Here is a 112947-nt window from a genome sequence, read left to right on the forward strand (position 1 = left end):
CGGCACAGGTGGCAGGGGGGCGTTAGTCATGGCGTGGTACGGCAATGCCATTCTGACGCTGCTTGCTGATTGTTCGAGGACAAAGCAGGAGCTGGCAGACGCGCTTGGCATCAAGCCTCCTGCCGTATGTGACGCCTGCAAAAGGCTGCGCGCCAATGGATATGTCCAGTGGCACAATGGCTATTGGAATATCACTGACAAGGGATGGCAAATGCTGGCCTCCGGCCAGCCGCTTAAGAGCGGCCCCGGCAAGGGCAACTCGCCTGCACGCGGACGCAGCACTCTGCGGGCCAAGGCGTGGCGGGCCATGCGGATGCTGGAGGGGTTCAGCCTCGACGACCTGCTGACCATGTTGTGCGACGGCAGCGAAGGCGACCCCTCGCGCAACCTTACGGACTACCTGCGTGCCCTTGTGGCGGCGGGCTACCTGATGCCGCTTCCCCGTCGGGGGAACGGCCGTCATCCGCAACGCTACCGCCTGCGCCGTGACCGCTACACCGGGCCGGACGCCCCGGCGTGGAACAAGCCTGAACGCACCCTGACAGACCCCAACACGGGCGAGGTCTTCCGCATCCCGCGCAAGCGCGACAGCGTGGAGGAGGCACCCCATGCCTGACTGGCTGGCCCTGCTGCACAAGGCCGTCGAAGGTCGCACCAAGGCGGCCGTGGCGCGTGAACTTGGCGTGTCGCGTCCTTCGGTGAGCCTGCTTCTGGCAGGCCGCTACCCCGGCCGCACCGACCACATGGCCGCACGCGTTCTGGCTGTCTACGGCCGCATCGCCTGCCCGCACCTTTCCGCAGACATCACCACGGCGCAGTGCCGCAGCATGAGCGGCCCGGTGCCCACATCAAGCCCGGCGGCCATCCGCCATTGGCGGGCGTGCCAAGCGTGCCCGCACAGACCATCAACCACACCATCAACCGACGGAGGAAACTAGACATGGCGACAGCAGCGAAGAAGCTTCAGAAGGCACAGGCCAACGTCACCCCCATGCCCACGGGCACGGTGAAGCTGGGACGCGAGACCTTTCCGGCCCCCGCAACCCTTGTGGAACTGGTGCGCAAGGGGCGCGACATCAAGATGATGATGGATGAACTGAAGGCCGAACTCGACACGGTGAACGCCGCCATTCTGGCGGAAGTGCCCCGCTGGATGGACGGCGTGGGGACCCTGCACATCATCACCGAAGGCGTGGACTGCACCGTGACCTTGCGTGACGCGGTGGCCATCGAAAACGTGGGGACCCTGCGCGAACTGCTGGGCGACCGCTTCCCCGACCTCGTGAAGGAGAAGGTGAACTTCACCCCCGAAGCCAAGCTGGTCGCCATCGCCACCGACGGTGACCACCCTCTGGCCCGTGACGTGGCCTCCTGCCTGCGGATTCAGGAAGCCAAGGCCTCCGTCAGCTACAAGGCCGCCTAGGGAGAATGTATGGCTCGCGACCTGTTGCAGCACGGGCGCATGGTGGCCCTGTTCGCGGAACGGGTGTTGCGCACGCCCGGTATGACCCCTGACGACATGCCGGAGCTTTCCGGCAACCCGGCATTCGGCAAGCTCTCCACGCGGGAACGGGCATCGGTGGCCCGGTCCATCAAGCACGGTGCGGCATCGAAGCTCATTGAGACGGGCTACCCGGAGGCTACGGTCAAGCGCATCCTGCGCGTGTGACGACCTGACTTGCGAAACCGCCCCCATGCGGGGCGGTCGTCGGAGCGTGGCGGCTCCGGCCTGACGAGCAGCCGAAGGAAGAGAAATGACGGTAATTAGCTCACACCTGTCTGTGGCGATTGACTACCTCTTGGATGAATCCGCTTTTCCTGATGAGAGGTTGGCGGGGAAGTTCCTGCGGGACGGCGTCCCGATGAGTGCAGAGGAGGTTCGCGAGTACCTTCGCGAGGAGAAGGCGGCAGGGAAGAAGCTTTTTCCTCTCAAGCCCTGTGACCGATTCGACCCCTATGAAAAGGGGTGCCTTGGGCACGAAGTAGAAGCGTAGCGAAACCGCCCCCCCATGCGGGGCGGTCGTCCGGCGGTGGCGCGCCGGGCCTGACGAGCAGCCGAACAATGCAAGGTGAACATGGCAGAACAGCGCAAGAAAACAGCCTCGCTTTTGCTGTCTGTAGACGGCAATCCCCCTGTGAGTCTGGAATGCTTCCCGGCGGAACAATGGCCCGCCGCAGGAGGTGCGCCGGGCCTTTTCCGGGTGCGCCAGGGCGGCAAGTGGCTGCGGGGGCATGGCGGCGAGAAGTACCACTTCATGACGCCCGAAGCCCTTGGCGGCCACATGGCCCAACTCCTGTGCGGGCATGAACCCGCCCCGGCCCCTGACCTGCCGGTGGGGACGCCGGTCCGCGTGCCCAATGGCAACACCTTCGCCGGGCTTCCCCTGTACGACGCCACGCGCACGGCCACGCCTCCGTTCCAAGCGGCGGACGGTCGCTGGCATGTGCATGTCCTGCTGTACGGGCGAGGGCTTGTGGCCGTGCCCTGCGACACCCTGAAACACCGTTGAGGTGCCCCATGCGTGAAGAATCGCGTGCCTCCCTGCTGGCCAAGCTGCATATAGCCAAGAAAGACCTTGGCCTTACGGACGACATCTACCGCGACATGCTGGAAGGCGTGACGGGCAAGCGTTCCGGTGCCGACCTGTCGGTGAAGGAACTGGTGGCCGTGATAGCCGAACTGCGGGCCAAAGGGTGGCAACCCAAGAGCACCCCGCGCTACGGGCGCAAGCCCAAGGTACGGGGAGCGGCCAAGCCCCAGCTTGCCAAGGTGGAGGCATTGCTTGCCGACAATGGCAGGCCGTGGGCCTACGCTGAAGGCATCGCCAAGCGGATGTACGGTGTGGAGAAGCTTGAATGGTGCGACGAGGCGCAGATTTCCGGCGTCATGGTGGCACTGGTGAAGGACGCCCGCCGCCGCAAGGGGAAGGCATGAGCGCAAGCATGAACCTTCTGCCGGGTATGCCGTCGCGCCCTGCATTGTCCGAAGCCGCCTTGCCTGCGGCAGCCCGCGAGATAGCGGCGCTGGTGGGGCTACCCAAGACCCTGCAACTGGTGGAACGCCTTGGTGGCACGACGTTCCCCGTGCCCAAACGCGCCACCAAGGTGGGCGAACTGCGCTACTTCATGCTTGCCGACGTGGTGGGGGTGGAGGCGGCCGACCTGTTGTGCAGACACTACGGCGGAACCAACCTGTACGTGCCCCGTTGTGCCGAAGCCCTACGCAAGGCGCGTGATGCGGAAATCGTGGCGACCTTCGACCGTGAGACGAAAGAGAAGAGTGCTAGCGCGGTTGTCGCGGAACTCGCCTTGCGGTATAGGCTGTCCGACAGGCGTATATGGCTGATACTCAAAGAGGTCCCTGTCCTCGCCGTCATGGAACACATCAACCCCGCCCGCAGGCAAGGGCGGCTGTTGTAGAGGAGTAGCGAAGTGGTACGTTTATTTGCCCTTGTACTTCTATTGGTTACAATGCCCACGCTTGCTTTTGCAGATGATGCAGAGAGAGTAGAAAAACACAAAATCGGTGCCATGAAGGGTGACTACCAAGACCAACGCAACCTTGCTTATACTCTTTCAACGTCCAGTGACCCCTTCGTCGAGAACAAGATGCTCGGCTGCGCTTGGCGCAAGTTGATACTTCTTTCGGGAAGTCAACGAATCGATGCTACTGACATACAGAACGAAAAGTTCTATTGCGGCAAGCTCTCCCCTGAAGAACAGGCTGTCGCAACAAAGCAGGCAGAGCGCCTCTATAAAGAAATATACTAGCCACTGAACCCCTTCAACCTGTCACCGCCCCCGGTCGCTGTCATTCTGACAGCGCCGGGGGCGGCCCCTTTTCCGCCTCCTGCGTGACCTGAAACCACTAGGAGGCTTTCACATGCACATTCCCCGTTCAGTGCGCGCCGCCCGTCATGCACGGATGCTGTGGTGCGCGTTCATCGCTCTTCTGTTCCTGCTGGCCGTGGGCTGCATCGCCCCGCAACAGTTGCCCGTCATCCTGTACAAGGCGTCGCTCATCCTTCTGGCCGCCTTCACGGGTTACTGGATAGACCGTTGGGCCTTCCCCTACGCACGGCCCGACAGCTACCTCGTATCAGACTGGCGCAGGCAGCGCGGCTTTGTGCCGTGTGACGCCAATGACCCCATCGCGCGGGGCTATGCACGCATCTTCGCGGCCGCGCTGGTGCGCCGGGCCATCATCATGGGGGCGGCGATGCTGGCCGTGGGGCTGGGGCTGTGATGAAGGCGCGTTCTTACCCCGTATTGCCCCCCTGCATGGGCTGTTGCCTGTTGTTGCTGGCCCTCATGTGGACGGCAGCCGCCCACTCCGCCCCGGCTATCCCCATGCAGGCCATCCAGTACCGTTCTCAACTCATGCGCGAGGCCCGCGCACAGTGGGGGCTTTCTGCCCCCACGGCCACCTTCGCGGCGCAAGTGCATCAGGAAAGCGGCTGGAACGCCGACGCCGTGTCACCCGTGGGCGCGCAGGGGCTGGCGCAGTTCATGCCGTCCACGGCGCGGTGGCTCCCAACGGTGGCCTCGGACACGGGCAAGCCCTTGCCGTTCAACCCCGGCTGGGCGTTGCGTGCCCTTGTCACCTATGACCGTTGGCTGTGGCAGCGGGTGCAGGCCGTCACGCCCTGCGACCGCATGGCCCTTGCCCTAGCCGCCTACAACGGCGGCCTCGGCTGGGTGCAGCGCGATGCCCGGCTTGCCGCCGCACGCGGGCTGGACGCCCGGCGGTGGTGGGACAACGTGGAGACCGTCAACGCCGGACGCTCCGCTAACGCCAAGCGCGAGAACCGGGGCTACCCCCGGCGCATCCTGCTGACCCTCGAACCCGCTTACATGGCGGCGGGCTGGGGCGGGGGCATGTGCCATGAGTAGCTTCAACCCGGCATCCATCCTGTCCTTCCTGTGGCGGATACGCGGGGCGCTGGCGCTGCTGCTCGTGAGCGTTCTTCTGCTGGCCCTGTCGGTGCGCTGCAACACGCTACGCGCGACCCTTGCCGCCGAACAGACAGCCCATAACGCCACCCTCCACGCCCTGCTTGATGCCGTGCATGAGGGCGACCGCTGGAAGGCCCTGACCGAAGACGCCTACGCCAAGGCCGCCGCGCTCTCGGACTATGCCGACGCCTGCCTGAAGCGAGAGGCAGAGGCCCGCGCCGACTTCGCCGCCCGAACCACCATCATGACCAACGCCAGACCCCGCCCCCGCACCGATGCGGAAGCGAAGGAGGTTATCGACGATGCGACGCGCATGGCCGCTGCTGCTCGCCTTAATCGCCCTTGGTAGCGGATGCGCCGGGCGAGCGCTTCCCACAGTGCCCCCGGCCCCGGTGCTGGCCCCCGTGGTGGTGTGCCCGGCCCCTTCCCGGCCCGGTCTGCCCGCGCTGGACGGCACTCTCCCCTTCGACAGCCCGGCCAACGTGGGGGCACTGCTTGAACGTGACGACGCCTTGCGCGGCTACGCCAAGGGCCTTGAGGCCACGGTGGACTGCTACCGGGCGCAGACCGTCAGCACCCCCGGCAAGGAGCGTTAGCGCATGGAAACGGCCGCGCTGGTCTCCTTCATCCTCAACGGCTTTCTGACGCTGGCTGGCACATTGTTCGGCTTCGTGTTGCGTGCCGCATGGCAGCAACTGGACGCCCTGAAGCAGGAACTGGCCGCCTTGCGCGAGCGTATGACGGACCAGTGCGTCCGCCGTGACGACTACACCATGATGCGCGGCGAGGTGCTGTCCCAGCTTGAACGCATCGACTCCAAACTCGACAGACTGGCGCAACGCCTGACCCGCGAAACAGGGGGACCATATGAACAAGGGTAACGGCCTCGGCGAAGATTGCTCCCGTGAGCTGGAGCTTCTTGAACGCATTGATGCCAAGATGGACAAACTAGGCAAACGCATGGACGGCTTGGAACGCCGCGCGGCCACGGCCGGTGCGGTGGCGGGCGGCGTCTCCGGCGGTCTGGCCGGGGGCGTGGTGGCCGTGGGCATCCTGTACATCAAGGCCAAGCTGGGGTGGTGACATGGCGCATGATGAAGCCACCCGCCGGGCGGCGCGTTCCGCCTACGCCTATGACCAGTTGCCGCTGGAACGGGCCGCCGCCAAGGCGGGGGTGCCCGCGTCCACCCTCGCGCGCTGGAAGCGCGAGGCCAAGGCCGAAGGTGACGACTGGGACAAGGTGCGCGCCGCCAACGCGCTGGCTTCGGGCGGGGTCGAAGACGTGGCCCGGCAGATGCTCACCGACTACGTGGTGCAGCACAAGACGCTGATAGACCACCTGCGCGACGAGACCACGGGCGAACGGATGTCCCCGCGCGACAAGGCCGACATCCTCGCCAGCCTTGCCGACAGCTTCAACAAGACCGTGGCCGCCTGCCGCCGGGTCATGCCCGAGACCAACGAACTGGCCGTGGCCCTTGAAGTGCTGGGCCTGCTTGGCGACTACGTGCGCGAACACTTCCCCGGTCATGCCCCGGCCCTGCTCGAAGTGCTCGAACCCTTCGGCTACGAGCTTTCCAAGCATTACGGGGGCAAGGCATGAAGATAGCCCCCAAGCTCACCCGGCGCGAGTTCCTGCTTTCGCTGGCCGAGCTTTCCGCCACCTTGCGCCAGCAGATAGAGGCCGAATGCGAAGGCTTCGCGGCAGACCCGGAAGCCAGTGCCAAACGTCGCGCACAAGCACAGGACGACTTCACCTACTTCAGGCGCACCTACTTCCCGCATTATGTGCGGGCTACGGCCACGACAGGCGGCGGCGATTCGGTCTTGCACCGCTGGCTGGACGCCGAACTGCCCAGCATGGTGGCAAGCCCTGCCGGGGTGAAGCTGGCGGTGGCCGCCCCGCGTGGCGAGGCCAAGTCCACCTATGTGGCGCTGTTCTTCGTGCTGTGGTGCGTGGCCACGGGCCGCAAGCACTACATATTGCTGATTGCCGACGCCCTGACACAGGCCGCCGCGCTGCTTGAGGCAGTGAAGGCCGAACTTGAGGCCAACCCGCGCCTTGGCATGGACTTTCCCGAGGCCACGGGCCGGGGTCGCATCTGGAACGAGGTCACCACGGTGACGGCGGGCAACATCAAGTTGCAGGCCCTTGGCGCGGGCAAGCGTATGCGCGGCCTGCGGCACGGCCCGCACCGCCCCGACCTGTGCATCCTCGACGACCTTGAGAACGACGAGAACGTGCAGAAGCCCGAACAGCGCGACAAGCTTGAAGCATGGCTGCAACGCACCGTGCTGTCGCTTGGCCCGGCCGACGACAGCATGGACGTGGTGTATGTGGGCACCATCCTGCATTACGACAGCGTGCTGGCCCGCACCCTGAAGAAACCCCTGTGGCGCTCAAGGGCGTTCCGGGCCGTGCTGGCGTGGCCGCACCGCATGGACCTGTGGGACAGGTGGGAGGCCATCCTCCACGGCGAAGGGGCAGAGGCGGCGCGGGCCTTCCACACGGCCCATGCCGACGACATGGCCCAAGGGGCAGAGGTCTCATGGCCCGCCATGCGCCCCCTGTACAAGCTGATGGAGAAGCGCGCCGAAGACCACGCCGCCTTCGACGCCGAACAGCAGAACGACCCCCTTTCCGGCGACGACGCCCCCTTTGCCACCTGCATCACCTTCTGGGTGGACCGCCGAGCCGACTGGCTGTTCTTCGGCGCAGTGGACCCTTCATTGGGCAAGCACGGCGCAGGGCGCGACCCTTCCGCCATCCTTGTGGGCGGTTTCCACCGGGCCACCATGACGCTGGACGTGGTGGAGGCCCTCATCCGCAAGCGGCACCCCGACCGCATCATTGAAGACGTCATCGCCGCCCATGCCGAATACCGCTGCCTGATGTGGGGCGTGGAGGCCGTGCAGTTTCAAGAGTTCTTCGCGCACGTGCTGGCCCAGCGCGCCCTTGAACGGGGCATGGCCATGCCGGTGCGTCCCGTGGTGAACGGCACCGACAAGCAGCTGCGCATCGAGACCTTGCAACCCTACATGGTGCAGGGCCGCATACGCCTGCACCCCTCACAGGCCACGCTGGTTGACCAGTTGCGCCATTTCCCCAAGGCCGACCACGACGACGGGCCGGACGCGCTAGAGATGCTGTGGCGCATGGCTACGGGCGGCTTCGTCAGCCTGCGCGACGCCTTCATCCCCGTACCGCGCACCCATTCCTTCAGGGCCACGGCCCCCGACGCATTCGACGAGGAGGCAGACCATGTATTCTATTGACGACATGCTGCGCACGGCGCGCGGCTTCGTCCATTCGTTTCTGGCTTCGGGCGGGGTGCAGACCCGAGACGGCGACAGGGCCGAGGCCACGGCCAACCTGTACTGGGAGCGTTGGGGCAACGCCGTGGACGGCCTCACCCCCGCGCGGCTGCGCAGCATCCTGCAAGCGGCGGACGACGGCGACATCCTGCGCCAGCACCTGCTCTTCGCCGACATGGAGGACAGGTGCGACCATCTGGCGGCGGAACTGTCGAAGCGCAAACGGGCCTTGCTGACCCTCGACTGGGAGATACTGCCGGGCCGCGCCGCAGACGCCAAGGCACAGCGCGTGGCCGATGCCGTGCGCGAACAGTTCGACGCGCTGGCCAACATCGAAGACCTCATGCTGGACATGGCCGACGGCATAGGCCACGGCTTCGCCGCCTTGGAGATACAGTGGGGGCGCGAAGGACGCACCCACCTGCCGCAGGCGTTCCACTTCAGGCCACAGGCATGGTTCCAGACCGCGCCAGAAGACCGCAACGCCCTGCGCCTGCGCGACGGCACGGCCGAAGGGGCCACCCTGCAACCCTTCGGCTGGGTGCTGCACACCCACCGCAGCCGTTCGGGCTGGCTGCCCCGCGCCGGGCTGTTCCGCGTGCTGGCATGGTCGTACCTCATCCGGGCCTACGCCCTTGCCGCCAACGCCTCCTATGTGGAGGTGCACGGTCTGCCGTTCCGCCTTGGCAAATACCCGCAGGGCAGCAACGAAGAAGACAAGGCGGCCCTGCGGCGCGCCTTGCAGTGCCTTGGCCGCGATGCTTCGGGCATCATCCCGCAGGGGATGGACATCATCTTCCAGACGCCCGCCAACAGCACGCACGACCACTTCGGCACGCTCATTGCCCGGTGCGAACAGGGCATGAGCAAGGCCATCTTGGGCGGCACGCTGACCAGTCAGGCCGACGGCAAGACCAGCACCAACGCCCTTGGCAACATCCATAACGAGATGCGGCACGACCTGCTGGTGTCGGACGCCTTGCAGATTGCGGGCACGCTGTCCCGGCAGGTGCTGGCCCCGCTGGCCATCCTGAACGAGGGCGTGGCCGATGCCCGGTTTCTGCCGTGGTTCCGCTTCGACACGCGCGAGGCCGAAGACCTTTCGACCTACGCCGATGCGTTGCCCAAGCTGGCGGGTGTGATGCGCATCCCCGCCCGCTGGGCGCATGAGAAGCTGAAGATACCGCAACCCGAAGGGGATGAAGAGGTGCTGCGCGTGCCCGATGCCCTTGGCGGGCCGCGTGACGCGAACGCGGGGCCGGGGCCTAAAGGTGGCGCACCTACAGGCCAAGGTGAGGGTGCGGGCGAAGACGCGGCGCTCACGGCGGCCCTTGCGGCGGTCTCTGCCCCAACGACTGACCATGACGCTGGCCCTGAATCTGGCCCTGACGCTGGCCATGACGCTGCCCCTGAACCGGATGCAGACTTTCCCGACCAGCAGGCCGTGGACGCCATCGACCTGCCCGACGCGACCTTGCAGGCCGCCATGGAAGAACTGCTGGCCCCGCTCATGGCAGAACTCCAGCAAGGCACGGAACCGGGTGAACTGCTGGCGCGACTCGGGGAACTGTACCCCACGATGCCGGGCCGCAATCTGGAAGAACTGCTGGCGCGGGCGCTGTTCGTCAGCGAGGTGTGGGGGCGCGTGAGCGCCGCAGGTGAATAGCCATGCCCGAAGTCCCCTCACTCACCTACGCCATAGCGCTACCGCCCAAGGATGCCATCGCCTACTTCGAGGCCAAGGGCTACGCCGTCACCTTCAACTGGCACGACCTGTGGCAAGAGGCGCACGCCCGCGCCTTCACCGTGGCAGGCGTCGCCCGGCTGGACGTGCTGGAGGACATCCGCGAAGCCCTCACCACCCACCTGAAGGAGGGCAAGGGCGAATACCGGTTCCACAAGCAACTGGAACCGACGCTGCGTAGCAAGGGCTGGTGGGGCAAACGCACAGAGACGGGGGCCGACGGCAAGCCCCGCGTGGTGCGCATGGGCAGCCCGGCCCGGTTGCGGCTCATCTTCCGTCAGAACATCCAGACGGCGTACATGGCGGGCCGCTACAGGCAGATGCACGAGAACGCCGAAGCCCGCCCCTTCTGGCAGTATGTGGCCGTGCTGGATTCCAAGACGCGCCCCGGCCACAAGATGTTGCACGGGCGCGTGTTCCGCCATGACGACCCGTTCTGGCATTCGCACTATCCGCCCAACGGCTGGGGCTGCCGCTGCCGGGTGCGTGCCCTGTCGCCGCACCGCATGGAGAAGGAAGGCCTCACCACCGAAAGCGGCGCACGGCACATGGTGACGCAGCAGCGCGAGGTGCTGAACCGCCATACCGGAGAGGTGCAGACGCGCCCCGTCACCGGCTACCGGATGCCGGGCGCGGACGGTGCCATTGCATGGACGGACCTTGGCTTCTCATACAACCCCGGTGCGGCCGGGCTGGCCAACATGCTTGGCGAGGGCATCCGCAAGCTTGAGGGCGCAACGCATCCGGTGGCCGCCGCCACGGTGCGCAGACTGGCCAGCGGTGAGACGTTCACGGCGTGGCAGGCCAAGCCCGAAGGCGACTTCCCCTTGGCGGTGCTGCGGGGTGAAGACGCGGCGCGCATCGGCGCAACGTCCACGGTGGCCCGGCTGTCACCAGAGACCTACGCCAAACAGTGCCGCCACCACCCCGAACTGACACAGGCCGACTACGCACGCGCTCAAGACGTGGTGGAACAGGGCGAACGGCTACAGGATGGCACAAAGAACCTGCTGTTTCTGCTGGATGAACCGGGCGGGCATGTCGTGGTGGTGAAGGCCACCCAAGAAGCCGATGAACTGTTCGTGACCAGTATGCGCCGCTTGAGCCAAGGCGAAGCCCGCCGCAACAGCGAGGTCAGGCGGTTGAGAAAAAAGCAGCCCGGCTCGGACAGATAGGCCGAGCCGGGCAGATAGCAGAGAGACACAACACATACGCAGGGCGGTGGAGGGGCCTGCCACCCGCCGAAGCGGAAACCCCACAATGCGCTCCGGGCTATGCCCGTGCTACGGCCGGCAGAATGTCACCGTGTCGCACCATCCCTGCAATGAGGAGACTAGCCATGATAGAGATAGAGGTCAACACAGAGGCCATCGAAGAGGGGCTGCAACGTCTGGCCGCGTTGGGCCGCGACCTCACCCCCGTGGCCCGTGCCCTTGGCGGGGTCATGGCCGATGCCGCCGAACGCGCCTTCGCCGGGCAGTGCGACCCGGTCACAGGCGCGGCGTGGCATCCGCTCTCGCCGGTCACACTGGCCCGCCGTGCCAAGGGCGGGCACGACGGCCCCATCCTACAGGTGCGGGGCATCCTCGCTTCCAGCATCCACACCGACTACGGGCGCGACCATGTGACCGTGGGCACCAACGAACCACATGCCCGTACCCACCAGTTCGGGGCCATGCGGGGCGCGCATGGCCGCACACGCCGCGGCGGCCCCATCCCGTGGGGCAATATCCCAGCGCGGCCCTTCCTCGGCGTGGGGCCGGATGATGAAGAGGAGATTGAGGGCATTGTCAGGGCGGAAGTGCAAAAGGCGTTTTTTGGCGTGTAAGCCTCGGAAAGGCGGTTACCTGATGCGTGATTGGGGAAAGCTCCTTGCGTGAAAACTAACGCTGCGCTAACGGGAATAAAACGGCTTCCTGATATTATGGCTTGCCGTAGAAATCTCCCGAGGAAGGTGAACAGATGTCAGCGAAAGTCGTTCAAGAAAATCTTGGTGATGCAGTTATTTCTGCTATAGTCCAATTTGCCAGAAAGGATATTAAGACTGTTGCTCAAATCGAGGACGTTCTTGATCATATATCTAATGCAAATAAGAGATATGTAATTGCATTAGCAATTTATGGAGCTCGCTGGATATACAAACTTCAGCTGGTTACCTTGACTTCAAACGAAGAACAAATAGCCCATGTCAGGGCACAAATATCAGAATACGGCTCTTCATGTGAAGCTATTCTTTTAAATATGGCATGTGATGATGGCTTTAAGTATTCAGGAATCCCAAAGTTTTACCATGTCATTAGATATTGCAAATCCAAAAGAATAATAAATGCTAGTTTATCTAATAAGCTTCACACTCTGCGCATGTGGAGAAATGAAATCCACATGGAAATTCGGACTTCTCCAAAATATCTCGACTATTCAAAGCAAGCATATAGTATTTTGCAAGAGGTAATAATCCAGACAAGACGCTGGAAATCTGTGCCAATCAAAACCCTTTAGTACCCACTGAACCCCTTCCATCTGTCTTCCCTCTCATGCCCCCGTATACCGGGGGCATGTCGCATTTCAAGCCCTCGCGCACAGCGCATCATCCCACCGCCGCACTGACCGTGCCGGTCTGCCTTTCGCAAGAAGGGGCTGCCGGTCTGCCCGCCGGGCTGAACGTGCAACTCTTCCCCGAAGGCACGTTCGCCGCCCGTGATGGACGCCCCGCCACCATGACAGGTGGCGCCCTCGCCGCATGGCGCATGGACGCGGACATCGCCGCCGCCATCATCGCGGCGGTGGCCTCCCGCGAGACGCCGCTCGTCATCGACTATGAGCACCAGTCGCTGAACGCTCGTCAGAACGGCCAGCCCGCCCCGGCGGCCGGATGGGTCGAATCCGTGGCCTTCGTGCCCGGTCGCGGCCTGTTCGCCGCCGTGTCGTGGACGGAACGCGCCCGCGCCTACATCGAAGCGGGCGAATACCGCTTCATCTCCCCCGTCTTCACCTTCGACGCCACCACCGGCGCGGTGCAGGCCCTTGCCAGCGCCGCCCTCACCAACACCCCGGCCCTCGACGGCATGGAGGCCGTCGCGGCTGTGGAAGACCCCACAACACAGGAGACCGCAATGGACGAATTGCTGGAGCGCCTGCGCTGGATGCTGAACCTGCCCGTGACAGCCACGGCGGGCGAGGTCATCGCGCAACTGGACAAACTGAAGGGGATGCTGGCCCCCGGTGCGGAGGGCGAAGCCGCCGCCACGGCCGACCCCGTGGACCTTGTGGCGCTGCTCACGGAACAGCGCGAGCAGATAGCCACGCTGACCACGCAGACCACCACGCCCGACCCGGCACGCTTCGCGCCCGTGGCCGCACTCACCGCCCTGCAACAGAGCAACACGGCCTTGCAGGCCCGCGTGGCGGAACTGGAGGCCGGGCACGAACTGGCAGCCCTCACGGCGGAGATCGACGCCGCACTGGCCGACGGCCGCCTGAACAAGGCCGTGGAACCGTGGGCGCGCGAACTGGCCAAGACCGATGCCGCAGCCCTGCGCACCTACCTTGCCGCCGCCGTACCCGTGGCCGCGCTCACCCACATGCAGACCGGGGGCGTCACCCCGGCGGGGGCGCAGCCCGGCACGGCCGCCCTCACTGAAGAAGCCCGCTACGTCATCAACCAGTTGGGAATCACCCCCGAAGAATACCGCGCCGCCAACGGCGAGGAGGCATAGATGGCCATCGTCACCAACGCATTGCTCGCCACCATGCGCACCGGCTTCAACGCCGCGTTCCAGCGCGGCCAGAACCGCGCCGCGCCCATGTGGCCCACCGTGGCCACGCTGATACCCAGCACCGCCGCACAGAACACCTACGGCTGGCTTGGGCAGTTCCCCAAACTGCGCGAATGGGTGGGCGACCGTATGTTCCGCCACATGCAGGAACACGGCTATGCCATCACCAACAAGCTGTACGAGAGCACCGTGGGCGTGGCCCGTACCGCCATCGAGGACGACTCCCTCGGCGTCTACACCCCGCTGTTCGAGGAGATGGGCTACGGCGCGTCCACCCACCCCGACGAACTGGTGTGGGGCCTGCTGAAGAACGGGCACGCCACCAACTGCTTCGACGGCCAGTCCTTCTTCGACACCGACCACCCCGTGTACCCCGAAGTGGACGGCACCGGCAGCCCCGCCACGGTGAGCAACAACCTTGTGCCCTCCACCGACGCCGGAACCGCGTGGTTCCTGCTGGATGTCTCGCGCCCCCTGAAGCCCATCATCTTTCAGGAGCGCACCAAGCCGCAGTTGCAGGTCATCACCAACCCCGACAGCGAGCATGTCTTCATCAAGGACGAAATCCCCTACGGCGTGCGCTACCGCTGCAACGTGGGCTTCGGCTTCTGGCAGATGGCGGTGCGCAGCCAGCACGCGCTGGACGCCGCAGGCTTCGAGGCCGCGCTGCTGAAGCTTCAGACCATGAAGGCCGACGGCGGCCGCCCGCTGGGCCTCGGCACCGGCGGCAAGGCGGGCCTGCTGCTGGTGGTGCCGCCCACGCTGAACGGCGCGGCCCGGCGCGTGGTGGGCGTCTCTGAACTGCCGGGCGGCGGCACCAACCCGTGGTACGACGCGGCCACCGTGGTGGCCTCACCGTGGCTGGCCTAGGGGGTGATGCCATGCGCTACAGCGTGACCACCGCCCCCGGCGTCGAACGCCGCTACCGTTCGGGCCTGTGCTTCACCGCACAGCCGCAGGACGTGGACGGCGCGGACATGGCCGAAGACCGCCTGCACGCCATACTGGCCGACCCGTATCTGACGTGCCAGCCCATGCCCGCCGCTGTGGATGCCCCCGAAGGCGACGCCACGCCGCAGGCCCCCGGCGCAGAGAACGCCCCGGCTGACGCGGAAGGCAGCGACACCCCGGAAGCTACGCCCGAAGCCCCGGCAGGCCCCCGCCGCACCTCCAAGAAGGGCAGCGAGGCCGCGAAGGAAGGTACGGACTGATGCCCGGCACCACCTATGCCACGCCTGCCGACATGATAGCGGCCTTCGGTCTGGACGAGATGATAGCCGTCACCGACCGCACCGGCACGGGGCAGGTGGATGCCGCCGTCGCGCTGGAGGCTCTTGAACGGGCCTCCAGCGAGGCGGAAAGCTACCTTGCGGCTCGCTATCCGTTGCCGCTGGCCACCGTGCCGCAGGCGCTGGCCTACGCGGTGTGCGACATGGCCCGCTACCGCCTCACGGGCGGGGCCGCGCAAGAGACCGAGAGCATAGCCGAACGCCACAGGGCCGCCGTGGCATGGTTGCGCGACGTGGCCGCAGGCCGGGCCGTGCTGCCCGGCGCACTGCCCCCCGCACAGGGCGGGGGTGGCGTGGCCATCGACGCCGGGCACCGCCACTGGATGGCAGCACCTGAAGGGGGCGACGCATGAAGGCCAGCCCCATCGCCCGCATCGAAGACGCCATCATGCGCCGCCTAGGCGAAGCCAAGCTGCCGTACCTGCGCACCGTCGCCACCTATGGCGGCGAACTGGACGGAGAGGTGGCGCAGACCATACGCCGCTTCCCCGCCGTATGGGTGGCCTTTCAGGGTGAACGCGAAGCGGAACCCGTGGGCACCTCGCGCACGGTCTGGCATGTGCCCGCGACATGGGTGGTGCTGGTGGCCGCCCACAACCTGCGCAACGAGGCGGCCACCCGCAGGGGCGACGCCATGCACGTGGGCACCTACCAGATGCTTGAAGACGTGCGCGCCCTGTTGCTGGGGCAGGACTTCGAGGCGTGGGGCCTTGAGATGGACCCGCTACGCCCCGGCCGCGTCCGCAGCCTGTTCAACGGCAAGCTCCAGTCCCAAGGCGTCAGCATCTACGCGCAGGAATGGCACACCCGCTACGCCCTGCACCTTCCGCCCACCGCCCTTGGTGGCGTCGCTGCCGAGACCGCCCCCGGCACGGTGCTGCCCCCGCTTTCCGGCGTGGGCCTGCGCTACCACCTGCAACCCGACGACGGCACACCCGATGCCGTGGACCTTGTGACCCTGCAACAGGGGAGGATGTGACCATGTACGTCAAAGCCGCAGACGGCCTCCGGGTGCCCATGGAAGAGCACCCGCGCCGCTACATCGAAGAGACCCCGGTGCATGTGCCGGATACGGCCTACTACCGTCGCCGCATGGCGGACGGGGATTTGATCGCCTTACCCGAACCCGACAGCGTTAACGAGGAGGCCCGCCGTGGGAAGCGCTAACGTCTCGTTCGACACCGTGCCCGCGTCCGTCCGCAAGCCGGGCAAGTACCTTGAATTCAACACCCGCCTTGCCGTGCGCACCTTGCCCGCCAACGCCCAGCGGGTGCTCATCGTGGCGCAGGCCCTGCCCGGTGCCAGCCAGCCCGTGTTGCAGCCGGTGGACGTGTTCTCCGATGTGGAGGCCCGCGCCCTCTTCGGTGAAGGCAGCGTGGCGCACCTGATGGCCCGTGCCGCCATCGTGGCCAATCCCTACATCTCCCTCGCCGTCATGGGCGTGGCGGACGACGCGGCAGGCGTGGCCGCATCCGGCAGTGTGGCCGTGGGCGGCACCGCCGTGAGTTCGGGCGTGCTCTCCGTGCAGGTGGGCACGGCCATGGTGCGCGTGGCCGTGGCGAAGGACGATGCCGCAGCCGCCATAGCCACGGCCTTGGCCGCCGCCTTCGCCGCCACGCGCGACCTGCCCGTCACCGCCGGGGCACAGGCCGGGACGGTGACGCTGACCGCCCGCAACAAGGGCACGCTGGCCAACGCCATCCCGCTTGCTGCGCACAGCACCGCGCAGGGCATCACGGTGACGCTGACCCCCATGAGCGGCGGGCAGGCCGACCCCGACATCAAGCCCGCGCTGGCCGCCGTCTACAATGCCGGGCATCACGTCATCATCAGCCCCTACGGTTCGCAAGAGGCCCTCACCGCCTTGCGCGACCATCTGGACGGCGTCTCGCACGCCATGGAACAGCGCGGGGCCGTGGGCGTGTACTCCACCACCGGCACGCTGGCGCAGGGCACCACCCTCGCCGGGCAGGTGAACGCCGGGCGCATCACCGGCGGACTGTTGCCGGGCACGGCCAGTCTGCCGTGCGAAGTGGCCGCCGCTTACGGGGCCGTCATCGCCAGCGAAGAAGACCCGGCCCGCCCGCTGAACACCTTGCCGCTCAAGGGCATCGCCCCGCCCCCCGTCGCGGTGCGCCTTGGCCGCATGGAGCAGGAGACGGCCCTGCACAACGGCGTCACCCCGCTGGAAGTGGGGCCGGGCGACGTGGTGCAGATAGTGCGCGCCGTCACCACCTACACCCGCGACCCGCAGGGCATTGAAGACGTGGCCCTGCTGGACCTGACCACCATCCGCACGCTGGACTATGTGCGCCGCGCCGTGCGCGACCGCATCAGCCTGCGCTTCCCGCGCGAGAAGCTTTCGGAACGCACGCCCCCCAAGGTGCGTAGCGAGATTCTCGACGTGCTGCTGAAGCTTGAAGAACTGGAAGTGGTGGAGGCGGTGCAGGCCAACCTTCCCGCACTCATCGTGGAACGCGATGGCCAAGACCCCAACCGGCTGAACGCCAAGATACCGGTCGACGTGGTGAACGGGCTGCATGTGTTTGCGGGCCGCATCGACCTGCTTCTATAATAATCGCCCCCTTGCCATGTGTAGCTTTTTGCGTATCTTATAGTCACTTTTACAAACTACACATGGCAGGGAGGCACTATGAGTCAACATGCGACGTGGCGCGAAGAAATGGTCATCAACCTAACTGGGGGCATGGCTGATGAACATGAAATTGACGCCGGGGTGCTCTGTGAATCCTTGACTGGTTTGACTAAGCTCGCGGAGAAAACGCGAGCATCAATTTATAGAGATGCTAAGATTTCCATCAAAATAAAAGGTGGTTTTAAAGAAGGTTCATTCGATTACTCTATTGTTTTTGACATGTTTGCTGCTGTAGCCCCTGTTGCCCCTCAACTTGTCAAAACAATAAAGGAAGTTATAGAATTCAGGAAGTTTTTGAATGGGGGAGAGCCTGTGAAAACTGAACCTGAAGCTAATAATAGTTCAAGAGTTGAAAACAATAGTGGCGCAACAATGGTCGTCCAAAACAGTACTATAATAATCAATAATAGCCCCTTAACAACAAAGGCACTTCAAAAGTTTTTTTCACCACTCGGCAGTGGAATAAATGCTTTTGAAGTAAGCGACAGCGAAGAAAAAAACGTTACAGTTGGCTCTCAAGAAAAGAATTTGTTCTTAGATACAACATCAAAAGAAGTAGATTCAAATGATTCTGAAAGAATTCTCGAAATTCTAACAGCTCAAATGGATGGAAAGCCAAACGGATGGCGCTTTTACGATGTTGAAGAAGAAATTGAATTTTCAGCAGGAGTTGCTGACTCAAGTTTTCTTATGGCTGTAAATTCTGGTAAATATGGAATTCTTCGAGGAAGCCACGTATCCGCAACAGTCCGTACAAACAGGATGATAGTAGATGGCCGACGAAGAACAGAAAGAACAATAATTAGTCTTATTCCGATTGAATAAAGCAATACACCTCGAATCAAAGCCCCGCCACTGCGGGGCTTATCTTTTATATACTGAACTCCTTCCATATAGAGTGACGTTATATTCTAACATACCATACTCTGACATCAACAATGTAACGGGTAGGAGTATGCCATGGCCCTGAAGGAATACCTCGGCGCAATCGTGCTGGAAGTGGACGGCAAGGAATACGAGGTCGAATCGGTAGACATCGACCACAAGTCAGGCCGCAAACTGGTGAAGACCATGAACCGCAAGGGCAGGCCCAGCGGCTATGCCGAAGGCGTCCACGAATGGACGCTGAAGATATCCGCCCCCGTGCCCAAGGAAGGCGGCCCGGACTGGAACAGCATCGTGGGCGCAAAGCTGACCATCTACCCGGTGACGCCCGGCGGCAAACGCACGTCGTACCTTGATTGCGTCGCCCTCGATGACGCCGACAAGTACAACGTGGACAACGAGGCGAAAGTGGATGTGACACTGGCGGCCATGGACAAGGTTGTAGAATAGGACACGCCCCGGCGCACGCCGCGTTGTCCAGCCGTCGCAGACGGCGCAAGCCCGCAAGGGAAGCTTGCTTCCCCAAGGGCGGCACAGGCCCTGAAGGCGAAACCTGAAGGGCCGTCATCTGGTCAGACAACGAGGCCAAGGTCGACGTGACGCTGGCGGCCATGGACAAGGTTGTAGAATAGCGAGGAGCACAGACCATGAGCATGAAGAACGCCACCGGCAAGGGCACGCTGGCCATCGGCTACCGCGACGAGGCAGGCACCTGCCACAAGGACTTCGAGATGCGCCTTCCCACGCTGGAGGACATCGAAGAGGCCATAGCCGATGCGGGCGAAGGGGCCTGTCAGGCGCGTGTCAGCCGTCATGTATGGGCACGCACCATCACCCGCCTTGGCACCCTGCCTGCCGAGGCCATCGACGCCAGCCTTCTGGCAGGCCTTGCCGACGTGGAATACGGCCGCTTCGCCGATGTGGAGGCCAGCATCAGAAAAAAGCTGCTGGCCGAGAGCGAGAGCTCCGGCAGTTGAGAGCGGCGGAACTGGCCCTAGTGCGTCACGGTTTCAGCCTTGCGGACATACGCAGCCTGACCGTGCCTGAACTGCAAAGCTACATCGACCTTCTGACGGGCCGCACCTCCACCGGAGGGCAACGCTTCGTCAACCGAAGGCTGAAGGGGAGATAGCGCATGGGAGACATGGCCCTGCAACTGCGCCTGCAACTGCGCGACCAGATGGGCGCACGGGCCACCCGCGCCCTTGAGGACGTGCGCCGGGCCGCCGGGGGAGCCTCCACGGCGGCCTCGGCCCTCGGCCGTAACACGGCAGCCCTTGGCCGGGTCAACTTCAACGGCATGGTGCAGGGGCTGAAGCGCGTGGAACAGGCGGCCACCGCTGCCATGCGTGGCCTGAAGCGCATGGGCGGCACGGCCTCCGAGGTCATGAAGGCGGCCGGTGGCGTCGGGGCCGGTGCCATGGCGGGCGGCTACGTCGCAGGCCGCGCCTTGGCCCCGGCCATAAGCTACGAATCGAAACTGGCCAGCATGGCCAACGTGGCCTTCAACGACCGGGACGCCGCCGGGCGCATGGCGGGCATGAAGGAACTGGACGCCGCCGTGAAGCGCGCCACCGACGTGGGCGGCGGTTCGCGCGAACAGGCCGCCGATGCCCTGAACACCATGCTGGCCATGGGCATGAAGTCCGACACGGCCACGAACCTTCTGCCGCAGTTGCAGAAGGCCGCCACCGCCTCCGGTGCGGACGTGAACGAGCTGGCCCAAGTGGTGATGAAGGGCATGGAACAGGGCTTCTTCACCGAGGCGCAGGTGGGCGAGGCCATCGACAAGGCGGTGAAGGCGGGCGAGGCCGGACAGTTCGAACTGAAGGACATGGCCCGCTGGCTGCCGCAAATCATGGCCAACGCCAAGGGCATGAAGGGCATGGCGGGTTACGAGGCCATCCTCGCCTCGTTGCAGGGCGTCTCCGTCGTCACCGGCACCAACGACCAGGCAGGCAACGCCCTGTTCAACCTGCTTGGCAAGGTCACCAGTGCCGACACCGCACTGGACTTCAAGAAGCAGGGCATCGACCTGCACGGCACGCTGGCCAAGGCCACCGCCAACGGCCAGTTGCCGCTGGATGCCTTCGTGGAACTGGTCGAACGGCAGGTGGTGGGCAAGGACAAGCGCTTCCAGTCCATCAAGGCGCAGATGGCCACGGCCAAGGACGGCGAGAAGATGGCCCTCATGGAACAGGCGGCCGACCTGTTGCAGGGTTCCGCCATAGGCAAGGTGGTGCAGGACCGCGAGGCGTCGCTGGCCCTCGCCGCCATGCTGACGCAGAAGCAGCGCATCGCCGAGGTCAAGGGCCAGCTTGGCGAAGCCCACGGCGCGGTGGATACCTCCTTCGCCGTCATGTCGAACACGTCCGACTTCAAGCTACAGCAGGCGAAGAACGAGGTGGAGTCAGCCCGCTCGCGGATGCTGGCAGACGTGAAGCCCGCACTGGACGGGGCCGTGGCCGGGGCCACCGGCCTTGCCAGCCAGTTCCCCAAGCTGACCACCGTGGCGATGGAAGCCTCTACCGCCATAGGTGTCATGGCGGCGGCCGCTGCCGCCTATGGCGGGGCGGGTGTGCTCATGGGGCGCGGCGGGGCTGGTGGCGTGGGCAGGCCCCGCGATGAACACGGCCGGTTCATCAAGCCCGAAGCGGGCGCGGCAGGTTCCGCCACCGGACGCGCGGGCGCGTTCAAGGCCGGGGCGAAGGCTGGCGGCCTGCTGGCCTTGGCCGGGGCGGGGGTGAACGCCGTCATGACCGAATCCAGCGACATGAGCCGGGCCGAGAAGAACGCGGCCCACATGGGCACGGCAGGCGGTGCAGTGGGCACGATGGCGGGCACCGCCGTGGGCGCGGCGCTGGGGTCCGTTGTCCCCGTGGTGGGCACGGCCATTGGCGGTGTGCTGGGGGGCATGGCGGGTGGCTGGCTTGGCGACATGCTGGGCCAGAAGCTTGGCGACCTCATCTTCAAGGACGAATCCACCGTGCGCGTCGAGAGCGTGGTGCAGGTGGACGGCCGCGAACTGGCCCGCGCCGTGAATGAGGTGAATGGGCGCGACGCCGCACGTCGTTAAAGCACAGGGGAACAACGCCATGTCATGGAAGGACGACCTGCTGGACGCCAGCTTCAGGGGTGCCCGTTTCGAGGTGGTACGCACCCGCGACCACGGCGAACGCGCCCTCGTGGAACACGAATACCCCTACCGCACCGGGGCAGAGATAGAAGACATGGGCCGCAAGGCCCGGCGCATCAGCATCACGGCGGTCTTCTACGGCCCGCACTACGCGGCCGGGCTTGCAGCCCTGCTTGAGGCACTTGAGAAGCCCGGCAAGGGCGAACTCATCCACCCCGTCTTCGGTTCCGTCACCGTATGCGCCGGGCCGTATGACGTGACCCACGACGCGGAACAGCCCGACCACGCCGAAGTCACGCTCGAATTCGTCGAAGCCGAACCCGACAACCCCTTCCTTGCCGCCGGGGGCCGCCGTGCCACCGCGCAGGACGCGGGCCTGCGCGTGGAAGACGCCACCGCGCGTGGCAAGGAATCCAGCGGCCGCAGCTTCGCCCGCTGGCTTGAGAGCACCGCCAAGGGCTACAGCCTTGCCGAACGTGTGTGCGTGCTGGATACGCTGCATCAGGGGCTGGACGACTACGACGCAACCCACGGCGCACTGCGGGCGTCGGTCAGCTATCTGGACTTCCCCACCGCCTACCTTGCAGACCTCGACGCCGCGCAGGACATGGCCGCCGGGCCGTTCCGCCCCGTGCAGGGCTTCGGCAACTGGCAACGCCTGTCGCAGACCTTCCAAGGCCGCAGCCTCACGGGTGGACGCGGGCGGGCCTACCCCGTGGGCACCAGCGCCTACGCGGGGGCCGTGCTCACCGGCCCGGCATCCGGCCTTGCCGAGCCTTCGCCCGTGGTGCCCGGTGACGAGGCCCCCCGGCCCGGGCGTCCTGCCCCGGTAGCCGACCTCTCCAGCGCACAGGGTGCCGCCACGGCCCATGCCGCCGCTCACGCCGAAGTGGCCCAGACGGCGCTCTTGGCGGGCGAGGCCGCCACCCTGCTTGAAGCGGAGACCGAGACCCCCACGCTGACCCCGCACGAGGTCGAAGCCGTGGTGGGCAACGTGCGCGACCGCCTGCAAGACGCCATGGACGCCAGCCGCGCCGTGCTGCCGCCCCACGAATCGCACCCCGTGGTGGAGGCCCTGCGCGATGCCGCCCTTGCAGTGCAGCAGCTTGGGGCCTTGGTGCTGGCGGCCCGTCCGCCCTTGGTGCGGTACGCCGTGCCGTGGCCCTGCAACCTGCACCTTCTGGCGCACCGCCTGTACGGCGACCATCGCCGCGCCGCCGAACTGGCCCGGCTGAACCCGGCCCTGCGCAATCCCAACTTCATCGCCCAAGGACAGGAGTTGCTCATCCATGCCCAGTGACCGCAGGCCCGACGAGACCATGCCCGCAGGCGACGCACGGCAGGCCGTCACCCTCATGGTGGGCGGACGCGAGCACCGCGACTGGACGAGCTATGAAGTGGACAGCGACCTCATGACCCCGGCGGACGCATGGCGCGTCACGCTTGGCATCCCCGCCGACGCCGTTCCGGCCACGGTGCGCCCGTGGGAGCCGGTGCAACTGGCCGTGGGCGGCGAGGTGGTGCTTTCGGGCCGCATCGACAGGGTGGAACGCACCATCCGCAAGGGTGAGCTTTCCCTTGCCATCAGCGGGCGCGACGGGGCCGCCGTCTTGGTGGACTGTTCCGCGCCCATCTTCACCTCACGGCAGGTGAGCGTGGCAGAGGCCGTGGCGCACATCGTGCGGCCCTTGGGCATTGCGCGGGTGCGCGTGGCCCCCGGTGCCGGACATGCGACCGGGCACACTGCCGGGCACGAGAAGGTGGCCATCGAACCGGGCATGACCGCATGGGACGCCCTGCAACAGGTGGCAGAGGCCAACGGCATGTGGCCGTGGTTCACCCCTGACGGCACCTTGGTGGTGGGAGGCCCCGACTACACCGCGCCCCCCGTGGGCGGCCTCGTGCTGCGCATGGACGGCACGCAGAACAACGTGCTGGCCCTCTCCGTGCGCGACGGCGTGGAAGAACGCTTCTCCGAGGTGACGGTGCTTGGCCAGAGTCACGGCACCGAAGACGCCGAAGGGGCCAACGCCCTGCGCGCCATAGCCCGCGACACCACGGCGCAGTGGCACCGCCCCCGCGTTGTGGTAGAGGCGGAATGCGACACCGCCGACATGGCCCGCCGCCGGGCACGCAAGCTGCTTGCCGACGGCAGACTGGCCGCCTTCGAGATGCGGGCCACCGTGCGCGGGCACCGGGCCAGCGGCCCCACGGGCGATGGCGTGCTGTGGCAACCCGGCCAGCGGGTGCGGGTGCTGTCAGAACCGCACGGCATCGACGGCGTGTTCTTCCTCACCCGGCGCACGTTCATGGGCGGCCGCGACCGGGGGCAGGTGACGGAACTGACGCTGAAGGAGGACGGCGTGTGGCTGCCCGACGTGGGCAAGCGCCGCAAGCGCAAGAAGCAAGATGGCGAGACAGCCATGGAGGTGGTCGACCTATGATGCAGCAGGTGAACCGGGCCATAGCCCGGACGTTGGCCACCATCCGGCAGGCGTTCCGCGCCCGCCTCACCGGGCTGGACACCACGCCCGGCGTCCAGTTGGCGCAGGCCGGGGGGCTGGCAGGCGAACAGGTGCAGGCGTCCGAACTGTTCCAGCACTTCGGCTTCACCTCCGCCCCGCCCGAAGGCACCCAGTGCATCGTCCTGCCCCTAGGCGGCAAGACGGCCCATAGCGTGGTGGTGGCCACAGAGAACGGGGCCTACCGGGTGCAGGCCCTGCAAGGCGGCGAGGTGTGCATCTATAACCAGTGGGGCGCGAAGATAACCCTGAAGAAGGAGAAGATTGTGGAGGTGGATTGCGACCACTTCCGGGTGGCCGCCAAGGAATCCATCACGATGGACACCAAGCGCTGGCAGGCCACCGCCACCGAGGGCACCGCCTTCACCTCGCCTTCGGTTGCCATTGGCGGCATGGGCGGGCTGAAGGCACAGGCAAGACTCGACGCCGACCTGCAAACGACAGGCGACGTGACCTCACAGGGAGACCACGTCGCCGGGGGCATCAGCTTGCGTCATCACCGCCATCCGGGGGATTCGGGCGGGACGACTGGAGAATCTTTATAAGGCTGAAGGTGGACAGGAAGAAATCGAGCTTCACAAAGAACAATCCTATGGCAACACATATCGCACCAGAGACTACGCTCTCACCGAGGGCTATAAGCCCACCACTGCTGTTAGTGCTGTTCCACCACTGATGCGGCTTCATCTCCACAATTACATAGACGTTTGATATCACAATCAAGCATCCGACAATAAGTAAGCATAGTATTGCACCATTTGCCACTACATTTAACAAAGAAGAAAAGGATGTTGTTTTTTCATTATGTTCTATTTTCATATCATTACTAGACATTTCTCTTAAATCTTTATTTTCATACGTTTCTGCCTTTTGGCGTAGCTGATGGTTTCCTTTGATAGCCTTCTCTTTGATAATTTTATATTCAGTTTGCACAGGCACACTCCATGATCAAACACTGAACCCCTTCCATCTGTCTTCCTCCCCATCCGCCACTAGAGTGGCGGCATGGGAACCGACGCAGCCATAGACACCTTACGGGGAGACTATACGGGCGAACGCATCGCCAGTCTAGCCAACGCCGTCTATCTTCGCCTCATGACGCCCCTTGGTTCATGGTGGGGCGACACCGCCTTGGGGTCGCGCCTGCATGAACTGGCGCGAGAGAAAGACGTGCCCCGCATCCGCCGCCTTGCCGCACAGTACGCGGAACAGGCCCTTGCCCCGCTTCTCACGGACGGACGCGCCCGCGCCGTCACTGTCACCGCAGCCCAGCCGCACGACGGCCGCTGCATCCTGCATGTCACCGTCACAGACGCCACGGGCCAGCAACAGACCTACACGCATCCGGTGCGTGTGGCCTAGGGGCAAGCCATGCCGTACATCATCCCCACCTTCGAGGAGATACGCGCCGCCATCTTGCGCGACGTGAAGAACCTGCTGCCCGATGCCGACACAGGCCCGGACAGCGACGCCTTCATCCGCGCATCCAGCACGGCCTCTGCCGTCTATGGCCTGTATCAGCACCAGCTATGGATGGCCCGCCAGATTCTGCCCGACACGGCAGACACCGCCTACCTCGAATCCCACGCGGCCCTGCGCGGCATCACCCGCAAGCCCGCCACCAAGGCCACGGGCACCCTCACCCTGACGGGAACGCCGGGCGCGGCGGTGCCTGCGGGCACAGAGGCGCGGCACATTGCCACCGGGGCCACCTTCCGCACCACGGCCACCGTGACACTGGCCGAGAACGGCACGGCCAGCGCGCCGTGCGAGGCCTCCGTGGCAGGGGCCATGCCGGACTACACGGCAGAGACCGTGCTTTTAACGGCACCGCCGCCCGGCGTGCAGTCCACCGCAAGCCTTGCCCTCACGGGCGGCACCGACACGGAGACAGACGCCGAACTGCTGGAACGCCTGCTGTTCCACTTCCGCAACCCGCCCGGCGGCGGCAACCGTTACGACTACAAGCGGTGGGCCTTGGAGGTGCCGGGCGTCACCGGGGCATGGGTCTACCCCCTGCGCCGGGGCTTGGGCACCGTAGACGTGGCCGTGCTTTCGGCGGGCGGCCTGCCCACACCGGAACTTCTGGCGGCGGCACAGGCCCGCATCGACGAACGTCGGCCCGTGGCCTGCAAAGACGCGCGGGTGCTTGCGCCCACCCCCTTGGCGGTGGACGTGCGCGTGCGGGTGCGCCTTGCGGGCACCACGTTGCCCGTGGTCACCACACAGGTGCGCGAGGCGCTGGCCGCACACTTCGGCGGCTATGAACCGGGCGGGCAGGTGGTGCGTTCGCGGCTTGAGGCCATCATCTCCGGCATCCCCGGCGTGGCAGACCGCGACCTGACGGCCCCGTCCGCCAACGTGCAGGCCGTGGTGGACGCCTCCCGCGTGGAATGGCCGCGCCTTGGCACCGTCACCGTGGAGGCCATGTGACGGGCCACGCCACCTTGCTGCGCAGCCTGCTGCCGCCCGTCAGTTACGACCCGTCAGGCCCGCGCCTTGCCGCCGCGCTGGACGCCGAAGGCATGACGCTGGACGCGGCGCTGGCCCTTTCGGTGCGGGCCGTCATGGGCATCAACCCCTTCCGGGCGCAGGAATGGATGGAAGACTGGGAGCGCGTCTACGGCCTGCCAGACCCGTGCGCCCGCGAGGGGCGCACCTTGCAGGAGCGCATAAGCGCGCTGGCCGTGGCCGTGCAGGAACAGGGCGGCATCTCGCGCGGGTACTTCGTGCGGCTTGCCGCCATGCTTGGCTACGCCGTCACCATCCGCGAGCATGTGCCGTTCCGGGCCGGTTCGCGGGCGGGCGACGCCCTGACCAACGGCGACTGGCAATGGGCGTGGACGCTTCAGGCCCCCGCCGTCACCACGCACCGCTTCCGGGCGGGACGAAGCGCGGCGGGCGAACCCTTGGCCTTCTGGGGTGACGAGGTGCTGGAATGCGCCATCCGCCGTCTGGCCCCGGCCCATACCGTGGTGCTGTTCGCCTACGGGCCGCGCCTCGCCACCGCCACGCACGGCTAACCTTCGATGCACACCGAACGTCAGAACGCTAACGCCGCCCCCGCCCGTGACGATGGCCGGGCAAGGGACGGCAAGGAGGGCACATGCACCGCATAGACACACCCGACGCCACGCCGGACCACCGCTTCACCGAAGGCGACCCCACCATACCCTTGCCCGCCACCATGGTCAGCGCGGACTGGCTGAACGCCGTGCAGGAAGAGCTTTCGGGCGTCATCGAGGGCGCGGGCCTCACGCTGGACAAGGCGAGGCACGACCAGTTGAAGGCCGCCATCATCAAGATGATAACCGACCGGGCCGCACCGCTGGCCACCACGGAACAGGCGGGGCTGGTGGAACGCGCCACCGATGCCGAAGCGCAGGCCGGAACGGATGGCGAACGCTATGTGACGCCGAAGCAACTGAAGGACGCCGTGGGGACTACTGACCTGACGGCAATGATGCGCGACACGTTCGCGGGCTGCATCGTGGAGTGGGAGTGCGAGACCATTCCCAACCTGACGGACGGAAAGCCACTCGGTATCGAACTTAACGGGGCCATCGTCAGTCTTACGGCGTGGCCTCGCCTCCTGCGCAAGTGGTGCGGGGCTGCGAAGAATGCAACCGCTCCGGCGTGGTATCGCTGCAACGCCTCCGGTGTGCGCGACGCCACCGGCGACCACATCCGGTTGCAGGATAGACGCGGAGAGTTCGCGCGCGGTTGGGACCACGGGCGCGGCGTCGATGCGGGGCGCGTGCTGGGTAGTGCGCAGGGCGATGCCATCAGGAATATTGTCGGCTCAATGGGGTCGATTACGGCAGTTGTTGCCGGGACTGCTTCAGGAGCCTTTACCGTTACCACTCCATCCAATCGTTCTGCGGGCAGCAGTACCGGGCCTACATGCGACTTTACCTTCGACGCTTCTCGCGTCGTCCCCACCGCCAGCGAAAACCGCACCCGCAACATCGCCACCCTGTACCTCGTCCTCGTCTAGGAGCACCCTATGCCTACGATTCACACCTATGATGCCCGCACCCGTGAATACCTGAAGACCGTCGACTGGACGCCCCCGAACGAGTGGGTGGCCTTGCCCGCCGACGCCACGACGCTACAGCCCCCGGCACAGCGCGAAGGGTTCGCCTGTGTGCTGAACCTTGCGGGGGACATTTGGGAACACATTGAAGACCACCGGGGCAAGGCGGGTTACGTCGAAGGACAGCCCCACACCGTGCGCGACCTTGGGCCGCTTCCTGCCGGGTGGAGCACTACCGCCCCTGAAGTGCCGCTGGCGGACACCAAGGCCGCAAAGCGTGCGGAGATTACCGCCGGGCATGATGCCGCCCTCGCGGGAGTGGTCGCCATCTCCGACCCCACGCCCACGGTGGTGGCTGTTGAGGCGGCACTGCTGGCCACCACCGACCCCACCGGGCTGGACTACGCCCGGCAGAAGCTTGCCGCGCGCCGGGCAGAGCTTGAAGCACAGGTCGAAGCCGCAACGACGGCGGAAGCGGTCATGGCCGTGGTGGTGAGCTATCCGGTGTAAGTGAAGCCCCTCCAGCGTGGGGGGGCACAGCTGAAGGGGCTTGCGAGGAAAAGTGTCAACCATAAACACAGGCTGGATTTATGGGCGACATGGCCCACGAACAGCACTACGGAACAGATAATACGAATTGGGAGGAACAGGCGGGGGCGTAACAGCGCCCCCACTGGCCCAGCGCTGGAACGCTGGACCACGGCCCCCGGCAGGCGGCAACCCGCCGGTTCGTTCCGCTGCTCCTTGGCCCTGTACAGGGGTGCCAAGCAAGCTAGCAGACGCTAACGGGCAATACAACCACCCATAACCATGAAGGAACACGACAACAGACGCGAAGTGCGGTGTGGCCATTGCCACCGCCTCCTCGCCAAAGGCGAAGCCCTAGACCTGACCATCAAGTGCCCCCGATGCGGCACCCTGAACCATGTGAGGGGCATGTCCCCCGACGCCGAAGGCCCGCGAGCCTCTGACAGGAGCGGACCTTGTACACAACAGATGAAGAACGCGTGACCCTGATTCAGGGAGAAGCCCTCACCGTGCTGCGCACCTTGCCTACGGGGGCAGTGGATACGGTGCTCACCGACCCGCCGTATTCCAGCGGAGGCATCACCATGGCGGCCCGTCAGGTTGACCCGGCGCAGAAGTATCAGCAGAGCAACACCAAGCGCACCTATCCCGCCATGCTCGGAGACAACCGCGACCAGCGCAGCTTCACCCTGTGGGCGACGCTGTGGCTCTCGGAATGCTGGCGGGTGGCGAAAGACGGGGCGCGCATCATGGTCTTCACGGACTGGCGGCAATTGCCAGCCATGACCGATGCCCTTCAGGCCGCGGGGTGGATGTGGCGCGGAGTGGTGACATGGCACAAGCCCAGCGCGCGGCCCAGCCTTGGCGACTTCAAGCGCGACGCCGAGTACGTCATCACCGGAAGCAAGGGAAAGCCAACCATGCATACGCGCACCTGCCCTCCGGGGGTGTACCGGCATAGCGTCAATGCCGCGCGGAAGACCCACCTTACCGAAAAACCGGTGGCGCTGCTTGAAGACCTGCTGGCCGTGACAGCACCGGGGCCGGATGCCCTCGTGCTCGACCCCTTCGCAGGCAGTGGAAGCACCGGCGTTGCCTGCCTTAATACGGGCAGACGATTCGTCGGAATCGAGCTTTCCGCCGAGTACCATGCAAGGGCATCAAACCGCCTCGCCGAGGTCGCCCAAAACATGGCCCAAAACTAGCCCAAAACGAAGCCCCCGGCAGACCATCCTACCGGGGGCTTTTGCTGTAATTTCTTGTGCCAATTCGCCCGCTACACAATGTCAAAGCGTTCGCGCGCGTACACGCACAAGCACTGGGACAGCGCCACGTGCCCTCGCCATGCGACAACAAGGACACGGTCGGTGCTTCGACCTTTGCGAGGAAGACATGCAGTGGCAGGAAGCCTGTGACGACGGCGCCGTGCACCGCCAAGCAGAAGACAAACGAAAAGGCTGACATTGCTGCCAGCCTTATGCGTCCGAATGGTGCCGAGGGAGGGACTCGAACCCTCACGGGATTTCTCCCACTACCCCCTCAAGATAGCGTGTCTACCAATTCCACCACCTCGGCGTCGGGGAAGCACCGTATAGCCCCAACGCCGAGAAGCTTGCAAGTCTTTTTTTGCACTTTTCCTGTTTTTTTCTTGCAGCATGCGCACGAACCCTACAGCCACGCGGATTGTACCCTTCACGTCCCTGTGGCAGCCTTTCCCATGAAACGGCCGCCGCAGGCAGTCCCCCTGCGGCAAGGCGTCATGGCTTGCCGGGGGCAGCGCTTTCCCTGTATGCCTTCGTGCTGTGGGCAGAGTGCTTCGCGGGCGACGCACCGCACGAACGCCACCCGCCCTTCGTATACCGCCAACCCTCCGGCACGCCGGAATCTTCATTTCAGGCAGGACAGCATGACCCATTCCGCATCCGCCCTTCTCGACCGCATCGGCCCCGTTCTCTGTCTCGACATCGGCAGCGGCACGCAGGACGTGCTGCTGGCCCTGCCCGGCCTTGAGCCTGAAAACTGGCCTCGCCTCGTCCTTCCCGCACCGGCGCGCGCCGTCGCGGGGCGCATCGCCGCCGCCACGGCAGCACGCCGTCCCGTGTGGCTGCACGGCACCAACATGGGGGGCGGATTCGCACGCGCCGTCATGCAGCACATCGAAGCCGGGCTGTCCGTGGCAGCGCACCCTGCGGCCGCCATGGCCCTGCATGACGACCCAGCCCGTGTGACCGCCATGGGCGTCTCCATCACCGAACGTCCACCGTCAGGTTCCGTTCCCGTCATGCTTGCGGACTACGAACCCGGCTACTGGCGCGCCCTCGCCGCCGTGGCGGGGCTGCCCGCCCCGGCACTGGTGGTTGCGGCCGCACAAGACCACGGCGTGCACCCGGTCGAAGGCAACCGCATAGGCCGTTTCGGCATGTGGCGCAGCTTCGTCACCCAGGAAGGGGGCGACCCGGCACGCCTCGTCCACGACACCCCCCCGCAGCCCTGCACGCGCCTTGCAGCATTGCAGGACGCCATCGGGGGCGGCCCCGTCGCGGACACGGGCGCAGCCGCCGTGCTGGGGGCCCTCTCCATGCCCGAGGTGGCGGCACGCAGCCACCGCGAGGGCATCACCGTCGTCAACGTGGGCAACAGCCACATCATCGCCTTTCTCGTCTTCCGCGAACGTGTGGTGGGCATCTATGAACACCACACCGGGATGCACGACCGTGAAAGCCTGCTGCACGACCTGCACGAATTCCGCATGTGCTGGCTGCCCGACGAACAGGTGCGCGCCGCAGGGGGGCACGGTTGCATCTTCGCCCCCGATATCGCCCCCGAATCGGAAGGCTTCCGCCCCACGTTCGTCATCGGCCCGCGCCGCAACCTGCTTCAGGGCCACGGGCAGTTCATCGCCCCCTACGGCGACATGATGCTGGCCGGATGCCACGGCCTGCTGCACGGACTGGCAGCCCGCGAAACCACGGCATAGCCCACCATAACCGCATACGACGAGGACAAGCGCCCCGGAGGCGCAACCGCATATACACGGGCCACGGGCCCACAGGCAGGACGGGGCCTTGCGCCCCGGGGAAGGGAGTCATGGAGTTCTTCGACATCGCAGAGACATGGAACCGCGACGAAATCCGACAGGCACAACTGGTGAGACTGCGCAACACCGTGGAACAGGCCATGCGCTCCTCCTTCTATGGCGCCACCCTCCGCAAGGCGGGCATCACCCCCGATTCGATACGCAGCCTCGACGACCTGCGCCGCATTCCCTTCACCACCAAGGACGACCTCCGCAACCAGTATCCCGACGGGCTCAACTGCGTACCGCGCACCGAGATGGTGCGCATGCACGCCTCAAGCGGCACCACCGGTTCACCCACGGTGGTCTACCACACGCAGTCAGACCTCAACGCATGGGCCGACCTCATGGCGCGCTGCCTGCACATGGTGGGCGTACGCCGCGACGACGTGTTCCAGAACATGACGGGCTACGGGCTGTTCACCGGGGGGCTTGGCCTGCACTACGGTGCGGAACGCCTCGGCTGCCTCACCATCCCCGCCGGACCGGGCAACACCAAGCGGCAGGTCAAGCTCATGCGTGACTTCCGCACCAGCGTCGTCCACATCATCCCCTCCTACGCGCTGTATCTCGCCGCCGCCGTCGAGGAAGGCGGTGAAGACCCGCACGCCCTGCCGCCACGCATCGCCGTCATCGGTGCGGAACCCCACACCGAAGAGGCCCGCCGTCGCATCGAGGAGATGCTGGGCCTCAAGGCCTTCAACTCCTACGGCCTGTCGGAGATGAACGGGCCGGGCGTGGCCTTCGAATGTACCGAGCAGAACGGCATGCATGTGTGGGAGGATGCCTACATCGCCGAGATCATCGACCCCGCCACGGGCGAGCCCGTGCCCGACGGCGAGGTGGGCGAACTGGTCATGACCACCCTGTGCCGCCGGGGCATGCCCGTGCTGCGCTACCGCACCCGCGACCTCACCCGCTTCCTGCCCGGCGAATGCCCCTGCGGGCGCGTGCACCGCCGGCTAGACCGCATGGTGGGCCGCGCCGACGACATGCTCATCATCAAGGGCGTGAACATCTACCCCATGCAGATTGAACAGGTGCTCATGGCCTTCCCGGAAGTGGGCCAGAACTACCTCATCGTGCTGGAGCGAGAAGAGTTCATCGACCAGATCAAGGTCAAGGTCGAACTGCGCGACGAGGCGTTCGTCGAAGACATGCGCGTGTTGCAGGGCCTGCAGAAGGCCATCGCCCGCCGCCTCAAGGACGAGATACTGGTCACGCCGCGCGTGGAACTCGTCCAGAACAACAGCCTGCCCAAGGCCGAAGGCAAGGCGCAGCGAGTGCTCGACCTGCGCGAGAAGCCCTGACCGAAGACGATACACGGGGGTGCGGCATCACGCCGCACCCCATTCGCCGGAACGGGGTGGCTCCGAGGTGCCCATCCCCGGAAGAGTACATGACGTTTCCGCCCTGCGTGGCATCAGGCCCCTCACCGACCTGACGCCCCCTCCTTCTCCACACCCAGAACCATGACGGAGGCTCCCCCACATGGAGTTCGCCATTGCCGCCGTGTTCATCGCCCTGCTTGCGGGCGCTCTCACCCTCAACGTGCTCTCCCTGCCCGCCAACTGGGTCGTGCTGGCGCTGCTAGGGCTGTGGAAGCTGCTGCATCCCGCCCCCACCGGGATGGACACCATGTTCTTCGCCATCGTCATCGGGGCCGCACTGGTGGGCGAAGTGCTGGAATTCCTGACGCAGACCGTGGGGGCGAAGCGCTACGGGTCCACGGGGAAGGGCAACCTCGGCGGCATCATCGGAGCCATAGCGGGCGCCCTGCTGGGCGCACCCTTCCTGTTCGGCCTCGGGGCGCTCTTCGGGGCGCTGGCTGGCGCATGGGCCGGGTGCTACCTGCTGGAAATCGGGCACGGCAGGTCACGCACCGAAGCTGCACAGGCCGCCAAGGGGGCCATGATGGGCCGCTTCCTCGGGCTGGTGCTCAAGACCGGCATCGGTGCGGGCATGGTCATCTACGCCGCCCCGCGCATCTGGCCCGGCTAGACGAACGACAGGCACAGCCCTCCTGCGTCCCCATGGGGCAGCCACCCGCCCGAGTTGACGTTGGCGTCATCGCCCCCCGGCCGGACGGGCAGACAGGCGGACGGGCGGTCGGGCAGACGGGCGGGGGGCCCGCCGCACCTGAACACGGCACCGGGCCTTCACTCGCCCCACAGGCACCGCAACTGCAACCCTGCCCACACGTTCCCGGGGCGGCATCACGCCCTCATGCGCGAGGCATATCCGGCACGACGTCACTTGGCGTCTGCGGCACGAGATGCTATCTCCGCCACCGGGCGCAGGTCGCGCCTGATGACTCGCTGCAAGGAGAACGCGATGCTGCCCGGACTCACCGTCGTCATGGTCAAGACCCGATTCCCGGAGAACGTGGGCATGGTGGCCCGCGCCTGCGTCAACATGGGCGCACAGGACATCGTACTGGTAGACCCCGAGCGATGGGAGATAGACAAGGCGCGCCCCCTCGCCACCGCCAAGGGTGAACCCTTGCTGGAAAGGGTGAAGGTGGTCGGAACCCTTTCAGAGGCCGTGGCCGACTGCACGGCGGTATGGGGGACGACGGCACGCACGGGCGGCTGGCGGCGCGAGATTCTCACCCCCGAGAAGGCCGGGCCGGAGATGGCCGCCTCCCTCGCCGACGGCGAACGGGTGGCCCTGCTGCTGGGGCCCGAGGACAGGGGGCTGAACAATGACGAAATCGAGCACTGCACCCGCCTGCTGACCATCCCCACCGCGCCCGAGGCTTCGTCCCTCAACGTGGCGCAGGCCTCGCTCATCGTCCTCTATGAGTGTCACAAGGCCTCGCTGGCCCACCCCTTCCGCCCCGGCCCCGGGCCGGAATCGCGTCGCATAACACAAGACGAGAACGAACTGCTGCTGGCGACACTACGCGACATGTTGCTGGACATCGATTTCCTGCGCCATGACAACCCCGACTACTTCATGATGCCGGTGCGCCGCTTCATGGGCAAAGCCGGGTTGCGACGCCACGAATTCGACATGCTGATGGGCGTGTGCCGTCAGGTGCGGCGCGTCGCCACCCTCGCACGCGACAGGAACAGACCCGACTCGCCCGCCTCGTAGCCACCGCATAGCCACCATCGATAACAGGCCCGCCGTTATCGGGTCGCAAGCCACCATACTTGCATCCCCTTCAGGAACGTGGCACACTTGCCGGGTTGTCACAGACTGGACGCCGGTAGAGTCGTGCTGCCATCCGCTCTGCCGCCGCCTCAGTCCAGAGTCAATGCAACGCAAGGACGCCACAATCCGGGGAGGTGCACCTTGAGTCTTGGCAGTTCATTGAAAATCAACACTAAAATGTTCATTGGTGTGCTGGGTGTCGTGGCCAGCACGGCCGTTTTCGTCGGTCTCATCCTCTCATGGCGGATGCAGGCCGAACTTGAGGATTTCGGACACGAGAACCTCGCCAGCTTCATGGACACCATGGAACGTTCCGTAGCCATGCAGGACCAGCAGGTCAGGGCACAGCTACAGACCAACATGGAGTATCTCACCACGGCGCTGGTGGGACAGGGCAGCTTCGTGCTGGACGACGAGTCGGGCATGGAGACCACCGTGACCAATCAGGCCACGGGCGCACAGGAGAAACTTCGCCTGCCGGGCCTCGCCCTCGAATCTGACGGCATGCTCCAGAGTTTCTCGCCATTCTCGTTCGTGGGCAGGCAGAAGCGCGTCACCGGGTCGGAGTGCACCATATTCGTCAAGGTGCCGGGAAAACTCGTCCGCGTCGCCACCACGGTGCATACCGCTGACGGCAAGCCCGCCATCGGCACCTACATCCCCGCAGAAAGCCCGGTGTATCAGGCCATCGAGAAGGGGCAGGAATATGTGGGCGTCGCCAATGTGGTGGGGCAGCCCTTCCTCACCCACTATCGCCCCATCCGCGACGCACGCGGTCAGTTCACCATCGCCCTCTTCGCGGGCGTGCCGCTTCTCCAGCCCTCCTTCACCGAGATGTTCGCAGGTGCCAAGGTCGGCGGTGCCGGATATACCTTCATCCTCGACGAGACGGGCAAGCGCCTCGCGCATCCCACCCGGGTCGGCACCAACGTCAACGACGACAGCTACGGCAAACGCCTGATGGAGACCCGCAACGGCTTCGTCGAATGGGAGTACAACGGTTCCAAGGTCGGCTACCTCTTCGAGTACGCACCGTGGAAGCTGCGCTTCGGCGTCGCCATGACCCATGACGAGATGCTGCGCGGGGCTGATGCCGACGTGCGCATGTGGGCCGCCGGATGCGCCGTGGTGGCCGTTGCCATCGCCTCCTTCTTCGTACTTCTGCTGGTTCGTGAGGTCACACGCCCCATGCAGCGCCTCTCCGCCTACGCCGCCGCCGTCTCAGCGGGGGACTTCTCCGCACGCATGGACTACCCTGCCGACGACGCCATCGGGCGCACCATCGGTGCGGTCAACGGCATGGTCGCCGAGATGAAGACCAAACTGGGCCTCACGCAGGGCGTGCTGAACGGCATGACGCTTCCCTTCGCCGTCTGCGACACAGATGCCAAGGTCATCCACACCAACACGGCCCTCATCGACCTGCTGCAACGCCCCGGCACCCCCGCTGACTGGACGGGCAAGCCCCTCGACATTCTCGTCTACGGTCAGACCAAGGAAGACATGGCCACCGCCCGTTGCCTGCGCGAAGGATGCGCCCTGCGCAACATCGAGGTCGACCTCACCACATCGAAGGGCGAGACCGTGCACACTCTCGTGGATGTGGCCCCCCTGTCCGACCTCGACGGCAGCCTCATCGGTTCGTTCACCATCTACGCCGACATCACCGCCCTCAGGCAACAGCAGCAGCGCATCGAGGCGCAGCGCGACGCCATGGCCGAAGTGGCGACCGAGGCCGATGGCATCGCCCGCGACCTCAACGCCGCCGCCAACGAACTGGCAGCACAGGTTCGCGAGGCCAGCAACGGCAGCGACGTGCAACGTGCCCGCACCACCGAAACGGCCACTGCCATGGAACAGATGAACGCCACGGTGCTTGAAGTGGCCCAGAGTGCCGGACATGCCGCCGAGAACGCAGAGAATGCCCGAAAGAAGGCCGACGAAGGCGCACGCCTCGTGGGTGACGTGGTCGAAGCCATCGAGGCAGTCCGCGAGATGGCCCTCGAACTGCAACAGAGCATGCAGGGGCTTGCCACCGAAGCGGAAGGCATAGGTCACATCATGCAGGTCATCGAGGACATCGCCGACCAGACCAACCTTCTCGCCCTCAACGCCGCCATCGAAGCGGCCCGTGCGGGTGATGCGGGCCGTGGCTTCGCCGTCGTCGCCGACGAGGTGCGCAAGCTGGCCGAGAAGACCATGAACGCCACACGCGAAGTGGGGCAGGCCATCCGCAACATCCAGACGGGCGCCCGCAACAGCATGGAAGCGACCTCCAACGCCGTCGAAGCGGTGGTGGCATCCAACATGCTCACCACCCGTTCCGGTGAGGCACTGTCGTCCATCGTCAAGATGGTGGACGACACCGCCGACCAGGTGCGCGGCATCGCCACGGCCTCGGAACAGCAGTCCGCAGCCAGCGAACAGATAAGCCGCGCCACCGAGGAAATCACCGCCATCGCCGAAGTCACGGCGCAGACCATGAACCGTTCCAGCGACGCCGTGCAGCAACTCACGCGGCTTGCGGGCGACCTTGGCGGGCTCATCGAACAGATACGCACAGGCACCAGCGAGAACGCCTGACGCGCGCGTACACGCACCGGACATCAGAAAGGGGTCGCCATGGCGACCCCTTTCTGCGTACGGCGAAGATTTTCAGTCTGTGAAGGATGCGGAAGGCAATGCGCTGTACCAGACCTGCGCCCCTTGGCCTTCCCCATCCTCTGCACTTCTGCACGGGCATCACGTGTCCTTCGCCGATATCGCACGCCCTCTGTCCGCTGACACCTTGACGGGCATGCGCGGCTGGGCGAGAGTCGGATAAGGTGCGCAAGGCCGGTGCGCGCACCCGTCCGGCGTTTGCCAGCCGGACGAACAACGGCGGAACGGCATGTCGTTCTTCGATTTTCTGACCCGAGGCCGCAACACATGCGACCTGCTTCATGCCGAAGAAGGTGCCGCAGCAAGAAAATACAGGCACTTCAAAGATTTCTTGCACGACAATCACCGTGCCCTCTCCGCCGTGGCCGACCTTGAGGGGCTCTATCACCAGGGGGCCTACAGCCTGCCCGAAGCCCGCCGCCACCTCAATGAACTTCTGGAGGCCACGGACAATCTTCTTGGCGACCTCGACCGGCTCACCGGGGGACGCTACCCCGCACTTCACGACGTACTCGCCCGCCTGAACGAAGAGACCGGGGTCATCCTCTCGGCGGCAACCCCTGCCCCCTGCGTACCTCCGGTGCTTTCACTTGCGGATGTGACGCCCGACATGGCATCGGCCTGCGGCACCAAGTCGACCAACCTCGCCACCATGCGGAATGTCCTCGGCATTCCCACCCCGCCGGGGTTCGTCGTCACCGCACGGGGTTTCGAGCGGTTCATCGAGGAGAACGCACTGGGTGAGCGCATCGCACAGGCCCTGTCACGATGTGCCGCCACCGCGAGACCGGGTGACGACCCCGTGATGCTGGAACGCGTGAGTGCCGAAATCCGCGACATGGTGCTCCATGCCCCCGTCCCCGCGTCGCTGTCGGACGCCATTCTCGATGCCTACCGTGCCCTTGAGGCCGCCACCCATCCCGGTGTGCATGTGGCCATGCGCAGCAGCGCCGTGGGCGAAGACACCGAGGCGTCGTTCGCGGGGCAGTACGTCACGGTGCTCAACGTCACCGCCGCCGACATCCTCACCGCGTACAGGGAAGTGCTCGCCAGCAAGTACTCGCCCCGCGCCATCCTCTACCGTCTCAGCTACGGTCTCGAAGACCGCGATACGCCCATGTGCGTTGCGGGCATCACCATGGTGCGTTCGCGTGCCAGCGGCGTCATCTACACGGTCGACCCCTCCGCGCCGGACTCTGGCAGCCTCAAGGTGGCTGCCCTGCTTGGCCTTGGCGAACTTCTCGCCGGGGGTGAAGGCAGTGCCGACGTCTTCCATGTGGACAGGGCCACAGGCGACCTGCGCAACACCGAACTCACCGAGAAGACACATCGCCTTGTCTGCCTTCCCGACGGTGGCATCAGCCTTGAAGCGGCGACGGCCGAAGAACGCACCCGGCCCGCCATCGACGACGCCATCGTGCAACGGCTGCATGGCTATGGCATACGGCTTGAAGAGTATTTCAAGTGCCCGCAGGACATCGAATGGGCCGTCGCCCCCGACGGTGACCTCTTCATCCTGCAATCGCGGCCTCTCGGACTCGTCAGCGCCCATCGGCCGCAGACCGCAGTCGAGTACACCGGGCACCCCCGACTCATCACCCGCGGTCGCGTCGCCTCTCCCGGGGCGGCTTCGGGCGTGGTCTACAACGCCTTGGGGAACAACCCCGACCATGTTCCCGCGGGGGCCATTCTCGTTGCCCGCACCGCGTCGCCCGACTATGCGGGACTCATGGGCCGGGTGCGCGGCATCGTCACCGACGTGGGCAGCGGGGCCAGCCATCTGGCATCCGTGGCCCGCGAATTCGGCATTCCCGCACTGTTCGACACACGCGATGCCACCATGCGCCTCACCCACGGGGCCACGGTGACCCTCGATGCCGATACGACCTCTGTCTACGAAGGCACCGTGGACGAACTTGCCAGCCGCACGGCCCCCGCCCGCAAGCCATTCTTCGACTCGCCCGCGCACCACAAGTTGCGCCGCGTTCTCGACCTCGTCTCGCCGCTGCACCTTCTCGACCCGCGCTCACCGGAATTCGACCCGGCGCATTGCGCCTCTGTGCACGACATCATCCGCTTCGCGCACGAGAACGCCATGCGCGAGATGTTCGGCCTGTGTGACGACTCTCTTGACGTGACCCGCGCCGTGCGTCTGCATCTCGGTATCCCCATCATGCTCTACTGCATCGACCTCGGTGGCGGGCTTGATGACGGGCTTACCTCGTGCGAACGTGTCGAGACGGCCCATGTGCGCAGCGTTCCCATGCGCGCCCTCCTCGACGGGCTGACGCATCCCGGCATCTCGTGGCAGGGCGGCGTGGCACTCAACGCCCACAGCCTGCTTTCGGTCATGGCTTCAGCGGCGACGGCAGACAGCGAGAACCTCGGCGGTGACAGCTTCGCCGTCGTCTCACGCGACTACATGAACATCTCGGCGAAGTTCGGTTACCATTACGCAAACATAGACGCCCTGTGCAGTGACAGGCCAAGCCAGAACCATGTCGTCCTCAAGTTCGCGGGCGGCGCAGGCAGCTATTTCGGGCGGTCGCTACGCGTCTCGTTTCTCGCGTCGGTCCTGCAACGACTTGGCTTCGGGGTGGACATCAGGGGCGACATGCTCGAAGCCACCCTCACCGGGCTGGATGGCGACGCGCAGCAGGAACTTCTCGACCAGACCGGACGACTGCTGGCCGCAGCACGGCTGCTGGACATGACCATCGGCAACGGGGCCGACGTGGAACGCATGGTGAGCATGTTCTTCGACGGCAACTACGACTTTCTCGGCACGGCACGCCCGCGCCAGATAGAGGGCTTCTACACCGACACGGGCAACTGGAGCATGGAGCAGTGCGACGACGTCCGCTGTATCCGGCAGGACGGTTCCGAATGGGGGCGTAGCGTGGGAGGCGAGTCCTCCGCCGTGTTCGCCCGCATGTTCGGCCCGCGCTATCAGGAGGCACTGGACAGGGTGGAGACCTTCTTCCACTTTCCGCTCGCCATCTGTCAGGAAAGCCGCATGGCCGATGGCAGCCTGCGTCTGCATGTCCGTCCTGAAGGCGGACGCATGGACAGGGCGGGCGGGCTCGCCTTCGGCATCCGCAACGCGGGCAACTACTTCGTGCTGCGACTCAACGCCGTCGAGAACAACGTCATTCTCTTCGAATTCGTGAACAGCAGACGGGTACGCCTTGAGCGGGTCGACGTCCGCATCCGCAGCGGCACATGGGCCGAACTTGGTGTGGACATCTGCGGCAAGACAGTGCGCTGCCTTCTGGACGGGGTGCCGCTCTTTGAAACGGTTCTGCGCATCACGCCCTACGGCTACGCCGGACTCTGGACCAAAGGGGACTCTGTGACCCTCTTCCGCGACTTCACGGTCGAACCCGCACTGGGCCTTGCCCACCCTATCATGCAGTGACGTCAGGTACGCCTCCGGCCGCCAGAGTGGTCTCCGTCCGATGCCTTGAGGGAACCCACCCGCCTTGCGGTGGAGTCCTGTCCGTTATTGCCGCTGCGATGCCCTGCCCGCCGCCCCGTACCACCCGGGCAGTGCGCCGGTTGGTCCCACGCCGGTCCGCGACGCATCGCGCCCCGCACATCATGCACCAGCGACGCAAGGCCTGCGGCAAACCCTGACCCGACGTTTGTCGCATGACGAGGTCATCCGAATCGACTCCACCTGCATTGCGGGTGGTGTTCGTTGCATCCACCTCTCGCCTTCAGGCAGCTAACGCCATGGAAACGAAAGGAGGCGGGCCAAACCCGCCTCCGACTTTTCCGATTCATTACGCCATTCGGCAAAACGCCATCACGCAGCAGGCAGCCAGAATGTCTCGAAGCCACCCGGCAGCATACTGCCGGACATCACATCCCGAAAGGCTGCCGTCAGCAGAGACTATCCGCCGAGATACGCCTTCTTGACCTCCGGGTCGCTGGCAAGTTGCTCGCTGCTTCCCTCGGCCACAATCTCGCCGGTGTCCAGCACATAGCCACGGTCGGCGACCTGCAAGGCGAGTCGGGCGTTCTGTTCGACAACCACGATGGTCAGCCCTTCACGGTTGAGTTGCTTGAGCGTGCGGAACATCTCGTACATGAGCAGCGGCGCAAGGCCCATCGACGGTTCATCAAGCAGCAGCAGTTCACAGTTGGTCATCAGCGCGCGCCCCACGGCAAGCATCTGCTGCTCACCACCTGAGAGGGTGTCGCTGCGCTGGTCGCGCCGTTCGGCAAGTCGCGGAAAGAGGTCGAAGATGCGGTCGAGGTCCTTCCCGATGGCGGGGTCGCTCCCGCGCGAGTAGGTCGCCAGCATCAGGTTCTCCATCACCGAAAGGTTGCCGAAGATATGCCGCCCTTCCGGTACGAGGGCGATACGCAGCTTGCGTACCACATCATGCGGCTCGACGTTCAGCAGCGACTGCCCCTTGTAGGTGATGTCGCCAGCCGAGACCCGCGGTGCCTCCGGCGGAGGCAGACGCATGATGGACTTGAGCGTCGTGGACTTTCCGGCGCCGTTGGCTCCGATAAGGGTGACGATCTCACCCTCGTTCACGTGGAACGTGAGGCCGTGCAAGGCCTCGATGTTGCCGTACCTGACCTTGAGGTTGTCTATGGAGAGCAGCATCAGATTGTATCGTCCCCCAGATAGGCCTTGATGACCACCGGATTCGTCTGGATCGTCTCCGGGGTGCCGTCGGCAATGGTGCTGCCGAAGTCGATGACCTTGATGCGCTGGCACAGCGACATCACCACCTTCATCTGGTGTTCGATCATCCAGATGGTGATGTCGAACTCGTCGTGAATCCAGCGAATGAGCCTGATAAGACCATCCACATCTACGGAATTGAGGCCCGCCGCAGGCTCGTCGAGCAGCAGCAGCTTGGGCTTCATGGACATGGCGCGTGCAATCTCGACCCTGCGCTGCATGCCGTAGGGCAGGTTGCGGGGCACCTCGTTCGCATACTCCTTGAGGTCCATGGCCTCGAGCATCTCCCAGGCGATGGCGTCGATGGCCTTCTCGCCTGCTGTGTAGCGCCGGGTACGCAGGAAGGCATCCCACAGGGTGTACCCCAGGCGGTGATGCTGTGCGATGCGGATGTTGTCGAGCACCGACAGGTCGTGCCAGAGACGGATGTTCTGGAACGTACGGGCGATGCCGAGCGCCGTCACCTGATGTGGACGCAGGCCGCGTGTGGGAGTGCCGTCGAAGGTGATGGAACCTTCCGTGGGCGTATAGAACCCCGAGGTGAGGTTGAACACCGTGGTCTTGCCCGCACCGTTGGGGCCGATGAGCCCCGCCAGTTCACCCGCTTCCAGCTCGATGTTGAAGTCGGAGACCGCCTGCAACCCGCCGAAGCGCTGCGTCAGTCCCTTGATTTCAAGTAGTGCCATGACCTCCCCCTATTTGAGCGTGTACCAGCGGCGCAGTTTCGGGAAGACGTCGGACAACTCGCGGTTGCCCATGATGCCCTCCGGTCTGAACTGCATGAGCAGAATGAGGATGAGCGGGATGATGACCCACTTCCATATCTGGCTCAGCTCATACCCGTCGGGGAGCAGCCCAACGCTGTGCAGTACCGAATCGAGACCGGGAATGACGAACCGCAACGACTCGATGAGCAGCGTGAACAGGATGGCGGACATCACCGACCCCGAAAGCGAGGCCATGCCGCCAAGGTAGACCATCACCAGCCCTTCGGTGGACTTGAGGATGTTGAAGGCCTGCGGGTTCACGTAACCGAAGATGTGCGCGTACAGCCCCCCCGCCACCCCGGCAAGACCGGAGGAGACCATGAAGGCCGTCAGCTTGATGTGGTTGGTGTCGACGCTCATGATTTCCGCCGCGACCTCGTCCTGACATACGGCGGAGATGCCCTTGCCGTAGGTCGAGGTCACAAGGCGGCGCAGCAGCCACAGTGAGAACAGCGTTCCCAGAAGCACCCAGATGAGCATCCACGGTATGTCTGCGAGGTCGCGCATACCGTTGATGACCTTCTTCATGCCATGAAAACCGCGCGGCCCTCCGATGAACTCGAGGTTCTCGATGAGCGAGATGACGATGTAGTTGGCCGCGATGGTGATGATGGCGAGATAGTCGCCACGGGTGCGGAACGAGGGCAGGGCCACCAGCAGGCCGAAGCCCGCCGCCACGAAGCCCCCGATGGCGATGACCACGGGGAACAGCAGCGGTGCGAGCTCAGGGGGGAGCAACGCGGCCCCGAGCAGCTTGTTGTTGGTGAACAGCGTCACGGAAAGCAGCGACGAGACATAGGCCCCGACGCACATGAACCCGGCATGACCGCACGAGAACTCGCCCATGTAGCCGTTCACGATGTTGAGGCTGGCGGCGAATATGATGTTGATGCCGATGAACATCAACACCGTCTCGGAGTACTGGTCGAGCACGCCGAACTGCGACAGGCCCACCACCAGCAGGCAGAGGGCCGCGAGCACGATGTTGAGGGTGTAGTTGCGCATGTCGTATCCCGTCGGGTGAGCGTTAGATCTTGGTGGTCTTCGCCACGCCGAACAGTCCGGTGGGCCGCTGCCACATGATGAAGAGCAGAATCGAGAAGGCGAACAGGTCGCGGAACGTGGAGGGGAAGACCGCCGCCACCATGATCTCGATGAACGCCAGCAGGAAGCCTCCGATGAACGCCCCGCGGATATCGCCTATGCCGCCCACGACGGCGGCGATGAAGGCCTTCCACCCCACCATGGCTCCCATGTAGGGATCGAGGATGGGGTACGACATGGCGAAGAGCAGCCCCGCAAGACCGGCAAAACCGGAGCCGAGCACGAAGGTGAAGACGATGATACTGTCGAGCGGGATACCCATGAGCGGCAGCGCGAACTTGTCCCACGCCACCGCGCGCATGGCCATGCCGATGCGGGTACGCGTGACGATGAACTGCAGAAGCGCGAAGACGAGAAAGGCGGTGACGATGACCATGAGCTTCAGGTTGGTCACCGAAACGGTGCCGATGGTGTACACCACCTTGTCGATCATCTCCGGCAGAGCCTTGCGGCTGGCGCCCAGCAGGGCGAGGTTGCCGTTCTCGAGCATGATGCCGCACATGAGTGCGGTGATGACCACATACAGGCGGTGGGCCCCCTTGCGGCGCAGGGGTCTGTAGGCCACCCGTTCGAGGGTGACCCCGACGCCTGCGGTCAGGACCATGGTCAGCGGCACGGTGAGGGCAAGGGCCATGGGCCCCGAAAGTTCGAAGAATCCCCCTATCTGCCCGAGCAGGATGGAGGCAACGAAGAACGAGATGTACGCGCCCACCATGAAGATGTCGCCGTGGGCGAAGTTGATGAGCAGAAGTACGCCGTACACCAGCGTATAACCGAGCGCGATGAGGGCGTAGAAACTCCCCCATTGCAACGCGTTGAATATGTTCTGGATGAACGTTTCCACTGTCGCCTGTCCCTCCGTGAAGCGCAGCCCCTGGCGCGGCGCGCGGGGGGCAATGGACGGGCGGCGCGCGATGCGCGCCGCCCCCTCGTGTCGATGCGGGTGTCGGCCGTTACGGGCAGACGGATTCGGTGAAGACGAACTCGCCCTTGTCGCTGATCTTGACGACAACGGCGCACTTGATGGGGTCGCCTTCGGCGTCGAACTTCATCTTGCCGGTGATGCCGTCGAAGGTGGTGATGGCCGAGATGTTGTCGCGGATGAGCTTGCGCATCTTGCGGACATCCTTCTCGACCTTGCCGCCGTTCTGGATGGCGGTCAGCACGATGCGGGTGGCGTCCCAGGTCAGCGCGGCCACGTCGTCGGGGATGTAGCCGTAGCGGTTGGTGTACTTGTCGATGAATTCCTTGGTGGCGCCGGTGGCACCAGCCGCGGCGTAGTGGGTCGAGAAGAACTGGCCCACGCAATCCTTGCCGCACAGGGTCATGAGTTCGGCAGAACCCCACGCGTCGGAACCCATGAAGGGGCCCTTCCAGCCAAGGTCATGCGCCTGCTTCACGATGAGTGCCACGATGTTGTAGTTCTCGGGCAGGAAGATGAAGTCGGGCTTGGCTGCGAGCAGCTTGGTCAGCTGGGCCGAGAAGTCCTGGTCCTTGGTGCCGTGCGACTCGAAGGCGACCACGGTGCCCTTGCCGTGCTTCTCTTCCCACTTCACGCGGAAGATGTCGGCAAGGCCCTTGGAGTAGTCGTTGGAGACGTCGAACATGACGGCGGCGGTCTTGGCGCCGAACTGCTTCGAGGCGAAGTTCACGACCACAGGAGCCTGGAAGGGGTCGAGGAAGGCGGCGCGGAACACCCAGGGACGCCCCTTGGTGGTGTCGGGGTTGGTGGACCACGGCGAGATGAGCGGGGTCTCGTTGTCGTCGGCGACGCCGCCAGCGGGCACAGCCTGCTTGGAGGAGTTGGGGCCGACGATGGCGAGCACCTGATCGCGCTCGATGAGCTTGAGTGCCGCGTTGACGGCCGACTCAGGCTTGGACTCGTTGTCCTCATACACGAATTCGAGCATGTACTTCTTGCCGCCCACTTCGAGACCGCCCTTGGCGTTGATCTCGTCGCGCAGCATCTCGGCGGCGAACTTGGAGGCCTCGCCGACCTTGGGGATGTCACCGGTGAGCGGGATGTCGAAGCCTATCTTGATGGTATCGGCCGCATACGCTGCCGAAGCCATCAGAAGGAGCATCAGCATGGACAGAACGGTTTTCCTCATCGCTAGCCTCCTCGCAAGGTGATGAATGAAATGACGGTTCGCAATTAGTACAGCAATCAGCGGGAGATGGGAACATCATTTATCAATTTTGTCCTTATTGTAAACAGCATATAAAATCAATATGTTATAACTTGACATTATTGTTATAATAAAATACGCGTATTTTCAGTATGTTAACTTTGTAGCATTAGATTACGGTCTGTTTTAATTCCATGCATACTGAATGACAAAACAGTCGTTTTTTAATATATTGATTTCAGTGCAGTTATGGAATGACAAGCCACCACCGAGATTTCTGTGCAACCGTTTTAGTGGTCTGAAAAACTACCATTTACAGCATCGTCAAACGATTAAACGCGCAAACACACAGGGTCGCCATGTTAGCCATCCCATTCCACAAAATGAGTCCCGGCGGAAACACCACCATCCTCGTCCCCCACTCCGCTGTAGATGCCCTTCACAGGGCCCCTGTCGCCACGCGGCTCATGCACGGCCTCCACCTTGGGGCGGAACAGGTGGGCTTCATCGACATGGGGTCTTCCATCCCCCGCCTCGACATGATGGGAGGCGAATTCTGCGGCAATGCCTGCCGCTGCCTTGCCGCACTCCTCCTGCTTGAAGGACGGGTGCAGGACGACGGACAAGGAGGGAGCACAGGGCGCATCGCCGCCTCCGGCGTATCGACTCCGGTACACTTCACAGCAAGGCACCTGCCTGACGGTGCAGTGGACGCCTCCATACGCATGGACCTTCCCGCCATGCCAGACATGGTCGACATCGCACCGGGCATGAGCCTTGTCCGCCTTCCCGGCATCAGCCACCTGTTGCTCGACCTTGCGCTTCACCCCTACCCCGGACGCCCCGGTGAGACAGTGCCAGGCATCCTGCGGCGCTACGGACTGGATGAGGCACCCGCTGCGGGGTGCATCTGGTTCGGTGAAAACGGCGGAAGGCGGTTCATCAAGCCGGTAGTGCATGTCCGGGACACCGCCACCATCCATGAAGAGACGGCGTGCGGGTCGGGGACGCTGGCGCTGGCATTGCACCTCTCGCGCCACGCCGCCCCTGCGGCTGATGCCATCGACAAGGCCGCAAGCCCCGCAACGGGCAAGCCAGCCGAACGCATCACCCGCGTACCCCGTGATTGCTGCACTCCTCCGGATGATGCGGAGTGCACGAACGACGCGTGGCACGTCATCGGACAACCAAGCGGTGCCGTCATCCGTGCCACAGTGAAGGCGGGTGCCGACGGCATCGAGGCATGGATTGGCGGGCCTGTGACCCTCATCGCCCAAGGCAAGGCTTTCGTTTCCATCGCCTGAGGCCTTCATGCGCCTGCGCAAGGGCTGTCGAAGCCGACGGGTGAGGAGGCGGAGAGGTCGCGCAGCAGGCGAGGCGATAGGCCCGACGGCAGGCAGGGACGCCGTGTGGCGACGGACAGGACAATCAGGATGACAGACGGGGGCAAGCCAGAACGGCAGACGGACACAGGCAGGAAACCTGCCGGACACGCAGGAGACGACGTACGTCAACAGGCCAGATACCGCAGTCGGGCCAGCTGCCGCATGGTGACGCCGGACCGTGAGTCCGATACCCGGCGCCCTGTAATGACACCCGCCGCGGAGTCGACACCGTCCATCATGAATACTGTCGCCCACACATGCACACTCGCGTTGACGAGTCCGTAACCATTCCGTAACAATGGCACTGCTCCCGTCCCTTCGACGGGCAACACCAACATGCGAGCTGTGGCCCAGATGTCCTTCCGTTCCCTCTTCTTCGACCAGCAAGACCGCGAACTGCTGCTCATGGCCAACAAGGTCATCGAACGGCAGTACACCAGTCCCATGGTCCGGAAACTCTTCGACGGCAACCTGCACCCACACGGCATCAAGGAGCTTTCGGTCTCGCGTGAACTCCGTATCGCCTACGCCGTCATCAACCTTCTCGACACCCTCGAGGCAGGCAGGGCCGAAGACCGCCTCATGGCCCTCACCGCCCTGCGCGACGAAGCCCTCATGAGCGCCGAGACCGGGCTTCGCCGCAACACGGCCCGGGTGCTCATCCAGATCATGAAGGAACTGGTGCGAGCGCATGGCGACCAGTGCCGACAGCTCAAACTCGCGCACGACTTCAGGCGTGCGGCTTCGGGCAAGCCCCGCGTCATCCGCGCCCTTCTGCGGCGCTATCACCTGCTGGAGATGCCCGAGGCATGGAACCAGCTTGCCTTCGACAACCACGTCCACGACGCCAACACCAAGGGGCGCAAGAACCCCACGCACCTCATCATGGATGCGTGGATCAAGGGCATACGCCACCTCACGGTCATCTATTACAACTACATCGAGCCCGCCGCCGCACAGGAACTCTTGCAGGCGGCAGAGATCATGGGCGTGTCCATCCGCATCGGCGTCGAGTTCAAGTCACCGCTGCGAGGCAAGTATGTCGACCTCATCTGGGTGCCCCGCGGCTTCTCCGACGCACAGGGTTTTCTGGCCTTTCTCGCCGAAGCCCCCACGCAGCACCTCATGCACGAAGGGCGCAAGGCGTCGCGCTGGCAAGAGCAGTATGTGCTGCGCATGCTCCAGCGCTGGAACAACCGCCACCGCCGCACTCTGAACACCGAGCTTGGCCTCACCCTCGAACCCTTGGGACGCGAGGAGTTTCTCGCCTTCGTGGGCACGGGACAGGCGTCGCTGCTGCACCTTGCCGAGTTCATCCACAAGCGGATGAAGCCCGCGCTGGAGAGTCGTGTCGAGGAACTGCGCGACGAATGGCGCATCGCCACACCGCCGCGACGTGCCGAAATCGAGACACGGGTCGAACAGCTCAACAGGCTCGACCCTGAGACCATCCTCGACACATGGCTCACCCATGTGGCCAACGACGACCTGCCCGACCCGGAAGTGCCTTCCGAAGCACCCGAACTGCCCGACATCCTGCGCATGGACCCGCGCTCGCTGCTCGACTGGCTCACCAGTCTGCACAGCGGCTACCGCGTGACGCTCAACCTCGGGGGCGTCACGGTCGAGGATGTGCTCGAACTGCTGTGGGACTGCGAAGGCCTCATCACGCACCTTGAGCTGTTCAACCTCAAGGACTGGCACGAGGGCAAGGCGGACGGGCTCGAAGCCATCAATGCCCTGCAGCTGGCCATCAACAGCGGTCGCGTGCCCCTGCTCAAGCAGCTCATCCGCAACATCATCAAGGACTATACGGAGTCCGGCACGGCAGACTGCAAGGAACGGTGTGACAAGTTCCGCGCCGTTCTCCGAAATATCCCGAGGCTTCAGGGCTTCTACAAGTCGGTGCCGCTCAGGTCGCGCATCGGCACCGACTCCACCAGCCGTTCGCACCGGATGCACGGCATGGGCCTTGTCTTTCCCGAGACGCTGCCGCCACGCGCCCAGCGGGTCATCCGCGACCCGAAGGACACCATGCGGCAGATCATCCCCGTGCGCACCACGGTCTTCCTGCGTGAAAGCTACCAGCCCCGGCGCCACCCGCCCCTCGGGCGACGGCTCACGGCAATGCTGCGCCGCATTCCGGGACTTTCGCGCCTCGGCTACCGGCGCGAGACGGAGTGGGTGGTACGCACCGACAGTTCGCGGGTCACGGCGGACGGCAACATCGCCACGCTGGGCGGCTTCCTGCGCGACAACGACAACGACCTGTCCCTGAAGGAGACCGCCGGGGCGGCCTGTCCGCGCTGGATGGGCTTCGGCTACATGAACACCGGCATCGTCAACCTGCTCAAGGTGCTTGCGGGCTTCATCCCTGCCATGCTCTCGTTCCAGTACACACAGTCATGGTGGGTGCTGGCGTGGTTCGGCGCACTCATATGGTTCGGCATCACGGGGTTCCGCAACATCCTGCAGGCGGTGCTCGGCGGTGGAGGCATCAGCCGCACCCCGCTGCTGCGCTGGAACGACTACGTGAGCTGGAGCCGCATCAGCGACTCGCTCATGTACACCGGCATCTCCGTCCCCCTGCTGGAAGTGGTGATGCGCAGCCTCGTGCTGCAAGACATGCTGGGACTCACCGTACAGTCCAACCCCACGCTGGTGTACACCTGCATCGCCGTGGCCAACGGCCTGTACATCGCCGCGCACAACAGCTACCGGGGCCTGCAACGCGAGGCCATCATCGGCAACCTGTTCCGCAGTGCGCTCGCCATCCCCATGTCGATGCTCTACAACGAGATAGCCCTCGAACTGCTCGTCCTTGGCGGCGTGGCAGACCCGTGGGCCATGATCCAGCCCGGTGCGGCTGTCATCTCCAAGACGGCATCCGACACCGTGGCCGCCATCATCGAAGGATTCGCCGACCGCAACAGCAACCTGCGGATGCGCCGGTGGGACTACGAGAGCAAACTCGAACAGCTCTATGACAGCTACGCCCGCCTCGAACTGCTCTTCCCCGAGGAGGACGTGCTGGAACTGCTCAAGGCGCCCAAGCAGTTCATCCGCGCCGTCGAAGCCGAGGCGAGGCATCTTGAGACCGCCATCATCATCAACGCCCTCGACCTCATGTACTTCTGGATGTACCAGCCGCGGGCCCGCGACATCCTGCGCGAGCAACTGCGGAGCATGTCCGCGGATGAACGCAAGGTACTCGTCCGTTCACAGCTGGTGCTCACCCGCGAACGGGAGGTAAGCCAGCTGTTCGTGGACGGTATCGTGGGACGCAACTTCTCCCGCCCGCTGGCCTTCTATCTCGACCGCCACGAAGAGTACCTGCGCGACATGGAACAGATTTGCGCCAGAGGGTCCGCAGGCTGCTGACGACATCGGGGGCAAGGGGAACGTCCACGGCAGTGGCTTTCCGCCCACAGATTGCACCATATGCAAGAACGGCCGCTGCGCTCATGCGCAGCGGCCGTTCCAGTCATCGACAGCCGCAAGGCCGCAGGGGTTCAACGGGCTTCACGCCAGCCGTGGGCGAATGTCTCGTCATACAGCCGTGAGACCGTCTCCGGCCCCGTCTCGCCGGGCAGCACCAGAAAGACCGTCTGGCGCGAGTAACCTGTCTCGCTCATGGTCTCCGCAAGCGCCTGCACCGTGGTCATGACATGGCTGCCGTCGGGCCACCCCACCCGGTGGGCAGCCAGCACGCACGTCTCCGGTGCGACCCCCGCAGCCAGCAATTCGTCACGCAGGCGTTCAGGCGTCGCTGCTGAAAGATAGATGGCCAGCGCGCTGCCATGCGCGGCAAGGGCGCGCAGCCGTTCGCGTTCAGGCACGGGGGTGCGTCCTTCAAGACGGGTGATGACGAGACTCTGCGTGACCTCCGGCGCGGTGAACGAGACACACGCCTGTGCCGCCGCCGCGAAGGCTGCCGTCACGCCCGGCACCACGCCATAGGCGATGCCGTCCGCATCGAGAAGCCGCATCTGCTCACGGGTGGCCCCGTATAGCGCCGGGTCGCCCGTGTGCACCCGCGCCACTGTCCCCCCACGCCGGACGGTGTCCCGCATGAGCGAGTGCGTCTCTTCCAGTGTCATGGATGAGGAATCCGCCACCTGTGCGCCAGCGTGGGCGCATGCCACCACCTCGGGCGGCACCAGCGAGCCCGCATAGAGTACGAGGTCGGCCCCGGCGATGATGCGCTGTCCCTTGATGGTGAGCAATTCCGGGTCTCCCGGCCCTGCCCCCACGAACCATACCCGTATGGTGTCATGGCCTTTCACGGTATCGTCTCCCATGGTCACTGCCCTCCCGTCTGTGGCCGTGCGGCAGAGACAAGATGCACGGGGTTGAACGCCGCAAGGCGCATGTCACCGGCAAGAGGCGACGAGACCGAAGCCTGTACGCAGACGACCTCGGCGGGCCACCCGAGGTTGCGGAACACCCCCAGTGCCCTTTCGAGGCTGCCCAGCAGCACGCACGCCACGACCACGCGCCCGCCGGGGGCGAGTCTCTCGCAGACGGTATGCAGCACCGGACAGGAGGCATCGGCACTGATGCCACCGAGACCGCCGCCCATGAACACCCGGTCGGGTGTGGGCAGGCTGGCGAGACACGCCGGGGCGTCGCCGTGCACGACCTCGATGTTGGCCGCCCCCATACGACGCCGATTCTCCTCCACGCAGACCACGCGGGCAGCGTCGCGTTCGACGGCCCATACGCTACCCCGCGATGCGACGGCGGCACACTCCACCGACATGGCACCGCTACCGGCACCCACGTCCCACACGGTATCCGCAGGGTTCACGCGCAACGCGGCAAGGGCCACCGCCCGCACGGGCCATTTGGTGAGCAGCCCCGCCTCGGCGGCAAAGAAGGTGTCGGGCATCCCGGTGCGGGGGCCGCGCACCTCGCCCTGCGGCACCAGAAGCACGGTGCAGCACGGCCCGAAGTCGAGGGCGGCACATGCGGCAAGCGAAAGGTCGTGAGCCTGTTCCTCCACCGTACCCATGTCCTCGAAGACATGCGCACGGAACCAGTCCACACCGCGGTCGAGAAGATGGCGGGCGATGCGGTCGGGCGTGTTCACGCCGTCGGTGAGCACGCAGACGGGGTGCCCGCCGAGTACCGCCGCCGCGAGAGGCCGCCAGTCGTCGCGTCCGTGCATGGAGACGGTCACGGTGTCGTGCCACGCCATGCCAAGCCGCGCCGCAGCCGCCTGCAGACAGCTTACGGACGGCACCACCCGGACGGCATCGGGCCCGAAATCACGGGCCACACGGGTGCCTATGCCGAAGAAGAGCGGGTCGCCATCGGCAAGCACCACCACACGCCGCCCTTCTTCACGCAAGCGGGCGACGGCTTCAAGGGCGTCCGTCACGGGCGAGGCGATGACCACCTGTCGCGCGGGGTGCCCGCGGAAGGCGGCAAGCTGCCGCCTGCCGCCCACCAGCACCTCCGCATCACGCAAGAGCGACTCATGGACAGGAGAGAGCGCCGTATCCCCCGTGCCGAGACCGAGTACCGTCAGCGGAGGCAGACAGCACCCGGCATCACCGACTTCAGGAGAGGCGCAGAACGCAGATTCAGAAACCTTGGCGTGACCATCGGAGGCACTGCCACCGGAGAGTCCTGCGTCGAGGGAGACCGCCTCGGCACCATCACGTCCAGCTAGGGCATCCGGTGCTGCACCGCATTCGGGGACGGCGACATGAGCGGCACCGATATCAGCCGCGGCAGTCGCCGGGCTGGCGTCTTCCAAGACGGCACCCCCGTGGCAACCGTCGCCCGTATCGTCGCAAGCGGCCTCTTGGGACGCGGCCCCGCAGACTGCGTCATCCGCTTCAGGGAATATATGACCGCCATCGCCATCCTCGGTCGCAGCGGACGCATGGGCACTCCCCTGCACCTCGACGGTGCACAGCGATGCCAGCACATCCGGCGTGAACGGGGGCCATGCCTGCGCCTCATCCCCCTCTTCACCGTCGTCGCCCGCGCCGTCGCCTTCATCCAAGCCGCCATGCCCCGCATCAGCGCCAAACACACCAGAAGCAGCAGGCACATCAGAAGTGCCAAACTCATCAGAGGCGTCGGGCGCATCCGCGAACGCAGGCATGATGTCAGAGGCCTCCGGCATCTCAGCCTCCCCGCCCGCCGTGAAACCATCCGTCACAGAGGCTCCTGATACGGGTTCGCCCGATGAAGAGCCGCCTGACACAGGCCTATCCGTTGTGAATCCAACCGGTTCAGACTCGTCTGATGAGAGTTCGCCCGCTTCAGGCTCACATAGGGAGGGGCCATCCGCGGCGGAGTCACCCGGTGCGGGTTCTCCGGGCGCAAGGCCGCCCGCTGCACCAAGCCATCGCAAGAGGGGCAGTTCATGGACGGGGACGGACGACTCCGCGTCGCCTACTGTCTCGTGGTCGGGGCATCCGGTGACATCATCATGACTATCCGTGCAATGGCAGGGCGTGTCACCACTCCCCGTCCCTTCGGGACAGGCAAGGTCGCTGGCTTCACAGGGCGACACACCGTCTGCCACGTCGGGTTGCGGGGCTTCAGAGACGCCCTCATCCACCGGAGAGGGCAAGATGATACCGGGAAGAAGGGCCTGTCCGTTCATGCGCTGGTCAGTTCCGTTCCGTTCAGGTGAAAGAGATGGATGGTGACGCCCACCCCCGGCCCGGCGAAGCGTTCGGCGTGCGCCTTGGCGCGTCGCGTCACCGCGTCGAGTGCGGTATGGCATGCGGCATCCGGGGTGATGATGTCGAGCGCCTGCCCGGCGGTGTTCGCCCCCGCAACAGCCTCGACGCGCGCCTCGTCTACACCCGCTTCGCGGCACCATTGCGCCAGCAGAGGCAGATCGAGGGGCGCAGTGCGTGCATGCGTGTGCGGCAACCCCTGCGCGAGCTTCACCAACTTACCGAAAAAACAGCCCCATGCAAGCGCTTCGAACCCCCGTTCGGCCGCCGCCCCAAGCGCGAAGGCCACGAAGTCGGCCGCCTGCACGAACGCCTGTTCAGGCAGGTCGGGGTAGCGTCGCATGAGCAGCGTCTCGCTGCGCCTGCCCGTGGAAAGACAGGCGCGGCGGTGGCCAAGGGCACGCGCCACGGAGAGTTCCTGCGCGATGGCGGCCTTCCACGCCTCATGGCTGTAAGGACGCACCGTGCCCCGCGTGCCGAGGATGGAGATGCCGCCCACGATGCCCAGACGACCGTTGAGAGTATGTCTTGCGATGGCTTCGCCTTCAGGCACACGAACAGTGACCCGTACACCGCCACCATAGCCCTGCGCCGCGCAGACCTCGCGCACGGCGAACTCCAGCTGGGCGCGCGGGCCGGGATTGACGGCCACCTCGCCCACCGCCACCGGCAGTCCGGGCAGGGTGACGCGCCCCACGCCCGTGCCGCCCTCAAGCAGAAGCGTAGCCGTCGCATCGGGCAGCAGGCGAACATGGGTCTCGATGCGCGCCCCGTGGGTGGCATCCGGGTCGTCCCCGCCATCCTTGATGACGACACCCGTGGCACCGTCACCTTCGGTCAGCACTTCCGCCACGGGCACACCGAGGCGTCCCGGCACGCCCACGCCCTCCTGCGGCGGCAGCGGCACGGAGAGAACAGGCAGGAACGGCAGGCCGAACACGTGACGCAACGCGGCCACCGCCCCGGCGGTCATGGCCGTGCCAGTGGTGAACCCCTCGCGCAGGGCCGCGCGGTCGCGTCCGCGGGGAGGTTCCGTCGCGCCGTGCCCTTCGTCCGCAGGGACGGCATGGTCGGCGCGTGACTCCATGCCCGCAACGGGCCGGGATACCCGCGCTGCGGGCCCTCCGGCATCGTCCGCCGGGGCCTTCTTTTGAGCGGAGCACGTCGCTCCGCTATCGGTCGTGTCGATAGACATAGTGCAACATCATAAGAACAATCGATTTGACGGATGCGCCAGCATCGTAGACCACCGTACCATGTCCGTTCAGACCACCGTCATCTCCCCGTCGCGACTGCGAGACTTCGCGCTGGCCCGCCCTGTGCTGTTCACAGTGCGTCTTGCGCTTGCAGCGGTCTATATCATCGCGGGGGCGACGAAGCTGTACGATGTGCGCGGTTTCGCTGAAATCGTCAACATGTACGGCATCGTCCCCATAGACCTGCTGCCCTTCGTGGCGCTGCTGCTACCGCTTGTCGAAGTCGTGGCCGGTGTGGCCCTGCTGGCAGGGCGGGATTGGGGGCTTGCGCTCGTCACGGCCCTGACGGTTCTATTCCTAGCCGTTCTCGGGTACGCCATCTGGTCGGGGCTGTCCATCGGCGACTGTGGCTGCTTCGCCCCAGGTGACATCCCGTCCGGACACGACGACGGGTCGGCACTGAAAGAGGCGTTCATCCGCGACCTGCTGCTTCTCGCCGGGTCGCTTCATCTGTATCTCGGTCGGCACACACGCGCCGCCCTGCACGTTCCACACCCCTGAGGAGGACATCATGAACCTGAAGAAACTGCTCGCCCCACTGCTCATGCTCACCGCGCTGGGCCTCACCGCCTGCGACAATCCCTTTCAGGGCCTTTCCGAAAAGGATCTTGAAGCCAAGTCCGTCAAACTCGCGCGCGAGACCGTGAAGGGCGGCTACAAGCTGCTGACCGTGGACGAGACCAAGAAGATGATGGATGGAGACAAGACCGTCCTTGTCATCGACACCATGCCCTATGAGGATTCGTACAAGAAGAACCACATCCCCGGTGCCGTGCAGTTCCTCTTCCCCATCCCCGACATGAACGACTGGAACATGGCCGAGACCGGCGACAAGAGCCAGCAGGACTTCGAGGCGCTTCTCGGCCCCGACAAGAACCGTCCTCTGGTCTTCTACTGCGGTTTCGTGAAGTGCACCCGCTCGCACAACGGTGCGGTGTGGGCCCAGAAGCTGGGCTACACCAATGTCTACCGTATGCCCGGCGGCATCGTCGCGTGGAAGGAAGCCAAGTTCCCCGTCGACACCGTGAAGTAGACATCTTCGGGGCGACGGGTCGTGCCCGCCGCCCCTTTTCGCTTTCTGGCATGCCGGGCGTGGCACCCCCCCGGCGTCTTCATGCCCCCGCCCGAGACCCACAAACGACATGACCGCCCCACGGCATGGACTCGAGATGGCACGCAACGGCACCATCACCGGCCCCCCTTCCGGGACAGCCCCGAACGACGCCATTCCCTCCATGACACCGGACAAGCCAACGCCGCTGGTGCCCCTGACGCCGAGAAAAGGCGTTGCACCCCTGAAAGACATCATGCCTGAACGGCCGGACGCCATCGCGCCGGAAGCATCCCCGCACGAAAGCACCCGTAACGAATCGGGACACGACACCTTCGCCAGCACAGCCGCCCGATACAATGGCGGCATGTCCGGCTTGCGTGATGTCGACACGCCCGACTTGTGCGACGCCGTGGCACAGCGGGCAGCCAACCTGTTCGCCACACGGCAGCATCTCTGTGCCGAGGCCGTGCTTCGCGCCCTCGCCGAGGGGCTGGGCGGGCCACTGTCTCCGGAACAGGCTGCCGCACTGGGCACGCCATTCTGTCAGGGCATGGGCGGCGCGGGCTGCACCTGCGGTGCGCTGTCCGGCGGTATCGCCGGGGTGGGGCTGTATCTGGGCAGACGATGCGACGGTGCCAGCGGCGCACCCGGCAGACGCCACGCCCGCGTTCTGCATGACGCCTTCAGGCGTGCCTTCGGGGCCACCTGTTGCAGGGTGCTCACGAAGAACCTCGACAAGGCCGCCCATTTCGCCCAGTGCCAGCATCTGACGCAGGAGGCTGCGCGCATGGCGGCACGGCTTCTTCTCGACGAAGGTGTGCGGCCCGTGAACGCGCAGGGACTGCCCCGCAGGCCGGACACGCGCCTCACAGCATGGCGACGCCGTTTCACGGCCCTGTTCCGCAGGCGCGCCTGACCTACAAGGTGCACACCCTGACCCGCATCTGGTGGCGGCTGCCCCACAACGCGACAATGGGGGGGCCGCAATGAGCCGGCATCGGGGCACCAAAGGGCACCCCGCACCGGGACAGTCCCGAGGTCGCGCCACGCTGGCAATCACGCCAGCCCGCCCCGCCTGAACGTGCACAGTCAGCACGATGGGGCCTCACGATGGGGCCTCAAGTCGGGGCCTCAAGTCGGGGCCTCGCGTCACCAACGCAGCCAGCCCCCCCCGGAACAGGCTACACGTCCAGCACCATCGTGCCCGTCGTACGGCGCGATTCGAGCGCGGTATGCGCCTCTGCCACCTGTGCAAGAGGCCACGACTGGTCGATGTGCACGGAGACGACACCCCGCGCCACCACGTCGAAGAGGTCTGCGGCATGGGCGAGCAGGTCTTCACGGCGTTCGGTGTAATGCATGAGGCTGGGCCGCGTGAGGAACAGCGACCCGCGCGCCGCCAGCACGCCGGGGTCGAAGGGCGGCACCGCGCCGGACGACTGCCCGAACGAGACCATCGTGCCCATGGGACGCAGGCAATCGAGCGAATCCATGAACGTGGCCTGCCCCACGGAATCATAGACCACATCCACCCCGCGGCCGTCGGTCAGTTCACGTATCCGTGCCGCGACGCCGCCAGTACGGTAGTCGATGACGTGATGGCAGCCGGCAGCCAGCGCCTTTTCGCGCTTCTCCGGCGAACCCGCCGTGCCGATGACCGTGGCCCCGAGATGACACGCCCACGGCACGAGCATCGACCCCACGCCCCCGGCAGCGGCATGCACAAGCAGGGTTGTCCCCTGCCTCACAGGGTAGCATCCGTGCAGCAGGTAACGGGCGGTCATGCCCCGCAGCATCATGGCGGCTGCCATGCGGGTGGGAATGGCGTCAGGCAGGGGCACAAGCCGACGTGCCGGGATGCACCGTTCCTCCGCATACGCGCCGATGGGCCTTCCCGCATAGGCCACGCGCTGCCCGGGCTGCACCTCGGTGACGCCCTCACCCACGGCAAGCACGATGCCCGCGCCCTCCATGCCCAGCACGGCGGGCAGGGCAGGCAGCGGGTACAACCCCGTCCGATGGTAGATGTCGATGAAGTTGACCCCCACGGCCTCGTGACGGATGAGGGCCTCACCGGCACCGGGGCGACCGGGGTCGCGCTCTTCCCAGTGAAGGTTGTCGACGCCTCCGTGGGCGTGCAGGACGATGGCTTTTGACATGGTCGCCTCCTTGCGGGCTACGCACCCGTTACGCTGGATGATGGCGGGCGGGTACGGCTGGCATGGCTACCCCCCTGACAGGAAGCACCTTGCAACAGGACGCCCGCGCCGGACGGCGCCCAGCCCGAAGCGGAGTGCCATCACCTTCAACCTTACCACGCAAGGGATGCAGGGCAAGAAGGCACCACGGGGTTCGATGGGCACCGCAGGCATACCGTCAAAAGCGGCACGACAGCGTGAAAGGCGGCACGGGCTGCGCGAAAGGCCCGTTCGACGCTACCCTTCAAGGAACAGGGGGGCGTCCGGCAGGGCGACGCCCGCGACCTCTGCGGCCTTGGCGACCAGCGCAGACACGGCGGACTGCCCCTCCGGCCCGAGGTCCATGCTGAAATCGTTGACGAAGGTGCGGATATGACTGTCGATGACCTCGTCGGCCAATTCCTGCGCATGGGCCTTGATATAGGGTCGTCCGTCGGCGGGATGCGAACGCGCATGGGCGAGGCTGCGCCGTATGGCGTCCTCCACCGCCAGCGCAGTGGCGTCGTCGATGTCGCGGCGGATGGCGATGGCCCCGAGGGGCAACGGCATGCCCGTGGCCCCCTCCCACCAGCGGCCGAGGTCGAGGACGAGGTCGAGACCGAAGGCCGGATAGGTGAAGCGCCCCTCGTGGATGACCACGCCGCAGGGCACCTCCCCGGCGGCCACGGCGGGCATGACCTCGTCGAAGACCATCTCCACACGGTCGCCCCTGAAGCCGCCATGCAGGCCAAGCAGCAGGTTGGCGGTGGTCATGGCGCCCGGAATGGCCACATCCGCATGGGTGAGGTCTTCCACCGACAGTCCGGGCCTTGCCACCAGCAACGGGCCGCATCCCCGGCCCAGCGCCCCTCCGGCACGAAGCAGCCGGTAACGCCCTGCGGCATGGGCCATGGCAGCGATGGAGAGTTTGGTCACATCCAGAGACCCCTCACGCGCCCGGCCGTTCAGCACCTCCACATCGGCCATGAACATCTCGAAACCGCAGGGCAGGGGAATGCGCCCGTTGGCGAGGGCCTCGAAGATGAAGGTGTCGTTGGGGCAGGGCGATATGCCCAGCGAGAAGGTGCGCATGGCGTTCATGAAGACTCCTTGGGATACGGGCCGAAGCCCTCGGTCATTCTCATACATTGGGATGTGTTGTCCGGCACCAGCCCGGAACATGCTGCCGGGCTACCCCGCAACAGGTCATCCGCGGGGGCCGTAGGGCTGTGACTCTCTCTTCAAGTAGCTTGCAGACCATTGCCCGCATGATGCGCCCCGCCCCCTGACGAGGTCAAGCGCACTCCCCGGATGGTGCGGGCACACCAGCGGCGGGCACGCCAGCTAAAGACGGGGACGCCCCTCGGCCCGGTCGCAGGACACACGCCGGGTGAACGACGAATGCCGACGCAAGCTTGCCACAGCGCGACCATGGCGCGACCATGGCGTTGACCTCACCGTTGCCGCACAGGTTGACATGCCCGCCCCACGGGGCGAATATTCCAGCCCCGCGCCGGGTGCACTGCCCGGCCCTTCCCGGAGGACACATGCTCGATACGGACCACTACGCCCGCCTCGGACTGGGCGAGATACGCGACAAGGTCATGGCGGGCCACCGCCTGTCATACGACGACGGGCTTCGCCTGTTCGCCTGCCCAGACATCACCGCCATCGGCGCACTGGCGCACCATGTGCGCACACGCCTGCATGGCGACAGGACGTATTACGTCGTCAACAGGCAGGTCAACTACACCAACATCTGCGTCAACGGTTGCCTCTTCTGCGCCTTCCAGCGCGAACGCGGGCAGCAGGGGGCCTTTGCCCTCACCCCTGACGAGATGGTGGCCCGTGTCATGGACGACGGCGGCGTGCCCTTCAGCGAGGTGCACATCGTGGGCGGCTGCCACCCCGACCTGCCGCTGGAGTGGTTCGAGGATGTCATCCGCCGCATCCACGCAGCGCGCCCGTCCATCGTGGTGAAGGCGTTCACCGCTGTGGAAATCGCCCATTTCGCCAAACTCGCAGGCATCGACACCGAAGAGGTTCTGCGTCGCCTCAAGGCCGCTGGCCTCTCGCAACTGCCCGGTGGCGGGGCCGAGATATTCGCGCCCGATGTCCGGCAGCGCATCTGCCCCCGCAAGATAGACGCAGAAGCATGGCTGCGTGTGGCGGGCGAGGCGCACCGCCTCGGCATCGGCACCAACTGCACCATGCTCTTCGGGCACCTCGAAAGCGAGGCCGACAGGGTCGACCATCTGTGCCGTCTGCGTGCCCAGCAGGACGAGACGGGCGGCTTCACCTGCTTCATCCCCCTGCCCTTCCTCACCGAGAACAGCCTCCTCAAGCTTCCACCTGAACGCGTGGGGCAGCATGTGGGTCTCGACAGGCTGCGCACCGTGGCGGTGAGCCGCCTGATGCTCGACAACATCGCGCACATCAAGGCCTACTGGGTGATGATGGGCGTCAAGCTGGCGCAGGTCGCGCTGCACTACGGCGCCAACGACCTCGACGGCACCATCGTCGAAGAGAAGATAGGCCACATGGCAGGTTCCGACGCGGTGCAGGCCATGACCATCGCCCAGCTTGAAGACATGATACGCCGTTCCGGTTTCACGCCGGTGCGCCGCGACACCCACTTCAACCCCGTCGAGGAGGCTCGGGCATGAGCCAGCACCCGGTAGCCGGAACCCAGTCACCCTTCATGGAAGCCGACGCCGTGCGCACCATCGCCGCACACGTGCTTTCCGGCGGGCGCATCGACCGCGCCGGGGCCGAGACGCTCTACCATGAGGCATCGCTGCACACCCTTGCCCATCTGGCCCACGCCGTGCGGCTGCGGCGTCACCCTGAACCGGTGGTGACCTATGTGGCCGACCGCAACATCAACTACTCCAACATCTGCGTGTGCGCCTGCCGCTTCTGTGCCTTCTACCGCGCCCCCGGCGCGGAAGGCGGCTATGTGCTCTCCCGCGAGGAACTCGCCCGCAAGATAGACGAGACGCTGGTCCTCGGCGGCACGCAGATACTGTTGCAGGGGGGCCATCACCCCGACCTGCCGCTGCACTTCTACGAGGACATGATAGGCTGGATACGCGCCACCTACCCCGCCATCCATATCCATGCCTTCTCGCCGCCCGAAATCGTCTTCTTTGCCGAGAAGGAGCACCTCACCATCGGCGAGGTCATCGAACGCCTCCGAGCTGCGGGGCTCGACTCCATCCCCGGCGGCGGTGCGGAGATACTGGTGGACGAGGTGCGCACGAAGGTCTCGCCCAACAAGTGCTCGGCCGAACTGTGGCTCGCCGTCATGGAAGAGGCGCACTATCAGGGGCTGCGCACCACGGCGACCATGATGTTCGGCCATGAGGAGACCCACGCCCACCGCCTCGACCACCTCTTCGCCGTGCGCGATGTGCAGGACCGTACCGGAGGCTTCACCGCCTTCATCCCGTGGACGTTCCAGCCCGCCAACACCGCCATCGACCGCGACCCCGAACCCGCGCCCGCCTACCTTCGACTGCTGGCCCTCTCGCGCATCGTGCTCGACAACATCGACAACATCCAGGCCTCGTGGGTGACCATGGGCCCGCACGTGGCGCAGCTTGCGCTCTTCTACGGCGCCAACGACTTCGGTTCGCTGATGATAGAGGAGAACGTCGTGGCCGCAGCCGGTGTGAGCTTCAGCCTTTCGCGCGGCGAGATACACAAGATCATCCGGGCAGCGGGCTTCACCCCCGTGCAACGCACCATGGACTACACCCCCGTGGTGCCCCAACCCGTCGAAGCATAGCACTCCGGGGGGCGAAGGCATGCGCCGCGCCCCCCGGCTGACACCCTGCGGAGAACGCACCATGCACACCCCCTGCACCTACCCCCTGCGCCTCGGCCGCATCGGATACCTCAACGTGCTGCCCATCTACCACCCGCTGGAGACGGGCATCATCCCGCACGAGTTCGACATCGTTGCGGGGCCGCCCGCCGTGCTCAACAACATGATGGCGCGTGGCGACCTGCATGTGTCCGCCACATCGTCCATCGAGTACGGACGCCATGCCGACGACTACCTTCTGGTGCCCGACATGGCCATCGGCAGCCGTGGGCCCGTCATGAGCGTGCTGCTTCTCTCGCGCCGCCCCGTCGAAGAACTTGCGGGGCAGACCGTACTCGTCAGTGCCGAGACCCATACCTCCGCCGCCCTGCTGCGCCTGCTGTTCCGCGAATACTACCGTTTCCCTGTCAGCTATGTCACCGGATGCGCCACCACGCAGATTGCAGGCCCAGAGGCCCCCGAGGCATTTCTCGCCATCGGTGACGAGGCATTGCGCCTGCGCAACCACCCGGACTACCCCCATGTGCTCGACCTTGGCGAGGCATGGCGTCAGTGGACGGGGCTGCCCTTCATCTTCGGTGTCTGGGTGGTCAGCCGCGCCGCAGCCGCGGCCTGTCGCTTCAGCGAGAACCCCGCCGACCTGCTTCGCCGCGCCCGCGACTGGGGAGAGGCCCACATGGACACCATCCTCGACCTCACCCTTCAGGGATGCCCACTCACCCGCGAAGAACTGCGCGTCTACTACGACGGACTCGTGTACCACCTCGGTGACGAGGAACAGGAAGGGCTGAGGCTGTTCTACAGCCGACTCGCCGCCAGTGGCGACCTTGCACGCGCCCCCGCGCTCGCCTTCTTCGGCGCATAACCGTTCCTGCGCTGTTCCTGCTGCCGCACTTCAGGCTTGCATTATATATAGCAAACACTATATATAATTTCGCAAGACGCTAGATGGAGGGGGCATATGGCAACCCGTGACAGCGGAACGTGGTGCAACGGCAACGGGCCTGCGGAAGAGATGCCCTCCCGCAGGGTATACGACGGAGATGTCTGCAAGGGTTACGACCAGCTGCCCCCGGCGCCCTCCAGTCGCCCCTCACCATACGAAACCGAAGCACCCCGCGCCTTCTGCGGGACAGTCCTCGTTGCCGACATCACCAACCATAGCCTGCTGTTCACACCCTCCAAGGAGACCGCCGGGCAGCAAGACACCGCAGACTCGCCGACGGCCTGCATCCTGATGCGAACGCTGCATGAACGCCTGCTTCCCGTCGTCATCACAGGTGCCGGAAACGTCAACGTCACCCGCGACGGCGTCACGGCAGCCTATGCGGACACGACGACGGAAACGGCGGCACGGCGGGCCATGCGGGATGCGCTCGAACTTCGGGCCCGTACAACGGCACTCCTCTCTTCCAGCCGGTATGCCAAGCTCATACCGCCCGGTACGGGGTTGCGCATCGCCATCGTCACGGGGGCGGTGCACCTTGTGCCCATTGAACCGCCCCTCGCCCATGCGTCCCGCACCGGCACCATCCTGCCCTTCATCATGGGCGACACGGTAAGCCTCGCCACGAGGCTGTGCGCCAGCAGCTTCCTGCGACCCGACGGGCTGGCCCTTTGCGACACCACCTACCGGGCGCTTCAGGGCGAACCCGGTCTTGCCAGCCTGCATTTCGCGCACCGTATGTGGCGACCCACCCCCGGCACGACCCACCCGATTCACCTGTTCCAATGCCGCTGCCCCCGCAACACGGCGAGAGGCACCGGAAAGACCCGCCCCCCTACACGTGCAGACGGTGCGCGCCATAAATCCCCCTGCCATTGCCGCGTGCCGTCTGCACGTTCCTGAGTGCCTACCCGGATTCGGGCGCACCTGAAGACCACGTGACAAGACGACGCACACCGGAGGACACCATGTGACGCGGGCATATCCTGACCATGCCACCAGAACGCGAGAAGGGCTGTCGACAGACTATGGTGTCGTGAGATGGCGTAGCAGCGAAAAGAAGGTGAAGAGCGACCACCCGAGGGCCAAACCCGCCACAAGCAGAGTGACGGGCATCGTCCTGCGGCCCTTACGCCCGAGGTCGCGAAGATAGAGGACGGCAGCTGCCGGAACAAGGACAAGCAAGGCCAGTTGCAGGAACACGCGCATCATCATCCCTCACGTACGACAGACGGGAATGACCACGATGGCAAAGACGCCCGGAGGACGCCCGCCATCAGTCGTCCTCGCCCGCACGGCACACCCGTTCACGTCGCCCGCCTGAAGACAGTCCAAGCCATATGGCAAAGAGCGCGAGAGACGCCCCCACAAGCCCCAAGGGCCCCGTGGGCCTGTCGAAGAACACGATGTCCCAGACGAAGGCAAGCGCAGGCTGCGCCAGCATGACCAGCCCCCCAAGCGAGGCGGGCAGACGCGGCAGACCGCTCGAAAGCAGCAGCCAGCCAAGCCCCTGACAGAAGACGCCATAGACCAGCAGCACTGCCAGCGACCCCGCGTCGGGAATGGAGAAATCTCCGCCCCTGCCCAGCACGCCGAGACCGATGAGGGCCGCACACGCCAGTGAGACGAGCGCCATGTTCGCCTCTGCGGGCAACTGCCCCGCCATGCCCTGCGACCGCCGCAACAGCAGTATGTACAGCGCATACCAGAAGGCCGTGGCGAAGCCGTAGCCCACACCGGGAAGCATGTCACCGGACAGGCTGTCGGGCGTCACCCCGAGAAGCAGCCATAGCCCTGCCACGGCAAGGGGCATGGCCACCAGCAACCGGACGGGGATGCGTTCACGCAGCAGCAAGGCCCCGGCCAGTGCCACGAGAAAGACCTGAAAATTGCCGAGGATGGTCGCCAGCCCCGGCCCCACCAGCAGGATGGAGCGATGCCAGCATTCGAGGTCGAATCCGAAGAAGAGGGCCGCCCCGAGTGTGACCGCGTAGACGCCCTTCGGCGCCGCGAAGCGCTGCCCGCGCCACAGGGCCACGGCAAGCAGGGCGACGCCGCCGAAGAACAGCCTGTAGAAGGCGGTCTGGCTGGGGCCCACGTCGACCATCTTCACGAAGACCGGCGAGAAGCTGATGATGACAGCCCCGGCGAACACGCGAAGCAGTCCGCCGCGGGAGAGACAGGTGGAATCTTCCATTGTCGCAGGATACGTGAAGCCCCCCGGCACGTCCAGCATGAGACCGGCGAGGGAGGGCGTGGGCAAGGCCTGAGCAGGACATCATGACCGCCTCAACACCGACGCCCTTCGGGTCTGCACGGCATGAGCAGGGCACGAGAGGGCATCATGACCCGATGGCTTCCGGGCGGCCTGCCCTGCGGCACCCAAGACAGCAGTCAGCGAGGACTAGCGTTCGCCAGCCCTGAGTCGGGCCTCGCGCGCTTCAGCCACATGGCCACGGGCGTCGAGGGCACGCGCCAGTTCAAGCCAGCCCTGCTTGAGGTCGGGACGCAGGGCGACACTCTGCCTGGAGAGGGCCTCGGCCATGGCCGGGTCTTCTCCGCCATCAAGATAGAGACGGGCCATCAGCTGCAAGGCCACGGCATCCTGCGGATTACGCAACAGGGCGTCGTGCAGATGCTCACGGGCCTCGTCGGGGCGGCCCTGTCGCATGGAGAGACGGGCGAGGTTGCGGTGGACGAGGCCGCCGGAGTCTCCCGCACGGGCCGCCTTGTTGAAGTACTGGCGGGCCTGCGCGTAACGCTTCTCCCCTTCGGCGAGTTGACCGAGGCGCACCAGCGCGAAGACATGGCCCGGTGCGTACTTGAGGCATTTCCGGTACTGCTTGCGGGCTTCGGCCGTCTCACCCAGCGACTGGCAGACCGTGCCAAGGTTGTACAGTGCCATGGGGTCGCCCGGCTTGCGTTGCAGCGCCTGTTCGAAGTAGCGGCGCGCCTCGCCGTGCCTGCCGAGACCCGCCATGCACACACCAAGCGAATTCCACGCCATGGTGTTGCCTTCGTCCGCCAGCAGGGCCGTCTTGTACTCCTCGATGGCACCGAACGTATCGCCGAGGCTGAACCGCTTGTCGGCGCTGATGTTGAGGGCCAGCGAATCGAAGATGCCCACACGCGGTTCAGGCAGCAGCAAAGCGTATTCGAGGGCCTTGAGGGCGTTCTCCAGCGCGTCCGCCCTGCGGTAGGCGAGGAAGGGGTGGCACCCCACACCCACCGCGGCGTCGATGCGCAACCGCTTCGACAACAGGTCGCACAGCTGGCGGTAGCTTTCGCGCGCCGCGTCGCATGTCATATCGGGGTGGAAGAACACGATGCTGTTCAGGCCGTATCGCCCACCCAGAGTCTCTGCGCCGAAATGGTCGCGGCACAGTTGGGCAGCCTCCGCCATGAGCTGTTCGGGGTGCGAGGCACGCCCTTCCGGGTCGCGCCCGTCGTCGCTGAAGCGGACCAGCGCAAGGGCGAAGCAGTCGCAACCTTCGCGTGCCTCACTCCAGCGGGCGAGGAAGTCGCCATGCCGGTACAATCCGGTGAGGGGGTCCACCTGCACGCCGCTGGCATCGCGCCGGGCATCACCGCCCTTCTCCTCGGGCAGCAGGGTGAGCCTGTCGCCGGGTTCGATGGGCCACGTCGGGTCGCCAAGGTGCAGGATTTCAGCCACGCTCCGGTCTTCACGCACCTCAAGCAGCACGACCTCGCCCTTGTAGAGTGGCTGACGCGGTTCATGCGTCCCCCCGCGCACGGGATAGGCCACCGACCACACCGAGAAACGCTGCCCCTCGCGGGCGTTCATGCTCCGGCCCAGATTCACCATCACCCGCGAGAGGGGATGCGTCTCCACCACGGCCCCCCCCTCGGCGAGGATACGGGCGAAGCCCATCACACCGGGGCCTTCGCTGCCCTCACCCTCACCGGCAACGGCTGCCGCCAGACGCGCCTTGCGCAGCAGCACCCTCGCCTGTTCGGCCATGTCACGCTCGAACAGCGCCCCCTCCATGTCGCGGGGGTAGACGGCGTAACCAGCCGACACGCAGACGCGCACGGCCTTCTCCGTCAGTCCGCACCGCAGCGACACGGCGCTGAGGCGTTGCACGGCCTCTTCGGCCAGCTTGCGGCAGACGCCAGAGGCGGCCGCAGGAACCAGCAGGGCGAACTCGTAGTCTCCGGTGCGGGCCGCAAGAGCCTGTTCGGGCGCAAGGGCCGACAGTTCGCGGGCCAACTCTGTCGTGAGCCTGTCGGCGAAGGTGTAGCCGTGGTCACGCGCCACCTGCCGCAGCGAGGCGAGACGCACCACCACAAGTCCCATGCAGGCCCTGTGCAACGGTGCACCGAGGTCTCCCTCGCCCTCGGGCGGGTTGGCGAAACAGGTGCGCACATGGTCGGCCTCGCGCGCCATCCGTTCCACGAGATGCTGCCGGGTGGACAGCCCGGTCAACGCATCGGTGCGCCCGGCCTTGTAGAGGGCGAGGTTCTCCATGCACAGCGCCAGCAACCCCGGGAAGGCGGGCATCAGCGACCGCACGATGCGTCGGGGCACCCCGCGGGCCACGAACACGGCAAGCAGGGCGCCACCATGGATGAGCGGCAGCAGCAGCCGCCCCTCACCGGGCAACCACAGGGGTTCCACCGTCTCCGCCTCGCGGGGGAAGTAGAGACTGTAGGCCTTGAACGGCAGGAAACGCGACACGGCTTCGCGGAGGCGGGATTCGAGGGCGATGAGGTCGCGCCGCGAGAGTTCCGCCTCACGGCTGAGGAGTGCTGGTGCTGTCATGGTTCCGGTATATAGCCCGACGTCGCCCCGATGAAAAGCGTCAAGCATGTGAAGATGCGGATTTCGTTCATGAACAAAGGAACGGCGGCACGTAGCCCTTACCCGTCCGGCCCCTGTGACATCAGGACAGGGAACATGGTGACATCCACACCATGATAAAGCCCTTGAGCCCCTGCGGGATGCGGCCCCGGGCTGGTCGATGCGCAGGCGGCCCCTGCCAGTCTCACCCGACCGATGCCTTTGACTTGAACGATGGCCCCACAGGCGGTATGACTTTCCGCTGTGGCAGCAGCGCATGGCGCCATGCGGCCCGAATCTTCCCCGAGGAGACCCGGCATGACACAGCAGGACGTCATACTCTGCGCCATCCGCGAACGGCGTAGCGTACGGCATTACACCGGCGAACCGGTCGCCCGCGAGACCGTGCGCACCATCCTTGATGCGGGCCGATGGGCCCCCAGCGGCCTCAACAACCAGCCATGGCGGTTTCTCGTCGTCTTTCCGGGCGACCCGCGGCAGGAAGTGCTCGCAGGGCTCACCAAGTACGCACGCATCGTGCGCGAGGCGGGGGCGCTCATCATGGTGTGCCTCGAACGCCAGCGCATGTACAATGCCATGAAAGACCATCAGGGCGCCGGGGCCTGCATCCAGAACATGCTGCTTGGCGCACACGCCGTCGGCCTCGGGGCCGTCTGGCTTGGCGAGATCGTCAATCGTGGCGATGAGGTGCTCACTGCCACGGGCCTTTCGCCCGAACGTCTCGAACTCATGGCCGTCGTCGCGCTGGGCCACCCCGAACGCGCTGGCGGCGGCGACCGCATCCCCCTTGACGACATGCTTCTGGAGCCCTTCTGATGCCTATCAAGACCTTTCCCCTCGGCCCGCTGGAGACCAACTGCCACCTCGTCCACAACGGCAGGACGGCCGTCGTCGTCGACCCCGGCGGTGCTCCGCGCCCGGTGCTCAACTATCTGGAGATGCAGGGCCTCACCCTCACGCACATCCTGAACACGCACCTGCACTTCGACCACATCTACGGCAACGCAGCCCTCGCCGCAGCCACGGGCGCGCCCATCCTCGCCAGTGCGGGTGACGCCTTCCTGCGGCAGACCGAACTCGGCAAGGGCGGGGCCTTCGGCTTTCCGGCTGTCGACGACTTCACGAGCATCGACCTCGAACCGGGCGAACACCGCTTCGGCGACCTCGCGTGCACCGCCTTCGCCACCCCCGGGCACACACCGGGCAGCCTCTCGTTCTATTTCCCCGAAGAGGACACCATCATCGTCGGCGACCTCATCTTCTACCGTTCCATAGGCAGAACGGACTTTCCCGGTGGCGACCTCGAAAAACTGCGGGCCTCCGTCCGCGACCACATCTTCACCCTGCCGGGCAAGACGCGCATCCTGCCCGGGCACGGCCCCGCCACATCGGTGGACGACGAAACACGCAACAACCCGTATTTCGGAGACTTCGCCGTATAGCGAAGCCCGGAGGACAGCATGGACGGCAAGACCATCGACCTGCGTGACAAGTGTTGAGGCGTCGGCCTGGAGGTACGGTGGTACCTCATGTATGACGGGACCTCGCCGCTGACCTTCATGCTGCGCCCCGATACCGTGGGACAGGCGCTGGAGGCCACGAGCATCGTTCCCGGCTGGCAGGCGGAGAGCACCGTCACGCCCGAAGGGGCGACCGTACGCTTCACCCGGATGGTCGCAAAGGAGCACACGGCATGACGCCTGTCGCACACCCCGCCCGCGCCCTCGCGTGCAGCCCGCGCGGAGGCGGCAACACCGATACGGCCACGGCCCTGTTCGCACAGGGCTTCACCGATGCCGGCGGGCGCATCGAGGTGGCGCATCTGCGTACCTACCACGTCGCCCCCTGTGTCTCGTGCCAGCACTGCGAGCGTTCCCCAGAAGGTTCATGCCCTCTCTCGCCTACCGACAACAGCACACCGCTGTTCGACATGCTGCTCACGGCTCCGACACTGTTCATCGCCTCGCCCATCTACTTCTACCATCTTCCGGCGCAACTGAAGGCGTTCATCGACCGGGGGCAGAGTCACTGGATACGCCGCGCGCGGGGTGACAGCACCCTCGAGTCGCTGCCGCGCCGCACGGCGTGGGTGACGCTGGTGGCAGGGCGCAAACAGGGCGAAAGACTCTTCGAAGGCAGTCTCATCACGTTGCGCTACTTCCTGCGCATCTTCAACTTCGACCTCGCCCCGCCGCTGACGCTGCTGGGATGTGACGACGCGGCATCTCTGGGCGGCAACACCGACCTCGCAGCCCGAGTGCACGCCTACGGGGCACAGGCAGCGCGCCACTGCCCCCCTGCATCGTGAAACCGGCACGATGTTGCCGCAAGGCAGCCCCCCGCACCGGGATGCGCCCACTTCTGCCTTGTAGGGCCTCGCACACCGGGGCCTGTCACTGATGGCCCCCATCCGGTACATGGCGACTCTGCGGGCCCATGTCCGCATGTGGCTGCACAGACTGCGCCTTGACGAACGCCGTTGCGCGATGTGCCTCGCCCCGTTCGCCCCCGACATCCCCCCTCTTCCCCCCTCATTCCCGGATAACGCCCCGTGGCGACCCGGTCGGCATGACGGACACGAACCATCAACGCCACCACACGGGCAGGGCGATGCCCCTGGCGGGCAGGATGCCGCACCCGTACGCGCCGCGCCGCCCTCACCCTCGCAACTCTGTCCGCACTGCCTCGCCATGATGCCTCGCAGAATGGCCGGATTCTGCCCGTACTGCGGCGACCTCTTCCCGGCGCACCACGCGCCCTGCACCCCCTGCGCCCACTGCCTCCGTGAAACTCCGCCGTGGCGGCACCTGTGCTTCTACGGAAGCTACGAACATGCTTTGCGCCAATTGCTTCTGCAGGCGAAGTTCCATAGCGACCCCACCGCCGCCCATATCGCCGGTGAACTTCTCGCCAGCGTCTGCGCCGACCTGCCACATCCCGACGCCATCGTGCCCGTACCGTTGCATACGGCGCGACTGCGCGACCGGGGTTTCAACCAGTGTGTCGAGGTGGCGCGTCCCATCTCACGCATCCTGCAAGCCCCCTTGCGCCCCGACCTTCTCGCCCGCACCCGCCATACCCCTCCACAGACCGGACTGCATCGCAAGGAAAGGCTGCGCAACCTGCGCGAAGCCTTCGCCGCCTCTCCGTGCTGCGCGGGGCTGCACCTCCTGCTTGTGGACGACACCATGACCACCGGCACCACTCTCGCCCATGCAGCGCGGCACCTTCTGGCCGCCGGGGCCGCCAGTGTGGATGTGGCCGTTGTGGCACGCACACCCAGACATTTCGGGTAGACACTGCGGCTGACGCGCCCACCGGACGCGGCCTGCGCCTGCTACGCCCCGCGTGGCCAAGGAATGCGTGGTGCCATGCCGCCTTGGCAGTGTTTTCCCCGCACTGCGAAGGACGACTTGACTCCTGTGCAGAGGCAACGGGCTTGCCTTAGCCTTGAACGGCAGGCGGGCCGCGGTGCAGGGTGGCGGTCTGCCCGCAAGCCACGCCTCTGTATGCATGGCCATGCGTGCACACCGGATTGTCCTCCCGCAGCCGCACGCGGGAGACCAGGCCACACCCCGCCGATGACCGGAGGCCTTGTGCGCGACAGGGTTGACCGCGCGAACAGGGCAAAAGAAGTGACACGCCTTGGCGTTTCGTGTAACGAAGCAACATCTTTTAGGTGTTTCATATGTCACTTCGCCAAACAGAAGGAGTCATCATGAGAATCTCGCGCCTTTTCGCCGCCCTCCTCGTACTGGGCATGGCGTCCCCCGCTTTCGCCCATTTCGGCATGGTCATCCCCGACGCCCCGGTCGCCACGCAGGCCAAGAAGACACTCGGCCTCAACATATCCTTCTCGCATCCGTTCGAGGGCAAGGGCATGGACATGGCCCGCCCGCAGGCGTTCAGCGTCATCCGCATGGATGACGGCAAGGCCGAACGCACCGAACTGCTGGCCGCGTTGCAAGAGACCAAGGTCATGGGCAAGGCCGCATGGAAGACCGACTACAAGGTGGCACGGCCCGGCGTGTACCAGTTCGTGCTCGACCCCGCACCCTACTGGGAACCCGAAGAGAACGTCTTCATCCGCCATCTGACCAAGGTCGTCGTGCCTGCGTTCGGCGCCGAAGAGGGATGGGACACCCCTGCCGGCCTCAAGTTCGAAATCGTGCCGCTCACCCGCCCCTTCGGCAACTTCGCGGGCATGACCTTCACCGGGCAGGTGCTTCTTGAAGGCAAGCCCGCCGCCGGGGTCGTGGTCGAAGCCGAACTCTACAACAAGGGCAAGTTCACGCCTCCCACGGAATACAACGTCACCCAGAGCGTGAAGACCGACGCCAACGGCGTGTTCTCGTTCACCTGCCCGCAGCCCGGCTGGTGGGGCTTTGCCGCGCTGACCACCGACAAGGACACCCTCAAGGGGCCCGATGGCGCGGACAAGGAGATAGAACTGGGCGCAGTGCTGTGGACGCACTTCGACGCATGGAAACAGGGCAAGTAGCCATCTGTATGCAAGGACCCCGGAATCTCACCGGGGGCCTTCGAAAAAGGTTGGCAGAACGCATCGGAGCACTTATGGTAGGACTGGTACCCATACGAATGGAGGCTCCATGCGTTTTTTGATCGTCGAAGACGACTTCACCAGCCGCAAGTTCCTGCAGAACATGCTTGCACCTTTCGGGGAGTGCGACATAGCCGTGAACGGCGTCGAAGCCGTCGAAGCGTTCAAGACCGCGCTCGACTCCAGTGTACCCTATGACCTTGTCTGTCTTGACATCATGATGCCCGAGATGGACGGACACGAAGCGTTGCGGGCCATGCGTTCCATCGAACGCGAAAGAGACGTCGCCCCGGCGCAGGAAGTGCCCGTGGTCATGACCACGGCACTCGACGACCCCAAAAACGTGGTGGAAGCGTATTACAAGGGCGGGGCCACATCGTATGTGCCCAAGCCCATCGACAGGCAGCTGTTCCTGCAACTGTTGCGGAACCTCGGCGTCCTCCACTGAAGCCCGCGCGGGTGAGCGCTTGCGCGGTAGCCCCACGAGCCATGACACACTTCCGCAAATCCTTCTTCGTTGCCGCGTTCTGTGCGGCACTGGTTCTCTGCATGTCCCCCCTCGCCGATGCCAAGCGCATGGGCGGCGGAGGGTCTTTCGGCAGCAGGCCGTCCATGCAGCGCTCGTTCACGCCCACGCCCCAACAGGCGCCGCAGATGCAGCGCCAGCAGACGCCCACCCAGCAGGGCATCAACCAGCAGAATCCCGGTGCAGCACAGCAACCCGGCATGGCACAGCAGCCGCGCCGCGGTCTCTTCGGCGGCATGGGCGGCTTCCTCGGCGGCATGCTCGCTGGCGGGCTTCTCGGGTCGCTGTTCTTCGGCGGCGGCTTCGGCGGTATGCCGGGCATCCTCGACATGCTGCTTCTGGCCCTCGTGGCCTACGGCATCTTCAAGTTCATCTCCATGCGTCGTCAGGCCGCCAATCCCCAGCCCGCAGCGGCGGGGTACGGCGCACACACCTCCCCTTCCGACAACGACAACGGATGGGGCACGCTACGCAGCGCCCCGCAGGGCGGCACGACCTATCAGGAACAGGCCGGGCCTGAAGTCCCCGCCGGGTTCGACATCGAGCAGTTCATCAAGGGTGCCAAGATGGCCTTCACCCGCTTGCAGGCGTCGTGGGACAAGCGCGACCTTGAAGACATCTCCCAGTTTTCCACCCCTGCGGTGCTGGATGAGATACGCAGGCAGGCCGAAGCCGACCCAGTGCCCTCCACCACGGAGATACTGCTGGTGAACGCCAACCTTCTCGGCGTCGTCGAAGAGAACGGCCAGCAGACAGCCACCGTGTTCTTCGACGTCCTGCTGCGCGAAGACCCCAGACAGGATGCCCCCACCTCGGTGCGCGAGGTATGGCATTTCGTCAGACCCGTCAAAGGCACGGGCATGTGGCAACTCGACGGCATCCAGCAGGTCGACCAGTAGCCCAACGCATCTTCAGCCCGAAACGCACGGGGCCGCGGCAGACGTCGCGGCCCCTCTTCTTTTCCGGGATATTCAGCGTCCTGCGTTCATGCCGCACCACCGTGGCCTGCTGCGAGACTGGATGGAGAGGCCAGAGGGCTGAACGACGCGGCCTGAGAAAGAGAACGTGCAGCGTGGCAGGACTGTGTGGCGGGACAGTGTACGACCGCAGACGGACAACGCAGCCAGACAGGGCAGAAGGGCCACCCGTCCACCGGCATCACCGTACAGGCTGCACGTTGCCGGGGGCAGTCTCCACCTCGTCTTCCTCCGCGTCTCCCGCATCCTGTGGAAGACCCGAGTCCGTCATGGTCGGCCCACGTTCCCCCCACAGCATCATGCGCAAGGCGGGCAAACTGCGTCCGGTGCGACGCGAAAGGTCGCACAGGGCGTCGTACTCCGGACGCGAAAAGGTCACACCATCCACCTCGTAGCCTTTGGCGGGCACATCTTCATCTCCCACTTCCACCAGCGACGCCCCACGCGCAGCCACCACCCTTTCGAGCAGTTGCCGGCGTATGCCGAGCGTATGCGTATGCTCGAAGATGGCGGCTTCGACACCTGACCGGGCACGGGGTTCACACAGCACACGCAGCACACCGCCGGGGCGATTCTTCTTCATGACACCGGGCAGCCACAGGACATCCAGCGCGCCAGCCTGCGGCAACACATCGAAACACCGCCCCAACTCCTCGCCAGTGAGATGGTCGAGGTGCGTCTCCAGCTGCACGACGGTCTCGACCCTGTACCCCTTCTGTGCAGCCCCGGTCGTCGTGACGTCACCAGCGGTGGGGTTGCCGTGTCCAGTCCCGTACCGCCCCTGACCAGACAGGGCACACGGGGCGGCTTCATGCAGGAAGAGGCGCAACCCGCCCCCCGAAGGACGACTGCCGTATCCGGTGGCACTGGCACGGACGATGCCCGACGGCCCCTCATCGAAACGGTCGGCAAGTGCCGTGGCGACAAGTGCCCCGGTGGGGGTCACCAATTCCTCGCGGGCGGCAGTGGGAAACACGGGCACCCCCTCCAGCAGTCGCACCACGGCGGGCGCAGGCAGGGGCAGCGTGCCGTGCGCACAGACGACGACACCTGAAAACCACGGCAAGGCAGAGCACACGACCTCGTCCACGCCGAGTCGTTCCAGTGCCCAGAAGGCCCCCACCACGTCGACCAGCGTGTCGATGGCACCCACTTCATGAAAATGGACGTCCTCGGGCCGGACACCGTGCACCGCCGCCTCGACCTCGGCAAGGCGCGTGAAAGCACGCCATGCGCGTTGGCGCACGGTCCCGGTGCAGGCAAGCCCATCAAGCACTGCCGCCATGTCCGGCAGCGTCCTTAGCGGCTGAGGGTCATCCCACTCCACCGAGAGCGTGTGACCGGTCAGCCCGTGCCGCGTCACCGGAATCGCACGTATGCGACAGTCGACGCCCGCAGCGACGAAGAGTGCCTGCAACGGCTGCATGTCGACGCCCAATCCGGCGAACGCGGCAAGCACCATGTCTCCGGCGATACCTGCCCTGCAATCCATGAATAGCCGCATCCCTGCTCCTTTTGCTGCCCTGTCCGCACACGACGGCCGAGGCTCGTCATGCCAGCCATGGCTGGCGACACGCCCGACTATATACCCGCGGCCACGCCATCCACCGTGTCGCAGAAGCCATCCGATACGGTCACAGTCGCCGAAGACGGGATGGGGTCCAAGCACACGTGGGGTGTGCCCGCATCGCCGCCCGCATCGCCGCCAACGCCATGGACCATTGCCTGTCAGTGCGTTGCGGCTAGTAGACCTTGCGCCGCGAGAACCCCGACCCGAGGACATTGAAGGTGTTCTCGATGATCATGAAGGCGTTGGGGTCGGCGTTGAACACCAGTTCTTCCAGCCGCTTGAGCTGTATGTTGGGCACCACGATGAGTGCGACCCTCTTGCTGCGCCCCGTGAACGCCCCCTGCCCTTCAAGAAGGGTCACCCCCCGGTGCAGGTGTTCAAGCACGTCATGTGCGATGCAGTCGACACAATCGGAGATGATGAACACGAGTTTGCGCTGGTTGAAGAGCGAGTGCACATAGTCCATGACCGTCGAATAGGTGTACACCATGATGACGGAATACAGGACGACATCGGTCTCCATGGTGGCAAGGCCTATCATGAACAGCAGGAAGTTGTAGGCGAAGCTGAACTGTCCGACCCTGATGTTCCAGCGCTGGTGCAGGACGATGGATATGATCGTGAGCCCGCCCTCACTCCCCAGTGACCGCAGTACGATGCCAAGTCCGGCACCGCACACCGTGCCCGCCGCCACCGCGGCGAGCAAAGGGTCGTGGATGCTCGACTGGAAGGTGATGAACTGCGCCGCCAGTGTGGTCACCGCTGTTCCGTAGAGGCTGTAGAAAAAGAAGCGACGGCTGACGCACAACCAGCCGACCACGAATATGGGCAGGTTCAGCAGCACATACCAGACGGCAGGCGTGAAGAGCCCCGTGGCGTAGTAGATATAGAGACCGGTACCGAACACACCTCCGGAGATGAACGCATGGGGCATGGCGATGGACTTGAGTCCCAGCGAGAAGAGCACCCCGCCCACCGTTAGCAGGAACAGGTTCCACGGCACTGTCATGGTCACGTCGCGCATCCGTCGCGCAAGCATATTCCCTCCCTCGCACGGGGAGCCCGCATCGGGGCTGTTGTGCGATTCTCTGAATCAGGTATAGAATGGTTCCAGCAGGATAACCGTAACCGTCCCGTGCGCCAAGACCGCCGCAAGGAGGCCACCATGCTCATTCGCGAGTGGATGACCCGCAACGTCATCACCGTCACACCCGACACGTCCATGATGAAGGCGTCGAAGTTGATGAAGGAGAACGGCTTCCGCCGTCTGCCCGTTCTTGACGGCAACGGAAAGCTGATCGGCATCGTCTCCGACCGCGACATCAAGGAGGCTTCGCCCTCCAAGGCGACCACGCTCGACATGCACGAGCTGTACTATCTGCTGTCCGAGATCAAGGTCAAAGACATCATGACCCGTGATCCCATTTGCGTCCAACCGGATGAAACCGTCGAGCGCGTGGCATTGCTGATGATCGAAAAGCACATCGGCGGTATGCCCGTCGTCGATGAGGAAGGTCAACTCGTCGGCATCATCACCGACAGTGACATCTTCAAGGTGCTCATCGCCATCACCGGCGTCCGTAGCGGCGGCGTGCAGTTCGCCTTCGAACTGGAGAACAAGCCCGGAACGCTGAAGCCCATCATCGACACCCTGCGCGAACTCAACGCCAGCATCGACGCCATCCTCACGTCCGACCAGACCGGTTCGGACGACACCCGGCGGGTGTTCATCCGCATCGTGCCCATGGACCGCGCCGAAGAGAACCGTGTCATCGAAGCCATCAAGGAAAAGTTCCCGCTGCTGTACTGGGCACGCGCGCGTGTCCACGAGATGGAGCGCCCCGCCTAGCCAGTGCACCCCCCCGCTCCGCTTCTATCGGCGCGGGTTTCGAAGGTAGAGGCGCGCGAGTCTTGAGTGTGCATGGCCCCCGAAGCGGATGCCATCCGCAGTGAGGCTGTCCCTTTTCAGGTATCGGCGTCCGCAACGTGAAAGACATCTATGACAAGAAGCCCCGGTGGAGCGTTCCACCGGGGCTTTGCCGTGCAAGAGAGGCCGTGTCATGTGCCGTGCGGGGCATGTGGCCCAAGACCGAAGCCCCCCGCTATCGCGTTGCCATGTCCATGCCGTCTACTCCTGCGGTTCCAGCCTGTGTACCCGACATGCAGAGACGACGGCGCAAGACCCGTCGAGGAACGCAGATGGCTGTTCGCCGATTCGCTAAGAGACGCCCGCCGCCAACGGCTACGACACAGGCTGCGCGACGCAAACGGATGAGCCCGTGAAGCCACGAGGCATCAACGCGCACCGTTTGTGATTAACATCACAATCGGTGCCAAAACAAGGGTAATCAGTGACGTGAGCACCTCTCCGAAGCCAGCAAGGAGCTCCACTTCCGCAACGATGCACTGGCAGCCGACGAACGGCACCACACAAGCAGCGCCTCGTTCGATTGTGAAATAATGCACTAATGTTGACAAAAAGTCGGTCCTCCGGCTATGTTTCACTTGCCGTGGCGGAGAATCCGCCCTCCTCCCCGCTGCCATTGCGGGCGGGTTCTGTCGGTCCACCACTGCACGCCAGCCCCCTGCGCTGCCCTGCCGGGCAGCGCAGGTTAACGGCTGTTCACCTAAACACCCCTATCCCATTGGAATAGCTTTCAAAAAAAGCCATTCCCCATCCTTGAATTTTTCATGACATTGTGGCATGTTACCTTCCGTTGCGTGACGAAGGGCCATCGAAAGGCGGGGCGTACCCCTGCATTGACATTACCCCTTACGCACCGTAAGCAAGCTGTACAGAACCTGCACGGTTCCCGACCATGGCGACATGCAGCGGATAGCTGCTGACCATCAGCTGGAACATTGTTTCCGGCCTAATGACTGGTGCATTCACACACCGCCTAGACACTGTCCAAGGAGAAAACCATGGCTGAAGTCACTTACAAGGGCAAGAGCTTCGAAGTCGACGAAGACGGCTTCCTCCTCCGCTTTGACGACTGGTGCCCCGAGTGGGTGGAATACGTGAAGGAATCCGAAGGGATCTCCGACATCTCCCCCGACCACCAGAAGATCATCGACTTCCTGCAGGACTACTACAAGAAGAACGGTATCGCTCCGATGGTTCGCATCCTCTCGAAGAACACCGGCTTCAAGCTGAAGGAAGTCTACGAACTCTTCCCCTCCGGCCCCGGCAAGGGCGCCTGCAAGATGGCCGGCCTGCCCAAGCCCACCGGCTGCGTCTAGTCGTTACGACAAGACACTTCGAGGCGGAAGCGCAAGCTTCCGCCTCTTTTTTTGGCATGCAATCAGACGCGACGCATTCGCGCCTGTCAGGCACGGTTGTGCCCGGCATGAAACGCCCCCCCAAGCCCGCTTTCCCTTCGACCGCACACGTGTCATCAGCAGAACAAATCGCCCCGCACCGCGTGGAGCGGTGGCATCAGCTGCACCTCCCCGCATCATCCATGGCGTCCGAGTCCCATTGTGCTGCGCCTTTCCCGACGGCACCATCGCATCGTCCATGCACAGTGCAGGGCAGCCACCCTCTGCCTTTCAGCGTATTCGACTGGAAGGCGTTCGAGTCACGCGCTGTGCATTGGGCCTTCCCGCCGGAATGAACGCTCATTTCCATCGAAAAGTCAGCACGTTCCGCCACGGCATGACCGGTCACGCGGACATCAGGTGCAAACCGCCATATGAACGACAAGGGCGACAGGATACCCCCTGCCGCCCGGTCATCGCGTCATGCGGTTTCCGATTCGTCGACACCGCCTAGTGCACGGTGCCCTGCTCATCTTCATGAAGCATCCTGTCGAGGGTCTCGTCGCGGTGCATCAGCGTCGAAGCCATGACCATGCTGAAGCTTCTATGAGCCTTGTTCCAGGCCCGGAAGATTTCGTGCATGGCGGAAAGCATGGAAGTCATGGTCTGCTGGGGCACTATGAAATCGCCCTCCGGGTTGCGTTCCAGCCCATCCAAGGCAACATCCATGTGGGCCAGTTCTTCACGCACCTGTTCGAGCAGGTCTTCTATCGAAGTATTCACATCCGTCTCCTGAATATCTGGGCGAGGTAGCCTTGCGGCCGCACCTGATTACCAGCGGGTTCTCAAGAGGTCTGTTATAATCTCCCCACCATGTCAATAAACGATAATGCATTGAAACTATACACCTAGTTTGCGAAGCATCCGCGGTTGGCGTTTCATTGCAGACACTTTCCGCACTCTCGAAGACCCGAGAAAAGACGAAAAAACAGCCTGCGGCCCCCGGTATCGGCCCCACCGCATGGCGCCCCGACGACACACTCGACAGCGCCCACACACACCGCGTCTCCCGTGGACACACAGAAGGGCGGCAACCGGACTCTTTCCGCTGCCGCCCTTCGATGGTCAGGAATCATGCAAGTATCAGCCAAAGATCATTGGCACTTCAGCGACCGGCCACGTTCTCCTGCCACCCCTTCTCCAGTGCCTCAAGCCACGAAGCAGGAATTTCCGGCAACGCCGCCCCGGCGAGAATCTCCGGCGAAAGCGTTGCCTTGCCAAGGTCGACGGCGGCAAGGCGCGCCCTCTGGTCTTCTGTCAGACGGCGGACATCCAGCACCGGGAAATCGCCCCAGTTGGCAGGGTCCAGTTTGGCGGTCTGCGCCTCGGGCGACAGCAGGAAATTCGCCACGACCATGGCACCCGCCCTGTTGGGGGCATTGAAGGGGATGGCCACGAAATGGGTATTGCGGATGCTGCCCTCGCGCAGCACGAGGGTTCGCACCGTGGGCGGATACGTGCCCTCGCCGATGTTGGCCTGGGCGTGCACCGGATGGTACGAGATGGAGAAGTCGACCTCGCCCCGAGCAAAAAGCGAATCCTGCATGGCGGCATCGCGGGGGTAGGCGCGTCCCTCCTGCCACAGATACGGCTTGAGGCCGTTCAGAAAGGCCCACAACTGCGGGGTCTTGGTATCGAAGAGGGCCTTGTCGAAAGCCCCCATGTACTGCTCGTGGCCGCCCGTCGCGGCATAGAGAAGCTGCCGCACAAAGGCCGAGCCCGTGAAGTCGGGCGGCTGAGGATAGGTGAACCGTCCGGGGTGCGCCTTGATCCATGCCGCCAGTTCCTCGACGGAACGCGGGGGTTCTGGAGTGCGGGCCGTGTCATACTCAAGCACCAGCTGGGCACTGCCCCATGGCGACTCGTACCCCTCGACAGGATAGCCGAAGTCCATGTCACGGTGCCCTGCCTCGACAAGAGCCGACGAAGGGAGCGCGCCACTGAAGGGCCCCCACAGGAGTCCCGCCTCACGGGCGTTGCGGAAGTTCTCACCGTTGATCCACAGAAGGTCCATCGTCCCCGTGTCACGCCCGGCCTGTTTTTCAGCCAGCAACCGGTTGACGAATACGGCGGCGTCCATGGGGACGCGCTCAAGGCGGATGCCATGCCGCTCCTGAAGACGGGGCGCCACCCACGCATCCATCCAGCGGTTCACATGCGCGAAGCCGCCGTACATGAACATGCGCACGGTGGTCCCGCGTGCACTCTTCTCAATGTCGGTCCACGTGGTGTTCTCGAAACCGGGGGGTGCCACACGGGTGAACGCCCCGCTGCCGACATCGCCCACCATCGCCCCCGTGGACCCATTGGCCACTGGCCCCGTGGGCGTGGTGGCATTCACGCCGGTCGCACCAGTGTTCGGCACAGCATCGCCACTGTCGCCACAGGCGGCAACAAGCAGCGCGCTTGCCATGCACAGCAGCAACAGCCAGCGACGTACAGCATGACCGCCGCGCTGGCACCCGCCGAAGACATCCCACGGTTCTCTCATGCCCTTCTCCGTTCGCGTTCAGATGTGTAGGTCCGCATGATGCCATCGTGCCCGCACGACCGCCGACGGATGCAGGCTGATGCTCCTCCGTCGGCAGACCGCCCTGTCTGGAACGTCAGCCCGTTTTCATCAGGGAGCGGCTCAATATACCTTGCGACGTGCGAAGTTGGCCCCGAGCACCGTAAAGGTATTCTCGACGATGAACAACGCATGGGCATCAAGGGTGAAGACCAGTTCCTCAAGTCTCTTGAGCTGAACGTTGTTCGTCACGGTCATGACGATCTCACGGTTGTCGCCCGAATACCCGCCGCGCCCCTGCAGGACAGTCGCCCCCTGCTTGAGCGCAGAGGTGATTTCGGAAGAGATTGCCCGACTGCGGTCGGAGATGATGAACACGACCTTGCGCTGGTTGAAGAGCGAAAGCACATGTTCCAGCGTAACAGAGGCGATGAACACCTGAATGAGCGAGGCGATGACAAGGTCTATCTGCATGGTGGCAAGGCTTGCCGTGAACAGCACGCAGTTGAACACGAAACCGAAGCGGCCGATACCGATGTTCCATTTGCGGTTGAGCAGCACCGCCACGACATCGAGCCCCCCGCCGGAACCGAGCGAACGCAGCATCATGCCGCCCCCTGCCCCGCAGACGACACCGCACGCCACTGCGGCATAGAACTGGTCGGTGATGCCGAAGTCGAAACGCAGCACCTCACCGAAAAGCGTGGTGGCAAGCATCCCGAAGAGGCTATAGAGGAAGAAGCGCCTCCCCACGCAGAACCAGCCAAGCACGAACAACGGCACGTTCAGCAGCAGGTACCATGCAGCGGGGCTGAACCCGCCCGTGCCGTACCACAGAAGCAATGCCGTACCGTAGACCCCGCCTGTCAGAAAACCGTGATGGACGGCGATGCCCTGCGCGCCGGCGGCGAAGAGGGCCGAACCTGCCGTGAGCAGAAAGAGGTTCCACCATACCGAATAGGCGAGTTCCTGCCGCGAGGGTAATCTCAAAGACATCATGGCACCTGTGCGACCGAAGGCCGCAACGCGGGCCGTAAGCGGCCCGGAAAGAGGTAACGGGATACGTGGGGGCCGTCTCGTCAGCCCCTCGAAGCGCAAGCCCCTGCCTGTAGCAGGCGCTCTTGTCAAGCCGTACTGCAATCGGGCGGACCGCATGGTCGCGCCGAAGCAGGCCGCACCGGCAGCCAAGGGACGGTCAGGCTGTCACCCATGGTACCGGCATACCTGACGCCTGCTGCAACCGGTCGGACCACCTGCCGGGGCGTACCTAGAAGAATGCCGTCGCGGGGCACCAAGAACACGTCAGGCAACGGCGATTTAACGCCAGCCCCCCGGACAGCACGTCAGGCAACGGCGATTTAACGCCGTGGCACCGCCCCGGTCGAGATGGGTTCAGGGGCGGGTGCAATCAGGCCATGTGAACCTTGGCAAGGCGTCCTGAAGCGTCCTGCACAGGCGTAACCCCGACTCGACAAGCAGCTGGGCATCGTCCTGCATCTTGTACACATAGCCTGTAGCCTGCAATCGGTTGTCACCCCTCCGGCATATCTCCTCCGCGCCATCAAGGGTATGTTCCACCTTGCGGACACTGCGCAGGGCATGGTCGAACGCCTCGTGCACGGAGGGTTCCTGTGCACGTTCGACGACCCCGAGTAGCCGCTTCATGGAAACGCCCCCCTTGTCGCGGATATCTGCAAGATGCGCCTTGTCAGTCCGGATGCGTGCACACAGACCCGTGTCCGCATCGTAGGCCACGGCAAGGTCGTTGCCGGCTTCGATGAGGCTTCTGATGACTGCGGCGTCCGGCCCTTCGACCGTGCGCGCCGCCACGGCAGACGCTGGGGCCGACAGGCAGGCGATGACAACGCACGGCAGCAGCGATGCGAAGATACGGGAACGCAACGGATTCGGCATGACTCCTCCACAGGATGCGGGAACGCAACGTGGTACGTCGATCATGCGCCGCCCCCCGACAGCAACGAACAACCATCGGGACTACAGGGGCGCATGGCACGAACGATATCATGGTCGCGCTCGTGCGTCATATATTCAAGTCAACAGCATCACCCATCATGATGAAGAAGGCAAGGCGCGCGGATTCCGGGCACGGAACCACAATGCAGCGACCCCCGGCACGGACGATGCCGGGGGTCGTGGCGTGAGAGACCTTCGGGAGAGAGAGTATCGGGCCTACAGCAGTCCCCACAGCATGCGCGTGCCCATCACCAGCAGCAGTACCGCGAAGATACGCTTGAGGCGGGCCACGGGAAGGCTATGGGCAAGCCGTGCGCCGAGCGGTGCTGTGAACACGCTCGCGCCGACGATGCCGATGAGCGCCGGGACATGGATGAATCCGAAGGTGTTCTCGGGCAGGCCCGCGACAGCCAGCCCGTTAACGATGTAGCCCACCGTGCCAGCCACGGCGATGGGAAAGCCGATGGCTGCGGAAGTGCCGATGGCGGTATGCATGGGCACGTTGCACCATGCCATGAAGGGAACCGAAAGCGTACCGCCGCCGATGCCCACAAGGCTCGACACGACGCCAATCACGTTACCCATGCCGAACATGCCGCCACTGCCGGGAAGTTCGCGGCTGGCCTTGGGCTTGAGGTTCAGCAGCATCTGCGCTGCGACCCAGTACAGGAAGCACACGAAGAACCCTTTCAGGAACGACGTAGACAGCCCCGCCGCCACCCACGACCCCAGAAGGGTGCCGGTGATGATGCCGGGGGTGATGCGGAAGACCACCTCGCGCCACAGCACCGCACCACGCTTGTGGTGCGCGCGGAAGCTGGAGACGGAGGTGAACATGATACTGCCCAGCGACGTGCCGAGTGCGAGATGCTGTATGAACTGGTCGGGTATATGCTCCAGCGCGAACGCGAAGTTGAGCATGGGCACGATGACAAGCCCGCCCCCGACGCCCAGCAGCCCCGCAAGCACGCCAGCCACGGCACCGACAGCCAGATAGAGTAGCAGCGACGTGATCATGCGAGGCTAGACCTTCCCGTACAGGGCCGCGCGGGAGATGCCCGCCACATCGGCACTGCCGGTGAGGATCATGGCCTGCACCAGTTGTGCCTTGAGGGTGTCGACATAGCTGGCCACACCTTCGGCGAGGCCGCCCACGGCGGCGATGGAGAACGGACGCCCTATCATGACGGCGTCGGCACCGAGGGCGAGCATCTTGAAGACGTCCACGCCATCGCGCACACCGCCGTCAACGAGCACGGCAAGGCGGCCCTTCACGGCATCGGCAATGGCGGGCAGCACCTCTGCGGTACCGGGGGTATGGTCGAGGACGCGTCCGCCATGGTTGGAGACCACGATGGCGTCGACACCCACTTCGGCAGCGCGCAACGCATCGTCGGCGCACATGATGCCCTTGAGGATGAACCGTGCCCCGGCCCCGTGCACCTTGGTGACGATGGCGGCAAGCTCTTCAGCCGTCTTCGGGGCCACGGGGCGGCCCATCTTGCGCAGGGTGATGAGGCCCGCCGCGTCGACGTCCATGCCAAGCACCTTGCAGCCGGTGGCGAGGGCCTTGTCCAGCTTCTGGTCAAGTTCATCGCCGTCCCACGGCTTGACGAAGGGGATGCCCCGCCCGCCCGCTGCGGTGATGGCGGCAAAACCGCTCTCATGGATGAAGGGCGGCACCCCGTCGCCTGTGCAGCCCACGAGCCCCCGCTCGTTACAACCGCGCACGATGGCGTCGATGTAGTCCTCTTCGCTGACGCCACCGCCCATGTTGAAGGAAACACCTCCGATGGGCGCGGCGAGCACGGGCATGTCGAGGTCGAGCCCGAGCAGCGTGGTACGCGTGTCCGGTGCGCTCACGCCATGAACGAGGCGCATGTTGAGTCTGACGGCAGCAAGGGCCGAAAGGTTGTTGCGGAAGGCGTTTCCGGTGCCCAGACCGCCCATGCCGGGCACCTCTCCGGCGCATGCGCGCCCGTCACAGACGGGGCACACGCGGCAGTAGCCCTTCATGAGTTGGCGTGCCTTGTCTCGTATCTCTTTCATGAGGCTCCTCCGTTGCCACGCGAACATGGGCGGTGCGGGGCGCACAGTCCCGATGCCGTGGGTCGCGGTTGCGGTGGGGTGGATGGGTGCGCGGCAGGCCGCGCCTTCGGGCGGGGCTGCGCTCATGGTCTTTCCTCCTGATGCACCCACTCCAGAAAAAGCTCCTCCACGCGGAGGATGTGTTCATGCATCTCGCGAAAGGCCAGCTGGGCGTCACGCAGTTCGATGGCGCGCATGATGCGCTCATGGGTCATGATGGCCCACTGCCTGCGGCGCGGCGTCTGCAAGGTGAAATCGCGGCTTTCGCTGAGGATGTCGTGCAGACGCACCAGCATCTCCTCCAGAACGGAGTTGCGCGTGGCGCGTGCGATGAGCAGATGGAATTCGCCGTCCTCGTCCGAACCGGTGCCGCCCCCTTCGATGGCAGCCCGGTGGCGCGCGAGCGCGTCACGCAACTCGGCCATGTCCTGCCCGGTGGCGTTGACCGCCGCCAGCGAGGCTATCTGCGGTTCGATGAGACGTCGCAGTTCGAGAATCTCGCGCAGCTTCTCGCGTCGCTGTTCGATGACCTCGGCGAAGGGCTCGATGAGGTTCTCTTCGGAACCGCTGAGGACGTAGGTGCCGTCGCCAAGGCGACAGGTGACGATGCGCTGCTGTTCGAGCGCGCGGATGGCTTCACGCAGGCAGTGCCGGGAAACGCCGAAGAGCTCGGCCAGTCGACGCTCCGGGGGGAGCTTGTCGCCGGATTTCAGCTCACCCTCGTCGATGAGGGTGCGTATCTGGCCCACGATCTCTTCGTGGAGGCGTTTTCGCCGTGCCGGTTTGAACACCGGCATCTGATGCGTCTTCATGGAGAGGTGCCTTGCGTGATTGGTCCAACCAATAATTGGTTGTACCAATCACATCTCCGGCCCACCCTGTCAATGCGGTTTTTTATGGCTTTCATTCCATGTTGTTACCGATAGAAACGCACGGTTTCCGGCTTTTGCCGAGAAACCGTGCGCGCACGACGGAAGGGGACGCTGCCAGCAGCTACCGGACGCCTGCGTCAGACGACACGCGAACCGCTTCCAGCGCAGGCGGGAAAAGGGTCACGGCAGAGGACGGCCCTCGGTGATGAAGGATATGCCTTGCGTGCCCGCAGTCCCTATCATCACCCCCTGTACCAGCAATGGCGAAATGGGCCCCGCCGCATTCCATGTGACGATGAACGAAGGGCCGAGACCACCGGTGTCGTCGCGCTCTTCCACGATGAAGCGCGCAGACCCCAGTGGGGGCAACAGCAGGGGGGCAGAGAGGTAGTTACGAACAGTCTGCCCCTTCTCGTTGACGTAGCGCACCTCGGTGAGGGTCACAGGCAAACGGGCGTCGGTATTGCGCACCGAAAGCATGGTCGTGAGGCTCAGCGTGCGTTCCTTGTTGCCGTAGACCACGCTGGAGTACACCGGGACGTAGATGGAACGCGGGCTTCCGGCATGTCCGGGGACAGCGGCCAGCAGCAGCGTGATGAGACAGAGTACGCAGACAAAACGACCGGCCAGTCCTGACATACAAAACCTCCGTTGGCTCATGTCCGTTCCCGGACGTGCTCAAGGCCCTGCCTGAAGAGTGTTCGCACATGGTCGTCATCAAGTGAATAGAAGGCGTTCTTGCCCTCGCGCCTGAACCGCACCAGTTTGGAGGCACGCAGCAGTCGCAGCTGATGCGACACGGCAGACTGGGTGAGGCACAATAGCGCCGCAAGGTCGCACACGCAAAGCTCATCCATGGACAGGGCCTCGAGGATACGCAGCCTCGTGGGGTCACCCATGAGCTTGAATACGGTAGAGAGGGCCGTCACGTCCGCGTCGGGAGAAAGACGGGAACGCACACGGGCGATGATGTCGCCGTGTTCGCAGTGCTGTTCGCAGACGGGGGTGTCGTCCCGCACGCTGTACCTCCGGATAGTTGAACGTGCTGGAGGCTAACCCGCGCGACCCCTCCGATGCAAGCATTCCCGGAACGCGCAGACCGATGCAGATGCCGCGTCTGACGGTGCCCCGGCGCAGTGTCGACATCGACATGCCAACGGGCATCGCTCGCACGCGAATGGCGCCACGGGAGAGGTGCAGCATCACGCGGACACAGCCAGCACGCGTCAACGCGCCACCGCCCCGGGGCGGACTTCCGCCACGCATCCCGCCCCCGAATCGCGATCCCAGAAACCGTATCGCGTAAGCACTCACTAGCAGATTGCTCAAACAACCTTTTCGTGACACATGGCGGCATCATCGAAAACCGCCCCGTCCGCCCCGCCCGCATGGCGGAAGGCACAACGCGCAACGCTGCGAGAGGTATCATGGAGACCAGATACGCCAACCCCGCACCGCTCGGGCTCATGGGCTTCGGCATGACGACGGTGCTGCTCAACATCCACAACGCCGGGTTCTTCCCCATCAGCGCGATGGTGCTCGCCATGGGCATCTTCTACGGCGGGCTGGCGCAGGTCATCGCCGGCATCATGGAATTCCGCAAGGGCAACACCTTCGGCACCACCGCCTTCACCTCCTACGGTCTCTTCTGGCTTTCGCTGGTGGGTCTCATCGTCATGCCCCGCCTCGGCTGGGCTGAAGCCACTCCCCATGCCTACATGGGCTGGTACCTCTTCATGTGGGGCGTCTTCACGCTGTTCATGCTGCTTGGAACATTGCGCTCCAGCGTGGTGCTGCGGCTCATCTTCCTGCTGCTTACGGTGCTGTTCTTCCTGCTGGCGGCACGCGACTGGACGGGCAGCGAGACCATCGGCACCATCGCCGGTTGGGAGGGCATCCTCACCGGTGCCTGCGCCATCTACCTTGCCATGGCAGAAGTGTTGCATGAACAACTGGGGCGCAAGGTGCTGCCTTTCTGACCACGACTTCAACAAGGTGACGCGGCGACAATGACCGGGCAGCCCTCGGCTTCAAGACGCGCCCCGGAAACAAGCCCATTCTTCGAAGTTGTGGCGTAACGCCCACACCCCGCATGACCCGCCGGCGCGACAGTCCAGTACGGACGTCGCGCCGTCTTCGTTCACACTGTGCGCTCACACAGTGCAGGACGCACAGCACACTGCATTTTTTATTGCATACCATTCCGGTTCATTGATGTATTCGTCCCGATACCGGCAGTGTGGCTTCGACTGTCCCCCTAGAACCCGTTGCATAAATACAGAACGCCTGTCTCGCACTTCGTCGCGGGAAAAATGAACCAGTCGACTCCGAATGCAGTCTTCTCAAGGCCTTGCGCTTGCCTATACGATGCATTCACAAGGATTACGCCACTTACCCGGGTTTTCTCCGCAACCGAGTGCAAGGCTTGTGAAATAATGTTCTTTTAGAAAATACAGCCCATCACTTTCCAAAACCCTCACAACATGCCAATGTCCATGCAAAAGTTCGTCAGGAGTGCATCGTTGTAACTTCTCATTGATGAAGGTTGGCCATGCCCAAACGCTACATCTCCGTTGTTGTGTTCACTGGACTGATGGCAATTGTCGCGTTGTTTGGTTATTCAATACCAGGAGACGTGGCCGGAGCCGTTCCGACGCGCATCCGATTCGACAACGCAGGTGGCAAGGTGGTGTTCGACCACAAGAAACACGCCGCAGACTATGCAGTACCCTGTGAGCGGTGCCACCATGAAAGCGCGACACCCCGCGAAAACGTCAAACCCTGCGGAACCTGCCACGGTGTCACGTTCGACGACGCCTTCCGCAAGAACCACGCCGCCGCCATCAACGATGGCGCCTCCTGCGTGACCTGCCACCACAGCGAGTACGCAGCCGCCAAGTGGGACCACGATGCCCACGCGCAGGGGTACAGTCCGTCCTGTACAGACTGCCACCACGACACCTCCATCGAACCCACGCCCACCAACTGTGCAGACTGCCACAGCGACGGCAAGAACGGGGCCTCTCCGGACAGGAAGACCGCCGTCCACACCCGTTGCGCCCCCTGCCATGCCGACATGTTCGACGCAGGGGTCAAGGGCTGTGCCAGCTGCCACCCCTTCACCGACACGCGTGCCCGCTTCGCCTCGACGAAGGAGGCGGTGGTCGGCCCCGGCAGTGCAAGCTGCCAGACCTGCCATGCCGACCAGAAGCTCAAGGACCTCGTGCCCGGACGCATGGCCGCCTTCCACGGGCAGTGCATGTCGTGCCACGAGAAGGAGGGCAAGGGCCCGTTCAAGAAGGACCAATGCCAGCAGTGCCACCTGAAATAAGGTAAGAACCACCATGAGACAGCGTTTCCAGATTCTGAACGACCCTCGTTTCCATCTCGTCTACGGGGTGACGGAGCGTTTCTGCGAAGCCCCCGCCCCCTCGAAGGTACGCCTGAACAGGGAAGGGTTCACACTGGTGGCCGGCCTCAAGAAGAAGAGCGTCGTCCATCCGGGCATGCTCCTCGCCGAACACCCCTCCCCCGCCAAGGGCGACCTGTTCGCCTCCATCCACGGTGTCGTCACCGACATCACCGAGCGAAGCATCTTCGTCTCTGCCGCCGAACCGGCCGAAGACGTCCCCGTCGTGGAACCGGTAGACCTTCTGGCACAGGGGCTTGAAGGTGAGGAACTCGCCCTCGCGGTCAAGAAGCTGGGTGTGAACACCCGCTCGCTGGGCCGCAAGTGCAAGACCCTCATCATCAACGCGCTGAACCCCGACCCCGGCGTCACGTGGGCCGAACCCATGCTGCAGACGCACGTCAACAACCTGCGTGTGGGCATGGAACTGCACCGCCGCATGTCGCGTGCCGAGAAGGTGGTCATCGCCCTTCCCAAGGGGTCGCAACTGGTCTTCGACGGCATCACCACCGCCTACGTCGAGCCGGAATACCCCAACAGCATCGACAAGCTGGTGGTGAAGGCCGTCACGGGGCTTGAGAACCCCGACGACGTGGGCGTCGTCGGCCTGCACAACATCTGGAGCCTCGGACGCGTGGGCAGGCTTGGCACCCCGCTCATCGAGACGGTGCTCACCATCGCCAGTTCGACGAAGTCGGGCAACTACATCGTGCGGGCGGGCTCCACCATCGGTGAACTGCTCGAAGTGGCGGGCATCGAACTGCAGGACGGCGACACCGTCGTCCGCGGCGGCCCCCTGCGCGGCGAGAGTCTCGACCGCCTTGACCGCAGCGTGACCAAGGGCACCTACGGCCTCTTCGTCGTCGAGAAGGGTGCGGTGCCCCCCATGAAGGGACACAACCCCTGCATCAGCTGCGGGGCGTGCGAACTGGTGTGTCCGGCCAACATCAACCCCAGCAACCTGAGCCGCTACGCCGAATTCGCCCTGCACGAGCGGAGTCAGGCCGCACACATCGACTCGTGCCTCGAATGCGGACTCTGCGGGTACGTGTGCATCACACGGCGCCCTGTGCTTCAGTACATACGTCTCTCGAAGCAGAAGCTCGCCGAGAAGACCGTGTGTCATTTCGTGGAGTTGTAGGATGCGCCCGCCCGCACCGCGAATCGTACCCGACAGGGGCCGTAGCGCGAACGTGTCGGCCACGCCTTCGATGAACACCCGCCCCGTCACCGCCGTGCGGCGACCGGGCACCTCGAGTAGGGACTAGGGAGGAGACCATGTCCGAAACGAAACGACAGCCGGTCATGCTGGCGGTGAGCGTCCCGCCCTTCTGGCACTGTGGACGCACGGTGCAGAAGGCCAGCATCAGCACGCTTCTCGCACTGGCACCCGCCGCGCTCATGGCCATATGGCACTGGGGCGTTCCGGCGGCGCGGGTGATGGCCCTCGCCATGGCCACCGGCGTGGTGGTCGAGGCACTCTGCCAGCGCGTCATGGGTCGCGAACCCGAAGTGGACGACCTCACCGCCGTGGTATCGAGCCTGCTTTTCGCATTCCTGCTTCCGGCGAACGCGCCATGGTGGCTGGTCATCGTGGGCGTCACGCTGGCCATCAGCCTCGGCAAGATGGCCTTCGGCGGCCTCGGGACCAACCCCATCAACACGGCGCTGGTCGGCTGGGCCATGCTGCACGTGTCGTGGCCCGTCCTCATGGACCCCAACGCCATGCAGCTTGACACCATGCTCATCGACCCGCTGGTGCGCCTCAAGTTCTTCGGCGCGGCGGCGGTGCACGACATCAGCCTCACCGACCTCATCATGGGCAACCAGATAGGCGGACTGGGTGCGGCGCAGACCGGGGCGCTGTTCCTCGGCGGCTCGTACCTCGCAGCCCGTGGCACCATCCGGTGGGAAATCTCGCTGAGCTTCTTCGTGGGTGTGGTGGCCGTGGCCGCCATCTTCAACATCCTCAATCCCGACCTGTATGCCACCCCGGTCTTCCACCTGCTGACAGGTTCCACGCTGCTTGGCGGCTTCTTCCTCGCCACCGAGGGCGCAAGTTCACCGGGCCGGCAGATACCCATGATGCTCTACGGCCTCATCGGCGGCGCGCTGGTCATCATCATCCGGGTCTACGGCATCTACCCCGACGGCGTGCCCTTCGCGGTGATGCTCATCAACCTGCTGGCCCCGCTGCTCGATTCCATCCACCCGAAGCCCTTCGGAGTGAAGTAGCCATGCGTGACATCATCAAAATGATCGTCGTGCTCTCGGGCATATGCGGCATCGCGGGCTTCGCCCTCTCGTACCTCAAGATGAGCACCGCCCCCCGCATCGAGGAACAGGTGATGACGTACGTGCAGGGCCCCGCCATCCTCAAGGTCTTCACCGACATCGACAACTCGCCCATCGCCGACAGGCGCAAGTTCACCCTGCCCGATGGCAAGCAGGTGACGGTGTTCCCCGGACGCAAGGGCGGCAAGCTCATCGGCGTCGCCATCGAAGACTTCGGCAAGGGATTCGGGGGCGACGTGGGCATCATGGTCGGCTTCGACGTCTCGCGTGACACCCTCGTGGGCATCGGCGTCACCACCATGAAAGAGACCCCCGGCCTCGGTACGCTCATCGCCGAACCCTCGTTCACGGAGCAGTTCATGGGCAAGCCCATCGACTCGAAGCTGAAGAGTCAGGGCGGCCCCATCGACGCCGTGTCCGGTGCCACCATTTCCTCGACCGGCGCGGTCACCGCGCTTGGCAATGCGGCCAAGGTCTACACCCAGCTCAAGCCCGAAATCGTGAAGGCGTGGCCCTAGGGGAGTCAGTCATGCAGCAGATCATCAAGGAATTCACCAAGGGCCTGTGGCAGGAACTGCCACCTTTCCGGCTGGTGCTCGGCCTGTGCCCCACCCTCGCCGTGACCAAGACGGCGAGCAACGGCCTCGGCATGGGGCTTGCGGTCATCTTCGTTCTCGCCCTCTCGAACATGATCATCTCGATGGTGCGGAACATCATCCCCAAGAAGGTGCGCATCGCCTGCTTCATCGCCATCTCCGCCTCGCTGGTGGTGGCGGTGGAACTGCTGATGCAGGCCTATGCCTACCCCCTCTACCAGCAACTCGGCATCTTCGTGCCGCTCATCGTGGTCAACTGCATCATCCTCGGTCGCGCCGAGGCGTTCGCCGCCAAGAACCCGGTGTCGCTCTCGCTGGCCGACGGCCTCGGCATCGGCCTCGGCTTCACGCTGTCGCTGGTGTTCCTGGGTGGCATCCGTGAACTGTTCGGCACGGGCATGCTGTTCGGCACGCAGGTGATGTGGCAGGGCTACCAGCCCTTCGGCATCATGGTCGAGGCACCGGGGGCGTTCATCTGCCTCGGCCTCACCCTTGCCGCCATGAACGTGATCAACACGTGGCAGGCACGCCGCAAGGGCCTTGAAGCACCCGAGAACCCGCAGTCGGGCTGCGCGGCCTGCAGGGCCTGCGCGGGCATCAAGTAGGGGGACACCATGGACGTATTCGAGATTTTCATCTCAGCCATCTTCGTCAACAACATCGTCCTCGCCCAGTATCTCGGCAACTGCCCGTATCTCGGCTGTTCCCGCGAGAAGGGCGTGGCCCTCGGCATGGGGGCGGCGGTTGTCTTCGTCATCATCATGGCGACGCTGTGCACATGGCTCATCCAGTACCATGTGCTGGTTCCCTTCGACCTCGCCTATCTCCAGACCATCGTGTTCATTCTGGTCATCGCGGGGCTTGTGCAGTTCGTCGAGATGTTCCTCAAGAAGATGGTGCCCCCCCTGTATGCGGCACTGGGCATCTTCCTTCCGCTCATCACCACCAACTGCGCCGTCATGGGCGTGACCATCCTCGTACAGCGCGAAGAATACGACCTCATGACCTCGCTCACGTACGGTCTGGCTTCCAGCCTCGGCTTCGTGCTGGCGCTGCTGCTCATGGCGGGCATCCGCGAGCGACTCGACACGGCGCGGGTACCCAAGGCCATGATAGGCACGCCCATCGCGCTCATCATGGCGGGGCTCATGTCGCTGGCGTTCATGGCCTTCAAGGGCATGACCTCGTAGACGGCATCAACGGAAGAGGGGCGCGGCCCGCGGGCCGTGCCTTGTGACCATACAGAAAAGGACGATAACATGGTTACGCTCTCGGTTATCACGCTTCTGGGACTCGGGCTGGTGACAGCGTCGGTGCTCGCCGTGGCCTCGCGCGTCTTCTATGTGGAAGAAGACCCCCGCGTCGAAGCGGTGCTGGAGGTCCTGCCCGGTGCCAACTGCGGCGGCTGCGGCTATGCGGGCTGCGAAGGCTACGCCACGGCGGTGGTCAACGACCCCGACATCCCGGCCAACCGCTGTTGCGCGGGCGGCGAACTCACCAGCATCGCAGTCGGTGAACTCACGGGCAAGACCGTTGCCGCCTCCGAACCGCAACGTTCGTTCCGGCGCTGCGACAAGGTCTCCGGCAAGGTGCTTTCGCGCTACGCCTATCAGGGGGTGCCCTCCTGTGCCGCGGCGGCCCTGCTCTTCGACGGTTCCGACTCGTGCTCGTATTCGTGCCTCGGCCTCGGCGACTGTGTGGAGGTGTGCCCCTTCGACGCCCTGCACATCGAGAACGGCCTGACGCACGTCGACCTTGCCAAGTGCACCGGGTGTGGCGTGTGCATCAACGCCTGTCCCCGCAACACCCTTGAACTCATCCCCGTCCGCGCGCGCGTCGCCGTGATGTGCTCCACCAAGGAAAAGCTCAAGGCTGTCATGGAAGTGTGCGAGGTGGGCTGCATCAACTGCGGCAAATGCGTGAAGGCGTGCCCCGCGCACGCCATCTCGCAGGAGACCGGACGCATCGAGATCGACCAGAAGAAGTGCCTCTCGTACGGCCCGGACTGCAACGAAGCCTGCGTTACGGCCTGTCCGCGCAACATCATGCGCCACATGTGCCCGGTGTACCTCGCGCAAGAGACTGTCGACAGTGCCCCGCCGCCCGTTTCGGAACAACCCGGCATCCAGCAGGGGGACAACGCATGAAGACCTTCAGCAGAAGAACCTTTCTCGGCATGGCCGGACTCACCGGTGCCGGTCTCTGTCTCGGGCTGCCCGTGGGTGCCCGGGCGGCGCAGGCACTGCCCGTGACCGAAACCCGTGTGCAGATGGGAACCTACGTCGGCATCACGGTCGCCGGAGTCTCCGCCATGCAGGCGGAAGAGGCCCTCGGGCGGGCCTTCGCGGAGGTGGCACGCCTCGAGGCGGTGTTCAGCCGCTTCGACGGGGCAAGCCCCGTCAGTGAACTGAACCGCGCCGGGCGTCTGCCTGACGCACCCGCCGAACTCGTCACCCTCGTCGACCGCGCCCGTCGCTACGGCAGCCTCACCGACGGTGCCTTCGACATCACCGTCCAGCCCGTGGTCGACCTCTTCCGGCGCAACGGCAACCCGCGTGGAACCATGCATGTCGACGAGGCCGACCTCAAGGCCGCCCGTGAACTGGTGGGGCTTGCCCACCTGCAGTCCGGCAGCGGACGACTCGGCTTCGACCGGTCGGGCATGGGCATCACCCTCGACGGCATCGCCAAGGGGCACATCGCGGACATGGCGTCCGCAGTCCTCACCGCGCACGGCGTCACCGACCACATCGTCAATGCGGGCGGCGACATCATGGTGCGGGGCATGAAGGCTCCCGGCACGGCATGGCGCGTGGCAGTGGCCTCGCCCAACGGAGGGGCCTCCTATCCCGAGACCGTGCGGCTGACCGAATGCGCCATCGCCACTTCGGGCACATCCGAGGTGTACTTCGACGCACGGCACCAGCATCACCATCTCATCACCCCTGTGGCAGGGCGCAGCCCCGCCAGTACGGGCAGTGTGTCCGTCATCGCCCCCACGGTGATGGAGGCGGACGCCCTCGCCACCGCGCTCTCTGTCATTCCCCCGCAGGACGCGCTGCGCCTTGTGGCATCGCTGCCCGGTCGCGCCTGCTGCATCTTCACACGCGACGGCCGGCGCTTCACCTCGTCCAACTGGGCGACCTTCGCCTGATCGACGCCCTGAACGACACGACGGCAAGAATGAACACTCCCCGGAAGGTCATGCCTTCCGGGGAGTCGCTCTTCGGGTGTTCCGGTGCTCCGTATCAGAGTCGGGTGATGATGCGCCTGAGCATATGCATGAACACAGGAGCCTCCTCCGGTGCCAACGCTGCCGCGATGTCCTCGGAGAGTTGGCAGTGCAGCTTATGGTGCTCCTCGAAATACCGCCTGCCATCCACGGTGAGTCCCACCTGTATGGAACGACGGTCCCGCTCATTGGGTTTACGCGCCACAAGTCCGGCCCTCTCGAGCCTGTCCACGAGGACTGTCAGCGCCCCGGTGGTCACACCGAGCTTTTCCGCCAGTTCCTTCATGCGAAGGTCTCCGGCAACACCGAGTACCTCCAGCGTGTGCATCTGGGGCAAGGTGATGCCCGACTCGCGCACGACGCCCTGTTCCCAAGAGGAGAACCGCTCGTAGAACTCGACGAGCAGCGATGTGAGCTCCTCCGTCTGATCCATAGTCACCTCATTGCCCCCGCACCATTCCCCGGTCGCTGAACGCAAGGGATGCCGACAGCAGCACTACGAAGATCGAACCGACATTATGGAAGACCGAGGCTGCTATGGGTGAAAGCAGTCCATACGCACTTCCCATGACCGCAACCGTATTGAACAGCAACCCGAGGGCGATGTTCACCTTTACGATGCGGAGCATACGCCGCGAGAGCCCGATGAGGAAGGGGATGTTGCCGACCTCATCGCGGGTGAGTGCCATTCCGGCAGTCTCCAGCGCCACATGCGTTCCCGCCGCCCCCATGGCGATGCCCACGTCGGCACCTGCCAGTGCCGGGGCATCATTGACGCCGTCACCCACGAAAAGCACCCTGCGGCCCTGAAGTTGCGCATCCCTGATGATGTCGAGTTTGTCTTGCGGCTTCAGCCCCGCCCGGTGCTGGACGATGCCCACGGCTTCGCCAGTGCGCCGCACCGCCTCGTCATGGTCGCCGGAGAGGATGCCCAGCGTATGCACCCCCAGACCGCGCAACGCTACGGCCATGTCCCGTGCGCTGTCGCGTACGGTGTCGGTGACGGCGAGGACGCCCATGGGCATGCCCTCAAGCGTGACGACAAGCGGTGTCACGCCCTGCCGCACCATGTCGTCATGAGCCTCACGCAGTATTCCGGGCAGGAGGTCGACACCCCCGGCGAACGCGGCACTGCCCACAGCCACGACACCTTCCGGGCAACCGGCCCGGACACCGAGCCCCTGTTCCATCAGCACGCATTCCGCCACGACAGGCTCAACGCCTTCCGCGGATGCGGCGTCGACCACCGCACGTGCAAGCGGATGCGTACAATGGCGTTCGACACCCGCCGCCAGGGCCAGCACCCGCTGCCGCGTCATGCCCTCGACCACAGAGACATCGCGGACACATGGTTTGCCAAGGGTGAGAGTTCCCGTCTTGTCGAAGAAGGCCGCGTCAACACGGGACAGGGCCTCAAGATGCCGACCTCCCTTGACGAGGATACCCTTCCTCGCAGCGCGGGCGACCGCAGCCACCGTCGCTGTCGGGGCGGCCATGAGAAGGGAGCAGGGGCACCCCGCCACAAGAACCGCGACGGCCCGTGACGACTCGCCGGTGATGAACCATGCCGCAGCAGCGCAGACCAGCACCAGTGGCGTGAACCACTTCGCGTACCTGTCCACCAGCCGCGCAGTCGTGGGTTTGTGCTCTTCGGCCTCGTTGACCAGTCGCACCACGCGGCCCAGTGTCGTATCTTCCCCCACATGCTCCGCAACGATCTCTATGACACCGTTATAGTTGAGGGTCGCCGAGAACACCCTGTCACCTGCGCCACGGTCACGGGGTACAGGCTCACCTGTCACGGTCGACTCGTCCACCGCCGTCACCCCCTTCACGATGACGCCGTCAACGGGAATACGCTCACCGGGCCGCACGAGAAGGAGGTCGCCGGGGCGGACGGTATCGAGAGGCACCTCGACGGGGGTATCACCGTCCAGTTTCGTCGCGGACTCCGGGGTCATCTCCGCCAACGCACCGATGGAAGCCCGCGCAGCGTCACTGATGGCCCCTTCCAGCAATGCTCCAAGCGTCATGATGAAGCTGACGACGGCTGCGGTCAGGTACTCGCCCTGCAACAGGGCGCCGATGATGGCGAGGCTCACCAGTTCGTCCACGTTCACGCGCCGCTGGCGCAACCCGTTGATGGCCTCCCTGATGATGGGCAACCCGTTGAGTCCCACCGCGGCAAGGGCCATCGCCTCGGCAAGCCATTGCGGCTGCATGCCGCCGACGCCCCACAGGTACCCCGCAAGGGCGATGCCACCGCCACCAAGGCAGCGCATGAATTCCTGTGTATCCAGAAGTTCCCGATAGGTTCCGATATGCGCAAAACGTCCGATCATGCCGACTCCTGATATTTTTTATGCATGAAATCTTTGATACAAAAATACTTTGCAATCAAGATAAAATAACATCTTATTTATCAGCAGGATAAGAACATAAGCCTCTTGCGACGCACACAAAGATCACATCAATCCGTGTCCGCACCAGCTCAGGCAGAGCCAGCCGCCCCCTGCAGAATGCCATGGCCTTGACATCGGCCCCATCAGGCAGGATGCTTGGCAGCATACGATACATGTCAGGAGCCTCACGCTTGCCGACCTCTTCCCATTCCGCGACACCGCGCCCGCCCTTCATGGGGCTGACACTGGCAGACGCCCTGAACATGGCCCCCGCCATGCTCTGGCACATCGACAGTGCCTACGGCGAGATCACCTTCTGTAACGAGCACAGGCTCACCGGGCAAAGCGACGCCCTGCGGCTCATGCTCAAGGACCCCCGCCATGCCGCGTCCATCGCCCACCCCGAAGACCTCGACGCCTGTACGACGGCCCTGCGTTCCATCAGGGCGCTTCATCCGGTGTCGCTGCTCTTCAGGGCACGCGACGACGATGGTGAATGGCGCTGGCTGGTGATGCTGGGGCACCCCGTGCCGGAAACGGCGGGCAACTATGTGGGTCTGCTTGCCTGTTGTGACGGACTCGCCACCACCCTGCTGGGGCGGGGAGGCGAAGTGCCGCTGGCGCAGAGCATCGAGTTGCTGGACACACCCGTACTGCTGGTGGAGTTCGCAAGCCGCAAGGTCGCCGCAGCCAACACGGCAGCCCGCAACCTGCTCGGCTATGCGACCCCCGACGAGTTTCCGCCGCTGGACATGTTGCTGGGCAGTGCGGGAACACCCTATCGCAACAGCATCTTCGAACAGCTCATCTTCAAGGCTTCGTGGCGCGGGACTCTTCCCCTTCAGGACGCACAGGGCCGCGCACTGGCGTGCTCGCTGCACCTGCGCCCCCTCGCCCGTGAAGGGCACAACTACCTGTGGATGAGCATCGCGCCGGTGGCCTCGGCACCCGCGCCTTTCACGCGCTTCGACAGTGGCATGGCAGCCGCGGCCGAAGCACTGCAACTGGCCATAGACACCCGTAGCGCACTGGAGGCGATGCTCACCCACCAGCCGGAGGCGATGCAGGCCGAAGGACTGATGCTCTCACGCATCTATCCCGAAGAGGACAGGGTCGAGGTCACCGGGGTGGGGACGCCCTTCGCGGGCATGGAAGACAAGGCAAGCTATCCCTATGTCGGTTCCATTGCCGAGAACCTCGTCCAGTACGGGCTTGGACATCTGGTCGTCGAGGAGACGACGCGCAGCATCCGCCCCATCGACTGGGTGCTGTTCATCCCGCGCAACGTCCATTCCTATTATGCCGAACCATGGTTCGAAAACGGCAAGCTGCGCTACGTGCTCATCTACTGTTCCACTGCACCTGCGGCCTTCCCTCCCGGCGGAGTCCCAGCCTGCCGGGACATGCTGGCTCGACTTGCCGACACGCTGAAACGTCTGGAAGGCAACGCCCCCTGACCCTCGGCAGAGGATGAACCCCCTACATCGATGACGTCTCCGGCGTAGGGGGGGGCAGATGCCAGCCCACAGCCGGACAGACGTCGGGAATCAGACCAGCCTCTACTCGATCATTCCAAAGGCCATATCTGGCACTGCCAGTTATGGCCTTTTTTGTTGCAGAACATTGTCAAACCACACCCGATGACCTAACGCTGGTTTCAAGAACCTTGCACACACAACATCGTAACAATCTGGTTGGGCCAGAATGAAACAGAAAGCGGCACACACGGCATCCGAACAGATCATGAAGCTCGTCCATAGCCTCGGACTCACTTCAGGAGAGCGTCTGCCCGGAGAACGCGACCTCGCCGAACGCCTCGGCTGGAGCCGCAATACCGTGCGCGAGGCCATCTCGGCCCTCGCAGCCCGAGGGCTGGTCGAAATACGGATGCGTAGCGGCGTCTATCTGTGCGACTCCGGCCCGGACGCCATCTGCACCGGCCAGAGAAGCTGCGGCGACGCCGTGGACGCACTCACGGTGCTGGGTCCCGCACTGGTGGAACGCGTCTGCACGCGATGCACCGACGACGACCACGAACGTGCCGAACGGGTCACGGCACGGCTGGGCAGGGCCCTTGTCGACCGCAACCCGCACGACGCATGGCTGGGCCTGATGGCCTTCTACGGCGGTCTCGCCCAGAGCACCGGCAACGCCCTTTTGGAGCACAGTGCCGAGGAGGTCGCCACGGCGGGCCTTCGTGCCTGTGACGTGCTCGCGGGAAACGAACTGCCGCACGACGCCCTTCAGACGTTCTTCGCCGCGCACGTGGAGATGCTCCAGGCCATGCGCCGCCGCGAACGGATACAGGCGCGGCAACTCGCCGAAGACAGCCTGACGGCCTTCGGCAGGATGTTGCAGGTGGCGGGGTATGCCCCGCAGGAGGCAACCCATGACGCGTAGGGATTTCCTGCGCCTGCGGATGGGTGGAGGACGCTCCGCAGACGCGGAAGCACGTCCCGTGAGACAGGCACACGCTGGCGGGGCCACTCCGCTGCGTGACCTCTATCTGCGGGCGATGCAGGCCGGGGTCGATCCGGCGACCATGACCCCGGAGGAACTGGCAGGAAGATTCGGTTCAGAGGCAACGTCTAACGACGCGCACGGCGGATAGAGAAGCGCCGGGGCGACCGCCAAGTCAGGCCCCGACGCAGATGGCCGTCGTCCGCAGGGGAGTACCCGATGGACATGGACAGCAACGGTACACTTTATCTTGAGAGCCGCAAGCTGGTCAAACGGTGGAGCGGCCCATGGCCCGCACTGATCAATACATTGATCATGGCGGTGTTCTTCTACATCACGTGGTGGATTTTCCAGGACCCGCGCGGCGTGTTCCGCATGTACACGCCCTATGTGGGCTACATGGTCTGCCGCTGGATGCTCATCCTCTTCATCTGGGTGGCGTACATCTTCGACTTCTGGCCGTTCAAGCGGTCATGGCTCGAGCGCACCCACCCGCTGGTCAAGGGGCTCGTGCTCACACTGGTGAGCGTGGCGGCGATGGTCATCGTCATCAAGGGCTTCTTCATCGAACTGCTCGGCAACTACGGCATCGCCTACTTCAACCCTGAACGGTTGCAGGCCATGGGCATCACGCACTTCTATGCGCTGGAATACGCCACTGAAGCCATCATGATGTTCGCCGCCATCGCCTCGTGGCTGTCGCCCAGCTGGGTGGTCGCCTGCGAAGGCGCACCGTGGAACAAGCTGAAGCAGCCTGCCAAGGGCCTCACCATCATGGTGGTGACGTTCTTCCTCAGCATGATCGTCTACTTCGTGACCATGCACTCGCACATGGCCATCCTGTTCTACCCGTGGCAGCAGTACACGGCCATCACCCCGCCCTACTGGGAAGCCTTCGCCAACACCGTGTCGGGCAACTTCCACATCGCGTGGATCATGTGCTGCACCGTCGTCGTGTGGCAGTTCGAGACCATCTGGGAACGCTACCCCTTCAACCTGATCAAGACCGACTGGCTGCGCCGCACCGCGTCGTTCTTCGGCATCATCCTCATCGCGCTGGCGCTGTGCTTCTTCCTCTACTACGCACAGGACCTCGTGTGGGGTGAGACCATCCGCGGCACGCGTCGTCTTGCCGCGCCCGACTGGCGCTGGCTGCACGTGGGCGAGATGGCCATCTTCTGGCTGGTTCCCACGCTGTTCCTCAACTTCTACTGCAACAACTGGCCCAACAACTTCAGCCGTCCCGTGCGCGTATGCCTGCGCACCTTCCTGACGGCGGCACTCGCCGTGCTGGTGTACGTGGTCTACTACAAGACCGCCCACCTCTTCCTCGGCACCCAGAAGGGCTTCTCGCACCCGCAGCAGTTCCCCATGATCCCGATGATCTGGCTGATCAACATCTTCCTGATCAACGTGTGGTTCATGGACGGCTGGCCGGGCTGGAAGGCCGTGCCCCGCACCGCCGAAGAGATGCGCGAAGTCGAAGAGGAGAAGGTGGCGAGCGACGTGAAGTGGACACCCGCCCTCGCACGCGGCCTCGCCGTGGGTGTGGCCTGCGGTGCGGGTCTCTACGCCATCGTCATCGCCATCCTGCCATGGGTCGGCAAGACCGTTGAAATCATCAAGTAAGGCCCGGGAGAACGACATGAACGACAACAAGATAAGCCGTCGCGACTTCGTCAAGGGCGTCGCCACGGGCGTATGCGCCGGTGCCTTCGCCTCGATGGGCCTGTACTCGTACACCCAGTCGGCCTACGACAGGCTGCCCAAGGTCCAGCGCAAGTTCGAGGACTTCGGGGCCTGCCGCAGCGTCAAGGTCATCAACATCTCCGAGACCAGCTGGTTCAACAACGCGCACCTCATCGGCGACATCCACGACGCCGGGGGCCTGCTGGTGAACCAGTACACCCTCAACTGGGCCCCCTTCGCCAACGGGCAGGGCAAGGCCAAGGGTTCATACGATTCGGGCCTTGCCAGCATCAAGGACCTCATCCCCAACGACCTTGAAAAGGCGTGGGAGATCCAGAAGAAGCTGGCCCTGCACCCCGAGAACCCCGGCGGCTTCTCCTGCCTCATCGAGGTGGAGGAACTGGACGGCACCAAGCACAAGTACCTGCTGGACACCGGCTGGTCGTACGACTGGATGGAGAAGAGCTTCAAGCGCGAGGGCATCGACAAGATGCTCCAAGCCCGTGAGATCGAAGCCCTGTTCATCTCGCACGAACACTGGGACCACTTCTGGGGACTGCCCGTCACCATGAAGTACGACAACCGCATCCCCCTGTACGTGCACGACGGCTTCTACAAGGAAGGACTCCAGTACATCAAGGACAGCGGCTACAAGGGTACCCCGGTCATCCAGAAGGAACCCATGCGGCAGATCATTCCCGGCATGGCGGTGCTCAAGTTCGACGTGCCCATCATCAACCGCGTGTTCGGCGAGACCTCGCTGGCGTTCAACGTCAAGGACAAGGGTCTCGTGCTCATCTCCGGGTGCTGCCATCAGGGCATCCTGCAGATGGCCGACTTCGCCTACACCGACCTGAAGTACGACAACGACAGGTTCTACGGCATCTATGGCGGTCTGCACATCTCGCCCTTCGAGGACTGGGACCCCAAGTACGACGACCTCGTCATCTCGCTTGCCAAGTGGAACTTCGAACGCATCGGCTGCAACCACTGCACCGGGCACCTCACCGCGAAGAAGTTCATCGAACGCGGCTACCCCGTGGTGCGCGGTACGGCACGGTTCAGGTCGTCGTCCCCCGACTACCTCGGCAACGGCGACACCATCACCTTCTAACGCATGAGGGGCGGGGCTTCGGCCCCGCCCCCTTCCGGAACGCCGCATGAACACCGACTTCTTTCTCCCCCCCGGTGCCGACGGAGTCTCCCCCGCACACCTTGCCCGTCTTGCCGCCAACGCCCTGTCCGCCGCCTGCCGCGACGCCCGTTTCAAGAAGCTCACCGGCTGGCGCGGGCTTGCCCATTGTCAGGGCGGTACAGGGGCCTTCACCTGCCGCATCGCACCCCATCAGGGCGTGTTCGGCATCGACTGTGAAGGGGTTGAAAGCAGGACAGGGGCCGTGCTGCTGCGTTGCGGCATCCACTATTTCCCCGACCCCGATGAGGCGCTGTGCGACACCCTGCGCCTCGACGCCGCCGTCGCCACCCAGCATGCCGACTATGCCACCGCCATCCGGTCGTTCGTCACCCTTCCGGCCCTGCGCGGGCCATTCCGCATGGGACGGCTGGACGTGGCCGCCGCGCCAGACGGTACTTGGCTTCTGCTGCGCACACAGGCCGAAGAACGCAGACGCGTCATCGCCGACGAGGGCATCGGGTCGCCGCAGACAGGCTGGGCCGTGCGCCCCGGCGAGACCGAAGAGGACATGCCAGCCCTCTCTCTCGCACGCCATGTGACGGATGTGGTGGCAGCTGCCGTCACCGCCTGCACGGGCACGCCCCCGCGCTTCTTCCGCCGGGCGACCCTGCCCGCCTTCATCTCGCACCGCGACGCAGAGGGTGCCCTGTACCCCGTCACCACCGACGATGCCAGCACCGTGGCGGATACGCTGGCATGGGGCGACATCAACGCCATCCCGTCTGATACTCTCGCCGGAGAGGGCCAACCCTGCCTTGAGGTGCGCGCCGCCGACGCGCCCGACGCACCCCTGCCCGAAGACCGCAGGAACGCACCCGTATGGTTCGCGCACGACCTTGAAGCACCGCGCTGCACGGCCCTCTTCCCCCGTCTGGCCGACAGACGCCCCGCCCTCGTTGTGGTGGGCGGCTTTCTGGGTTCGGGCAAGACCACCTTCCTGAACAACTGCATCGAATACCACCGCGCCCGCGAACGTTTCGTCGCAGTCATCCAGAACGAGGTGGGGGCAACAGGCGTCGACGCCCGTCTCATGGGCGACGGGGCCGAGGTGCTGGCCCTCGACGAGGGATGCGTCTGCTGCTCACTGGCGGGCAGCCTTGCGGGTGGCATTCGCGCCATCACCGCCGACTTCACACCCGAGGTCATCCTGCTTGAGACCACCGGCCTCGCCAACCCGCTGAACCTGCTGGCTGAACTCGACACCCTGCGTGACATGGTGCGCCTCGATGCCGTGGTCACCGTGGTGGACGCCGCCAACATCGTGCCCACCCTGCGCGACAGCGACATCGCCCGCGACCAGATTCGCGGGGCCGACATCATCGTCTGCAACAAATGCGACACCGTCGATGAGACAGGACGCGCCGCCCTGCGCGCCACCCTCACGGGGCTGAATGGCAGGGCCGCCCTGCACGAGACCAGCTTCGGCCGCATCCATCCCTCGCTGTTCATGGCGCTGGAAGGCGAACGTCCGCCGCGCGGTCTCATGCCCGCCCCGCACGGTACGCACGCCACACACGCCGACGAGGGCTTCGCCGCCGTGCGGCTGTTCTTCTCCGGTACCATTGACGAGGCGGCACTCGCGCCCCTGCTGCAGCAGTGCCCCGGTGCGCCCTTCCGCATCAAGGGCATCGTCCGCGTCACGGATGACGAGGCCCCGCGCCTCGTCCAGTGCGTGGGGGCACGATGCGAGGTCGAACGACTTGATGGCGGCTTCGAGGGCACGCCCTTCCTCGTCTTCATCGGACGCAACCCGGACGAGACCGCCTTGCTGGAACACTGGGCCGCACTGGGTGCCACTGCCGAACCCCCTGCACCGCAAGCAGAGGCAGACACGCAGCCCGCACAGGCCACGAAGTCGGCATCGGGCGGACAGTCGTCCGACGCCACAAGAGGATGCCATGACCATCATTGAACAGGGCGGGCCACTCATGTGGCCCCTGCTGGGGCTTTCCATCCTCGCCTGCGCGGTCATGCTCGACCGTGGCATCGCCCTCTCCACCTTCGGCTTCCCGGCCAAGGGATTCCTCTCGGCACTCACCGAAGCCGTGCGGCGCAGCGACGCCACGGCCTTGCGCGCCCTGTGCGCCGACCTGCCCGAAGCGCTGCGCCCCTTGCTGGACGTGCTGTTCCCCACTACGCCACGCCCCGACAGGGAACGTGCCGTCCGCATCATGGGCGAGGCGGTCCTGCATGAACTGACGCGCCGTGTGGGGGTGCTCGGCCTCGTGGTGCGGGCCGCGCCCCTGCTGGGGCTGCTGGGCACGGTGCTTGGCATGATATCGACCTTCTCGACGGTCGCCGCCTCCGGCGGGGGCATCGACATGGCGGGACTCGCTGCCGGGATATGGCAGGCGCTCATCACCACTGCCGCCGGACTCGGCATTGCCATTCCCGCGCTGGCGGCGCAACACTGGTGCAACCAGCGCATCGACGCCGTAGCCGAGGCCCTCGAACAACTGGCCGATGCCGTCGAAGCCCTCGAACGTACCCCTGCCGGTCTTGCCGACGCAGCATCCCCCGAGGCGCGTGTCCTGCCCCTTGAACGTATGAAGGCGGCCCAGCCCGCCCCGCGTAACGGCACCAGCCCCGGTGCCGCACCAGCCCCCACCCTACCCGCCGCCGGGCAGTCCCATGCGCCACGCGACTAGACGCGCCTTCTCGCGCCGCATGGCCGAAGAACCCGACATCACCCCCCTGCTGGACGTGGTGTTCATCCTGCTGCTGTTCTTCGTGCTTGCGGCCACGTTCACCGTGCGCGGCATGGACCTCGACCTGCCGCCCGCGCAATCGGGCAAGGCCGTTTCCGGCAAGGTCAAGGAATTGCGCCTCGACAACCGGGGCACGCTCACCTGTGACGGCGTGGTGCTTGGCGAGGAAGGGCTGGTCGCCCTTGTCCGCAGCAACGCCGACCATGGCAGGGGCACGGGTGCGCGCCTCGTCCTCAAGGCATCGGGAGAGGCACCGGTCGCCGCGCTGTTGCGGGTCGTCGATACGGTACGGGCCAATGGCGGGCAGCAACTCGTCATCGCAACGTCCCCCGCGGTAGCGGGCGGCAGTGACAGCCCCGACACACCATGACCCCCGCCGAACGTTTCGCCGCCTGCCTTGCCGTGTCGGGCTTCGTGCATTTCGTGGCTACGGGGCTGCACGCCACCGCCGACCCTGCAACCTTCGAACGGGCGGTCTCCATCGTCTGCGACCTCGCACCACCGGAAGCCGTCGTCAGATTCGGAGACGCCACCTTCACCGGAGAGGCGGACGCGACCGACGGCAAGGCCACCGAGGATGAAGCGCGCAAGGCCATGCGCCGCTACCTGCATGACGTGAGCGACGCCATCCACGCCCGTCGCCTGACCACCCCCGGCACCTCAGGCTGTCTCGGCACGGCATGGGTGAGTTTTGCCATCCTCCCCGACGGCAGGTTCATGCAGGCAACACTGACCACCTCGTCGGGCAACCGCGTGCTTGACGGTGCGGCAGTGGAAGCCGTGCGCCGCGCCAGCGGTGCCGTGGCCCGTCCGCGTTCCACCGGAAGCGGCACCATCGCCCTTGTCCTGCCCGTCAAGTTCCAGTTGGGACTGTAGCCACAGGGCGTTGTCGGGCAGCCCCATCCGCACCCCCGTCGGAACGCATCGCCATCGCACTGGCATCCGTCACCGCCCCGCACCGGGCCATACCCGGCAGCGCAGAGACACACCCCGCAGCGCAGAGACACGACGCGACAGCGCCGCCCGGTTCACCGGACGGCGCTGCGTGAGACGACATTCCCCGCAGGGGGGTATGCCGTGGCAGGGCTATTTCTTCTCGGACGCCGCGGCCTCCTTGCGGGCCTGCTGGCTCATGTGGCAGGGACGGCATCCTGTGAACTCGGGATGCTGCGCCGCCATCTTCTTGTGGCAACCGTAGCATGAGCGGTCGGTGTCCTTGGCGTGGTAGGCCACGAACATGCTCATGGTATCGCGTTCACGGGGGCCGGGTGTGGCATGGCAGTCGTTGTCCGTACACGACGCATAGGGCTTGTCGGGCGCGGGACTGTCATGATGGCACTGTTCACAGGCGATGTCCTTGTGCGTGGTGTGGTTGAACATCACGTGCATCCGCTTGGAGGTGCCATGTTTGAGTTCTATGGCCTTCTTGGGGGCCTTGGCTGCATCGGCGGCGTTGCCGACCAGCGCCGACCCCGCCATGAGCAACGATACGGCAAACAGGGAGATGACCAGGTATCTCATCAAGGTACTCCTGTTCAATACACATTCCAGAAGGATGGTCTGAGCGGACGCAGTTGCCTGCGCGCCGCCACCATGTCCAGATGCATCATGCCCAGCGCCAGTGCGTCCAGATTGGGGACGGCCTCGCGTTCGCGCAGGTCCACTGTGGGGCAATAGCTCTTGCATCGGGTACACCAGTCCAGTCTCTCGCCATGGGCGGCTTCGCTTTCCCGCAGAATCTCCATGGTGCCGCTGGCGTCCTTCCCGCACGAGGGACACGCCCCCCGCAGGAACTTCCAGTCTGCGCCGCACATGGAGCAATGCAGATGCTTCTTGCCGCCGCCACCGGCGAGGTAGGCGTTCTTTTCGTCAAGCATGGGCCTGTCCAGCCAGCCGATAGTCGGAAAGGCACCGCACACCGGGCAATAGCCCTCCTGCCATGCACCGCCCTCGTCCCACGGGGCCTCTCCCGATTCGGGCATCGACACGGCGACCAGTGCGTGCAGCACCGGAGACAGCACGAACCCCGTCACGAAGGTGAGCACGTCGGCGTCCACCCCACAGGCTTCGGCGATGGCATCGGCAGACCTGCCCGCCAGCATCGCTTCGGCCAGCGCATCACGGGCATCCTCGCGTCCCGGTTCGACAGGACACAGAAAGAACGCCTGCAACGCCTCCATGTGGGGTGCCACCGCCTGCATTCCGCCCATGAGCGGCAACAGTACGCCTGCGACATCACGCATGGGTGCCGCGATGCCGGGCAAGGCGACTCCCGCCAGCAGTGATACCCCCTGCCGTGCGCGTTCGCCCTCAAGGGCGGGCAGGTGCAGCCCCGCATCACGCAGGGTCTGCGACAGGGCGACGGTCATCGACTCTCCGGCCGAAAGCAGGGGTTCGAAAGCCCGCAACACAGGTTCGAGGACAGGACGGCGCGCAAGCACATCCTGCACGGTTTCCGCTACGTTCTGGCAGTTTGCGGCCATGTGAAGCTCCACGGGGGCTGGAGGCAGTGCCTCCATCAGAGGGTGAAAACGGATTGCCGCGCCTACGAAGACGCTACATGAACCCTGCGTATTCGTAGTAGTGTTCCTTCTCCTCTGCCAGCAGGTAGATGACGCTCACGTCCTCCACATCGACCAGATGCGCCTTGGGGAAGCGCGTCTTGGCATCCGCAAGCCGCTTCTCGGCGAGGGCGAGCATCTCGTCCCGCTCACCGAAGGCCATGGTACCGGTGGGGCAGGTCTTCACGCAGATGGGCTGCATCCCAGCGGAGACACGGTCGAAGCACATGTCGCACTTGGTGATGCGCTTGGTCTTGGGGTCGATGCGCGGGATGTTGTAGGGGCACGCCTCGGCCACGGCCTTGGCATCCGCAGGGCTGAGCTTGGCCGACTTCTCGGTGGCAAGCACCGCGCCGGTCTTCTTGTCCTTGATCATGGCGCCGGGAACGGCCATGTCGGCCACGTCGACGCACACGGGGGTGACACAGTGCCTGCACTGGTCGGGGAAGAAGTTCCAGATGACCACCCCCTTCTCGTTCATCCGCTCGTTGAAGCGGACGATCTTGAGATTGTTGGGGTTGAGGTCGGGGGGGTTCTGGTGCGAACCGCGCTGCTTGGTGACGTTGGCGGGCAGATCGTGCCATTCCTTACAGGCCAACTGACAGCCGCGGCATGCCGTGCATCTGGTCGTATCAATCAAAAAAGCCTTCGGCATTGCAATGCTCCTTGACGGGCGCGCCCCACGGCGGGACGCGCCCGAAACTGGTTAGGCTATTTCGGTCAGCTTGTCGGCCTTGCGCACGTTGACGAGGCAGGCCTTGCTTTCAGGAATGGTGGTGTTCGGATCGTAGGCACCCACCGTCAGGCGGTTGGTCGAGTCGCCGCATTTGGGCGTCGTCCAGCCATAGGCGAAGGGCATCCCCACGAGGTGGACGGTCTTGCCCATGACCGTGAACGGCCTGATGCGCACCGTGACCATGGCGATGGCCTCGGCCCTGCCACGGATGCTCTCGACGATGACCCCGTCACCGTTCTTGATGCCCTTCTCTTCAGCCAGTTCGGGACTCATCTCGATATAGAGCTGAGGCTCCGTTTCGAGCAGGTTGGGCACGTTGCGGGTCTCACCGCCGCCGCACCAGTGCTCGGTCAGGCTGTAGGTGGTCAGCACGATGGGGTATTTGGGGTCGGCTGCCTTGGCTATCTGATCCATATCGGAGGTATGGAACTTGTAGACGGGGCTGGACAGCTGCTTCGAGAACGGATGGCTGTCGAGCGGCGTCTCGGCAGGTTCGTAATGCTCGGGGAAAGGCCCGTCCATGCGGCCGGTGCCATAGAACTGGGCGAAGCCGTCCTTGTTCATGATGAACGGCAGCTTGCCCTTCTCCTTGTCCGCCATGGGCGGCCATGGACCGTCGGGCACGTCGCCCACCCATTTGGCACCGTCCCATTCGATGACGGCCTTCTTCGGGTTCCATGGCTTGCCGTTCACGTCCACCGACGCACGGTTGTAGAGGATGCGCCGGTTCACAGGCCAGCACCACGACCAGTTGGGGAACAGGCCGATATTGGCCTGCATGGGCGTCTGCCGGGCATCGCGACGCTTGGACTTGTTGCCGTCCTCTTCGGTGTAGCTACCGGTGTACAGCCAGTTCAACGACGAGGTGCTGCCATCGTCCTTCAGTTGTCCGAACGCAGGCACCAGTTGGCCGCGCTTGTATTCCTTGTCGCCCACCTTGGTGTCGGCCCAGAAGAAGCCGTTGATGCGGCGTGTCCACTCCTCGGGGTCGAACTTGTCGGTCCAGTGCAGCTTCAGCACCGGGTCGGGCAGCGTACCGCCCTCGGCCTTGTACAGGGCGCGAATCTTGTTCACCAACGGCACGAAGATGTCGGCGAAGTTGCGCGCCTGTCCCGGTTCCACGGCCTTGTCGAACCATTGCAGCCAGCGTCCGCTGTTGCTGATGGTGCCAGCCTTCTCGACGCGGTGGGCGGAGGGCAGCAGGAACACCTCGGTCTTGCACGCCTTGGGGTCGACGCCGGGCCGCTTCCAGTTGTCCGTGGTCTCGGAGTTGTGCAACTCGGAGCACACCAGCCAGTCGAGCTTGTCGAGCGCCGCACGCATCTTGTTGGTGTTGGGGAAGCTGTTCATGGGGTTCACGCCGAAGATGAAGCCCCCTTTCAGCTTGCCATGATACATGCGGTCCATGACGTACATGTACGAGTAGTCCTCGCCCTTTTCGAGCTTGGGCAGATACTCGTAGCAGAAGTCGTTCTCGGGGGTCGCCGCGTCACCGAACCAGCCCTTCAGCAGGCTGGCGACGTACTTCGGCCTGTTGCTCCACCAGTTGGCGCTGTTCTTCAGCGTGGTGACGGGCGTGTTGGCCTTGTTGTAGTCTGCCAGCGTCTGCCACTGTGCCACCGGCATGGCGTTGTAGCCCGGCAGGATATGGTACAGCAGCGCGTGGTCGGTGGAACCCTGAACGTTGGGTTCACCACGCAGCGCGTTGATACCGCCGCCCGCCACACCGATGTTGCCCAGAAGCAGCTGGATGAGGGTCGAGGTACGGATGTTCTGCACGCCCACGGTATGCTGCGTCCAGCCAAGGGCGTACAGGATGGTGCCCGCCTTGTCGGGTCTGCCCGTGGCACAGAAGGCATCATAGACGCGCAGCAGGTTCTCTTCGGAGACGCCGGTGACGTCGGAGACGTTCTTCAGCGTATAGCGCTCATAGTGCTTCTTCATCAGATTGAAGACGCACCGCTCGTTCTTGAGGGTGGGGTCCATGACCGGGCCACCGTCGGGTCCCTTCTCGAACTCCCATTTGCTGCGGTCGTAGGTGCGGGTCTTGGGGTCGTACCCGCTGAAGATGCCGTCCTCGAAGGCATAGTCCTTGCCCACGACGAACGCGGCGTTGGTGTAGTTGGCGACGTAGTCCTTGAAGTAGAGGTCCTTCGCGATGATGTGGTTCACCATACCACCGAGGAAGGCGATGTCGGTGCCCGAACGCAGGGGCACATGGAAGTCGCAACGTGCCGACGTGCGCGAGAACTTGGGGTCGACATGCATGAGCACGGCGCCGTTGTCGCGCGCCCGCATGATCCACTTGAAGGCGACAGGATGATGTTCTGCGGCATTGCTGCCGATGATGAGCACTGCATCGGTATTCTTGATATCGATCCAGTGGTTGGTCATAGCCCCTCGACCGAACGACTCTGCCAGAGCCGCAACAGTGGGACTGTGTCAGACCCGGGCCTGGTGGTCCATATGGACGACGCCCAGGCCTCTCATGGCTTGATGGATGACGGCACATTCCTCGTTGGAGGCGTGCGAGGTACCCATCATGAAGATGCTCTCAAGACGGTTGACCGTCTGCCCCTTGTCGTTCTTGAGGATCATGTCCTTGTCGCGGGCGTCCTTCACGCGACGCGCGATCTGGTTCAGTGTCCAGTC

118 protein-coding genes, 1 tRNA gene and 2 other RNA genes (2 of these 121 running past the window's edge) are annotated in these 112947 nt (G+C 64.7%); 89 read left to right on the top strand and 32 right to left on the bottom strand.

Annotated elements, in window-relative coordinates; all coding sequences use genetic code 11:
* From DVU_RS12590 to DVU_RS12775, 39 genes are all read left to right on the top strand, one after another.
* Positions 1–26, top strand: partial view of an AAA family ATPase gene (locus DVU_RS12590; protein ID WP_010939958.1) — the end only. It extends 760 nt beyond the left edge of the window; 26 of the gene's 786 nt are visible here — the last part of the coding sequence; its start codon lies off the left edge, out of view; the stop codon is at positions 24–26.
* 185 nt (positions 27–211) lie between these two features.
* A complete protein-coding gene (locus tag DVU_RS12595; protein WP_223295106.1) occupies positions 212–616 on the top strand; it encodes a hypothetical protein in 405 nt (134 codons plus the stop codon).
* Entirely contained in the window at positions 609–938 is a 330-nt protein-coding gene (locus DVU_RS12600) for a helix-turn-helix domain-containing protein (RefSeq protein WP_014524553.1), read from the top strand. The genes DVU_RS12595 and DVU_RS12600 overlap by 8 nt, the downstream gene beginning before the upstream one ends.
* 2 nt (positions 939–940) lie before the next feature.
* The gene (locus DVU_RS12605; protein ID WP_014524554.1) at positions 941–1423 is read left to right on the top strand and encodes a hypothetical protein; all 483 of its coding nucleotides are present in this window, start codon (positions 941–943) and stop codon (positions 1421–1423) included.
* 9 nt (positions 1424–1432) lie between these two features.
* The gene (locus tag DVU_RS12610; RefSeq protein ID WP_010939961.1) at positions 1433–1669 is read left to right on the top strand and encodes a hypothetical protein; all 237 of its coding nucleotides are present in this window, start codon (positions 1433–1435) and stop codon (positions 1667–1669) included.
* Positions 1670–1678: 9 nt separating this feature from the next.
* Positions 1679–1746: hammerhead ribozyme type II (locus DVU_RS12615), an RNA gene on the top strand.
* Positions 1747–1754: 8 nt separating this feature from the next.
* Positions 1755–1994, top strand: a complete 240-nt coding sequence (locus DVU_RS12620) for a hypothetical protein (protein ID WP_010939962.1) — start codon at positions 1755–1757, stop codon at positions 1992–1994.
* Positions 1992–2061: hammerhead ribozyme type II (locus tag DVU_RS12625), an RNA gene on the top strand. The genes DVU_RS12620 and DVU_RS12625 overlap by 3 nt, the downstream gene beginning before the upstream one ends.
* Positions 2062–2075: 14 nt before the next feature.
* The gene (locus DVU_RS12630; RefSeq protein ID WP_010939963.1) at positions 2076–2510 is read left to right on the top strand and encodes a hypothetical protein; all 435 of its coding nucleotides are present in this window, start codon (positions 2076–2078) and stop codon (positions 2508–2510) included.
* An 8-nt stretch (positions 2511–2518) separates the two neighbouring features.
* Positions 2519–2935: a gp16 family protein gene (locus DVU_RS12635; RefSeq protein WP_010939964.1), complete on the top strand. Its 417-nt coding sequence runs from the start codon at positions 2519–2521 to the stop codon at positions 2933–2935.
* Positions 2932–3420 (top strand): Mor transcription activator family protein, encoded by a 489-nt coding sequence (locus DVU_RS12640; protein ID WP_010939965.1) that lies wholly within the window; start codon positions 2932–2934, stop codon positions 3418–3420. The genes DVU_RS12635 and DVU_RS12640 overlap by 4 nt, the downstream gene beginning before the upstream one ends.
* 12 nt (positions 3421–3432) lie before the next feature.
* Positions 3433–3771, top strand: coding sequence for a hypothetical protein (locus tag DVU_RS12645; protein ID WP_010939966.1), 339 nt, complete (start codon positions 3433–3435; stop codon positions 3769–3771).
* Positions 3772–3883: 112 nt separating this feature from the next.
* Positions 3884–4246, top strand: a complete 363-nt coding sequence (locus DVU_RS12650; RefSeq protein ID WP_010939967.1) for a putative holin — start codon at positions 3884–3886, stop codon at positions 4244–4246.
* Complete coding sequence (locus DVU_RS12655) at positions 4246–4893, top strand: transglycosylase SLT domain-containing protein (protein WP_010939968.1); 648 nt, start codon at positions 4246–4248, stop codon at positions 4891–4893. Before DVU_RS12650 ends, DVU_RS12655 begins: the two co-directional genes overlap by 1 nt.
* The gene (locus DVU_RS12660; protein ID WP_010939969.1) at positions 4886–5305 is read left to right on the top strand and encodes a hypothetical protein; all 420 of its coding nucleotides are present in this window, start codon (positions 4886–4888) and stop codon (positions 5303–5305) included. Before DVU_RS12655 ends, DVU_RS12660 begins: the two co-directional genes overlap by 8 nt.
* Before the next feature lie 28 nt (positions 5306–5333).
* Positions 5334–5552 carry a hypothetical protein gene (locus tag DVU_RS12665; RefSeq protein WP_010939970.1) on the top strand — a complete coding sequence of 73 codons (219 nt, stop codon included), beginning with the start codon at positions 5334–5336 and terminating at the stop codon, positions 5550–5552.
* Positions 5553–5555: 3 nt separating this feature from the next.
* Positions 5556–5837 (top strand): hypothetical protein, encoded by a 282-nt coding sequence (locus DVU_RS12670; RefSeq protein ID WP_010939971.1) that lies wholly within the window; start codon positions 5556–5558, stop codon positions 5835–5837.
* Complete coding sequence (locus DVU_RS12675; RefSeq protein ID WP_010939972.1) at positions 5824–6039, top strand: hypothetical protein; 216 nt, start codon at positions 5824–5826, stop codon at positions 6037–6039. Before DVU_RS12670 ends, DVU_RS12675 begins: the two co-directional genes overlap by 14 nt.
* A gap of 1 nt (position 6040) precedes the next feature.
* On the top strand, positions 6041–6559 hold the full coding sequence (locus DVU_RS12680) for a DUF1804 family protein (RefSeq protein ID WP_010939973.1): 519 nt from the start codon (positions 6041–6043) through the stop codon (positions 6557–6559).
* Positions 6556–8232, top strand: a complete 1677-nt coding sequence (gene terL, locus DVU_RS12685; protein WP_010939974.1) for a phage terminase large subunit — start codon at positions 6556–6558, stop codon at positions 8230–8232. Before DVU_RS12680 ends, terL begins: the two co-directional genes overlap by 4 nt.
* Positions 8219–9937, top strand: a complete 1719-nt coding sequence (locus DVU_RS12690; RefSeq protein WP_010939975.1) for a DUF935 domain-containing protein — start codon at positions 8219–8221, stop codon at positions 9935–9937. The genes terL and DVU_RS12690 overlap by 14 nt, the downstream gene beginning before the upstream one ends.
* Positions 9938–9939: 2 nt before the next feature.
* Complete coding sequence (locus DVU_RS12695; protein ID WP_010939976.1) at positions 9940–11190, top strand: phage head morphogenesis protein; 1251 nt, start codon at positions 9940–9942, stop codon at positions 11188–11190.
* Positions 11191–11354: 164 nt separating this feature from the next.
* The gene (locus tag DVU_RS12700; RefSeq protein ID WP_010939977.1) at positions 11355–11843 is read left to right on the top strand and encodes a phage virion morphogenesis protein; all 489 of its coding nucleotides are present in this window, start codon (positions 11355–11357) and stop codon (positions 11841–11843) included.
* A gap of 134 nt (positions 11844–11977) precedes the next feature.
* Positions 11978–12514 carry a hypothetical protein gene (locus tag DVU_RS12705; RefSeq protein ID WP_010940676.1) on the top strand — a complete coding sequence of 179 codons (537 nt, stop codon included), beginning with the start codon at positions 11978–11980 and terminating at the stop codon, positions 12512–12514.
* Between the two features lie 56 nt (positions 12515–12570).
* A complete protein-coding gene (locus tag DVU_RS12710) occupies positions 12571–13731 on the top strand; it encodes a phage protease (RefSeq protein ID WP_010939978.1) in 1161 nt (386 codons plus the stop codon).
* Positions 13732–13764: 33 nt separating this feature from the next.
* A complete protein-coding gene (locus tag DVU_RS12715; RefSeq protein ID WP_396897309.1) occupies positions 13765–14661 on the top strand; it encodes a Mu-like prophage major head subunit gpT family protein in 897 nt (298 codons plus the stop codon).
* An 11-nt stretch (positions 14662–14672) separates the two neighbouring features.
* A complete protein-coding gene (locus DVU_RS12720) occupies positions 14673–15002 on the top strand; it encodes a hypothetical protein (RefSeq protein WP_010939980.1) in 330 nt (109 codons plus the stop codon).
* Positions 15002–15433: a gp436 family protein gene (locus DVU_RS12725; RefSeq protein ID WP_010939981.1), complete on the top strand. Its 432-nt coding sequence runs from the start codon at positions 15002–15004 to the stop codon at positions 15431–15433. The genes DVU_RS12720 and DVU_RS12725 overlap by 1 nt, the downstream gene beginning before the upstream one ends.
* Positions 15430–16059, top strand: a complete 630-nt coding sequence (locus DVU_RS12730; RefSeq protein ID WP_010939982.1) for a DUF1834 family protein — start codon at positions 15430–15432, stop codon at positions 16057–16059. Before DVU_RS12725 ends, DVU_RS12730 begins: the two co-directional genes overlap by 4 nt.
* Before the next feature lie 2 nt (positions 16060–16061).
* The gene (locus tag DVU_RS12735; protein WP_010939983.1) at positions 16062–16247 is read left to right on the top strand and encodes a DUF2635 domain-containing protein; all 186 of its coding nucleotides are present in this window, start codon (positions 16062–16064) and stop codon (positions 16245–16247) included.
* The gene (locus DVU_RS12740; RefSeq protein ID WP_010939984.1) at positions 16234–17655 is read left to right on the top strand and encodes a phage tail sheath C-terminal domain-containing protein; all 1422 of its coding nucleotides are present in this window, start codon (positions 16234–16236) and stop codon (positions 17653–17655) included. The genes DVU_RS12735 and DVU_RS12740 overlap by 14 nt, the downstream gene beginning before the upstream one ends.
* Before the next feature lie 78 nt (positions 17656–17733).
* On the top strand, positions 17734–18561 hold the full coding sequence (locus DVU_RS12745) for a hypothetical protein (RefSeq protein ID WP_010939985.1): 828 nt from the start codon (positions 17734–17736) through the stop codon (positions 18559–18561).
* A 135-nt stretch (positions 18562–18696) separates the two neighbouring features.
* Entirely contained in the window at positions 18697–19071 is a 375-nt protein-coding gene (locus DVU_RS12750) for a hypothetical protein (protein ID WP_010939987.1), read from the top strand.
* Positions 19072–19268: 197 nt separating this feature from the next.
* A complete protein-coding gene (locus tag DVU_RS12755) occupies positions 19269–19598 on the top strand; it encodes a hypothetical protein (protein ID WP_010939988.1) in 330 nt (109 codons plus the stop codon).
* Positions 19599–19618: 20 nt separating this feature from the next.
* Positions 19619–19753 carry a hypothetical protein gene (locus DVU_RS16960; protein WP_263053355.1) on the top strand — a complete coding sequence of 45 codons (135 nt, stop codon included), beginning with the start codon at positions 19619–19621 and terminating at the stop codon, positions 19751–19753.
* A gap of 3 nt (positions 19754–19756) precedes the next feature.
* Positions 19757–21697, top strand: a complete 1941-nt coding sequence (locus DVU_RS12760) for a phage tail tape measure protein (RefSeq protein ID WP_010939989.1) — start codon at positions 19757–19759, stop codon at positions 21695–21697.
* A gap of 19 nt (positions 21698–21716) precedes the next feature.
* On the top strand, positions 21717–23057 hold the full coding sequence (locus DVU_RS12765; RefSeq protein WP_010939990.1) for a DNA circularization protein: 1341 nt from the start codon (positions 21717–21719) through the stop codon (positions 23055–23057).
* Positions 23047–24201: a phage baseplate assembly protein gene (locus tag DVU_RS12770; RefSeq protein WP_014524558.1), complete on the top strand. Its 1155-nt coding sequence runs from the start codon at positions 23047–23049 to the stop codon at positions 24199–24201. Before DVU_RS12765 ends, DVU_RS12770 begins: the two co-directional genes overlap by 11 nt.
* Positions 24198–24824, top strand: coding sequence for a phage baseplate assembly protein V (locus DVU_RS12775; RefSeq protein ID WP_010939992.1), 627 nt, complete (start codon positions 24198–24200; stop codon positions 24822–24824). Before DVU_RS12770 ends, DVU_RS12775 begins: the two co-directional genes overlap by 4 nt.
* Here the strand turns inward: DVU_RS12775 and DVU_RS12780 are convergent.
* Positions 24763–25212 carry a hypothetical protein gene (locus DVU_RS12780; RefSeq protein WP_010939993.1) on the bottom strand — a complete coding sequence of 150 codons (450 nt, stop codon included), beginning with the start codon at positions 25210–25212 and terminating at the stop codon, positions 24763–24765. The genes DVU_RS12775 and DVU_RS12780 overlap by 62 nt on opposite strands.
* Positions 25213–25284: 72 nt before the next feature.
* Between DVU_RS12780 and DVU_RS12785 the strand changes: the two genes are divergently transcribed.
* The 7 genes from DVU_RS12785 (at position 25285) to DVU_RS12815 (ending at position 30048) form a co-directional block, all read left to right on the top strand.
* Positions 25285–25641 carry a phage GP46 family protein gene (locus tag DVU_RS12785; protein WP_010939994.1) on the top strand — a complete coding sequence of 119 codons (357 nt, stop codon included), beginning with the start codon at positions 25285–25287 and terminating at the stop codon, positions 25639–25641.
* 9 nt (positions 25642–25650) lie between these two features.
* Positions 25651–26712: a baseplate J/gp47 family protein gene (locus tag DVU_RS12790; protein ID WP_010939995.1), complete on the top strand. Its 1062-nt coding sequence runs from the start codon at positions 25651–25653 to the stop codon at positions 26710–26712.
* Entirely contained in the window at positions 26709–27302 is a 594-nt protein-coding gene (locus tag DVU_RS12795) for a YmfQ family protein (protein ID WP_010939996.1), read from the top strand. The genes DVU_RS12790 and DVU_RS12795 overlap by 4 nt, the downstream gene beginning before the upstream one ends.
* Positions 27303–27385: 83 nt before the next feature.
* On the top strand, positions 27386–28276 hold the full coding sequence (locus DVU_RS12800) for a tail protein (protein WP_010939997.1): 891 nt from the start codon (positions 27386–27388) through the stop codon (positions 28274–28276).
* 9 nt (positions 28277–28285) lie between these two features.
* Entirely contained in the window at positions 28286–28825 is a 540-nt protein-coding gene (locus DVU_RS12805) for a tail assembly protein (RefSeq protein WP_010939998.1), read from the top strand.
* 300 nt (positions 28826–29125) lie between these two features.
* Positions 29126–29326, top strand: coding sequence for a Com family DNA-binding transcriptional regulator (locus tag DVU_RS12810; protein ID WP_010939999.1), 201 nt, complete (start codon positions 29126–29128; stop codon positions 29324–29326).
* Positions 29299–30048: a DNA-methyltransferase gene (locus tag DVU_RS12815; RefSeq protein WP_010940000.1), complete on the top strand. Its 750-nt coding sequence runs from the start codon at positions 29299–29301 to the stop codon at positions 30046–30048. The genes DVU_RS12810 and DVU_RS12815 overlap by 28 nt, the downstream gene beginning before the upstream one ends.
* A gap of 283 nt (positions 30049–30331) precedes the next feature.
* Here DVU_RS12815 and DVU_RS12820 read toward each other — a convergent pair.
* A tRNA-Leu gene (locus tag DVU_RS12820) sits at positions 30332–30418 on the bottom strand.
* A gap of 331 nt (positions 30419–30749) precedes the next feature.
* On the opposite strand from DVU_RS12820, the gene DVU_RS12825 reads away from it, so the two are divergent.
* The 6 genes from DVU_RS12825 to DVU_RS12850 all read left to right on the top strand — a co-directional run bounded on the left by DVU_RS12825 (position 30750) and on the right by DVU_RS12850 (position 41157).
* Positions 30750–31820, top strand: a complete 1071-nt coding sequence (locus tag DVU_RS12825; protein WP_010940672.1) for a DUF1786 family protein — start codon at positions 30750–30752, stop codon at positions 31818–31820.
* 110 nt (positions 31821–31930) lie between these two features.
* Positions 31931–33229, top strand: a complete 1299-nt coding sequence (locus tag DVU_RS12830; RefSeq protein WP_010940001.1) for a phenylacetate--CoA ligase — start codon at positions 31931–31933, stop codon at positions 33227–33229.
* A gap of 181 nt (positions 33230–33410) precedes the next feature.
* Complete coding sequence (locus tag DVU_RS12835; RefSeq protein WP_010940002.1) at positions 33411–33920, top strand: DUF456 domain-containing protein; 510 nt, start codon at positions 33411–33413, stop codon at positions 33918–33920.
* Positions 33921–34253: 333 nt separating this feature from the next.
* Positions 34254–35018: an RNA methyltransferase gene (locus DVU_RS12840; protein ID WP_010940003.1), complete on the top strand. Its 765-nt coding sequence runs from the start codon at positions 34254–34256 to the stop codon at positions 35016–35018.
* A 261-nt stretch (positions 35019–35279) separates the two neighbouring features.
* Positions 35280–37661 (top strand): Cache 3/Cache 2 fusion domain-containing protein, encoded by a 2382-nt coding sequence (locus DVU_RS12845; RefSeq protein WP_223295107.1) that lies wholly within the window; start codon positions 35280–35282, stop codon positions 37659–37661.
* A gap of 307 nt (positions 37662–37968) precedes the next feature.
* On the top strand, positions 37969–41157 hold the full coding sequence (locus tag DVU_RS12850; RefSeq protein ID WP_014524560.1) for a PEP/pyruvate-binding domain-containing protein: 3189 nt from the start codon (positions 37969–37971) through the stop codon (positions 41155–41157).
* A 477-nt stretch (positions 41158–41634) separates the two neighbouring features.
* Here the strand turns inward: DVU_RS12850 and DVU_RS12855 are convergent, their stop codons facing one another.
* From DVU_RS12855 to DVU_RS12875, 5 genes are all read right to left on the bottom strand, one after another.
* Complete coding sequence (locus tag DVU_RS12855; RefSeq protein ID WP_010940006.1) at positions 41635–42360, bottom strand: ABC transporter ATP-binding protein; 726 nt, start codon at positions 42358–42360, stop codon at positions 41635–41637.
* Complete coding sequence (locus DVU_RS12860) at positions 42360–43127, bottom strand: ABC transporter ATP-binding protein (RefSeq protein WP_010940007.1); 768 nt, start codon at positions 43125–43127, stop codon at positions 42360–42362. Before DVU_RS12860 ends, DVU_RS12855 begins: the two co-directional genes overlap by 1 nt.
* A 9-nt stretch (positions 43128–43136) precedes the next feature.
* Complete coding sequence (locus tag DVU_RS12865; protein ID WP_010940008.1) at positions 43137–44213, bottom strand: branched-chain amino acid ABC transporter permease; 1077 nt, start codon at positions 44211–44213, stop codon at positions 43137–43139.
* Positions 44214–44235: 22 nt separating this feature from the next.
* Entirely contained in the window at positions 44236–45156 is a 921-nt protein-coding gene (locus tag DVU_RS12870; protein WP_010940009.1) for a branched-chain amino acid ABC transporter permease, read from the bottom strand.
* Positions 45157–45265: 109 nt separating this feature from the next.
* Positions 45266–46423, bottom strand: a complete 1158-nt coding sequence (locus DVU_RS12875) for an ABC transporter substrate-binding protein (RefSeq protein WP_010940010.1) — start codon at positions 46421–46423, stop codon at positions 45266–45268.
* 377 nt (positions 46424–46800) lie between these two features.
* On the opposite strand from DVU_RS12875, the gene DVU_RS12880 reads away from it, so the two are divergent.
* On the top strand, positions 46801–47745 hold the full coding sequence (locus DVU_RS12880) for a hypothetical protein (RefSeq protein WP_010940012.1): 945 nt from the start codon (positions 46801–46803) through the stop codon (positions 47743–47745).
* Positions 47746–48162: 417 nt separating this feature from the next.
* The gene (locus DVU_RS12885) at positions 48163–51207 is read left to right on the top strand and encodes a hypothetical protein (protein WP_010940013.1); all 3045 of its coding nucleotides are present in this window, start codon (positions 48163–48165) and stop codon (positions 51205–51207) included.
* A gap of 131 nt (positions 51208–51338) precedes the next feature.
* On the opposite strand, the gene cobM is transcribed toward DVU_RS12885, so the two are convergent.
* Genes cobM through cbiD form a run of 3 tightly spaced genes read right to left on the bottom strand, consistent with a single transcriptional unit; the run spans position 51339 to position 55617 of the window.
* Complete coding sequence (gene cobM / locus DVU_RS12890) at positions 51339–52127, bottom strand: precorrin-4 C(11)-methyltransferase (protein ID WP_014524561.1); 789 nt, start codon at positions 52125–52127, stop codon at positions 51339–51341.
* A gap of 2 nt (positions 52128–52129) precedes the next feature.
* The gene (gene cbiE / locus DVU_RS12895) at positions 52130–54451 is read right to left on the bottom strand and encodes a precorrin-6y C5,15-methyltransferase (decarboxylating) subunit CbiE (RefSeq protein ID WP_164562101.1); all 2322 of its coding nucleotides are present in this window, start codon (positions 54449–54451) and stop codon (positions 52130–52132) included.
* Complete coding sequence (gene cbiD, locus DVU_RS12900) at positions 54448–55617, bottom strand: cobalt-precorrin-5B (C(1))-methyltransferase CbiD (protein WP_010940016.1); 1170 nt, start codon at positions 55615–55617, stop codon at positions 54448–54450. The genes cbiE and cbiD overlap by 4 nt, the downstream gene beginning before the upstream one ends.
* A gap of 169 nt (positions 55618–55786) precedes the next feature.
* Between cbiD and DVU_RS12905 the strand changes: the two genes are divergently transcribed.
* The 3 genes from DVU_RS12905 (at position 55787) to DVU_RS12915 (ending at position 57756) form a co-directional block, all read left to right on the top strand.
* On the top strand, positions 55787–56287 hold the full coding sequence (locus tag DVU_RS12905) for a MauE/DoxX family redox-associated membrane protein (RefSeq protein ID WP_014524564.1): 501 nt from the start codon (positions 55787–55789) through the stop codon (positions 56285–56287).
* Positions 56288–56297: 10 nt separating this feature from the next.
* Complete coding sequence (locus DVU_RS12910) at positions 56298–56819, top strand: rhodanese-like domain-containing protein (RefSeq protein ID WP_010940018.1); 522 nt, start codon at positions 56298–56300, stop codon at positions 56817–56819.
* Between the two features lie 109 nt (positions 56820–56928).
* Positions 56929–57756 carry a C-GCAxxG-C-C family protein gene (locus tag DVU_RS12915; RefSeq protein ID WP_010940019.1) on the top strand — a complete coding sequence of 276 codons (828 nt, stop codon included), beginning with the start codon at positions 56929–56931 and terminating at the stop codon, positions 57754–57756.
* 265 nt (positions 57757–58021) lie between these two features.
* On the opposite strand, the gene DVU_RS12920 is transcribed toward DVU_RS12915, so the two are convergent.
* Together DVU_RS12920 and DVU_RS12925 are read right to left on the bottom strand one after the other, a co-directional pair.
* Entirely contained in the window at positions 58022–58999 is a 978-nt protein-coding gene (locus DVU_RS12920) for a quinone oxidoreductase family protein (protein WP_010940020.1), read from the bottom strand.
* 276 nt (positions 59000–59275) lie between these two features.
* Positions 59276–60118 carry a 1,4-dihydroxy-6-naphthoate synthase gene (locus DVU_RS12925; RefSeq protein WP_010940021.1) on the bottom strand — a complete coding sequence of 281 codons (843 nt, stop codon included), beginning with the start codon at positions 60116–60118 and terminating at the stop codon, positions 59276–59278.
* Between the two features lie 446 nt (positions 60119–60564).
* On the opposite strand from DVU_RS12925, the gene mqnE reads away from it, so the two are divergent.
* From mqnE to DVU_RS12945, 4 genes are all read left to right on the top strand, one after another.
* Positions 60565–61683 carry an aminofutalosine synthase MqnE gene (mqnE, locus tag DVU_RS12930; RefSeq protein WP_010940022.1) on the top strand — a complete coding sequence of 373 codons (1119 nt, stop codon included), beginning with the start codon at positions 60565–60567 and terminating at the stop codon, positions 61681–61683.
* Entirely contained in the window at positions 61680–62807 is a 1128-nt protein-coding gene (mqnC, locus tag DVU_RS12935; RefSeq protein WP_010940023.1) for a cyclic dehypoxanthinyl futalosine synthase, read from the top strand. Before mqnE ends, mqnC begins: the two co-directional genes overlap by 4 nt.
* 61 nt (positions 62808–62868) lie before the next feature.
* On the top strand, positions 62869–63711 hold the full coding sequence (locus tag DVU_RS12940) for a menaquinone biosynthetic enzyme MqnA/MqnD family protein (protein ID WP_010940024.1): 843 nt from the start codon (positions 62869–62871) through the stop codon (positions 63709–63711).
* Positions 63712–63807: 96 nt separating this feature from the next.
* Positions 63808–64695, top strand: a complete 888-nt coding sequence (locus DVU_RS12945) for a nucleotidyl cyclase domain-containing protein (RefSeq protein WP_011791684.1) — start codon at positions 63808–63810, stop codon at positions 64693–64695.
* Between the two features lie 123 nt (positions 64696–64818).
* Here DVU_RS12945 and DVU_RS12950 read toward each other — a convergent pair whose 3' ends face one another.
* The 3 genes from DVU_RS12950 to DVU_RS12960 form a co-directional block, all read right to left on the bottom strand.
* Positions 64819–65004, bottom strand: a complete 186-nt coding sequence (locus tag DVU_RS12950; RefSeq protein WP_010940027.1) for a hypothetical protein — start codon at positions 65002–65004, stop codon at positions 64819–64821.
* Positions 65005–65068: 64 nt separating this feature from the next.
* On the bottom strand, positions 65069–66028 hold the full coding sequence (locus tag DVU_RS12955; protein ID WP_014524567.1) for a DMT family transporter: 960 nt from the start codon (positions 66026–66028) through the stop codon (positions 65069–65071).
* Between the two features lie 168 nt (positions 66029–66196).
* On the bottom strand, positions 66197–68575 hold the full coding sequence (locus tag DVU_RS12960; RefSeq protein WP_041722773.1) for a tetratricopeptide repeat protein: 2379 nt from the start codon (positions 68573–68575) through the stop codon (positions 66197–66199).
* Positions 68576–68911: 336 nt separating this feature from the next.
* Between DVU_RS12960 and DVU_RS12965 the strand changes: the two genes are divergently transcribed.
* From DVU_RS12965 to DVU_RS12995, 8 genes are all read left to right on the top strand, one after another.
* Positions 68912–69430: a nitroreductase family protein gene (locus tag DVU_RS12965; RefSeq protein ID WP_010940030.1), complete on the top strand. Its 519-nt coding sequence runs from the start codon at positions 68912–68914 to the stop codon at positions 69428–69430.
* A complete protein-coding gene (locus DVU_RS12970) occupies positions 69430–70056 on the top strand; it encodes an MBL fold metallo-hydrolase (RefSeq protein WP_010940031.1) in 627 nt (208 codons plus the stop codon). Before DVU_RS12965 ends, DVU_RS12970 begins: the two co-directional genes overlap by 1 nt.
* Positions 70057–70143: 87 nt before the next feature.
* Positions 70144–70311, top strand: coding sequence for a hypothetical protein (locus tag DVU_RS16720; protein ID WP_010940032.1), 168 nt, complete (start codon positions 70144–70146; stop codon positions 70309–70311).
* The gene (locus DVU_RS12975; RefSeq protein ID WP_010940033.1) at positions 70308–70922 is read left to right on the top strand and encodes a flavodoxin family protein; all 615 of its coding nucleotides are present in this window, start codon (positions 70308–70310) and stop codon (positions 70920–70922) included. Before DVU_RS16720 ends, DVU_RS12975 begins: the two co-directional genes overlap by 4 nt.
* 91 nt (positions 70923–71013) lie before the next feature.
* Positions 71014–71910 (top strand): ComF family protein, encoded by an 897-nt coding sequence (locus DVU_RS12980; protein ID WP_010940034.1) that lies wholly within the window; start codon positions 71014–71016, stop codon positions 71908–71910.
* A 422-nt stretch (positions 71911–72332) separates the two neighbouring features.
* Entirely contained in the window at positions 72333–73115 is a 783-nt protein-coding gene (locus DVU_RS12985; protein ID WP_010940035.1) for a DUF4198 domain-containing protein, read from the top strand.
* Between the two features lie 109 nt (positions 73116–73224).
* Complete coding sequence (locus DVU_RS12990; RefSeq protein ID WP_010940036.1) at positions 73225–73623, top strand: response regulator; 399 nt, start codon at positions 73225–73227, stop codon at positions 73621–73623.
* 41 nt (positions 73624–73664) lie between these two features.
* Positions 73665–74600, top strand: a complete 936-nt coding sequence (locus tag DVU_RS12995; RefSeq protein WP_011791677.1) for a Tim44 domain-containing protein — start codon at positions 73665–73667, stop codon at positions 74598–74600.
* Between the two features lie 259 nt (positions 74601–74859).
* Here the strand turns inward: DVU_RS12995 and larC are convergent, their stop codons facing one another.
* Together larC and DVU_RS13005 are read right to left on the bottom strand one after the other, a co-directional pair.
* Positions 74860–76182, bottom strand: a complete 1323-nt coding sequence (gene larC / locus DVU_RS13000) for a nickel pincer cofactor biosynthesis protein LarC (RefSeq protein WP_010940038.1) — start codon at positions 76180–76182, stop codon at positions 74860–74862.
* 238 nt (positions 76183–76420) lie between these two features.
* Positions 76421–77287, bottom strand: coding sequence for a YitT family protein (locus tag DVU_RS13005; RefSeq protein WP_010940039.1), 867 nt, complete (start codon positions 77285–77287; stop codon positions 76421–76423).
* A gap of 126 nt (positions 77288–77413) precedes the next feature.
* Between DVU_RS13005 and DVU_RS13010 the strand changes: the two genes are divergently transcribed.
* Both DVU_RS13010 and DVU_RS13015 read left to right on the top strand, forming a co-directional pair.
* Positions 77414–78097: a CBS domain-containing protein gene (locus DVU_RS13010; RefSeq protein WP_010940040.1), complete on the top strand. Its 684-nt coding sequence runs from the start codon at positions 77414–77416 to the stop codon at positions 78095–78097.
* Between the two features lie 1076 nt (positions 78098–79173).
* Positions 79174–79491 (top strand): TusE/DsrC/DsvC family sulfur relay protein, encoded by a 318-nt coding sequence (locus tag DVU_RS13015; RefSeq protein WP_010940042.1) that lies wholly within the window; start codon positions 79174–79176, stop codon positions 79489–79491.
* Positions 79492–80019: 528 nt separating this feature from the next.
* Here the strand turns inward: DVU_RS13015 and DVU_RS13020 are convergent.
* The 9 genes from DVU_RS13020 to DVU_RS13060 form a co-directional block, all read right to left on the bottom strand.
* Complete coding sequence (locus DVU_RS13020; RefSeq protein ID WP_010940044.1) at positions 80020–80292, bottom strand: hypothetical protein; 273 nt, start codon at positions 80290–80292, stop codon at positions 80020–80022.
* A gap of 382 nt (positions 80293–80674) precedes the next feature.
* Positions 80675–82060 (bottom strand): ABC transporter substrate-binding protein, encoded by a 1386-nt coding sequence (locus DVU_RS13025; protein ID WP_010940045.1) that lies wholly within the window; start codon positions 82058–82060, stop codon positions 80675–80677.
* 141 nt (positions 82061–82201) lie between these two features.
* Positions 82202–83074: a YitT family protein gene (locus tag DVU_RS13030; protein ID WP_011791673.1), complete on the bottom strand. Its 873-nt coding sequence runs from the start codon at positions 83072–83074 to the stop codon at positions 82202–82204.
* Positions 83075–83470: 396 nt separating this feature from the next.
* Positions 83471–83992 (bottom strand): hypothetical protein, encoded by a 522-nt coding sequence (locus tag DVU_RS13035; RefSeq protein WP_014524569.1) that lies wholly within the window; start codon positions 83990–83992, stop codon positions 83471–83473.
* 276 nt (positions 83993–84268) lie between these two features.
* Positions 84269–85069 (bottom strand): sulfite exporter TauE/SafE family protein, encoded by an 801-nt coding sequence (locus tag DVU_RS13040; RefSeq protein WP_010940049.1) that lies wholly within the window; start codon positions 85067–85069, stop codon positions 84269–84271.
* Between the two features lie 6 nt (positions 85070–85075).
* Positions 85076–86101, bottom strand: coding sequence for an alpha-hydroxy-acid oxidizing protein (locus DVU_RS13045; protein WP_010940050.1), 1026 nt, complete (start codon positions 86099–86101; stop codon positions 85076–85078).
* A gap of 122 nt (positions 86102–86223) precedes the next feature.
* Positions 86224–86952: a FadR/GntR family transcriptional regulator gene (locus DVU_RS13050; protein ID WP_014524570.1), complete on the bottom strand. Its 729-nt coding sequence runs from the start codon at positions 86950–86952 to the stop codon at positions 86224–86226.
* A gap of 240 nt (positions 86953–87192) precedes the next feature.
* On the bottom strand, positions 87193–87651 hold the full coding sequence (locus tag DVU_RS13055) for a DUF3124 domain-containing protein (RefSeq protein WP_010940053.1): 459 nt from the start codon (positions 87649–87651) through the stop codon (positions 87193–87195).
* Between the two features lie 17 nt (positions 87652–87668).
* Positions 87669–88031, bottom strand: coding sequence for an ArsR/SmtB family transcription factor (locus DVU_RS13060; protein WP_010940054.1), 363 nt, complete (start codon positions 88029–88031; stop codon positions 87669–87671).
* 369 nt (positions 88032–88400) lie between these two features.
* On the opposite strand from DVU_RS13060, the gene DVU_RS13065 reads away from it, so the two are divergent.
* From DVU_RS13065 to DVU_RS13105, 9 genes are all read left to right on the top strand, one after another.
* Entirely contained in the window at positions 88401–88991 is a 591-nt protein-coding gene (locus DVU_RS13065; protein WP_011791669.1) for an acetate uptake transporter, read from the top strand.
* A 656-nt stretch (positions 88992–89647) separates the two neighbouring features.
* Positions 89648–90343, top strand: a complete 696-nt coding sequence (locus tag DVU_RS13070) for a cytochrome c3 family protein (RefSeq protein WP_223294645.1) — start codon at positions 89648–89650, stop codon at positions 90341–90343.
* 13 nt (positions 90344–90356) lie between these two features.
* Positions 90357–91562, top strand: coding sequence for a 4Fe-4S dicluster domain-containing protein (locus DVU_RS13075; RefSeq protein ID WP_010940058.1), 1206 nt, complete (start codon positions 90357–90359; stop codon positions 91560–91562).
* Positions 91563–91699: 137 nt separating this feature from the next.
* Positions 91700–92656, top strand: coding sequence for an RnfABCDGE type electron transport complex subunit D (locus tag DVU_RS13080; protein WP_010940059.1), 957 nt, complete (start codon positions 91700–91702; stop codon positions 92654–92656).
* Between the two features lie 2 nt (positions 92657–92658).
* Positions 92659–93234, top strand: coding sequence for an RnfABCDGE type electron transport complex subunit G (gene rnfG, locus DVU_RS13085; RefSeq protein ID WP_010940060.1), 576 nt, complete (start codon positions 92659–92661; stop codon positions 93232–93234).
* An 11-nt stretch (positions 93235–93245) separates the two neighbouring features.
* On the top strand, positions 93246–93917 hold the full coding sequence (rsxE, locus tag DVU_RS13090) for an electron transport complex subunit RsxE (RefSeq protein WP_010940061.1): 672 nt from the start codon (positions 93246–93248) through the stop codon (positions 93915–93917).
* A 9-nt stretch (positions 93918–93926) separates the two neighbouring features.
* A complete protein-coding gene (locus DVU_RS13095) occupies positions 93927–94502 on the top strand; it encodes an electron transport complex protein RnfA (RefSeq protein ID WP_010940062.1) in 576 nt (191 codons plus the stop codon).
* Between the two features lie 69 nt (positions 94503–94571).
* Positions 94572–95459 carry an RnfABCDGE type electron transport complex subunit B gene (rnfB, locus tag DVU_RS13100; protein WP_010940063.1) on the top strand — a complete coding sequence of 296 codons (888 nt, stop codon included), beginning with the start codon at positions 94572–94574 and terminating at the stop codon, positions 95457–95459.
* Positions 95456–96466, top strand: coding sequence for an FAD:protein FMN transferase (locus DVU_RS13105; RefSeq protein WP_010940064.1), 1011 nt, complete (start codon positions 95456–95458; stop codon positions 96464–96466). Before rnfB ends, DVU_RS13105 begins: the two co-directional genes overlap by 4 nt.
* Before the next feature lie 94 nt (positions 96467–96560).
* On the opposite strand, the gene DVU_RS13110 is transcribed toward DVU_RS13105, so the two are convergent.
* Together DVU_RS13110 and DVU_RS13115 are read right to left on the bottom strand one after the other, a co-directional pair.
* The gene (locus DVU_RS13110; RefSeq protein ID WP_010940065.1) at positions 96561–96977 is read right to left on the bottom strand and encodes a MarR family winged helix-turn-helix transcriptional regulator; all 417 of its coding nucleotides are present in this window, start codon (positions 96975–96977) and stop codon (positions 96561–96563) included.
* Positions 96978–96984: 7 nt separating this feature from the next.
* Positions 96985–98886, bottom strand: coding sequence for a heavy metal translocating P-type ATPase (locus DVU_RS13115; RefSeq protein ID WP_010940066.1), 1902 nt, complete (start codon positions 98884–98886; stop codon positions 96985–96987).
* A gap of 251 nt (positions 98887–99137) precedes the next feature.
* On the opposite strand from DVU_RS13115, the gene DVU_RS13120 reads away from it, so the two are divergent.
* The 9 genes from DVU_RS13120 (at position 99138) to DVU_RS13160 (ending at position 107874) form a co-directional block, all read left to right on the top strand.
* Positions 99138–100403, top strand: coding sequence for a PAS domain-containing protein (locus DVU_RS13120; protein ID WP_014524571.1), 1266 nt, complete (start codon positions 99138–99140; stop codon positions 100401–100403).
* A gap of 247 nt (positions 100404–100650) precedes the next feature.
* The gene (locus DVU_RS13125; RefSeq protein WP_010940068.1) at positions 100651–101346 is read left to right on the top strand and encodes a FadR/GntR family transcriptional regulator; all 696 of its coding nucleotides are present in this window, start codon (positions 100651–100653) and stop codon (positions 101344–101346) included.
* Positions 101336–101557 carry a hypothetical protein gene (locus DVU_RS13130; RefSeq protein WP_014524572.1) on the top strand — a complete coding sequence of 74 codons (222 nt, stop codon included), beginning with the start codon at positions 101336–101338 and terminating at the stop codon, positions 101555–101557. Before DVU_RS13125 ends, DVU_RS13130 begins: the two co-directional genes overlap by 11 nt.
* 68 nt (positions 101558–101625) lie before the next feature.
* Entirely contained in the window at positions 101626–103035 is a 1410-nt protein-coding gene (locus DVU_RS13135) for a hypothetical protein (RefSeq protein ID WP_010940069.1), read from the top strand.
* Positions 103036–103051: 16 nt separating this feature from the next.
* The gene (locus DVU_RS13140; protein ID WP_010940070.1) at positions 103052–104209 is read left to right on the top strand and encodes an MBL fold metallo-hydrolase; all 1158 of its coding nucleotides are present in this window, start codon (positions 103052–103054) and stop codon (positions 104207–104209) included.
* Between the two features lie 46 nt (positions 104210–104255).
* Entirely contained in the window at positions 104256–106202 is a 1947-nt protein-coding gene (locus DVU_RS13145) for a CobW family GTP-binding protein (RefSeq protein WP_010940071.1), read from the top strand.
* The gene (locus tag DVU_RS13150; protein WP_010940072.1) at positions 106189–106938 is read left to right on the top strand and encodes a MotA/TolQ/ExbB proton channel family protein; all 750 of its coding nucleotides are present in this window, start codon (positions 106189–106191) and stop codon (positions 106936–106938) included. The genes DVU_RS13145 and DVU_RS13150 overlap by 14 nt, the downstream gene beginning before the upstream one ends.
* Positions 106922–107368: an ExbD/TolR family protein gene (locus DVU_RS13155; RefSeq protein WP_011791660.1), complete on the top strand. Its 447-nt coding sequence runs from the start codon at positions 106922–106924 to the stop codon at positions 107366–107368. The genes DVU_RS13150 and DVU_RS13155 overlap by 17 nt, the downstream gene beginning before the upstream one ends.
* Positions 107365–107874 (top strand): energy transducer TonB family protein, encoded by a 510-nt coding sequence (locus DVU_RS13160; RefSeq protein WP_010940074.1) that lies wholly within the window; start codon positions 107365–107367, stop codon positions 107872–107874. Before DVU_RS13155 ends, DVU_RS13160 begins: the two co-directional genes overlap by 4 nt.
* A gap of 210 nt (positions 107875–108084) precedes the next feature.
* Here the strand turns inward: DVU_RS13160 and DVU_RS13165 are convergent, their stop codons facing one another.
* The 4 genes from DVU_RS13165 to fdnG form a co-directional block, all read right to left on the bottom strand.
* Positions 108085–108519, bottom strand: a complete 435-nt coding sequence (locus tag DVU_RS13165; RefSeq protein WP_010940075.1) for a formate dehydrogenase subunit gamma cytochrome c-553 — start codon at positions 108517–108519, stop codon at positions 108085–108087.
* Positions 108520–108533: 14 nt separating this feature from the next.
* Positions 108534–109481, bottom strand: coding sequence for a formate dehydrogenase accessory protein FdhE (locus DVU_RS13170; RefSeq protein ID WP_010940076.1), 948 nt, complete (start codon positions 109479–109481; stop codon positions 108534–108536).
* Positions 109482–109554: 73 nt separating this feature from the next.
* Positions 109555–110214: a formate dehydrogenase 2 subunit beta (cytochrome c-553) gene (locus DVU_RS13175; protein ID WP_010940077.1), complete on the bottom strand. Its 660-nt coding sequence runs from the start codon at positions 110212–110214 to the stop codon at positions 109555–109557.
* A gap of 51 nt (positions 110215–110265) precedes the next feature.
* Positions 110266–112947, bottom strand: partial view of a formate dehydrogenase-N subunit alpha gene (fdnG, locus tag DVU_RS13180; RefSeq protein ID WP_010940078.1) — the 3' portion only. It continues 357 nt past the right edge of the window; the window shows 2682 of its 3039 coding nt (coding positions 358–3039); its start codon lies beyond the right edge, outside the window; it ends in the stop codon at positions 110266–110268.

This window comes from Nitratidesulfovibrio vulgaris str. Hildenborough, assembly GCF_000195755.1.
In the GTDB taxonomy this organism is placed as follows: Bacteria; Desulfobacterota; Desulfovibrionia; order Desulfovibrionales; family Desulfovibrionaceae; genus Nitratidesulfovibrio; species Nitratidesulfovibrio vulgaris.

Coding starts and splice junctions, on each gene's coding strand:
- larC (WP_010940038.1), bottom strand. CDS start 76,182: ATGCGGCTATTCATGGATTGCAGGGCAGGTATCGCCGGAGACATGGTG.
- DVU_RS12905 (WP_014524564.1), top strand. CDS start 55,787: ATGTCCGTTCAGACCACCGTCATCTCCCCGTCGCGACTGCGAGACTTC.
- DVU_RS12785 (WP_010939994.1), top strand. CDS start 25,285: ATGGGAACCGACGCAGCCATAGACACCTTACGGGGAGACTATACGGGC.
- DVU_RS12810 (WP_010939999.1), top strand. CDS start 29,126: ATGAAGGAACACGACAACAGACGCGAAGTGCGGTGTGGCCATTGCCAC.
- DVU_RS13130 (WP_014524572.1), top strand. CDS start 101,336: ATGACGCGTAGGGATTTCCTGCGCCTGCGGATGGGTGGAGGACGCTCC.
- DVU_RS13155 (WP_011791660.1), top strand. CDS start 106,922: ATGCGCCACGCGACTAGACGCGCCTTCTCGCGCCGCATGGCCGAAGAA.
- DVU_RS12695 (WP_010939976.1), top strand. CDS start 9,940: ATGCCCGAAGTCCCCTCACTCACCTACGCCATAGCGCTACCGCCCAAG.
- DVU_RS12705 (WP_010940676.1), top strand. CDS start 11,978: ATGTCAGCGAAAGTCGTTCAAGAAAATCTTGGTGATGCAGTTATTTCT.
- mqnC (WP_010940023.1), top strand. CDS start 61,680: ATGAGCCAGCACCCGGTAGCCGGAACCCAGTCACCCTTCATGGAAGCC.
- DVU_RS12950 (WP_010940027.1), bottom strand. CDS start 65,004: ATGATGCGCGTGTTCCTGCAACTGGCCTTGCTTGTCCTTGTTCCGGCA.
- DVU_RS13055 (WP_010940053.1), bottom strand. CDS start 87,651: ATGTCAGGACTGGCCGGTCGTTTTGTCTGCGTACTCTGTCTCATCACG.
- DVU_RS12760 (WP_010939989.1), top strand. CDS start 19,757: ATGGGAGACATGGCCCTGCAACTGCGCCTGCAACTGCGCGACCAGATG.
- DVU_RS12600 (WP_014524553.1), top strand. CDS start 609: ATGCCTGACTGGCTGGCCCTGCTGCACAAGGCCGTCGAAGGTCGCACC.
- DVU_RS12925 (WP_010940021.1), bottom strand. CDS start 60,118: ATGAACGCCATGCGCACCTTCTCGCTGGGCATATCGCCCTGCCCCAAC.
- DVU_RS13150 (WP_010940072.1), top strand. CDS start 106,189: ATGACCATCATTGAACAGGGCGGGCCACTCATGTGGCCCCTGCTGGGG.
- DVU_RS12915 (WP_010940019.1), top strand. CDS start 56,929: ATGACCGCCCCACGGCATGGACTCGAGATGGCACGCAACGGCACCATC.
- DVU_RS13015 (WP_010940042.1), top strand. CDS start 79,174: ATGGCTGAAGTCACTTACAAGGGCAAGAGCTTCGAAGTCGACGAAGAC.
- DVU_RS12730 (WP_010939982.1), top strand. CDS start 15,430: ATGAAGGCCAGCCCCATCGCCCGCATCGAAGACGCCATCATGCGCCGC.
- DVU_RS12855 (WP_010940006.1), bottom strand. CDS start 42,360: ATGCTGCTCTCCATAGACAACCTCAAGGTCAGGTACGGCAACATCGAG.
- DVU_RS12755 (WP_010939988.1), top strand. CDS start 19,269: ATGAGCATGAAGAACGCCACCGGCAAGGGCACGCTGGCCATCGGCTAC.
- DVU_RS12835 (WP_010940002.1), top strand. CDS start 33,411: ATGGAGTTCGCCATTGCCGCCGTGTTCATCGCCCTGCTTGCGGGCGCT.
- DVU_RS12985 (WP_010940035.1), top strand. CDS start 72,333: ATGAGAATCTCGCGCCTTTTCGCCGCCCTCCTCGTACTGGGCATGGCG.
- DVU_RS12920 (WP_010940020.1), bottom strand. CDS start 58,999: ATGTCAAAAGCCATCGTCCTGCACGCCCACGGAGGCGTCGACAACCTT.
- DVU_RS12880 (WP_010940012.1), top strand. CDS start 46,801: ATGTTAGCCATCCCATTCCACAAAATGAGTCCCGGCGGAAACACCACC.
- DVU_RS12995 (WP_011791677.1), top strand. CDS start 73,665: ATGACACACTTCCGCAAATCCTTCTTCGTTGCCGCGTTCTGTGCGGCA.
- cobM (WP_014524561.1), bottom strand. CDS start 52,127: ATGGGAGACGATACCGTGAAAGGCCATGACACCATACGGGTATGGTTC.
- DVU_RS16720 (WP_010940032.1), top strand. CDS start 70,144: ATGTATGACGGGACCTCGCCGCTGACCTTCATGCTGCGCCCCGATACC.
- DVU_RS12860 (WP_010940007.1), bottom strand. CDS start 43,127: ATGGCACTACTTGAAATCAAGGGACTGACGCAGCGCTTCGGCGGGTTG.
- DVU_RS12840 (WP_010940003.1), top strand. CDS start 34,254: ATGCTGCCCGGACTCACCGTCGTCATGGTCAAGACCCGATTCCCGGAG.
- DVU_RS12790 (WP_010939995.1), top strand. CDS start 25,651: ATGCCGTACATCATCCCCACCTTCGAGGAGATACGCGCCGCCATCTTG.
- DVU_RS12655 (WP_010939968.1), top strand. CDS start 4,246: ATGAAGGCGCGTTCTTACCCCGTATTGCCCCCCTGCATGGGCTGTTGC.
- DVU_RS12610 (WP_010939961.1), top strand. CDS start 1,433: ATGGCTCGCGACCTGTTGCAGCACGGGCGCATGGTGGCCCTGTTCGCG.
- DVU_RS12635 (WP_010939964.1), top strand. CDS start 2,519: ATGCGTGAAGAATCGCGTGCCTCCCTGCTGGCCAAGCTGCATATAGCC.
- DVU_RS12720 (WP_010939980.1), top strand. CDS start 14,673: ATGCGCTACAGCGTGACCACCGCCCCCGGCGTCGAACGCCGCTACCGT.
- DVU_RS12805 (WP_010939998.1), top strand. CDS start 28,286: ATGCCTACGATTCACACCTATGATGCCCGCACCCGTGAATACCTGAAG.
- DVU_RS12955 (WP_014524567.1), bottom strand. CDS start 66,028: ATGCTGGACGTGCCGGGGGGCTTCACGTATCCTGCGACAATGGAAGAT.
- DVU_RS13135 (WP_010940069.1), top strand. CDS start 101,626: ATGGACATGGACAGCAACGGTACACTTTATCTTGAGAGCCGCAAGCTG.
- DVU_RS13035 (WP_014524569.1), bottom strand. CDS start 83,992: ATGCCGAATCCGTTGCGTTCCCGTATCTTCGCATCGCTGCTGCCGTGC.
- DVU_RS13095 (WP_010940062.1), top strand. CDS start 93,927: ATGGACGTATTCGAGATTTTCATCTCAGCCATCTTCGTCAACAACATC.
- DVU_RS13065 (WP_011791669.1), top strand. CDS start 88,401: ATGGCGGAAGGCACAACGCGCAACGCTGCGAGAGGTATCATGGAGACC.
- rnfG (WP_010940060.1), top strand. CDS start 92,659: ATGCGTGACATCATCAAAATGATCGTCGTGCTCTCGGGCATATGCGGC.
- DVU_RS12715 (WP_396897309.1), top strand. CDS start 13,765: ATGCGCACCGGCTTCAACGCCGCGTTCCAGCGCGGCCAGAACCGCGCC.
- DVU_RS13045 (WP_010940050.1), bottom strand. CDS start 86,101: ATGAAAGAGATACGAGACAAGGCACGCCAACTCATGAAGGGCTACTGC.
- DVU_RS12990 (WP_010940036.1), top strand. CDS start 73,225: ATGCGTTTTTTGATCGTCGAAGACGACTTCACCAGCCGCAAGTTCCTG.
- DVU_RS12850 (WP_014524560.1), top strand. CDS start 37,969: ATGTCGTTCTTCGATTTTCTGACCCGAGGCCGCAACACATGCGACCTG.
- DVU_RS13040 (WP_010940049.1), bottom strand. CDS start 85,069: ATGATCACGTCGCTGCTACTCTATCTGGCTGTCGGTGCCGTGGCTGGC.
- DVU_RS12750 (WP_010939987.1), top strand. CDS start 18,697: ATGGCCCTGAAGGAATACCTCGGCGCAATCGTGCTGGAAGTGGACGGC.
- DVU_RS13165 (WP_010940075.1), bottom strand. CDS start 108,519: ATGAGATACCTGGTCATCTCCCTGTTTGCCGTATCGTTGCTCATGGCG.
- DVU_RS12675 (WP_010939972.1), top strand. CDS start 5,824: ATGAACAAGGGTAACGGCCTCGGCGAAGATTGCTCCCGTGAGCTGGAG.
- DVU_RS12910 (WP_010940018.1), top strand. CDS start 56,298: ATGAACCTGAAGAAACTGCTCGCCCCACTGCTCATGCTCACCGCGCTG.
- DVU_RS12680 (WP_010939973.1), top strand. CDS start 6,041: ATGGCGCATGATGAAGCCACCCGCCGGGCGGCGCGTTCCGCCTACGCC.
- cbiE (WP_164562101.1), bottom strand. CDS start 54,451: ATGAACGGACAGGCCCTTCTTCCCGGTATCATCTTGCCCTCTCCGGTG.
- DVU_RS12710 (WP_010939978.1), top strand. CDS start 12,571: ATGTCGCATTTCAAGCCCTCGCGCACAGCGCATCATCCCACCGCCGCA.
- DVU_RS12875 (WP_010940010.1), bottom strand. CDS start 46,423: ATGAGGAAAACCGTTCTGTCCATGCTGATGCTCCTTCTGATGGCTTCG.
- rsxE (WP_010940061.1), top strand. CDS start 93,246: ATGCAGCAGATCATCAAGGAATTCACCAAGGGCCTGTGGCAGGAACTG.
- DVU_RS12660 (WP_010939969.1), top strand. CDS start 4,886: ATGAGTAGCTTCAACCCGGCATCCATCCTGTCCTTCCTGTGGCGGATA.
- DVU_RS13160 (WP_010940074.1), top strand. CDS start 107,365: ATGACCCCCGCCGAACGTTTCGCCGCCTGCCTTGCCGTGTCGGGCTTC.
- DVU_RS13075 (WP_010940058.1), top strand. CDS start 90,357: ATGAGACAGCGTTTCCAGATTCTGAACGACCCTCGTTTCCATCTCGTC.
- DVU_RS12765 (WP_010939990.1), top strand. CDS start 21,717: ATGTCATGGAAGGACGACCTGCTGGACGCCAGCTTCAGGGGTGCCCGT.
- DVU_RS12650 (WP_010939967.1), top strand. CDS start 3,884: ATGCACATTCCCCGTTCAGTGCGCGCCGCCCGTCATGCACGGATGCTG.
- DVU_RS13140 (WP_010940070.1), top strand. CDS start 103,052: ATGAACGACAACAAGATAAGCCGTCGCGACTTCGTCAAGGGCGTCGCC.
- DVU_RS12690 (WP_010939975.1), top strand. CDS start 8,219: ATGTATTCTATTGACGACATGCTGCGCACGGCGCGCGGCTTCGTCCAT.
- terL (WP_010939974.1), top strand. CDS start 6,556: ATGAAGATAGCCCCCAAGCTCACCCGGCGCGAGTTCCTGCTTTCGCTG.
- DVU_RS13115 (WP_010940066.1), bottom strand. CDS start 98,886: ATGATCGGACGTTTTGCGCATATCGGAACCTATCGGGAACTTCTGGAT.
- DVU_RS12700 (WP_010939977.1), top strand. CDS start 11,355: ATGATAGAGATAGAGGTCAACACAGAGGCCATCGAAGAGGGGCTGCAA.
- DVU_RS12800 (WP_010939997.1), top strand. CDS start 27,386: ATGCACCGCATAGACACACCCGACGCCACGCCGGACCACCGCTTCACC.
- DVU_RS12865 (WP_010940008.1), bottom strand. CDS start 44,213: ATGCGCAACTACACCCTCAACATCGTGCTCGCGGCCCTCTGCCTGCTG.
- rnfB (WP_010940063.1), top strand. CDS start 94,572: ATGGTTACGCTCTCGGTTATCACGCTTCTGGGACTCGGGCTGGTGACA.
- DVU_RS12725 (WP_010939981.1), top strand. CDS start 15,002: ATGCCCGGCACCACCTATGCCACGCCTGCCGACATGATAGCGGCCTTC.
- DVU_RS12960 (WP_041722773.1), bottom strand. CDS start 68,575: ATGACAGCACCAGCACTCCTCAGCCGTGAGGCGGAACTCTCGCGGCGC.
- DVU_RS12975 (WP_010940033.1), top strand. CDS start 70,308: ATGACGCCTGTCGCACACCCCGCCCGCGCCCTCGCGTGCAGCCCGCGC.
- DVU_RS13005 (WP_010940039.1), bottom strand. CDS start 77,287: ATGCTTGCGCGACGGATGCGCGACGTGACCATGACAGTGCCGTGGAAC.
- DVU_RS13145 (WP_010940071.1), top strand. CDS start 104,256: ATGAACACCGACTTCTTTCTCCCCCCCGGTGCCGACGGAGTCTCCCCC.
- DVU_RS12745 (WP_010939985.1), top strand. CDS start 17,734: ATGAGTCAACATGCGACGTGGCGCGAAGAAATGGTCATCAACCTAACT.
- DVU_RS13170 (WP_010940076.1), bottom strand. CDS start 109,481: ATGGCCGCAAACTGCCAGAACGTAGCGGAAACCGTGCAGGATGTGCTT.
- cbiD (WP_010940016.1), bottom strand. CDS start 55,617: ATGGAGTCACGCGCCGACCATGCCGTCCCTGCGGACGAAGGGCACGGC.
- DVU_RS12595 (WP_223295106.1), top strand. CDS start 212: ATGCTGGCCTCCGGCCAGCCGCTTAAGAGCGGCCCCGGCAAGGGCAAC.
- DVU_RS13125 (WP_010940068.1), top strand. CDS start 100,651: ATGAAACAGAAAGCGGCACACACGGCATCCGAACAGATCATGAAGCTC.
- DVU_RS12830 (WP_010940001.1), top strand. CDS start 31,931: ATGGAGTTCTTCGACATCGCAGAGACATGGAACCGCGACGAAATCCGA.
- DVU_RS12770 (WP_014524558.1), top strand. CDS start 23,047: ATGCCCAGTGACCGCAGGCCCGACGAGACCATGCCCGCAGGCGACGCA.
- DVU_RS13105 (WP_010940064.1), top strand. CDS start 95,456: ATGAAGACCTTCAGCAGAAGAACCTTTCTCGGCATGGCCGGACTCACC.
- DVU_RS13030 (WP_011791673.1), bottom strand. CDS start 83,074: ATGTCTTTGAGATTACCCTCGCGGCAGGAACTCGCCTATTCGGTATGG.
- DVU_RS13050 (WP_014524570.1), bottom strand. CDS start 86,952: ATGAAGACGCATCAGATGCCGGTGTTCAAACCGGCACGGCGAAAACGC.
- DVU_RS12605 (WP_014524554.1), top strand. CDS start 941: ATGGCGACAGCAGCGAAGAAGCTTCAGAAGGCACAGGCCAACGTCACC.
- DVU_RS12970 (WP_010940031.1), top strand. CDS start 69,430: ATGCCTATCAAGACCTTTCCCCTCGGCCCGCTGGAGACCAACTGCCAC.
- DVU_RS12670 (WP_010939971.1), top strand. CDS start 5,556: ATGGAAACGGCCGCGCTGGTCTCCTTCATCCTCAACGGCTTTCTGACG.
- DVU_RS12980 (WP_010940034.1), top strand. CDS start 71,014: ATGGCCCCCATCCGGTACATGGCGACTCTGCGGGCCCATGTCCGCATG.
- DVU_RS12940 (WP_010940024.1), top strand. CDS start 62,869: ATGCACACCCCCTGCACCTACCCCCTGCGCCTCGGCCGCATCGGATAC.
- DVU_RS12945 (WP_011791684.1), top strand. CDS start 63,808: ATGGCAACCCGTGACAGCGGAACGTGGTGCAACGGCAACGGGCCTGCG.
- DVU_RS13010 (WP_010940040.1), top strand. CDS start 77,414: ATGCTCATTCGCGAGTGGATGACCCGCAACGTCATCACCGTCACACCC.
- DVU_RS13080 (WP_010940059.1), top strand. CDS start 91,700: ATGTCCGAAACGAAACGACAGCCGGTCATGCTGGCGGTGAGCGTCCCG.
- DVU_RS12620 (WP_010939962.1), top strand. CDS start 1,755: ATGACGGTAATTAGCTCACACCTGTCTGTGGCGATTGACTACCTCTTG.
- DVU_RS13025 (WP_010940045.1), bottom strand. CDS start 82,060: ATGAGAGAACCGTGGGATGTCTTCGGCGGGTGCCAGCGCGGCGGTCAT.
- DVU_RS12825 (WP_010940672.1), top strand. CDS start 30,750: ATGACCCATTCCGCATCCGCCCTTCTCGACCGCATCGGCCCCGTTCTC.
- DVU_RS12885 (WP_010940013.1), top strand. CDS start 48,163: ATGCGAGCTGTGGCCCAGATGTCCTTCCGTTCCCTCTTCTTCGACCAG.
- DVU_RS12640 (WP_010939965.1), top strand. CDS start 2,932: ATGAGCGCAAGCATGAACCTTCTGCCGGGTATGCCGTCGCGCCCTGCA.
- mqnE (WP_010940022.1), top strand. CDS start 60,565: ATGCTCGATACGGACCACTACGCCCGCCTCGGACTGGGCGAGATACGC.
- DVU_RS12735 (WP_010939983.1), top strand. CDS start 16,062: ATGTACGTCAAAGCCGCAGACGGCCTCCGGGTGCCCATGGAAGAGCAC.
- DVU_RS12775 (WP_010939992.1), top strand. CDS start 24,198: ATGATGCAGCAGGTGAACCGGGCCATAGCCCGGACGTTGGCCACCATC.
- DVU_RS12965 (WP_010940030.1), top strand. CDS start 68,912: ATGACACAGCAGGACGTCATACTCTGCGCCATCCGCGAACGGCGTAGC.
- DVU_RS12630 (WP_010939963.1), top strand. CDS start 2,076: ATGGCAGAACAGCGCAAGAAAACAGCCTCGCTTTTGCTGTCTGTAGAC.
- DVU_RS13175 (WP_010940077.1), bottom strand. CDS start 110,214: ATGCCGAAGGCTTTTTTGATTGATACGACCAGATGCACGGCATGCCGC.
- DVU_RS13110 (WP_010940065.1), bottom strand. CDS start 96,977: ATGGATCAGACGGAGGAGCTCACATCGCTGCTCGTCGAGTTCTACGAG.